At 63.2% G+C, this 115343-nt stretch carries 109 protein-coding genes, 3 tRNA genes and 1 pseudogene (2 of these 113 running past the window's edge); 65 read left to right on the top strand and 48 right to left on the bottom strand.

Annotated features, from left to right (window positions below; translation table 11 throughout):
- The 7 genes from RM190_RS16225 to RM190_RS16195 all read left to right on the top strand — a co-directional run.
- Positions 1-410, top strand: the end of a protein-coding gene (locus RM190_RS16225; protein WP_311760505.1) for a hypothetical protein. It extends 484 nt beyond the left edge of the window; only the last 410 of its 894 coding nucleotides appear in the window; the start codon falls outside the window, past its left edge; it ends in the stop codon at positions 408-410.
- 203 nt (positions 411-613) lie between these two features.
- On the top strand, positions 614-2191 hold the full coding sequence (locus RM190_RS16220) for a glucan biosynthesis protein (protein ID WP_311760504.1): 1578 nt from the start codon (positions 614-616) through the stop codon (positions 2189-2191).
- Positions 2192-2195: 4 nt separating this feature from the next.
- Entirely contained in the window at positions 2196-4367 is a 2172-nt protein-coding gene (mdoH, locus tag RM190_RS16215; RefSeq protein ID WP_311760503.1) for a glucans biosynthesis glucosyltransferase MdoH, read from the top strand.
- Positions 4364-5494: an OpgC domain-containing protein gene (locus tag RM190_RS16210; RefSeq protein WP_311760502.1), complete on the top strand. Its 1131-nt coding sequence runs from the start codon at positions 4364-4366 to the stop codon at positions 5492-5494. The genes mdoH and RM190_RS16210 overlap by 4 nt, the downstream gene beginning before the upstream one ends.
- A gap of 76 nt (positions 5495-5570) precedes the next feature.
- The gene (locus tag RM190_RS16205; protein WP_390908535.1) at positions 5571-7241 is read left to right on the top strand and encodes a formate--tetrahydrofolate ligase; all 1671 of its coding nucleotides are present in this window, start codon (positions 5571-5573) and stop codon (positions 7239-7241) included.
- Between the two features lie 3 nt (positions 7242-7244).
- Positions 7245-7850: a nicotinate-nucleotide adenylyltransferase gene (locus tag RM190_RS16200; RefSeq protein ID WP_311760500.1), complete on the top strand. Its 606-nt coding sequence runs from the start codon at positions 7245-7247 to the stop codon at positions 7848-7850.
- Positions 7847-9316, top strand: a complete 1470-nt coding sequence (locus RM190_RS16195) for a D-alanyl-D-alanine carboxypeptidase/D-alanyl-D-alanine-endopeptidase (RefSeq protein WP_311760499.1) — start codon at positions 7847-7849, stop codon at positions 9314-9316. Before RM190_RS16200 ends, RM190_RS16195 begins: the two co-directional genes overlap by 4 nt.
- A gap of 3 nt (positions 9317-9319) precedes the next feature.
- Here RM190_RS16195 and RM190_RS16190 read toward each other — a convergent pair whose 3' ends face one another.
- A complete protein-coding gene (locus tag RM190_RS16190) occupies positions 9320-9742 on the bottom strand; it encodes a tellurite resistance TerB family protein (RefSeq protein ID WP_311760498.1) in 423 nt (140 codons plus the stop codon).
- Positions 9743-9828: 86 nt separating this feature from the next.
- On the opposite strand from RM190_RS16190, the gene RM190_RS16185 reads away from it, so the two are divergent.
- Complete coding sequence (locus RM190_RS16185) at positions 9829-11418, top strand: lysine--tRNA ligase (RefSeq protein WP_311760497.1); 1590 nt, start codon at positions 9829-9831, stop codon at positions 11416-11418.
- Positions 11419-11555: 137 nt separating this feature from the next.
- The gene (locus RM190_RS16180; RefSeq protein WP_311760496.1) at positions 11556-13850 is read left to right on the top strand and encodes a glycosyl hydrolase family 28-related protein; all 2295 of its coding nucleotides are present in this window, start codon (positions 11556-11558) and stop codon (positions 13848-13850) included.
- A 36-nt stretch (positions 13851-13886) separates the two neighbouring features.
- Here RM190_RS16180 and RM190_RS16175 read toward each other — a convergent pair whose 3' ends face one another.
- Positions 13887-14375, bottom strand: a complete 489-nt coding sequence (locus RM190_RS16175) for a HugZ family pyridoxamine 5'-phosphate oxidase (protein WP_311760495.1) — start codon at positions 14373-14375, stop codon at positions 13887-13889.
- A gap of 243 nt (positions 14376-14618) precedes the next feature.
- On the opposite strand from RM190_RS16175, the gene acs reads away from it, so the two are divergent.
- The 3 genes from acs to RM190_RS16160 all read left to right on the top strand — a co-directional run bounded on the left by acs (position 14619) and on the right by RM190_RS16160 (position 19063).
- Positions 14619-16574, top strand: a complete 1956-nt coding sequence (acs, locus tag RM190_RS16170; RefSeq protein WP_311760494.1) for an acetate--CoA ligase — start codon at positions 14619-14621, stop codon at positions 16572-16574.
- Between the two features lie 271 nt (positions 16575-16845).
- Entirely contained in the window at positions 16846-18636 is a 1791-nt protein-coding gene (locus tag RM190_RS16165; RefSeq protein ID WP_311760493.1) for an MFS transporter, read from the top strand.
- Positions 18637-18694: 58 nt separating this feature from the next.
- Positions 18695-19063, top strand: coding sequence for a response regulator transcription factor (locus tag RM190_RS16160; RefSeq protein ID WP_311760521.1), 369 nt, complete (start codon positions 18695-18697; stop codon positions 19061-19063).
- Between the two features lie 64 nt (positions 19064-19127).
- Here the strand turns inward: RM190_RS16160 and RM190_RS16155 are convergent, their stop codons facing one another.
- From RM190_RS16155 to RM190_RS16135, 5 genes and pseudogenes are all read right to left on the bottom strand, one after another.
- A complete protein-coding gene (locus RM190_RS16155; RefSeq protein WP_311760492.1) occupies positions 19128-20141 on the bottom strand; it encodes an oligopeptide/dipeptide ABC transporter ATP-binding protein in 1014 nt (337 codons plus the stop codon).
- A 145-nt stretch (positions 20142-20286) separates the two neighbouring features.
- Positions 20287-21249, bottom strand: a pseudogene (locus RM190_RS16150) (oligopeptide/dipeptide ABC transporter ATP-binding protein); the annotation flags it as partial.
- Between the two features lies 1 nt (position 21250).
- Complete coding sequence (locus tag RM190_RS16145) at positions 21251-22174, bottom strand: ABC transporter permease subunit (RefSeq protein WP_311760490.1); 924 nt, start codon at positions 22172-22174, stop codon at positions 21251-21253.
- Positions 22175-22177: 3 nt separating this feature from the next.
- The gene (oppB, locus tag RM190_RS16140) at positions 22178-23095 is read right to left on the bottom strand and encodes an oligopeptide ABC transporter permease OppB (RefSeq protein WP_311760489.1); all 918 of its coding nucleotides are present in this window, start codon (positions 23093-23095) and stop codon (positions 22178-22180) included.
- Positions 23096-23170: 75 nt separating this feature from the next.
- Positions 23171-24775, bottom strand: a complete 1605-nt coding sequence (locus tag RM190_RS16135; protein ID WP_311760488.1) for a peptide ABC transporter substrate-binding protein — start codon at positions 24773-24775, stop codon at positions 23171-23173.
- 134 nt (positions 24776-24909) lie between these two features.
- On the opposite strand from RM190_RS16135, the gene cobU reads away from it, so the two are divergent.
- The 5 genes from cobU to RM190_RS16110 all read left to right on the top strand — a co-directional run bounded on the left by cobU (position 24910) and on the right by RM190_RS16110 (position 29772).
- Complete coding sequence (gene cobU, locus RM190_RS16130; RefSeq protein ID WP_311760487.1) at positions 24910-25443, top strand: bifunctional adenosylcobinamide kinase/adenosylcobinamide-phosphate guanylyltransferase; 534 nt, start codon at positions 24910-24912, stop codon at positions 25441-25443.
- The gene (gene cobT / locus RM190_RS16125; protein WP_311760486.1) at positions 25440-26396 is read left to right on the top strand and encodes a nicotinate-nucleotide--dimethylbenzimidazole phosphoribosyltransferase; all 957 of its coding nucleotides are present in this window, start codon (positions 25440-25442) and stop codon (positions 26394-26396) included. Before cobU ends, cobT begins: the two co-directional genes overlap by 4 nt.
- Positions 26389-27159, top strand: coding sequence for an adenosylcobinamide-GDP ribazoletransferase (cobS, locus tag RM190_RS16120; RefSeq protein WP_311760485.1), 771 nt, complete (start codon positions 26389-26391; stop codon positions 27157-27159). The genes cobT and cobS overlap by 8 nt, the downstream gene beginning before the upstream one ends.
- 118 nt (positions 27160-27277) lie before the next feature.
- Positions 27278-27907, top strand: coding sequence for a TRAP transporter small permease subunit (locus RM190_RS16115; RefSeq protein ID WP_311760484.1), 630 nt, complete (start codon positions 27278-27280; stop codon positions 27905-27907).
- Entirely contained in the window at positions 27904-29772 is a 1869-nt protein-coding gene (locus tag RM190_RS16110) for a TRAP transporter large permease (protein WP_311760483.1), read from the top strand. Before RM190_RS16115 ends, RM190_RS16110 begins: the two co-directional genes overlap by 4 nt.
- A 96-nt stretch (positions 29773-29868) precedes the next feature.
- Here RM190_RS16110 and RM190_RS16105 read toward each other — a convergent pair whose 3' ends face one another.
- Positions 29869-30993, bottom strand: a complete 1125-nt coding sequence (locus RM190_RS16105) for a TRAP transporter substrate-binding protein (protein WP_311760482.1) — start codon at positions 30991-30993, stop codon at positions 29869-29871.
- Positions 30994-31233: 240 nt separating this feature from the next.
- On the opposite strand from RM190_RS16105, the gene nrdR reads away from it, so the two are divergent.
- Positions 31234-31698 carry a transcriptional regulator NrdR gene (nrdR, locus tag RM190_RS16100; protein WP_311760481.1) on the top strand — a complete coding sequence of 155 codons (465 nt, stop codon included), beginning with the start codon at positions 31234-31236 and terminating at the stop codon, positions 31696-31698.
- A 14-nt stretch (positions 31699-31712) separates the two neighbouring features.
- A complete protein-coding gene (ribD, locus tag RM190_RS16095) occupies positions 31713-32690 on the top strand; it encodes a bifunctional diaminohydroxyphosphoribosylaminopyrimidine deaminase/5-amino-6-(5-phosphoribosylamino)uracil reductase RibD (RefSeq protein ID WP_311760520.1) in 978 nt (325 codons plus the stop codon).
- On the opposite strand, the gene RM190_RS16090 is transcribed toward ribD, so the two are convergent.
- From RM190_RS16090 to RM190_RS16080, 3 genes are all read right to left on the bottom strand, one after another.
- Positions 32687-34681, bottom strand: a complete 1995-nt coding sequence (locus tag RM190_RS16090; protein ID WP_311760480.1) for a capsular polysaccharide biosynthesis protein — start codon at positions 34679-34681, stop codon at positions 32687-32689. The genes ribD and RM190_RS16090 overlap by 4 nt on opposite strands.
- Positions 34682-34685: 4 nt before the next feature.
- Positions 34686-35753: a polysaccharide biosynthesis/export family protein gene (locus tag RM190_RS16085; protein ID WP_311760479.1), complete on the bottom strand. Its 1068-nt coding sequence runs from the start codon at positions 35751-35753 to the stop codon at positions 34686-34688.
- 209 nt (positions 35754-35962) lie between these two features.
- Positions 35963-37222: a capsule biosynthesis protein gene (locus RM190_RS16080; protein WP_311760519.1), complete on the bottom strand. Its 1260-nt coding sequence runs from the start codon at positions 37220-37222 to the stop codon at positions 35963-35965.
- A 304-nt stretch (positions 37223-37526) separates the two neighbouring features.
- Here RM190_RS16080 and RM190_RS16075 point away from each other — a divergent pair, with 304 nt between their 5' ends.
- From RM190_RS16075 to RM190_RS16040, 8 genes are all read left to right on the top strand, one after another.
- Positions 37527-38120, top strand: coding sequence for a riboflavin synthase (locus tag RM190_RS16075; RefSeq protein WP_311760518.1), 594 nt, complete (start codon positions 37527-37529; stop codon positions 38118-38120).
- On the top strand, positions 38120-38686 hold the full coding sequence (locus RM190_RS16070; RefSeq protein ID WP_311760478.1) for a hypothetical protein: 567 nt from the start codon (positions 38120-38122) through the stop codon (positions 38684-38686). The genes RM190_RS16075 and RM190_RS16070 overlap by 1 nt, the downstream gene beginning before the upstream one ends.
- A complete protein-coding gene (ribB, locus tag RM190_RS16065; RefSeq protein ID WP_311760477.1) occupies positions 38676-39794 on the top strand; it encodes a 3,4-dihydroxy-2-butanone-4-phosphate synthase in 1119 nt (372 codons plus the stop codon). Before RM190_RS16070 ends, ribB begins: the two co-directional genes overlap by 11 nt.
- Before the next feature lie 3 nt (positions 39795-39797).
- Positions 39798-40355: a 6,7-dimethyl-8-ribityllumazine synthase gene (locus RM190_RS16060; protein ID WP_311760476.1), complete on the top strand. Its 558-nt coding sequence runs from the start codon at positions 39798-39800 to the stop codon at positions 40353-40355.
- On the top strand, positions 40352-40852 hold the full coding sequence (gene nusB, locus RM190_RS16055) for a transcription antitermination factor NusB (protein WP_311760475.1): 501 nt from the start codon (positions 40352-40354) through the stop codon (positions 40850-40852). The genes RM190_RS16060 and nusB overlap by 4 nt, the downstream gene beginning before the upstream one ends.
- 110 nt (positions 40853-40962) lie before the next feature.
- Positions 40963-41157, top strand: a complete 195-nt coding sequence (locus RM190_RS16050; RefSeq protein WP_311760474.1) for a hypothetical protein — start codon at positions 40963-40965, stop codon at positions 41155-41157.
- Positions 41158-41400: 243 nt separating this feature from the next.
- Positions 41401-42321: a DUF481 domain-containing protein gene (locus tag RM190_RS16045; RefSeq protein WP_311760473.1), complete on the top strand. Its 921-nt coding sequence runs from the start codon at positions 41401-41403 to the stop codon at positions 42319-42321.
- Between the two features lie 348 nt (positions 42322-42669).
- Positions 42670-43149, top strand: coding sequence for an MmcB family DNA repair protein (locus RM190_RS16040; protein WP_311760472.1), 480 nt, complete (start codon positions 42670-42672; stop codon positions 43147-43149).
- Here the strand turns inward: RM190_RS16040 and RM190_RS16035 are convergent.
- Positions 43130-43360: a DUF6324 family protein gene (locus RM190_RS16035; RefSeq protein WP_311760471.1), complete on the bottom strand. Its 231-nt coding sequence runs from the start codon at positions 43358-43360 to the stop codon at positions 43130-43132. The genes RM190_RS16040 and RM190_RS16035 overlap by 20 nt on opposite strands.
- Positions 43361-43473: 113 nt before the next feature.
- On the opposite strand from RM190_RS16035, the gene RM190_RS16030 reads away from it, so the two are divergent.
- Positions 43474-43550, top strand: a tRNA-His gene (locus RM190_RS16030).
- Positions 43551-43735: 185 nt separating this feature from the next.
- Here the strand turns inward: RM190_RS16030 and RM190_RS16025 are convergent.
- From RM190_RS16025 to RM190_RS15985, 9 genes are all read right to left on the bottom strand, one after another.
- Positions 43736-44533 (bottom strand): glycosyltransferase, encoded by a 798-nt coding sequence (locus tag RM190_RS16025; protein WP_311760470.1) that lies wholly within the window; start codon positions 44531-44533, stop codon positions 43736-43738.
- Positions 44534-44750: 217 nt separating this feature from the next.
- Positions 44751-45527 (bottom strand): hypothetical protein, encoded by a 777-nt coding sequence (locus RM190_RS16020; RefSeq protein WP_311760469.1) that lies wholly within the window; start codon positions 45525-45527, stop codon positions 44751-44753.
- Positions 45528-45591: 64 nt separating this feature from the next.
- The gene (locus RM190_RS16015) at positions 45592-46146 is read right to left on the bottom strand and encodes a tyrosine-protein phosphatase (RefSeq protein WP_311760468.1); all 555 of its coding nucleotides are present in this window, start codon (positions 46144-46146) and stop codon (positions 45592-45594) included.
- A 105-nt stretch (positions 46147-46251) separates the two neighbouring features.
- The gene (locus RM190_RS16010; RefSeq protein ID WP_311760467.1) at positions 46252-47094 is read right to left on the bottom strand and encodes a phosphatase PAP2 family protein; all 843 of its coding nucleotides are present in this window, start codon (positions 47092-47094) and stop codon (positions 46252-46254) included.
- Positions 47087-48583 (bottom strand): ArnT family glycosyltransferase, encoded by a 1497-nt coding sequence (locus RM190_RS16005; protein WP_311760466.1) that lies wholly within the window; start codon positions 48581-48583, stop codon positions 47087-47089. The genes RM190_RS16010 and RM190_RS16005 overlap by 8 nt, the downstream gene beginning before the upstream one ends.
- 41 nt (positions 48584-48624) lie before the next feature.
- The gene (locus tag RM190_RS16000) at positions 48625-49455 is read right to left on the bottom strand and encodes a glycosyltransferase family 2 protein (RefSeq protein WP_311760465.1); all 831 of its coding nucleotides are present in this window, start codon (positions 49453-49455) and stop codon (positions 48625-48627) included.
- On the bottom strand, positions 49446-51041 hold the full coding sequence (locus RM190_RS15995; protein ID WP_311760464.1) for an ArnT family glycosyltransferase: 1596 nt from the start codon (positions 51039-51041) through the stop codon (positions 49446-49448). The genes RM190_RS16000 and RM190_RS15995 overlap by 10 nt, the downstream gene beginning before the upstream one ends.
- Complete coding sequence (locus tag RM190_RS15990) at positions 51038-51313, bottom strand: lipid-A-disaccharide synthase N-terminal domain-containing protein (RefSeq protein ID WP_311760463.1); 276 nt, start codon at positions 51311-51313, stop codon at positions 51038-51040. The genes RM190_RS15995 and RM190_RS15990 overlap by 4 nt, the downstream gene beginning before the upstream one ends.
- 145 nt (positions 51314-51458) lie before the next feature.
- Complete coding sequence (locus RM190_RS15985; protein WP_311760462.1) at positions 51459-52658, bottom strand: NnrS family protein; 1200 nt, start codon at positions 52656-52658, stop codon at positions 51459-51461.
- 283 nt (positions 52659-52941) lie between these two features.
- On the opposite strand from RM190_RS15985, the gene RM190_RS15980 reads away from it, so the two are divergent.
- Positions 52942-53367 carry a DUF883 family protein gene (locus tag RM190_RS15980; protein ID WP_311760461.1) on the top strand — a complete coding sequence of 142 codons (426 nt, stop codon included), beginning with the start codon at positions 52942-52944 and terminating at the stop codon, positions 53365-53367.
- Positions 53368-53373: 6 nt separating this feature from the next.
- Positions 53374-54024 carry a phage holin family protein gene (locus RM190_RS15975; RefSeq protein WP_311760460.1) on the top strand — a complete coding sequence of 217 codons (651 nt, stop codon included), beginning with the start codon at positions 53374-53376 and terminating at the stop codon, positions 54022-54024.
- 86 nt (positions 54025-54110) lie between these two features.
- On the opposite strand, the gene grxD is transcribed toward RM190_RS15975, so the two are convergent.
- The 4 genes from grxD to RM190_RS15955 form a co-directional block, all read right to left on the bottom strand.
- Positions 54111-54473 (bottom strand): Grx4 family monothiol glutaredoxin, encoded by a 363-nt coding sequence (grxD, locus tag RM190_RS15970; RefSeq protein WP_311760459.1) that lies wholly within the window; start codon positions 54471-54473, stop codon positions 54111-54113.
- Between the two features lie 59 nt (positions 54474-54532).
- On the bottom strand, positions 54533-54775 hold the full coding sequence (locus RM190_RS15965) for a BolA/IbaG family iron-sulfur metabolism protein (RefSeq protein WP_311760458.1): 243 nt from the start codon (positions 54773-54775) through the stop codon (positions 54533-54535).
- 89 nt (positions 54776-54864) lie between these two features.
- Positions 54865-55986 (bottom strand): glycosyltransferase, encoded by a 1122-nt coding sequence (locus tag RM190_RS15960; RefSeq protein ID WP_311760457.1) that lies wholly within the window; start codon positions 55984-55986, stop codon positions 54865-54867.
- A gap of 132 nt (positions 55987-56118) precedes the next feature.
- A complete protein-coding gene (locus tag RM190_RS15955) occupies positions 56119-56430 on the bottom strand; it encodes a DUF1127 domain-containing protein (RefSeq protein ID WP_311760456.1) in 312 nt (103 codons plus the stop codon).
- A gap of 391 nt (positions 56431-56821) precedes the next feature.
- On the opposite strand from RM190_RS15955, the gene RM190_RS15950 reads away from it, so the two are divergent.
- From RM190_RS15950 to RM190_RS15930, 5 genes are all read left to right on the top strand, one after another.
- Positions 56822-57373, top strand: a complete 552-nt coding sequence (locus tag RM190_RS15950) for a thioredoxin family protein (RefSeq protein ID WP_311760455.1) — start codon at positions 56822-56824, stop codon at positions 57371-57373.
- Entirely contained in the window at positions 57373-58056 is a 684-nt protein-coding gene (gph, locus tag RM190_RS15945) for a phosphoglycolate phosphatase (RefSeq protein WP_311760454.1), read from the top strand. Before RM190_RS15950 ends, gph begins: the two co-directional genes overlap by 1 nt.
- A gap of 89 nt (positions 58057-58145) precedes the next feature.
- Complete coding sequence (locus RM190_RS15940) at positions 58146-58574, top strand: TIGR01244 family sulfur transferase (protein WP_311760453.1); 429 nt, start codon at positions 58146-58148, stop codon at positions 58572-58574.
- A gap of 83 nt (positions 58575-58657) precedes the next feature.
- Positions 58658-60478: a translational GTPase TypA gene (gene typA / locus RM190_RS15935; RefSeq protein WP_311760452.1), complete on the top strand. Its 1821-nt coding sequence runs from the start codon at positions 58658-58660 to the stop codon at positions 60476-60478.
- A 123-nt stretch (positions 60479-60601) separates the two neighbouring features.
- A complete protein-coding gene (locus RM190_RS15930; RefSeq protein ID WP_311760451.1) occupies positions 60602-61225 on the top strand; it encodes a TetR/AcrR family transcriptional regulator in 624 nt (207 codons plus the stop codon).
- A gap of 15 nt (positions 61226-61240) precedes the next feature.
- Here RM190_RS15930 and RM190_RS15925 read toward each other — a convergent pair whose 3' ends face one another.
- From RM190_RS15925 to RM190_RS15895, 7 genes are all read right to left on the bottom strand, one after another.
- A complete protein-coding gene (locus RM190_RS15925; RefSeq protein ID WP_311760450.1) occupies positions 61241-61564 on the bottom strand; it encodes a 2Fe-2S iron-sulfur cluster-binding protein in 324 nt (107 codons plus the stop codon).
- A gap of 66 nt (positions 61565-61630) precedes the next feature.
- A complete protein-coding gene (locus tag RM190_RS15920) occupies positions 61631-62524 on the bottom strand; it encodes a DMT family transporter (RefSeq protein ID WP_311760449.1) in 894 nt (297 codons plus the stop codon).
- 70 nt (positions 62525-62594) lie between these two features.
- Positions 62595-63803, bottom strand: coding sequence for a beta-ketoacyl-[acyl-carrier-protein] synthase family protein (locus tag RM190_RS15915; RefSeq protein ID WP_311760517.1), 1209 nt, complete (start codon positions 63801-63803; stop codon positions 62595-62597).
- Between the two features lie 137 nt (positions 63804-63940).
- Entirely contained in the window at positions 63941-64201 is a 261-nt protein-coding gene (locus RM190_RS15910; protein WP_311760448.1) for an acyl carrier protein, read from the bottom strand.
- Between the two features lie 12 nt (positions 64202-64213).
- Positions 64214-65344, bottom strand: a complete 1131-nt coding sequence (lpxD, locus tag RM190_RS15905; RefSeq protein WP_311760447.1) for a UDP-3-O-(3-hydroxymyristoyl)glucosamine N-acyltransferase — start codon at positions 65342-65344, stop codon at positions 64214-64216.
- A gap of 26 nt (positions 65345-65370) precedes the next feature.
- A complete protein-coding gene (locus RM190_RS15900) occupies positions 65371-66534 on the bottom strand; it encodes a L,D-transpeptidase family protein (RefSeq protein WP_311760446.1) in 1164 nt (387 codons plus the stop codon).
- 33 nt (positions 66535-66567) lie between these two features.
- A complete protein-coding gene (locus tag RM190_RS15895; RefSeq protein WP_311760445.1) occupies positions 66568-66966 on the bottom strand; it encodes a hypothetical protein in 399 nt (132 codons plus the stop codon).
- Positions 66967-67335: 369 nt separating this feature from the next.
- Between RM190_RS15895 and RM190_RS15890 the strand changes: the two genes are divergently transcribed.
- Positions 67336-67896, top strand: a complete 561-nt coding sequence (locus tag RM190_RS15890; protein WP_311760444.1) for a YcbK family protein — start codon at positions 67336-67338, stop codon at positions 67894-67896.
- 78 nt (positions 67897-67974) lie between these two features.
- Here the strand turns inward: RM190_RS15890 and RM190_RS15885 are convergent, their stop codons facing one another.
- Together RM190_RS15885 and RM190_RS15880 are read right to left on the bottom strand one after the other, a co-directional pair.
- A complete protein-coding gene (locus tag RM190_RS15885) occupies positions 67975-68727 on the bottom strand; it encodes an SseB family protein (protein ID WP_311760443.1) in 753 nt (250 codons plus the stop codon).
- On the bottom strand, positions 68687-69316 hold the full coding sequence (locus RM190_RS15880) for a uracil-DNA glycosylase family protein (RefSeq protein WP_311760442.1): 630 nt from the start codon (positions 69314-69316) through the stop codon (positions 68687-68689). The genes RM190_RS15885 and RM190_RS15880 overlap by 41 nt, the downstream gene beginning before the upstream one ends.
- 208 nt (positions 69317-69524) lie before the next feature.
- On the opposite strand from RM190_RS15880, the gene RM190_RS15875 reads away from it, so the two are divergent.
- From RM190_RS15875 to kdsA, 3 genes are read left to right on the top strand one after another with little or no spacing between them, the layout of a single operon-like run.
- The gene (locus RM190_RS15875) at positions 69525-70178 is read left to right on the top strand and encodes an ABC transporter ATP-binding protein (RefSeq protein WP_311760441.1); all 654 of its coding nucleotides are present in this window, start codon (positions 69525-69527) and stop codon (positions 70176-70178) included.
- Positions 70162-71895, top strand: coding sequence for a capsule biosynthesis protein (locus RM190_RS15870; RefSeq protein ID WP_311760440.1), 1734 nt, complete (start codon positions 70162-70164; stop codon positions 71893-71895). Before RM190_RS15875 ends, RM190_RS15870 begins: the two co-directional genes overlap by 17 nt.
- Positions 71892-72725 (top strand): 3-deoxy-8-phosphooctulonate synthase, encoded by an 834-nt coding sequence (gene kdsA / locus RM190_RS15865; protein ID WP_311760439.1) that lies wholly within the window; start codon positions 71892-71894, stop codon positions 72723-72725. Before RM190_RS15870 ends, kdsA begins: the two co-directional genes overlap by 4 nt.
- A 4-nt stretch (positions 72726-72729) precedes the next feature.
- Here the strand turns inward: kdsA and RM190_RS15860 are convergent, their stop codons facing one another.
- On the bottom strand, positions 72730-73965 hold the full coding sequence (locus RM190_RS15860) for a BaiN/RdsA family NAD(P)/FAD-dependent oxidoreductase (protein ID WP_311760438.1): 1236 nt from the start codon (positions 73963-73965) through the stop codon (positions 72730-72732).
- A gap of 98 nt (positions 73966-74063) precedes the next feature.
- On the opposite strand from RM190_RS15860, the gene RM190_RS15855 reads away from it, so the two are divergent.
- The 3 genes from RM190_RS15855 (at position 74064) to RM190_RS15845 (ending at position 76481) form a co-directional block, all read left to right on the top strand.
- Positions 74064-74138, top strand: a tRNA-Gln gene (locus RM190_RS15855).
- 308 nt (positions 74139-74446) lie between these two features.
- Positions 74447-75379: a transferrin-binding protein-like solute binding protein gene (locus tag RM190_RS15850; RefSeq protein WP_311760437.1), complete on the top strand. Its 933-nt coding sequence runs from the start codon at positions 74447-74449 to the stop codon at positions 75377-75379.
- Between the two features lie 34 nt (positions 75380-75413).
- Entirely contained in the window at positions 75414-76481 is a 1068-nt protein-coding gene (locus RM190_RS15845; RefSeq protein WP_311760436.1) for a lipocalin, read from the top strand.
- A gap of 79 nt (positions 76482-76560) precedes the next feature.
- Here RM190_RS15845 and RM190_RS15840 read toward each other — a convergent pair whose 3' ends face one another.
- From RM190_RS15840 to RM190_RS15815, 6 genes are all read right to left on the bottom strand, one after another.
- On the bottom strand, positions 76561-76932 hold the full coding sequence (locus tag RM190_RS15840) for a YgiW/YdeI family stress tolerance OB fold protein (protein ID WP_311760435.1): 372 nt from the start codon (positions 76930-76932) through the stop codon (positions 76561-76563).
- Positions 76933-77070: 138 nt separating this feature from the next.
- Positions 77071-77277: a hypothetical protein gene (locus tag RM190_RS15835; protein ID WP_311760434.1), complete on the bottom strand. Its 207-nt coding sequence runs from the start codon at positions 77275-77277 to the stop codon at positions 77071-77073.
- Between the two features lie 234 nt (positions 77278-77511).
- Positions 77512-77587: transfer RNA gene (locus RM190_RS15830), tRNA-Ile, on the bottom strand.
- 66 nt (positions 77588-77653) lie between these two features.
- The gene (locus RM190_RS15825) at positions 77654-78631 is read right to left on the bottom strand and encodes a GGDEF domain-containing protein (RefSeq protein ID WP_311760433.1); all 978 of its coding nucleotides are present in this window, start codon (positions 78629-78631) and stop codon (positions 77654-77656) included.
- Positions 78628-79194 (bottom strand): heme NO-binding domain-containing protein, encoded by a 567-nt coding sequence (locus tag RM190_RS15820; RefSeq protein WP_311760432.1) that lies wholly within the window; start codon positions 79192-79194, stop codon positions 78628-78630. The genes RM190_RS15825 and RM190_RS15820 overlap by 4 nt, the downstream gene beginning before the upstream one ends.
- Positions 79195-79197: 3 nt before the next feature.
- Entirely contained in the window at positions 79198-81441 is a 2244-nt protein-coding gene (locus RM190_RS15815) for a ComEC/Rec2 family competence protein (RefSeq protein ID WP_311760431.1), read from the bottom strand.
- Between the two features lie 67 nt (positions 81442-81508).
- On the opposite strand from RM190_RS15815, the gene gltX reads away from it, so the two are divergent.
- The 3 genes from gltX to RM190_RS15800 all read left to right on the top strand — a co-directional run bounded on the left by gltX (position 81509) and on the right by RM190_RS15800 (position 85028).
- Positions 81509-82915: a glutamate--tRNA ligase gene (gene gltX, locus RM190_RS15810; RefSeq protein ID WP_311760430.1), complete on the top strand. Its 1407-nt coding sequence runs from the start codon at positions 81509-81511 to the stop codon at positions 82913-82915.
- 53 nt (positions 82916-82968) lie between these two features.
- Entirely contained in the window at positions 82969-84261 is a 1293-nt protein-coding gene (gene gltA / locus RM190_RS15805; RefSeq protein ID WP_311760429.1) for a citrate synthase, read from the top strand.
- 113 nt (positions 84262-84374) lie between these two features.
- Positions 84375-85028, top strand: coding sequence for an SDR family NAD(P)-dependent oxidoreductase (locus tag RM190_RS15800; protein WP_311760428.1), 654 nt, complete (start codon positions 84375-84377; stop codon positions 85026-85028).
- On the opposite strand, the gene RM190_RS15795 is transcribed toward RM190_RS15800, so the two are convergent.
- Positions 85025-86458 (bottom strand): cobyric acid synthase, encoded by a 1434-nt coding sequence (locus tag RM190_RS15795; RefSeq protein WP_311760427.1) that lies wholly within the window; start codon positions 86456-86458, stop codon positions 85025-85027. The two genes, RM190_RS15800 and RM190_RS15795, sit on opposite strands and share 4 nt — an antisense overlap.
- Positions 86459-86527: 69 nt before the next feature.
- On the opposite strand from RM190_RS15795, the gene secG reads away from it, so the two are divergent.
- The 11 genes from secG to RM190_RS15740 all read left to right on the top strand — a co-directional run bounded on the left by secG (position 86528) and on the right by RM190_RS15740 (position 97196).
- The gene (gene secG, locus RM190_RS15790) at positions 86528-87064 is read left to right on the top strand and encodes a preprotein translocase subunit SecG (protein WP_311760426.1); all 537 of its coding nucleotides are present in this window, start codon (positions 86528-86530) and stop codon (positions 87062-87064) included.
- Between the two features lie 145 nt (positions 87065-87209).
- Positions 87210-88853 carry a CTP synthase gene (locus RM190_RS15785; protein WP_311760425.1) on the top strand — a complete coding sequence of 548 codons (1644 nt, stop codon included), beginning with the start codon at positions 87210-87212 and terminating at the stop codon, positions 88851-88853.
- 33 nt (positions 88854-88886) lie between these two features.
- The gene (locus RM190_RS15780; RefSeq protein WP_311760424.1) at positions 88887-89351 is read left to right on the top strand and encodes a hypothetical protein; all 465 of its coding nucleotides are present in this window, start codon (positions 88887-88889) and stop codon (positions 89349-89351) included.
- Positions 89352-89426: 75 nt separating this feature from the next.
- Complete coding sequence (gene ppk2 / locus RM190_RS15775) at positions 89427-90335, top strand: polyphosphate kinase 2 (protein WP_311760423.1); 909 nt, start codon at positions 89427-89429, stop codon at positions 90333-90335.
- Between the two features lie 72 nt (positions 90336-90407).
- Positions 90408-90869, top strand: a complete 462-nt coding sequence (locus RM190_RS15770) for a tellurite resistance TerB family protein (protein WP_311760422.1) — start codon at positions 90408-90410, stop codon at positions 90867-90869.
- Positions 90870-90976: 107 nt separating this feature from the next.
- Positions 90977-91765: an ABC transporter ATP-binding protein gene (locus RM190_RS15765; protein ID WP_311760421.1), complete on the top strand. Its 789-nt coding sequence runs from the start codon at positions 90977-90979 to the stop codon at positions 91763-91765.
- A gap of 24 nt (positions 91766-91789) precedes the next feature.
- Positions 91790-92518 (top strand): transporter substrate-binding domain-containing protein, encoded by a 729-nt coding sequence (locus RM190_RS15760; RefSeq protein WP_311760420.1) that lies wholly within the window; start codon positions 91790-91792, stop codon positions 92516-92518.
- A gap of 67 nt (positions 92519-92585) precedes the next feature.
- Positions 92586-93464 carry an ABC transporter permease gene (locus tag RM190_RS15755; protein ID WP_311760419.1) on the top strand — a complete coding sequence of 293 codons (879 nt, stop codon included), beginning with the start codon at positions 92586-92588 and terminating at the stop codon, positions 93462-93464.
- Positions 93461-94288, top strand: a complete 828-nt coding sequence (locus RM190_RS15750) for an ABC transporter permease (RefSeq protein ID WP_311760418.1) — start codon at positions 93461-93463, stop codon at positions 94286-94288. Before RM190_RS15755 ends, RM190_RS15750 begins: the two co-directional genes overlap by 4 nt.
- Before the next feature lie 3 nt (positions 94289-94291).
- Complete coding sequence (locus RM190_RS15745) at positions 94292-95623, top strand: glutamine synthetase family protein (protein WP_311760417.1); 1332 nt, start codon at positions 94292-94294, stop codon at positions 95621-95623.
- A 370-nt stretch (positions 95624-95993) separates the two neighbouring features.
- A complete protein-coding gene (locus tag RM190_RS15740; protein ID WP_311760416.1) occupies positions 95994-97196 on the top strand; it encodes an MFS transporter in 1203 nt (400 codons plus the stop codon).
- A 50-nt stretch (positions 97197-97246) separates the two neighbouring features.
- On the opposite strand, the gene RM190_RS15735 is transcribed toward RM190_RS15740, so the two are convergent.
- Positions 97247-98359 carry a zinc-binding dehydrogenase gene (locus RM190_RS15735; RefSeq protein ID WP_311760415.1) on the bottom strand — a complete coding sequence of 371 codons (1113 nt, stop codon included), beginning with the start codon at positions 98357-98359 and terminating at the stop codon, positions 97247-97249.
- A gap of 503 nt (positions 98360-98862) precedes the next feature.
- Here RM190_RS15735 and RM190_RS15730 point away from each other — a divergent pair.
- The 3 genes from RM190_RS15730 (at position 98863) to RM190_RS15720 (ending at position 101052) form a co-directional block, all read left to right on the top strand.
- Positions 98863-99129 (top strand): glycine zipper 2TM domain-containing protein, encoded by a 267-nt coding sequence (locus tag RM190_RS15730; protein WP_311760414.1) that lies wholly within the window; start codon positions 98863-98865, stop codon positions 99127-99129.
- Positions 99130-99539: 410 nt separating this feature from the next.
- Entirely contained in the window at positions 99540-100175 is a 636-nt protein-coding gene (locus RM190_RS15725) for a hypothetical protein (protein ID WP_311760413.1), read from the top strand.
- A gap of 10 nt (positions 100176-100185) precedes the next feature.
- Positions 100186-101052 carry a helix-turn-helix domain-containing protein gene (locus RM190_RS15720; protein WP_311760412.1) on the top strand — a complete coding sequence of 289 codons (867 nt, stop codon included), beginning with the start codon at positions 100186-100188 and terminating at the stop codon, positions 101050-101052.
- Between the two features lie 18 nt (positions 101053-101070).
- Here RM190_RS15720 and RM190_RS15715 read toward each other — a convergent pair whose 3' ends face one another.
- On the bottom strand, positions 101071-101979 hold the full coding sequence (locus tag RM190_RS15715) for a helix-turn-helix domain-containing protein (protein ID WP_311760411.1): 909 nt from the start codon (positions 101977-101979) through the stop codon (positions 101071-101073).
- Positions 101980-102259: 280 nt separating this feature from the next.
- Here RM190_RS15715 and RM190_RS15710 point away from each other — a divergent pair, with 280 nt between their 5' ends.
- The 6 genes from RM190_RS15710 (at position 102260) to RM190_RS15685 (ending at position 108647) form a co-directional block, all read left to right on the top strand.
- Positions 102260-103096, top strand: a complete 837-nt coding sequence (locus RM190_RS15710; protein WP_311760410.1) for an alpha/beta fold hydrolase — start codon at positions 102260-102262, stop codon at positions 103094-103096.
- Positions 103097-103235: 139 nt separating this feature from the next.
- Positions 103236-103916, top strand: coding sequence for a hydrolase (locus tag RM190_RS15705; protein ID WP_311760409.1), 681 nt, complete (start codon positions 103236-103238; stop codon positions 103914-103916).
- Between the two features lie 51 nt (positions 103917-103967).
- A complete protein-coding gene (locus RM190_RS15700) occupies positions 103968-104204 on the top strand; it encodes a XapX domain-containing protein (RefSeq protein WP_311760408.1) in 237 nt (78 codons plus the stop codon).
- Positions 104204-106069 (top strand): amidohydrolase, encoded by a 1866-nt coding sequence (locus tag RM190_RS15695; RefSeq protein ID WP_311760407.1) that lies wholly within the window; start codon positions 104204-104206, stop codon positions 106067-106069. Before RM190_RS15700 ends, RM190_RS15695 begins: the two co-directional genes overlap by 1 nt.
- A 58-nt stretch (positions 106070-106127) precedes the next feature.
- Complete coding sequence (locus RM190_RS15690; protein WP_311760406.1) at positions 106128-107714, top strand: MFS transporter; 1587 nt, start codon at positions 106128-106130, stop codon at positions 107712-107714.
- Between the two features lie 3 nt (positions 107715-107717).
- Positions 107718-108647: a pirin family protein gene (locus RM190_RS15685; protein WP_311760405.1), complete on the top strand. Its 930-nt coding sequence runs from the start codon at positions 107718-107720 to the stop codon at positions 108645-108647.
- A gap of 196 nt (positions 108648-108843) precedes the next feature.
- Here RM190_RS15685 and RM190_RS15680 read toward each other — a convergent pair whose 3' ends face one another.
- The 4 genes from RM190_RS15680 to RM190_RS15665 form a co-directional block, all read right to left on the bottom strand.
- The gene (locus RM190_RS15680) at positions 108844-110172 is read right to left on the bottom strand and encodes an HlyD family type I secretion periplasmic adaptor subunit (protein WP_311760404.1); all 1329 of its coding nucleotides are present in this window, start codon (positions 110170-110172) and stop codon (positions 108844-108846) included.
- Positions 110169-112160 carry a type I secretion system permease/ATPase gene (locus RM190_RS15675; protein ID WP_311760403.1) on the bottom strand — a complete coding sequence of 664 codons (1992 nt, stop codon included), beginning with the start codon at positions 112158-112160 and terminating at the stop codon, positions 110169-110171. The genes RM190_RS15680 and RM190_RS15675 overlap by 4 nt, the downstream gene beginning before the upstream one ends.
- Complete coding sequence (locus tag RM190_RS15670) at positions 112157-114112, bottom strand: hypothetical protein (protein ID WP_311760402.1); 1956 nt, start codon at positions 114110-114112, stop codon at positions 112157-112159. Before RM190_RS15670 ends, RM190_RS15675 begins: the two co-directional genes overlap by 4 nt.
- 111 nt (positions 114113-114223) lie before the next feature.
- Positions 114224-115343 carry the 3' portion of a hypothetical protein gene (locus RM190_RS15665; RefSeq protein ID WP_311760401.1) on the bottom strand. It continues 1049 nt past the right edge of the window, so only the last 1120 of its 2169 coding nucleotides appear in the window; its start codon lies off the right edge, out of view; its stop codon occupies positions 114224-114226.

Genomic DNA, 115343 nt, shown 5'->3' with positions numbered 1-115343 from the left:
ACGACGAAGGTCACGGGCCGGGCATGGGTCCGGACGGTGATCGCCATCACCGCCGTCATGACGGCGACCGCGACGGTCGGGGCCGCGACGACGATCGTGGTCACTGGCGCCGCGACGGTGGCCGCGACCACGGCGACCATGACCGCGGCGACCGGGACCACAAGGGCCCGCGCCATGAAGGCCGCATGGGCCCCGGTGACGGCCCGGACGGCGTGAACCCGCCGGCAGGCGGCGATCCGCTGACCCCGGATGCCATCCGCTCCACCCTGACCGAGGCGGGCTACACCGAACTGGGCCAGATTCTCCAGCAGGGGCGGGTCACGGTGGCCCAGGCCACGAACCCCGAAGGCGAGCCGGTGCTGGTCGAAATCGCGCCGAATGGCCGCGTCGTTCGAGAGTTGAATCGCTAAGCGATACCAAAGACGGTCGAAACTTGTCGGCTGGAATGGGCGCGGTGAATTGCCGCGCCTTTTCTATTTGGAAAAATTCGATCAAGATTTGGCAAGGGCTCGCCACAGGTCTCGAAAAGGCTTGCCTGATTGTTGTCACAATGCCAAATCCGCACCGAATTTCCGGACCCTGAGGGGGATGGACCTAAAGTTGGGACAAGTGAATGTATCGTCGTGAGTTCGTCATCTCTGCCGGAGCCGCCATGACGGCCGCCTCGGCGCTCGGCTCGGGCCTTGGCGCGGCCTTCGCACAAGAGGCTCCGGCGACTCCCGCAGCGCCCGAGGCGCCGGTCCCCGAAAAGCCCAAGCCCTTTGGCTTCGAAGATGTGGCGGCCATGGCGCGCGATCTTGCGGCCAATCCCTATGCCTATCGCGATGCGGACCTGGTGGGCAGCTTCGGTAACCTGACCTATGACCAGTATCGTGGCATCCGTTTCCGTCGCGATCGGGACCCCTGGCTGGGCAGCCGCGATTTTGCGCTGGACCTTCTGCCGCCCGGCGCGATCTTCCACGAGCCGGTCGATATCAGCCTGGTGGACGAGGAAGGGATCGTCATCCCGGTCAAGTTCGATCCCCATATGTTCGAATTCGATCAGACGCTTTTTCCCGACGGCGTCGACTACGAAACCATCGGAAACATGGGGTTTTCCGGTTTCCGCCTGCGCGCGCCCCTGAACCGCCCCGACGTGATGGACGAATTCGCGGTATTCCAGGGTGCAAGCTATTTCCGTGCCGTGGCGCGCGGGACGCTTTACGGCATTTCGGCCCGCGGGCTGGCGATCGGCACCGGCACCGCCGAGGGAGAGGAGTTTCCCCTGTTCCGCGGTTTCTGGATCCACAAGCCGAGCGGTCAGGAACGCTCGGTCCTGATCCACGCGCTGCTGGACAGCCGTTCGGTCGCGGGTGCCTATGAATTCCGCGTCACGCCGGGCGCCGAGACGGTCTTTGATACCCGCGTCGCGTTGTTCCCGCGGCAGGACATGACCAATGCCGGCATCGCGCCCCTGACCTCGATGTATTGGTTCGGTCCGACGGATCGCACGCGCGTCGACGACTATCGGCCGGCGGTCCATGACAGCGACGGGCTGCAAATGCTGACGGGGGGCGAGCAGCGCCTGTGGCGGGTTCTGTCGGGGCACAATACGCTGCAGGTCTCGGCCTTCGTGGACCAGGACCCGCTGGGCTTTGGTCTGGCCCAGCGGGCGCGCAACTTCGACGCCTATCAGGATGCCGAGGCGCGTTACGAAAAGCGGCCCTCGGCCTGGATCGCGCCGCAGGATGGCTGGGGCAAAGGTACCGTCTCGCTGGTCGAGATCCCGGTGCAGAACGAATTCAACGACAATATCGTCACCTTCTGGCAGCCTGCCGACGCGCTGAAGGCGAATGAGCGTTACGACTTCAACTATATGCTCAGCTTCTCGCCCGAGCCGCCAGACAGCGCCCCGATCGCGCGCGTGCTGGAGACGATGTCGGGGCAATCGGTAAACAACGCGACGGCCCGCACCTATGTCATCGACTTCGACCTGGATTTGTTCGGGGCCGACGATCCGGTTCCGCAGGTCCGCGCTTCAAGCGGCAGCATCGGGCACAGCTACCTGCTGCGCCTGCCCGAGCAGGGACGAATGCGGCTGGCCTTTGAATATATTCCCGACGGAACGAAACCCGCCGACCTTTCGGCGGTTCTGAATGGACCGGACGGCCCGTTAAGCGAAACGTGGATCGCACGCTGGACGCGCGAGTGACATTGTGAACGAGACCGAACCGCTGATGCCGCTGCAATCGCCTGCCGACGGCGGCGTTGACCTGCCCCTGTCCGAAGAGGCGGAGTGGGCGGCGCTTGACCTGGAACTGACGGGCGGCCCCGCGACCCCGCCCGAAGCCCATCTGGAGATGCCAGATCAGGATTTCCGCGGCAGGCCCCCGCACGGTCCCGACAGCGGCTGGCCCAGCCTGCGCACCATGCTTGCGCGACTGGTGGCGTTTGGCGGAGCGGCCGCGATCGCCTGGGCCGGCCTGCGAGAGATGCGCGCCGTCTTCGGCGACAACCCGACCTTTCTGCAGACGGTCCTGCTGATCCTGTTTGGCCTGACCTTCACCTGGGTCGGGTTTTCGTTCGCGTCGATGATCGCGGGCTTCCTCGCGCCGCGCCTGTCGACACCCGAGGGCGAGAACGAGGCGCGACTGGCCGTGGCGATGCCCGTCTATCACGAGGATGCCGCGGCGACCGCGGGTCTGCTCGCAGCGTTGGCGCGCGACTTGTATCGCGTGGGGCTGGGCCACCGGACTGAAATTTTTGTGTTGTCCGACAGCCGCCAACCCAGCGCCGTTTTCGAGGAAATGATTGCAATCAGCAGATTACGAGACATATCTCCGGTTCCGATCTGGTATCGGCGGCGACGCAGCAACAAGGGGCGCAAGGCTGGCAACATCGCCGATTTCGTCACTCGCTGGGGCGGTCGTTATGACCAGATGGTGGTGCTGGACGCCGACAGCGTCGTCGGCGCGACCACGATCAAGGCATTGTCCGCGCGCATGAATGCCGACCCCGCGGTCGGCCTGATCCAGACCATGCCGATGCTGGTCGGAGGCCAGACGATCTTTGCACGCCTGACCCAGTTCGCAGGTCGCATCTATGGCCCCGCCATCGCGCGCGGCGTCGCCGCCTGGTCCGGCAATAACGGCAATTTCTGGGGCCATAACGCGATCATCCGGGTGAAGGCCTTTGCGGAATGCTGCGGGTTGCCGGAACTGCCCGGCAAGCCGCCCTTCGGGGGCACGATTCTCAGCCATGACTTCGTCGAGGCAGCGCTGATGCGCCGCGCGGGCTGGAAGGTGCGGCTGGACCACGACCTGCGCGAAAGCTTCGAGGGCAGCCCGCCCACGCTGCTGGACATGGCCGTTCGGGAACGCCGTTGGGCGCAAGGCAATCTGCAACATTCGCGCCTGATCTTCTCGCGCGGGTTCACCTGGGTCAGCCGCGCGCATTTCGTCATCGGAATCATGGGCTTCCTGATGTCGCCGATCTGGCTGGCGATGCTTCTGGTGGGACTGGCGCTGTCGGCAAATGTGCTGCTGTCGCGCCCGGATTACTTCCCGCAGACCTACCAGCTTTTCCCTGACTGGCCGACCTTCGACCCGGTACGGATGCTGTGGCTGTTCATTGCCGCGATGTGCTTCCTGCTGATTCCGAAGTTCATTGGCATCTTCCGCGCCTGGCTGCGGCCGCTCGCGCGGAATTCGGGGGGCAGCGCAAGGCTGCTGGCCTCGGCCCTGTTCGAGATCACGCTCTCGGCCCTGATCGCGCCGGTTCAGATGCTGATCCAGACTCGCCAGATCATCGACATCCTGCGCGGGCGGGATTCCGGGTGGGAGGCGCAGGTCCGCGCCGGGCAGATGCCCCAATGGTCGGTGGTGCTGCGCCGCCATTCGCTGCACATGACGCTGGGGATCGGCACTTTGATCGTGCTGGCGATCCTTTCCCCTGGCCAGTTGATCTGGTTGTCGCCGATTCTGGCGGGACTGATTCTGTCGCCCATGACCTCGCGCTGGTCCGCCAGCCCGGTCTTTGGCCGCTGGGCGCGCCGCCACGGCCTTCTGGTCACGCCCGAAGAGCGCGATCCGCCAGAGATCCTGACCGCCGCCAACGCCCTGGATTACCGCATCGCCGGCACACTGCCGCGAGACGGCCTGGCCGCCGTAGGCCGCGATCCGGCCATGCAGGCCCGCGTCGCCTCGCTTCTGCGGGCAGGGGCGCCCTCCGGCCCGGCGGCGGGCCGGCTGGACGCCATCTCGGCCGAAGCAAAGCTTGCCCATGCCGGCACCCAGGCCGAGGCCCTGAGTTTCCTGACCGAGGCCGAAAAGCTTGCCATGCTTGAGAACCGGACCCTGGTCGACATCTTCGCGAAGTTGCCGAAATGAAACGGATCGTCACGCTGGATATGCTGCGCGGCTATGCGCTGGTCTGCATCATGCTGGATCACATGCCGCTCAGCATCATGCGAAACCTGACCCTTGCCAATTTCACCGTCTTTGACGCGGCAGAGCTGTTCGTGCTGCTGTCGGGCTTTCTGGTCGGCATGGTCTGGATCAAGGTCGAGGCGCGGCAGGGGCGCCGGGCCGCGCAATGGCGTTTCCTGAAACGTGCCTATGAGGTCTGGCTCGCACTGATCATCGGGGCGGTCCTGCTGGCGCTGCTGTCGCGGCTGTTGTTCGAATTGAAGCTGAACCACACCGCCGTCTGGTTCCAGTATGCCCGATGGATCATCGAGAACCCGGCTGGATACATCGCGACGGTCGCGCTGATGTGGATGCAGCCGAACCTGCTGGACGTGCTGGCGCTTTATGTCCTGCTGATCCTGACGGCCCCCGTCACCGTGCCTTTCCTGCTGCGCATGCCGTTCACCGCGATGGCGGTTTCGGTCGGAATCTGGTGGCTTTCCGGGCCTTTGAACACTTTGATCCCGAACCAGCGAGAACAGCAGGGCCTGCTGTTCAATCCCTTCGGTTGGCAGCTTCTCTTCTTCATCGGGGTCGCGCTTGGCGCGTTCCGCAGCCAGATCATGCCGGTGCTGCGGCAAAGGTCGGGGGTCCTGACGGGGGTTTCCGTCTCGATCCTGCTTTTCGGGTTGGCGATCATCGTTTGCTGGCGGATCGGCGAGCCCGCAAAACCCGCCGCGGACATGCTGAAGCTGGTCTATGGCTCGATCGACAAGTGGTCGCTGGACGGCTTGCGGTTGATCTCGATCCTTGCCGCAAGCTGGCTAGTGACGGTGCCTTTGGCGCCAGCCTTCGAATGGATGGCCAATACCGAGTTGGGACGCGCCCTGTCCGAGATCGGGCGCGGCGGGCTTTGGTCCTTTGTCACCTGCGTTCTTCTGTCGATCTGGGGCGACGCGCTTGACATGACCGTCCCCGAGGGCGGAATGGGCTTCCTGCTGCGGCTGGGCATCGATGCGTGGGTCATTATTGCCCTTTGGGTGTCCTCGGCGCTGTGGTTGAGACGGGACCAATGGATGGGGCGCTTTCGCGCACTCTTGACCCGTTAACGCCAAGCAAGGAAACGTCGACCACGCGCTGCCGTCCGCAAGGCAGCGGCGCGCCAGGTTGACCATGAGGGACAGCATGAAATCGGACATCGAAATCGCCCGCGAAGCCCGCAAGCGCCCGATCGGAGAGATCGCGGCCAAGCTTGGGCTGGGCCCGCATGACTTCCTGCCCTATGGCCATGACAAGGCCAAGATCACGCATGAATTCATCGGAAGGTTGAACGGCCATCGCCATGGCAGGCTTGTCCTTGTCACCGCGATCAACCCGACCCCCGCGGGCGAGGGCAAGACAACAACTACCGTCGGACTTGGCGATGCGCTGAACCGGATCGGACGGCGGGCGACGATCTGCATCCGCGAAGCCAGCCTTGGTCCGAATTTCGGCATGAAAGGCGGTGCCGCAGGGGGCGGCATGGCCCAGATCGTCCCCATGGAAGAAATGAACCTGCATTTCACGGGGGACTTCCATGCCGTCACCAGCGCGCACAACCTGCTCGCCGCATTGATCGACAACCATATCCACTGGGGCAACGCCCTGCGCATCGATCCGCGGCGCGTAACCTGGCGGCGGGTCATCGACATGAACGACCGCGCGCTGCGCCAGACGACTGTCGCGCTTGGCGGCCCGTCGAACGGACATCCGCGCGAAAGCGGCTTTGACATCACCGTGGCGTCCGAGGTGATGGCGATCCTGTGCCTTGCCTCGGACCTGGCGGACCTGCAGGCGCGGTTGGGGCGGATCATCGTTGCCGAGACCTTCGACCGCCAGCCCGTGACCGCGCGCGAATTGCAGGCCGACGGGGCGATGACGGCGTTGTTGCGCGACGCACTGCAACCCAACCTTGTCCAGACCCTTGAGAACAACCCAGCGCTGGTTCACGGCGGGCCATTTGCCAATATCGCGCATGGCTGCAATTCGGTGGTGGCGACGCGCACGGCGCTTGCGACCTCGGATTACGTCGTGACCGAGGCTGGTTTCGGCGCGGATCTGGGGGCGCAGAAGTTTCTGGACATCAAGTGCCGCCTTGCAGGGCTTTCCCCCGCCGCCGTGGTGCTGGTCGCGACTGTCCGCGCGCTGAAGATGAATGGCGGCGTCGCGCGCGCCGATCTGGGGACCGAAAACGTGCCCGCGCTGGAAGCAGGCTGCGCCAACCTGGGCCGCCATATCGAGAACCTGCGCGGCTATGGCCTGCCCGTCGTCGTTGCGATCAACCACTTCACCTCGGACACCGAAACCGAGATCGCGGCCGTCCGTGACTATTGCGCGGGGCATGGGGTGCAGGCGGTCCTGTGTCGCCACTGGGCGGAAGGCGGCAAGGGCGCCGAAGAGCTGGCCCGTGCCGTCGCGCGACTGGCCGAGGGCGACGAGGCGCGCTTCGAGAAGCTTTACCCTGACGAAATGTCGCTGTGGCAGAAGATCGAGACGATCTGCAAGCGCATCTACCGCGCCGATCACGTCGAGGCACCTCCCGCGATCCACGAGAAGCTGGCCGAATGGCAGGCTGCGGGCCATGGCTCTCTGCCGGTCTGCATGGCGAAGACGCAATATTCCTTTTCGGCCGACCCCTCTGCGCTTGGCGCGCCCAGCGGTTTCACCATCCCGCTGCGCGAGGTACGCCTGTCCGCCGGGGCCGGATTCGTCGTCGCGATCTGCGGCGACATCATGACCATGCCCGGCCTTCCGCGTGTTCCTGCGGCCGTGCGGATCGGGCTGGACGAACGCGGCCGGATCGACGGACTGTTCTGAACGGTGCGTGTGGGGCTGCCTTACGCGCGCGCAGGAATGCGGATCGGACTGCTTGGAGGCTCGTTCGACCCCGCGCATGAAGGGCATGTCAACATCACCGAGGAGGCGCTGCGACGGTTTGGTCTGGACCGGGTCTGGTGGCTGGTCAGCCCCGGCAACCCGCTTAAGCCGCACGGTCCTGCGCCGCTGGATCAGCGGATTGCGCGGGCCCGTCAGGTTCTGCGCGATCCCCGTGTCAGCGTCACCGATATCGAGACCCGGCTTGGCACCCGCATGACCGCGGATACGATCGCCGCCTTGCAGGGGCTATATCCCGGGGTGCGGTTCGTCTGGCTGATGGGGGCCGACAATCTGGTCCAATTCGACAAATGGGACCGCTGGACCGAGATCGCGTCTCGCGTGCCGATCGGTATCATCGCACGTCCGGGGTGGCGGATGCCCGCGAGATTTTCCCGCACCGCTCGCATTTTATGGCGAAATCGTGTACCGGAAATGCATGCAGGCGGGTTGGCCGATCGTTCCCCGCCGGCTTGGGCCATGATAAACGTGCCGTTGAACAAGCAGTCCTCGACTGCAATCCGGGCGAATGATGCCGGAGGGAACGGATGAATTTGACAAGAAGGGGCCTGCTGGCCGGTCTGGGGGCCACGGTCGTCGTGTATCCGGTGCTGGCGCGCGCGCAGGCCCAGATCGGGGCGGTTGCACCGGTGGCGACGCTGCCGGAGGTGCTGTTCGATGTCGAGGCCGCGGTGGCCAAGGCGAAGCTGGGCGGAGAGGTTTCCTTCGCGGTGATGGATGCCGCAACGGGGGCTGTCCTGGCTGAGCGCCATGCCGATGCGATGATGGCCCCGGCCAGCACGCTGAAGGTGGTGACAAGTCTTTACGCGTTGCAAAAGCTGGGGCCGGACCATCGCTTCGTCACCCGAGTTTTGCGCAGCGGCGACGACCTGATCCTTGCCGGGGGCGCGGATCCGCTGCTGGATACCGACGGGCTGGCCAGGCTTGCCGCCGATACGGCAAAGGCGTGGCAGGGAACCCCGCCCAAAAGGTTCCTTGTGTGGGGTGGCGCGCTGCCGCGCCGCGACCGCATCGCCGAAGAGCAGGACGATTACCTGCCCTATAATCCGGCAATTTCCGGAATGATCCTGAACTTCAACCGGGTCCATCTGGGCTGGAAAGCCGGGCAGTTCATGCTGGAGGCCCGGGGCGGCAGCCAGTCGCCGCGGTCCTATACCGTCGCCGTCGGGGCTGCGGACCGCGCCTCGCCGCTGTTCACATATGATGGCAGCGGCAAGAAGGAAAGCTGGACCATGGCGCGCAGCGCGATGGGGAAATCCGGCGCGCGCTGGTTGCCCGTCCGCCGCCCTGAACTTTATGCAGGTGACGTGTTCCAGACGCTTTGCCGCGCCAAGGGGTTGGTTCTGCCAACACCTGAGGTGCAGGAGGCCGCACCGAACGGGACCGAGGTCGCGACGCTGTCCAGCGCCCCGTTGTCCCAGATCATTCGCGGGATGTTGAAATATTCGACCAACCTGACCGCCGAGGCGATCGGGCTTTCGGCCAGCGGGGCGGCCAGCCCGCAGGCTTCGGCACAGCAGATGCAGGATTGGCTGCGCACCATTCTGCCCGAGGATCATTTCGAATTCCACGACCACTCGGGACTGTCCGCCCAGAACCGGCTGACCGCCGTCTCGCTGACGCGACTTCTGGTGAAGGAGGGTGACCGGGACGGCCTGCGGGACCTGTTGAAGCACATCCCCCTGCGCGACGAGAAGGGGCAGGCAAAGGACAGCGACATCACCGTCCTTGCCAAGACCGGGACGCTGAACTTCGTGTCGAACCTGTCGGGTTATGCCAAGGCCGCGGATGGGCGCGAGATCGCCTTCACCATCCTGACCGGCGATGAACCACGCCGGGCCGCAAACGAGGGGCGCGAACTGCCCGAAGGCGTCAGAAGCTGGACGCGCCGATCCAAGATCATGCAGCAGGCGATGATCGAGGGCTGGCTTGACGGCGGACCCGCGCAGATCGCAGGTCCGGCTGTCGCGGCAGGTCAGGCCAGCGTCGTTCGCTGAGCCTTACAGGATGCGGTGGCGCGCCCGCGTCGCGAATTCGATGGCCACCGAGTGCAGGCGGTCAATGTCAAGCTGGTCGCGAATCTCGGCCAGCATCTCGGCCTCGACCTCGCCCAGCCGGCCATCGGATGCGGCGACGTCGCAGGCGAGAAGATAGGCGGTCTCGTACATCCTTTCGGGAAGCGAGTCGCGGACCAGCCCGAACAGCGCATCCAGCCCGTCCTCTTCCTCGAACAGAGAGATGACGGTCTGCGAGATCGCCCGGATGCGGTCGATGTCGTAATTCGCGAAGACCGGCGTGTGGTTCACCGCGCGCTCGATCGCCACCAGCTCCGCCGTGCGGAGGTTCTGGTCCGACGCCGAGACCCCGACCATGACCGCCACCAGCGCGTCACAGGGCGAGAAAGAGGGCAGGTTGTCGACCATGGCAAAACTCCGTTGCGTTTCGGGGGTAATTATTGACCATTTGGTATGGTTTCAATACGGGGAAGGTTCAGCAATGGAGACCCGAAATGACCGTTCTGCGTGACGCCGCGATGAAATCCAAGGCCTGGCCCTTTGAGGAGGCCCGCCGTGTGTTGAAGCGTTACGAGAAAAAGGACCCCGAAAAGGGCTATGTCCTGTTTGAAACGGGCTATGGTCCCTCGGGTCTGCCGCATATCGGTACCTTCGGCGAAGTTGCGCGCACGACGATGATCCGTCGCGCCTTCCAGATGATCTCGGACATCCCCACGCGGCTGTTCTGCTTCTCGGACGACATGGACGGGATGCGCAAGGTTCCGGAAAACGTGCCCCAGCAAGAGATGCTGCACGAACACCTGCAGGAACCGCTGACCTCGGTGCCCGATCCGTTCGGCGAATATGACAGCTTTGGTGGCCACAACAACGCGATGCTGCGCCGCTTCCTGGATACGTTCGGCTTTGAATACGAATTCATCAGCGCGACCGAGTTCTACAAGTCCGGCCAGTTTGACGCCACGCTTCTGCTGGCGGCCGAACGCTACGACGCCATCATGGAAGTCATGCTGGCCAGCCTGCGCGAAGAACGCCAGCAGACCTATTCCTGTTTCCTGCCGATCAGCCCCAAGACCGGCAAGGTGCTTTACGTTCCGATCAAGCATGTCGACGCGAAAAACGGCACCATCACCTTTGACGAGGACGGGCAGGAACTGACGCTGCCGGTGACCGGCGGTCAGGTAAAGCTGCAGTGGAAGCCCGACTTCGGTGCCCGCTGGGCCGCGCTGGACGTCGATTTCGAGATGTATGGCAAGGATCATTCGACGAATACGCCGATCTATGACGGCATTTGCGAAATCCTTGGCGGTCGCAAACCCGAGCATTTCACCTATGAGCTGTTCCTGGATCAGCATGGGCAGAAGATCTCGAAATCCAAGGGCAATGGCCTGTCGATCGACGAGTGGCTGACCTATGCAGCGACCGAGAGCCTGTCCTATTTCATGTATCAGAAGCCGAAGACCGCCAAGCGGATGCATTTCGACGTGATCCCCAAAGCCGTCGACGAATATCATCAGCAACTGCGCGCCTATCCCGACCAGACGCCCGAACAGCAATTGGCGAACCCGGTCTGGCACATCCATGGCGGAGAGGTTCCGGCCTCGGACATGGTCGTGCCGTTCCAGATGCTGCTGAACCTTGCCTCGGTCGCGGGGGCCAAGGACAAGACGGGGCTCTGGGGCTTTATCCGCCGCTACGCGCCCGAGGCGAGTCCGGAGACGAACCCGGCCATGGATGCCGCAGCCGAATTCGCTGTGCGCTACTTCAACGATTTCGTCGCGCCGACCCGGACTTTCCGCGCCCCGACCGAGATCGAGCGCCGCGCGATGGAGGATCTGGCGGGCCGCCTGGCCGCGTGGGATCAGCCAGCCGATGCCGAGGCGCTGCAGACGATGGTCTTTGCCATCGGTCGCGAGCATGGTTTCGAGCCGATGAAGGACTGGTTCCAAGCGCTTTACCAGGTTCTGCTTGGTGCCGATCAGGGGCCGCGCTTCGGTGGCTTCATCGCGCTTTACGGCGTCGGGGAAACCCGCGAGCTGATCGAACGGGCGCTTGCAGGCGAACTGGTTGCCGAACCGGCAAACTAAGGCCCTGATCCCACTCCTGTTGCGCGCGGCCCCGTTGCCGCGCGCGCATGGTTAAAGCTTCGTTAACAAGAGATTGCCAGTTTCTGACCCGAACGCGCGGCCCCGGCCTCGCTTGATTGGGAAAGGGAGATACTGGCATGACGATCGCCATTGTTGGCAGCAAAACGCTGATGCCGCGCGAATTCCGGCTGGGCTTGCAATTCTGGTCACGCACCGATGGCAGCGCGGGATCGCCGACCTGGGCAGCCCAACCAAATGCCTCGGTCGTGCCCGCCGACGAGGATTTCGGGAGTTGCCTCGAAATCCTGAAGACGGAAAACGTGACGTCGCTGCGACATATGCGGCAGACGCCGATCAACCCCGGCATCTATCTGCGTGTTTCCACCCGCATGAAGGTGATCGCCGGGAACATCCCCCAGGTGCGCATCGCGGGGTTTGCTGCTGCCTCGGGCGGGGCGAACCTTGCCAATGTCGTGCAGGTCGGCCCAACCTTTACCGTCGCCAATTACGGCGAAGTTGTCGAGGTTTCAGCCATCGTCGGCAGTGGCAGCAGGCCGGGCGTCGACATGGCCTGGGGCCGGAACGCCGCTTTCGGCTATTTCGGTCTGGACCTTCTGGGCGACAACAACGGCGCCATCCGCATCGAGAACATGGTGATCGAGGACGTGACAGCGGCTTTCGTGCCCGGGATGCTCGACTGGGTCGATGTCCGGGACTTCGGCGCGGTCGGGAATGGTGTGGTCGACGACCGTGCGGCCTTTGTCGCGGCAAACCAGGCGGCAGGATCAGGCCAGATTCTGGTGCCCGAGGGGAGTTACTACATCGGCTCAGACCTGAACCTGAGCGCTCCGGTCCGGTTCGTCGGCACGCTGAAGATGCCCCGGGCAGCCAAGTTGGTGCTGACAGGCCGCTACGACTATCCGACCTATGCTGCGGCCTTCGGGGACGAGACCGAAGGGATGCGTCGGGCGTTGCAGGCATTGTTCGGCTTTACCGATCACGGCTCGCTGGACCTGTGCGGGCGGACGGTCCATCTGACGCAGCCGATCAAGACCTCGGAATTCGCGCCGGGGTTGAGCAGCTTTGCCAACCGCAGGGTCATCACCAACGGCCAGATCTCGATCGTGCCGGGAACCGCTTGGAATACCGGCTCTGTCGCGGCCAAGGCGACATATAATCCGGCAAATCCGCTGGTTATGACTGCTGTCTCGAACGTGTCGGGCATCGAGATCGGTTCGCGCGTGATCGGGAACGGTGTCGGACGCGAGGTCTATGTCCGCGCGCGCAACCTCGCCGCGAGCACCCTGACGCTGTCCCAGCCGCTTTATGGCGGGGCGGGCACGCGCAGCTATACTTTCGAGCGCTACCGCTATGCCTTCGACTTTTCCGAAATGGAACAACTGAGCCGGTTGAATTTTGACGATGTGGAGTTCCTTCTGGACGGAAATGCCAGCGGCGTCATACTGGCGCAGAACGGATCGATGAATTGCTTCCGCGATTGCTATTTCACCCGTCCAAAGGACCGCGGCATCACCTCGATCGGGACGGCGTGCCAGGGGATGCTGGTCGATCGCTGCGAGTTCCTGTCGAACGAAATGGGCGAGCTGGCGCAGAACCGCACCACGATCGCGCTGAACGTCAACAACAATGATACCAAGGTCCGCCACAGCCGCTTCATCCGCTTTGGTCACTTCATGGTGGCCAGCGGCGGTGGACACATGATCGAAGGAAACCACTGGTTTCAGGGTGACGCCGCACAGAATGGCGTCCGCTTTGGCGGGCTGATCCTGACGCAGCCCAATGTGCAGGCGACCATCACTGGAAACTACATCGACAACTGCTCGATCGAGTGGACGAACGAACATGACGCGCGCCCGAATTTCGAGGGCAACGAGTATTCCTTTGGGGGCCTGACGGTCACCGGGAACACCTTTCTTGCATCGGATACCGGCCTGGGATTCAACTGGCTGGTGGTGAAGCCCTATGGCACCGGCCATTTCATCCATGGTCTTGCGGTTCTGGGAAACGTATTCAAATCATTGAACAACAAGATAAACCGCATCGACAAGGTCGATACGACCTTTGCCAACCTGGACTATACCCGGATGCGTAACATCCAGTTCCAAGGGAATATGTTCAACGGCGTGCTGACCTATGTCGCGAACCCCGTGGATGTCAGCTTTACCCAAAGCTCGGCGGCGTCGCGCTGGTTGGTGCCGGTGGACGTGGCTTTGCCTTTCAACGGCTGGGCCAAGCGGGTCGAGTCGCTGGTGGCAACGGGGCCGATCACGACGGCTTCGAACGGGCGGGTCATGGAGATGCCCTGGTTCCAGCTTGCCCAAGGCAGCAGCAAGAAGCAGATCGGCATCAACTGGAGCGCGGCCACCAAGGGATCCGTGGCACTGCGCGTCAGGATGGACAGCCCCGAATAGGCTGAGATGGCACAAATCTCAACGCTCCCGGTGGCCTTAGGCCACCGGGGGTTTCACCATGTCCGCCGGCTGGATGTGGAAGGCGCGGCCAAAGCCGCCGTTCAGCAAGGCCGACACCGGGACCAACCGCCAGAAGCGGAAATCAGGCAGGTCGATATAGACCGTGGCCTTGGGATCGCGGGCTAGCCAGCGGTCGCGGCGCTGTGGATCAGGGGGCGCCAGTTCGGCTTTGGCGAGGATCGACAAGCGCGCATGGGTCATGGCGTCGCCCTTGGCCGCGGCGTCGTCCGTGACCAGCAATCCGACGCGCGGATCGGCGGCCAGCGCTCGGCTGTGCGCGGCAAGTCCCGACAGCAGCGCCAGCGGCGTGCCGTCCGCATCCGCTTGCACCGCGATGCGGGTGACAAGGGGAATGCCGCTTTCCGGATCCAGCGTTCCAAGGGCGGCATGCCGCATCTGCGCGATCAGCCGCCGGGCCAGTTCGCGCGCCTGATCGTCGGTCGGGCGGATCGGGTTGGTTTCCATGACGAGAGTTTCAGCATTGTGTTTAAGCCGATGCAAGGCCATTGCTCGCTTTGTCAAAGTTTTACTATTTCACCGACCACGCAGTGAATTAATTTACAAAATTGTCGTTATGAAAAAAAGGTTTACGGACATGTCAGGTTGGTATTAACGTATCGCACAACCGGAGCCTTGCCAGGAAACGGTCGTGCCAGGGGGAGTGGTGCGCCTGCGAGGCCTTCGACGAGCGAGTAGAGGAGGCCCGCCATGTCCATTGAGAATACTGCCAAACACCCGATCCCCGCCGGCTTCGAGGATGCGCTGGTGAACGCCGCGGATTACGAACGCCTTTATGACGAATCCATCTCTGACAGCGAAGGATTCTGGGCGCGCGAGGGCAAGAGGCTGGACTGGATCCATCCTTACAGCATCGTCAAGAATACCGATTTCACGATGGGCCAGGTCTCGATCAAGTGGTTCGAGGACGGCATCCTGAACGTCGCGGTCAACTGCATCGACCGCCACCTGCCGACGCGCGCGAACCAGACCGCGATCATTTTCGAACCCGACGATCCGACGGCACCGACCCGCCACATCACCTATGCCGAGTTGTCGGACCGGGTGAACCGTTTCGCCAACGTGCTGCTGAGCCAGGGCGTCATGCGCGGCGACCGGGTCGTCATCTACATGCCCATGATCCCCGAGGCGGCCTATGCGATGCTGGCCTGCGCGCGGATCGGGGCAGTGCATTCCGTTGTCTTCGCAGGATTTTCTCCGGACGCTCTGGCCAACCGCATCAATGACAGCGGGGCAAAGCTTGTCATCACCGCTGATACCGCGCCACGGGGCGGCCGGCGCACGGCGCTGAAGTCCAACACCGACGCTGCGCTTCTGCATTGCTCGGATCGGGTGCGCTGCCTGGTCGTCAAGCATACCGGGGACCAGACGACATGGATCGAGGGGCGCGATGTCGACGTCCTGAAGCTGATGTCCGAAGTCAGCCCTGAATGCCCGCCGCGGCCGATGAACGCCGAGGATCCGCTGTTCATCCTTTATACCTCGGGTTCGACCGGCAAGCCCAAGGGCGTCGTTCATACCTCGGGCGGGTATCTTGCTTATGCGGCGATGACGTTCAAATACGTCTTCGACTATCGCGACGGCGACGTCTTCTGGTGCACCGCGGATGTGGGCTGGGTCACCGGCCACAGCTATATCCTGTATGGACCGCTGGCCAATGGCGCAACCACCGTGATGTTTGAGGGTGTGCCGACATGGCCCGACGCCAGCCGCTTCTGGCAGGTCTGCGAAAAGCACAAGGTCACGCAGTTCTATACCGCCCCCACCGCCATCCGCGCGCTGATGGGACAGGGACCGGAATGGGTCGACAAGCATGACCTGACCAGCCTGCGCATTCTGGGCACCGTGGGTGAGCCCATCAACCCCGAGGCCTGGGTCTGGTACGACAAGCATGTCGGCAAGGGGCGCTGCCCGATCGTCGATACCTGGTGGCAGACGGAAACCGGCGGTCACATGATCACCTCGCTGCCCGGCGCGATCGAGGCGAAACCAGGCTCGGCGACCTTGCCCTTTTTCGGGGTCAAGCCCGAGGTGCTGGATGCCCAGACCGGCGAGGTGCTGAAGGGCAATCCGGCCGAGGGAGTGCTTTGCATCGCCGACAGCTGGCCCGGCCAGATGCGCACCGTCTGGGGCGACCACGAGCGTTTCATGGAGACCTATTTCCAGCAATATCCGGGCTATTACTTCACCGGCGACGGCTGCCGCCGGGACGAGGACGGATATTACTGGATCACCGGTCGGGTCGATGACGTGATCAACGTCTCGGGCCATCGGATGGGCACGGCCGAGGTGGAAAGCGCCCTTGTCGCCCATGAAAAGGTCGCCGAGGCCGCAGTGGTCGGATATCCGCATCACCTGAAGGGGCAGGGCATCTATGCCTATGTCACCCTGATGAACGGGGTCGATCCCAGCGACGAGCTGAAGCGCGAGCTGGAAACCTGGGTCCGCACCGAAATCGGGCCGATCGCGAAGCCCGACCTGATCCAGTGGGCGCCCGGCCTGCCCAAGACGCGCTCGGGCAAGATCATGCGCCGCATTCTGCGCAAGATCGCGGAAAACGATTATGGCGCGCTTGGCGACATTTCGACCCTGTCCGAACCGGCAGTGGTCGACGATCTGATCGAGAACCGGATGAACCGGCCGTAATGAACGTGGCACCGGGCCCCATGGCCCGGTGCATCCGCCGGCAGAAAGCCGGCTGACGCAGGCCTGATCGCGCTGCGTCCCATGCAGAAGGCCGTGCCCGAAGGGGGAGGTTTTCGGACACGGGAACTGAAGAACCGCAGGAAGTGCGGACTACCAGCATCGAGGAGGGCAGGACCCCTCATCAGCCCTGCGGCCATGCCGCGGCAGGGGACGGTCCCGTTCAATCCGACAACAGCCGGTCAGAGGAGACTGGCAACAGGGAGGAGCCTATATGGCATATAATCAGACGGATGTGGCGAGCACCCGCTCGCGCCCCATGACCGCCGAGGAGAAGAAGGTCATTCTTGCCTCCTCGGCGGGGACCATCTTCGAGTGGTATGACTTCTATCTTTATGGCTCGCTCGCCGCGATCATCGGGGCGCAGTATTTCACCTCGTTCCCCGAAGCCACGCGCAACGTCTTTGCTCTGCTGGCCTTCGCGGCTGGATTCATCGTCCGGCCCTTCGGCGCGTTGGTCTTTGGCGCAATGGGCGACCTGATCGGACGGAAATACACCTTCCTTGCCACCATCCTGATCATGGGTCTTTCGACATTCCTGGTCGGCCTGCTGCCGGGCTATAGCAGCTGGGGCGTTGCCGCGCCGGTCATCCTGATCATCCTGCGCATGGCGCAGGGCCTGGCGCTTGGCGGCGAATATGGCGGTGCCGCGGTCTATGTGGCCGAACACGCGCCCCAGGGGCAGCGCGGCTACTTCACCGCGTTCATCCAGACCACGGCGACGCTGGGCCTGCTGCTGTCGCTGATCGTGATCCTGATCGTGCAAAGCTATATCAACGGCAACTGGGATCCGACGCCGGTTCTGGATGCGACCGGCCAGGCTGTGCTGAACGCGGACGGCACGCCCAAGATGATCAAGGCCTTTGACCTGTGGGGCTGGCGGATCCCATTCCTGGGTTCGATCTTCCTGCTGGGGATCTCGCTGTATATCCGCCTGCAGATGAACGAAAGCCCGGCTTTCAAGAAGATGAAGGAAGAAGGCGCGCAGTCGAAAGCCCCGCTGAAAGAGGCCTTCGGTACCTGGAAGAACGGCAAGATCGCCCTGATCGCCCTGCTGGGCCTGACGGCGGGCCAGGCAGTCGTCTGGTATTCCGGCCAGTTCTATGCCCTGTTCTTCATCCAGAACGTGGTCAAGGTCGACAGCTTCTCGTCCAACGTCTTCGTGGCGTGGTCGCTGATCCTGGGCACCGGCGGCTTCCTGTTCTTCGGCGCGCTGTCGGACAAGATCGGGCGCAAGCCGATCATCCTTGGGGGCTGCCTTCTGGCCGCGATCACGTATTTCCCGGTCTTCCACATCCTGACCAAGACCGCGAACCCGGCTCTGGCGGCCGCGCAGATGACGCCGGTCACCGTCTCGACCGACCTGGACACCTGCTCGTTCCAGTTCAACCCGACCGGGACGGCCAAGTTCACCTCGTCCTGCGACATCGCCAAGGCGCTGCTTGCGAAATCTTCGGTGAACTATGAAACCGTAAGTGCAGCCACCACGGGTGGCGTGGCCGAGGTCAAGATCGGCGATACCGTGATCCCGTCCTATGACGCGGCAACGCTGACCGGCGCCGACCTGGCCGCAGCCAAATCCGGCTTCGAAAAGGCGGTGAACGCCGCGCTGAGCGGCGCCGGCTATCCGCTGACCGCCGAGGCGAACACCACCGTCGCCAAGGCCAACCACTTCTTCGACATCTTCACCATCCAGAAACTCTCGGTGGTGCTGATCCTGACTTATCTGATCGTCCTGGTGACGATGGTCTATGGCCCGATCGCGGCCATGCTGGTCGAACTGTTCCCGACCCGTATCCGCTATTCCGGCCTGTCGCTGCCCTATCACATCGGCAACGGCTGGTTCGGTGGCCTGCTTCCTGCGACCGCCTTTGCGATCTCGGCGCAGTCGGGGAACATCTATGCAGGCCTGTGGTATGCGATCATCGTTGCGGCCTGCACGGTGGTGATCGGGGCGATCTTCGTTCCGAACGGCACCCACAAGAAAGACATCTTCAAGGACTGACGACCGCCTTGCCGGGCCTGCGACAGCGGGCCCGGACCTTTTCCAACCGGGCCTGATGATGGCAAACATCCTGATCGTCGAGGACGAGGACAATATCGCCCTCGCACTGGAATTCCTTCTGGCCCGCGCGGGCCACCGCCACCAGCGCCTGGCCAGCGGCGCCGAGGCGCTCAGCGTGATCCGTGGCAACCGCCCCGATCTCGTGCTGCTGGACGTGATGCTGCCCGATGTTTCGGGTTATGAGATCATCGAGGCGATGCGTGCCGATCCTGGCCTGCGCGACATCCGCGTGCTGCTGATGACGGCCCGCGGCTCGGTTGTCGAGCGCAGGCGGGGGATGGAATTGGGGGCTGACGGCTTCATCGCCAAGCCGTTCGAGCTGGCCGAGTTGCGTGATGAAATGGCCCGCCTTCTGGGCGCGGCCTGAACAAGAAACTGACAGGGATGGAAAGCGGGGACCCGGCCTGTGCGCCGGGTCCTTCATTTTTGCATCAGACGATTTGCACCAGTTCCTCGGGTCGAAATGCGCCCGGAAAGTGGCAGGCCGTCAGATGCGCCGCGCCTTGCAGCACGGGGCGTTCGGCCGCGCAAAGGGGCTGGGCGCGGGGGCAACGCGTTCGGAACACACAGCCCGAGGGCGGGTTCATGGGCGAAGGCAGCTCACCCTTCAGCGGGATCATCCGCTTTTGCCGCTCCAACTGCGGATCGGGTATGGGAACGGCGGAAAGCAGCGCCTGCGTATAGGGGTGCTGCGGCGATCCATACAGCACCTCGGCATCGGCCAGTTCCATGACCCGGCCCAGATACATCACCAGCACCCGGTCCGAGATATGCTTCACCACCGACAGGTCATGCGCGATGAAGATCAGGGCAAGGCCCAGATCGCGCTGAAGCTCGGCCAGCAGGTTGATGACCTGCGCCTGGATCGAGACGTCCAGCGCCGAAACTGGCTCGTCACAGATTACCAGCCGGGGCTGGACGATCAACGCACGTGCGATACCGATCCGCTGGCACTGACCGCCCGAAAATTCGTGCGGATAGCGGTTGATCTGGTTCGGCAACAGGCCGACGCGGTCCATCATGTCCTTGACGCGACGCTTGACCTCGTCCCGGCCCAGACCCTTGTGATGCGTGGTCAAAGGCTCGGCAATGATCTGGCCCACGGTCATGCGCGGGTTCAGGCTGGCCAGCGGGTCTTGAAAGACCATCTGGATCTCGCTGCGGTATTTCAGCATCTTGCGGGGCGAAAGTCCGATCAGGTTGGTGCCATCCTGCCAGATGGCACGGCCCGTCGACGGGACTAGCCCGATCAGGGCTCGGGCCAGAGTGGACTTGCCCGAGCCGGATTCGCCGACGATGCCCAGTGTCTCGCCCGGCATCAGGTCGAAATCGACCCCGCCCACCGCCTGCAGCAATCGAGGTGGCGTCCATGGCAGATCACCCGATCCGGGAAGTTCGAATGTGACACGCAGGTCGCGCGCCGAGATCAGGGGTCTAGCGGTCATCTGCAGGCTCCTGCGGGTTTCCGGCGGCGCCGGTGCCCAGGATGGCACCCTGCGGCACCCAGTCACGGGGATCGGACAACGTCTCTTCGGCCAGGTCGGCGGCGGCGGGTTCTGGCAAATCCGCCTGCGGTGCATGCCCGCCGCGCACGGTCGCAAGTGTCGCGTGGCAGGCGCGTTCCCGGTCCGCTGCGAAGCCGATCAACGGAGGCATCTGAACGCGACATTCGTCCATGACATAGGCGCAGCGCGGGGCAAAGGGACAGCCCGCGGGCGGATGGGTCATGTTGGGCGGGCTGCCCGGAATCGCGGAAAGCTGATCGCCTTTCTGATCCACGCGCGGGATCGCGGCAAGCAGGCCCTGCGTATAGGGATGGGCAGGATCGGCAAAGAGCGGATCGACCGGCGCGCGCTCCATCACCCGGCCGCCATACATGACCATCACCCGTTCGCAGGACCCCGCGACGACACCCAGGTCATGCGTGATCAGGATCATTGCCATGCCGAATTCGCGCTGCAGGTCGGCCAGCAGTTCCATGATCTGGGCCTGCACGGTGACGTCCAGCGCAGTCGTCGGCTCGTCCGCGATCAGCAGGTCGGGGCGGCAAAGCAGGGCCATCGCGATCATTACTCGCTGGCGCATACCTCCCGAGAATTCATGCGGGTAAAGCCCGATCCGGCCTCGCGCATCGGGGATCTTGACCGCCTCCAGCATCCGGGCGGATTCCGCCACGGCCTCGCGCTTGGTCATGCCCTTGTGCAGGACCAGCACCTCGGCCATCTGGTCCGATACGCGCATATAGGGGTTCAGGCTGGTCATCGGATCCTGAAAGACCATGGCGATGCGTTCCGCGCGGATGCGGTTCAGGATCGTCGGAGGCGCGTTCAGGATCTGGGTGCCGTCGAAGCTGACCGAGCCGGTGGCGCGGCCGTTCCGGGCCAGCAGCCCCATGATCGAAAAGGCGAGTTGCGACTTGCCCGAACCGGATTCGCCGACAATTCCCAGCGTCTCGCCCCGCGCCAGGTCGAGGTCGATGCCATTGACCGCCGAGACCTCGCCATCAGTAGTGGTAAAACGGACGTTCAGGTCGCGGATCTGCAAAAGGCTCATCTCAGCGATCCTTCGGGTCCAGCGCATCGCGCAGCCCGTCTCCAACGAAGAAGAAGGCAAACAGCGTGATGCAGAAGAAGAACAGCGGAAAGGCCAGTTGCCACAGCGTGCCATAGTTCATGGTGCCCGCACCTTCCGAGATTAGCGCCCCCCATGAGGTCAGGGGTTCCTGCACGCCAAGGCCAAGGAAGCTGATGAAGCTTTCGGAGAGGATCATCAGCGGCACCAATAGCGTCGCATAGACCGCGACCACGCCCAGAAGGTTCGGGACGATATGCCGGATGATGATCTTCCACCCCGGAACGCCGGTCGCCCGCGCGGCCTCGATAAATTCTCGGTTCTTCAAGCTAAGAGTCTGACCACGAACGATTCTAGACATTTCGAGCCAAGAGATTAGGCCGATTCCCAAAAACAGCATCGACATTGAGCGGCCAAAGACGACCAGCAGCAGGATCAGCACGAACATATAGGGGATAGCCAGCAGGATATCGACGATCCGCATCATCACAGCGTCCGTCCGGCCCCCGACATAACCCGCCGTCGCGCCGTAAAGTGTACCGACGACCACGGCAATGCCCGCGCCGATCAGCCCGACCATCAGCGAGACCTGCGTGCCCTGTATCGTGCGCGAGAACAGGTCGCGGCCCAGGTCGTCGGTGCCGAAGTAATGGCCGCTCGCCCAGGACGGCGCACCAAGCTGCGCGGCCTGACCCATGACCGAGAAATCCATCTCCTCGTTCGACCAGGCGGCAAGATGGCTGCCGAAGATGGCGAACAGGATGACCACGACCAGCACGACCAGGCTGACCATGGCGGCCTTGTTGCGGCGGAACCGGCGGCGGGCATCGGCCCAGGGGCTGCGGCCCTTGACCTCGGCCTCGGCCATGCGGGCCGCCAGAGAGTTCATCTGTTGGGTGTCGATCATGGCCTAGTACCTGATCTTCGGGTCGATCCACGCGTAAAGCACGTCAACCACAAGGCTGAAAAGGATGGTCAGCGCGCCGACCAGGATGGTGATCCCCATCATCACCGCATAGTCGCGGTTCAGCGCGGAATCGACGAAGCTGCGCCCGATGCCTCCGGTCGAGAAATACATGTCGACGACCACCGACCCGGTGATCATCGACACGAAGGCTGGACCCAGATACGAGATCACCGGCAGCAGCGCGGGCTTCAGCGCGTGGCGCAGGATCACCTTGCGCTCCGGCAGTCCCTTGGCCCGCGCGGTGCGGATGTGGTTCGAGCCAAGCACCTCCAGCATCGAGGAACGCGTGATCCGCGCGATCGAGGCCATGAAGCTTGTCGACATGGCGATGACGGGCATGATCCAGAAGATCGGCCCGCCCCATCCTCCGCCCGGCAGCCAGCCCAGCCACAGCGTGAAGACAAGGACCAGGATCGGTGCCATCACGAAGTTGGGCAGGACCTGCGCCCCGATCGAGGTTCCGACGGCAAGATAGTCGATCCACGAATTTTGCCGGATCGCCGCCGTCACCCCCAGCGAGACACCGACCAGCACGGCCGCCGCAAAAGACAGCGCGCCATATGTCAACGTGACCGGAAAGCCCGCGGCGATGATCTGGTTCACCGAGCGGTCGGGATAGACGAAACTGGGGCCGAAATCGAAATGCGCCACGATGCCCCAGACATAGTTGACGATCTGGCGCCATAGCGGATCGTCCAGCCCGTATTTTGCATTCAGATTGGCAAGCACCTGCGGGGGCAGGGCGCGTTCCTGCGTGAAGGGACCGCCGGGTGCGGCATGCATCAGCAGAAAGGAAACGACGATCAGCAGAAGCAGCGTCGGGATGGCGACGGCGATGCGCCGGAGAATGTAACCGAACACGTACAGGTTCCTGAAACGAGGTGCCGGACGACAACCGCGGGGCGGTCCCGAAACGGGGACCGCCACCGGGCTGGATCATTTCTGGATGCGGTAGATGTCCTTCGCATACCAGTCGTTCATGACGTTCTCGGTCGGAAGACCCTTGATGTCGTCACGGATCATGTCGACCTTGGCGTATTGATAGATCGGGATCAGGGGCATGTCCTCGGCCAGGATCTGCTCGGCAGCGGTGTATTGTGCGTTCGGATCCTCCGACGTCTTGGATTCGTCCATCAGCTTGTCGAAGGCCGGGTTCGAATATTTGCCGTAGTTCATCCCCGTGGTTCGGAAATAATCAAGGAAGGTCGAGGCCTCGTTGTAATCCGCACACCAGGCATAGCGGCCCATCTGGAAATCACCCGATTGCAGGCGGTCGGTATGGACCTTCCATTCGACGTTGTTCAGCTCGATCTGGACGCCCAGCTGCTTGTAGAACTGCTGCGCCGCGACCGCGATCTTCTTGTGGTTCTCATCGGTATTGTATTGCAGCGTCAGCTTCAGCGGCTTGTCGGGACCATAGCCTGCCTCGGCCAGAAGCGCCTTGGCCTTTTCCAGCCGCTCGGCCTGGGTCCATTTGGCATAGTCGATATCGGGCATCTTGAAGCCTTCGATCGCCCAATGGGTCCAGTTATAGGCCGGCTTCTGGCCGCCCTGCAGGATCTGGTTCACCACGACATCGCGCTGCATCGCATAGGACAGCGCCTTGCGGACGCGGACATCCTTCAGCGCCTCGGGCCCGTTGTCGCGCAGGTTGAAGAGATAGGCATAGGTGCAGGAATAGGGGATCGAGATCGCCTCGTTCGGCGACTCCTTCTCAAGCCGCGGGTACTGCCCGGCTGGGATCTGCACGCGGTCAAGCTCACCGGCCTGGAAGCGGGTCAGGGCGACGTTGTTGTCGTTCACGGTCAAGCCCTTGATATGCTCCATCACGACATTGGCGGCGTCCCAATAGTTGGGGTTCTTGTCCATGCTGATCTGAACGCCAAGATCGTGGCTTTTCAGGACATAGGCGCCGTTGCCGACCAGCTTGCCGGGCTGGGTCCAGTTGTCACCCTCGGCCTCGACGACCTTCGGATTGACCGGGAAGGTCGAGGCATGGGTCACCATCTTGGGGAAATAAGGGGTGGGGGTCGTCAGCTTGACCACCAGCGTGTGATCGTCAACCGCCTTCACGCCCAGCTCTTCGGGCTTCTTCTCGCCCTTGACCACGGCGGTCGCGTTCTCGACGTTCATCAGCTCCATGAACCAGGCATATTCCGACGCGGTCTCGGGATTGGCGAGGCGCTGCCAGCTATAGACGAAATCGCCCGCGATGACGGGATCGCCATTCGACCATTTCGCCTCGGGGCGCAGGTGGAAAGTATAGGTCATCTTGTCGTCCGACAGGTCGAACGATGTCGCGACGCCCGGAATCGGCGCGCCCTTGGCATCTTCGTTGAGCAGACCTTCGAACAGCTGGCGGATGATGTCCGACCCTTCGACATCCGTGTTCTTGTGCGGATCCGAGGTCTTGATCGCGTCGAGCAGCCAGAAGGTATAGGTTTGGTTCTCGGCAAGCTTCTCGCCCGCGGCCGGCTGAACGGCAAAGGCGGGCGCGGTCAGACCGAGGGTCAGGGCCGTGGTCAGGAACAGGCGTTTCATTGAAACCTCTCTGAAGATGTTATTGTCGCCGCGGTCCTCCACCGCGGGCGAAAGTCAACGTTGGCGTGGAACCTGTCAGGCAGCAAGCGCGATTGCGGCTTTCCCGATGCTGCCGCATGTGAAACAACTCGGTCATGACAAGCATCCCACGCATCACGATGGTGACCGGCGGCGCGCGTTCCGGCAAGTCTCAACTCGCGGAATCAATGACATCGCGGGCTCCGGGTCCACGCGTCTATATCGCCACGGCCGAGGCATGGGATGACGAAATGACGCAGCGTATCGAAGCCCATCGCGCAAGGCGGGACGCGGGCTGGACCACGCTGGAAGCGCCGCTTGACCTTGTCGGCGCATTGCAGCGCAGCGACGACGGCCGGACGCCAAGACTGGTGGACTGCCTGACATTGTGGCTGTCGAACGTGATGGCGGCGGGCGATCCCGGCCCTCGCGTCGCGGCCCTTTGCGACGGCTTGCGCCGCCAACAGGGGCCGGTCGTTCTGGTCACGAACGAGCTTGGTTTGGGAATCGTGCCCGATAATAAGCTGGCGCGGCGATTTCGCGACGAACATGGCTGGATGAACCAATCCATAGCCGCTATCGCTGATGAGGTCTGGATGGCTGTCAGCGGCCTTCCCCTGCGCCTGAAACCGGAACGAGGAACGCCTTGAAGCAATTCGACGAATCGGCCGCAGCGGCCGCCCGCGCGCGTCAGGCCGAACTGACCAAACCCCCGGGATCGCTGGGCCGGCTTGAGGAACTGGCGATCTTCATGGCCGGTTGGCAAGGTCGGGAAAGACCTCGGATCGACCGGGCGCAAGCGCTGGTCTTTGCCGGGAACCACGGCGTGACGGCACAGGGGGTCAATCCCTATCCTGTCGAAGTCACCGCCCAGATGGTCCAGAATTTCCGCAAGGGCGGAGCCGCGATCAACCAGCTTTGCCGCGTCGCCGGGGCGGATCTGCAGGTCATCCCGCTGGATCTGGACCGCCCGACCGCGGATTTCACCCAAGGCATGGCGATGGATGTCGCAGACCTTGTCGGCGCAATCCAGACCGGCAAGGACGCCGTCGATCCCGATGCGGACGTGATCCTGCTGGGCGAGATGGGGATCGGGAACTCGACCGTCGCGGCGGCGCTGGCCGCAGCGACCTTCGGGGGAACGGCCACCGATTGGGTCGGTCCCGGCACCGGCGCCGACGGCGACACCTTTCGCCGTAAGATCGAGGCTGTCGATGCCGGGCTGAAACGGCACAAGGGCGCCGCAACCGCGGCCTCGATCCTTGGATCGTTCGGGGGCAGGGAGCAGGCGGCGATCTGCGGCGCAGTCATCCGCGCGCGCGAGCTTGGCATTCCCGTCATTCTTGACGGCTTCATCTGCTCGGCGGCGGCGGGCGTGCTGCTGGTTAACGACCGCGACGCGCTGAACCATTGCCTGATCGGCCATGAAAGCGCCGAGCCGGGCCATCGCCGTCTGGTGGCCGTGATGAAGAAGAAGCCGGTCGTCATGCTGGACATGTGCCTTGGCGAGGGCTCGGGCGCGGCAGTCGCGCTGATGATCCTGCGGGCTGCGCTGGAATGCCATGACGGCATGGCGACCTTTGCAGAAGCCGGCATTGGCTGACCGCCGGTCCGAGGCGCTGACCGCACTGGTCTGGCTGACACGGCTGCCCGTGATGCGGCTGTTGCCCGATCCGCTGCCTTCGCTGTCGGCCTGCGCCTGGGCCTTTCCGCTGGCCGGACTGGCCGTGGCGCTGCCCGCGGCCCTGCTTCTTCATGCCGCGCTGGGGCTGGGCATGTCACCCTTGATCGCTGCGATTCTTGCTGTCGCCCTGCTGATCCGGCTGACCGGCGCGCTGCACGAGGACGGGCTGGCGGACTATGCCGACGGATGCGGAGGCCCGACCAAAGAGCGGCGGCTTGAGATCATGCGTGATTCCCGCATCGGCAGTTATGGCGTCCTGGCGCTGGTGCTGATGTTGGGCCTGCGCGTCGCGGCGCTGGCGCAGCTGGGGCAGGCGGCTCCGCTGCTTGCGGCGGGTGCGCTGGTCGCAGCTGCGGTATTGTCGCGGGCCGGAATGGCGGTGGCGCTGGCCGCAATGGTGCCGGCACGTCCCGACGGCCTTGGCCGCAGCGCAGGCAGAGTGACTGCCCGTGGCGCGACGTGTGCCGTGGCGCTTGCGCTTGCCTTGCTGATCTGCTGCGCGTGGCTCGCAGGAATGACACCGACCGCGATCCTTCTGGCCCCGCTGGTCTGCGCCGCGGCACAGGCCCTGTTGGCGCGCCACGCGCGGCGCCTGCTTGGCGGGCAGACTGGCGATGTTCTGGGCGCAATCCAGCAGATGGGCGAAGGCGCAACGCTTCTCGCGCTGGTTGTGGCTGCCTGACGGCGCGGTTCTTGACCGGCTTTTGCCCTTCATTCAAAACATTCTCACAGGGAAGACCGGCACGACCGGCAAGCCGCTTCTGGAGGGAGGCGGCCCATAATAACGGGGAGGTTTCTGCATGGGTGCCCTTCTGGGCCTTTCGCGCGGCATTGACCGCGTCAACACCATGATCGGCCGGGCGGTGACCTGGTTCATCCTGGTCGCGGTGCTGGTCAGTGCCGGCAACGCCATTATCCGCAAGGTATTCAATACCTCGTCCAACGCCTGGCTTGAGCTGCAATGGTACCTGTATGGCGTCGCCTTTCTGGGGGCAGCCGCCTATACGCTGAAGGAAAACGAACATATCCGCATCGACATCATCTATGGCATGTGGGCGCGGCGCAGGCAGCACTGGATCGACCTGATCGGGCATGTGCTGTTCCTGATGCCCTTCGTCACGCTGATGATCTATTTCCTGTGGCCATGGGTCATGCGCAGCTATCGCAGCGGCGAGGTCTCGACCAATTCGGGCGGGCTGATCCTGTGGCCGGCCAAGGCGTTGCTTCTGGCAGGATTCATCCTGCTGTTCTTTCAGGGCATTTCCGAGATCATCAAGAAGGTCGCGGTGATGCGTGGCGTCATTCCCGACCCGACGCCCTTCGTGTCCCAGCATGCCGCCGCCGCCCTTGAGGGCGAGGCGATGGCGCGAGACATGGAAACGGCGCTGAATGACGACGCGGCCCCCGCGCGCGAGGAGACCCGCAAATGATGGAATTCATCGCGCTGAACATGGCACCGATCATGTTCGCGGCGCTCGTCCTGTTCCTGCTTTTCGGCTATCCGGTCGCCTTCGCGCTGGCAGCGAACGGGCTGTTCTTCTTCGTTATCGGAGTCGAGCTTGCGCCGCTGTCCGGCGGGACCATCAACCTCAGCTGGCCGCTTTTGAACGCGATGCCAGAGCGGTTATGGGGGGTGATGTCGAACGAGACGTTACTTGCCGTGCCCTTCTTCACCTTCATGGGCATCGTGCTTGAAAAATCGGGCATGGCCGAGGATCTGCTGGACACCGTCGGCCAGCTTTTCGGCCCGATCCGTGGCGGGCTTGCCTATGCCGTCATCATCGTCGGTGCGCTTCTGGCGGCGACGACTGGTGTGGTCGCGGCCTCGGTCATCGCGATGGGCCTGATCTCGTTGCCGATCATGCTGCGCTATGGTTACGACCGGCGCGTCGCATCGGGAACCATCGCGGCATCCGGGACATTGGCGCAGATCATCCCGCCCTCGCTGGTGCTGATCGTGCTGGCCGACCAGCTGGGCCGTTCGGTCGGCGACATCTACAAGGGCGCACTTTTCCCCGGCCTGGTGCTGACCGGGCTTTACATGATCTATATCTTCGTGATGTCGATCATCCGCCCGAACAGCGTCCCGGCCCTGCCGAAGGAAGCGCGGACGCTGGGGTCTGGCGTCACGTCGCTGTTCGTCGCGCTGGCCGCGACGGTGGCCCTGGCCTATCTTGCATTTAAGTGGATGCACCCGACCCACGGCAAGGATGCAGATATTCTGGCCCCCGCCTTGGCGATCATCGTGATCTATGTCATCGCGCTGCTCGACAAAGGGCTGAAGATCAACGTCATGTCGCGGCTGGCGCAGCAGGTCATCATCGTGCTGATTCCGCCGCTGGCACTGATCTTCCTGGTGCTGGGGACAATCTTCCTGGGCATCGCTACCCCGACCGAGGGTGGGGCGATGGGTGCCGTGGGCGCGCTTCTGCTGGCGGCCATCAAGGGACGGCTGAACTATGACGTGGTCCGCCAGGCGCTTTTGGCCACCACGCGGCTGTCGGCCTTCGTGATGTTCATCCTGATCGGGGCGCGGGTCTTTTCGCTGACCTTCTACGGGGTGAACGGCCATGTCTGGGTCGAGCACCTGCTGACCTCGCTGCCGGGGGGCGAATACGGCTTCCTGATCGCGGTGTCGCTGCTGGTCTTCGTGCTGGCCTTCTTTCTCGACTTCTTCGAGCTGGCCTTCATCATCGTCCCGCTTCTGGCCCCCGCGGCCGAGGCGATGGGCATCGACCTGATCTGGTTCGGCGTGTTGCTGGGCGTGAACATGCAGACCAGCTTCATGCACCCGCCCTTTGGCTTCTCGCTGTTCTTCCTGCGCTCGGTCGCTCCGAAAGAGGCGTATATCGACAAGGTCACCGGCAAGCGGATGGAGCCGGTGACGACCGCCCAGATCTACTGGGGCGCGGTTCCCTATGTCTTCATCCAGCTTCTGATGGTTGGCATCGTGATGACCTTCCCGGGGTTGGTGATGCACTACAAGGGGCCTCCGATCGACACCAGCAACGTCAAGATCGAGATCCCCAGCGGTGGTGGCCTGGGCGGCCTTGGCGGGCTGGGCGACCCCTTTGCTGCGCCGGGCGCGCCCGCCGGCGGGACTGGCGGCCTTGGCGGGTTGGGCGGCGTGCCGGACTTCGGCGCACCTGCGCCCGCACCGGCCCCTGCGACCCCCGTTACGCCGGATGCAACGGCACCGGCGGCACCACCAGCACCCGCCGCGGGCGGGTTGGACCCGCTGGCCGGACCGCCGCCCGGCCTGACGGCCCCGGCGACGCCGCCGGCTGGAAACTGAACAGGAAAGGCGGCCCAAGGGCCGCCTTTTCTCGCTGGGGAACGCGAAACGCCGCCGGAAGCGATTCCGGCGGCGTCGTGTAATCCTGACGATGGCTTACAGCATCTGGTTGCGCTGCTGGATCATCATGAAGGTGTCATAGGTGTATTCGGCGGTCTGGTTATACAGGTACCAGTTTGCGCGCGATTCCTTGATCGAATCCCAGATCTTCTTGAAGCCCGGATTCGAGGCGTCAAGCTCGGTATAGACCTCGTTCGCGGCCTTGAAGCAGGCGTCCAGGATCTCCTGACTGAAGGGGCGAAGCTGCGCGCCGGAAGCGACCAGTTCCTTCAGTGCGATCGGGTTCAGGTGATCGTATTTCTGCAGCATGTTGGCGTCGGCGGCCTGGCAGGCTGTGTGCAGAAGCGACTTGTAATTGTCGGGCAGCGCTTCGTATTTCGCCTTGTTCATGAAGAAGTGGACGGTCGGACCGCCTTCCCACCAGCCCGGATAATAGTAATAGGGCGCCACCTTGAAGAAGCCCAGTTTCTGGTCGTCATAGGGACCGACCCATTCCGAGGCGTCGATCGTGCCCTTTTCCAGCGCCGGATAGATGTCGCCGCCTGCGATCTGCTGGGGCACCGCGCCAAGCCGTTCAAGCACTTTGCCTGCGAACCCGCCAACCCGGATCTTCAGGCCCTTCAGGTCCTCGACCGTCTTGATCTCGTTGCGGAACCAGCCGCCCATCTGGGCACCGGTATTTCCGCCCGGCAGGCCGAAGATGTTATAGCCAGCCAGGAATTCGTTATACAGGTCGATGCCGCCGCCGTGGTACTGCCAGGCGTTGTGCGCGCGGGCCGACATGGCGAAGGGAACGGCCGAGCCAAGCGCGAAGGTCGGATCCTTGCCCCAGCTGTAATAGCCAACGGTGTGGCAGGCCTCGACCGTGCCATCGGTCACCGCGTCCTGCGCCTGCAGGCCGGGCACGATCTCGCCCGCAGCGAAGACCTGCAACTGGAACTTGCCGCCGGTCGCCTCGGACAAGTACTTCGACAGAACTTCGGCACCGCCGTAGATGGTATCCAGCGATTTCGGAAAGGCGGATGTCAGGCGCCACTTCACCTCGGGCATTTCCTGCGCGATGGCGGGGGCGGCAAGCGCCGCGCCGGCGGCTGCGGTCGCGCCCCCGACGGCAGCGCGAGTCAGAAAGCCGCGCCGGTCAAACGTGCTGTTATTGTTCATAAGTTTCCTCCGCGTTGGTCGGCTCCTCCTGGTTGCCGACGCGGGAATGTTGCACGGGGCGAAGCACCCTGTCGAGATGGCAGGTCGCCTAAAATCATGCGCTTTCGCGTATCGTGCCACCCGGGCCCATCTTGCCGCAAGGATCGGATATGGCTTATCTTGTGGTGCGAACTGCGGGCTACCCAAGACATTTGGGCTTGCCTATACTCGCTGAGGTTCAGGTCACTCGGGGGACAAGGGATGCGCTGTCCGTTCTGCGGAAATGTGGACACCCAGGTAAAGGATTCACGTCCTGCAGAGGACAATGTCGCCATTCGCCGACGCCGGTTCTGCCCGGCCTGCGGCGGGCGGTTCACAACCTATGAGCGTGTGCAGCTGCGCGACCTGGTGGTCGTGAAGTCCAGCGGCCGGCGCGAGGATTTCGATCGCACCAAGCTGGAGCGTTCGATTCGCATCGCCATGCAGAAACGCCCGATCGACCCCGAGCGGATCGACCAGATGATTTCCGGCATCGTCCGGCGGCTGGAAAGCATGGGCGATACCGACGTGCCCTCGAAGGTCATCGGCGAGATCGTGATGGAAACGCTGGCGCGGATCGACACCGTTTCCTATGTCCGTTTCGCCAGCGTCTACAAAAACTTCCAGGCGGCTGACGACTTTGACAAGTTCGTCTCGGAATTGCGGCCGGGCCTCGGGGAAGAGTGAACGACCTTCGGCACATGGATCACGCGCTTGGCCTTGCCCGGCGCGGTCTGGGCAATACCTGGCCCAACCCGGCAGTCGGTTGCGTGATCGTGAAAGACGGTCGCGTGATCGGTCGTGGCTGGACCCAGCCGGGTGGCAGGCCTCATGCCGAGGTTCATGCGCTGATCCAGGCGGGCGCGGCCGCATATGGGGCGACCGCCTATGTCACGCTGGAGCCCTGCGCGCATCACGGCCGCACGCCACCTTGTGCGGCCGCGCTGGTCCGCGCCGGGATAAGCCGCGTCGTGACCGCGATCACCGATCCCGATCCCCGCGTCTCGGGTCGGGGCATAGACTTGCTGCGTGAAGCCGGGATCGAGGTGGTCGAGGGCGTTCGCGCGCATGAGGCGCGCGAGCTGCAGCGCGGCTTCCTGACGCGCATGACCGCCGGGCGCCCGATGCTGACCCTGAAGCTTGCCAGCAGCTTCGACGGCCGGATCGCCACCGCCTCGGGCGACAGCCAATGGATCACGGGCGAGGCCGCGCGCCGCCATGTCCATGCCCTGAGAATGAGCCATGACGCCGTGATGGTGGGCGGCGGCACCGCCCGCGCCGACCGCCCAGCCCTGAACGTTCGGGGCATGGGTTGCCTGCGCCAGCCGGTGCGGATCGTCGTCTCTGCCGGGGAACTGCCCGAGCTGCCACCCGAGGACCCGGATCACGGCCCACTGTGGCAGATCACGGGCGAGCCGGGCGTCATCATGGCGCAGCTTGGTTCTCGCGGGATAACCCGCGTCTTTTGTGAAGGCGGCGGCATTCTTGCCGCCAGTCTTCTGCGCGCCGGCCTGGTCGATCAGCTTGTCGGCTATACGGCGGGCGTCGTTCTGGGCGGTGATGCGCGGCCAGCCTTCGGTTCCTTGGAACTGGCGCGGCTGGCAGATGCCGCGCGGTTTCGCCTTGTCGAGACCCGGCGGATTGGTCCCGACGTCATGCATCGCTGGCTGCGCGACTAACGCCGCCAGATCCACGCCTGACTGGCAAGAAGCCCCTGCGCCTTGGCCACCAACCGCAATCCCGGACCCGCGCCGGACACTTGCGTAGGATCGGCCAGTCGCTGCATCGCGATTTCGGGCGGGCAGGGCAAGTTGCTGACCGGGTCGTGATAGCGGGGATAGGCGATCAGCGCCGCGTGGACCAGCTGTGCAAGATCCGCCCCGGTCCGGCGACGGTCCGGGACCGGACCGAGATCGCGCGTCAGCCCCCAACCCGCATAGAAGGGCGCGCCCAGTGTCGTGACCGGCAGGCCCCGCATCAGCGCCTCGAACCCCAGGGTCGAGGTGATGGTCCAGACTTCGTCCACCACAGCCATCAGATCCGCCGCACTGCTGTCGCGCGCCACGACATCGGCCAGCCGCGCAAGATCATCCTCGGCGATCAGGCCGGGACGCAGGCCTGCCTCGACATCGGGATGGGGTTTGTAGATCACAACCGCATCCGGGTTCTCGGCCCGGACACGAGCAAGCAGATCAAGGTTGCGCCGCTCGCTCCCCGCTCCAAGCCGGATCGAGGCGTCATCCTCGACCTGGCCCGGCACAAGGATGCGGTGCCCCTGGGGCAAGGGCGGAAGCTGCCCGGACAGGTTGTATTTCGTCACCCCCGCCGCGACCAGACTGCGCGCCAGATCCATCGCCCGATCCTCACCCCCGGGTGGCAAGGGTCGGGCCATGATCCGCTCGAACCGGCTTTCACGCGTCGGGTCGTAATAGATGCCAAGATCGTCGGCGACCAAGGATAGCGGCGGCACCAGCGCCGCGCCCAGCCCGCGCGACCGGATGAAGCCATCCTCGACCCGGATGGCCTGCGGGACAGCATCGGCCCGCCCGGCCCAGGCAAGCGTGACGTCGGACTTGGGCTGCGAGGTATATCGGACGCCCTTGCCGCTGCCGAAGAAGCGGCTGATGAAGGGACGCTTCCACAGCCTCATGCCATAGGCCAGGTGACCCGCGTGATCCTGACGCCAGGCGCGGGCCTCGGCCTCGATCTGGCGCAGGGCACCTTCGAAATCGGTCAGCCGGTCGGTGCACGGGTCATACCAGAGAGGGGCAACCAGGTGGCTGGCGGCAAACAGCCGCTCTCGCGACGCGGGGCCGCGGCGTGGAAAGCCGTGCTCATCCGCGGTCAGCCCCCATCCGGCATAGAAGGGTTGGCCGAAAATCCGGGGACGATGCCCGGCCAGCAGCGCCTCATATCCCAGTTGCGACGACATGGCATAGACCGCCGTTGCCCCGTCCAGCAATGTCCAGGGAGAGATCGGCGTGTCGCAGATCTCGTCCCCCGGCCTCAGGTCGGCGGCGTCGAAATGACCAGGTCTAAGCCCCGATGCGGTTTCCGGATGGCTGCGGATCACCACGCGCTGGCCCGGATGTTCGTCACGGGCCGCGGTCAGCATCTGCAGGAACTCTGCCCGCCCAACCCCCAGCAACGAGGCATCGCCGCGCGTCTGGTCGATCACCAGCACATAGCCGGGACCGGGCAGCGCGACGTCGCGCAGATGCGCGTTGTACTTCGAGATGTCGGCTGCAATCAGCCGTGAAATCACCTGCGCGGCCTTTTCGTCATGTTGCGAGGTCGCAGGGTCAAGGATCAGGCTTTCGATCAGCGAGGGTTGGTCCGGGCGGAAATGCAGGCCAAGCGGATCAAGGATCAATCCGATCGGGCCACGCCGCGCGACGGCGCCATTTGCGCGTCCGGGCAGGACCGATCGCAGGAACGCGTCTTCGACCCGCAGAAGGGGGGCGCCGCGGCGTCGTGCCATCGCCTCACCCCGCCAGGCGGTGGGGCTGGCGCCCCATACCCCCACGGTGTCCCCTGCGCCGGGCAGGCCCAGCGTCGGCGTCCATCCGGCCAGCGTCAGGATCCGGCGGATACGAGGGTGGGTGAAGAACCCGCCGCTGTAAACGAAAAGCCGCCGGAATTCTCCGGCGGCCTTGTTCGTTTCGGGCATGAACTCAGAACCCTTGTTCGGTCGTGCGGATCTGGTTGACCGGGGCAAGGATGACGTTGAGCGTTTTGGTCCACTGAACCATCGGCGCTTCGGTCACATAGACCGTATCGCTGTCGCGGATGACGAAGTCGCGGGCAAGGAACATGCCGTCGGGCTTGGTCAGGTCCAGGACATAGGCCATGCGCTGGGTGCCGTAGATGTCGTTGCGGCCCAGAACGGCGCGCGCCACCGATTGCGGCTCTTCACGCATGACGAAGACGCCCTTGGGATCGGCAAGCGAGGTCTGAAGGCCGCCGACCATGGCCACGGCTTCGATCGCGTTGACCTGCTCGTTGCCCAGCGGAACCTTGGTCTGGCCGCCAAGCGCACCCAATGCGGTGAAGCTGCGCTGATCCTCTTCGACAAGGATGATGTCGCCGGGGCGCAGGGCAATGTCATTGCGCGAGTTGGAATACAGGTCGCGCAGCCAGACCTTGCCGCTGTTTCCGCCCCGCTTCACGGTGATCACCGCGATCTCGGGCTCGATCGACACCCCGCCCGCGCGGGACAGCATCGAGGACAGTTTGCGGGTCGGACGCTCGATCGGGTAGACACCCTGCGCGTGGACCTTGCCCAGGACCGAAACGGTCGCGCCATCGCCCGCGACCCGCGTCACCATGACCTGCGGGTCGGGTGTCTGGGTCGACAGCTTCTCGGTGATGAGGCGGCGCAGCTCGTCCGGGCTGTTGCCCGCGGCCATGATCTTGCCCGCATAGGGCACGAAGATATAGCCTTGGCTGTCCACCTGAAGCTGCTGCAACTGGGTCGAGCTGGCGCCCATCGAGGTCAGCAGACCGTCATCGACGTTTTCCCAGATCGACAGACCCAGAACGTCGCCGGGACGAACCTCATCGGCACCGACCTGACCCGCCGACTGGAAATCCGATCCGAAACCATAGGCGGGCGAATAGTTCGCAGCGCGGTTCACGCGGTCATCGACATTGACCACATGGGTGCTGCCGCCCTTTTCAACCGAGCCGCTATAGATCTGACCACGCGTCGGACCCGAGCGCGGAAGGCCGCATGCGGTCACCAGGATAACGGCACCCAGAATGGCAAATTGACCCAGACGGCTGGTCCACCGCCGGCGTGCCGGCTGCGCCTTTTCAGCGCGCAAGCACGAAGAACTCAATGCGGTCAAACTGTTACTCCTGTCTCTCTCGTCCGATCACGGGCTTCGCCCTGTTGATTTTGCTGTAAACTAGAACACTGTTATGAACATTTCCACAATTTCGCGGCAGTTCATTCCGGATTATGTTCCATCTGTTGCCGATACTTGCCGCGCCCGGCAATCAGGGCCTCATAGGGGTCTTCGAAGGCCAGCATCATGTCGACCACGATGCGCAGGGCATGGGCACGTGAACGCTCGGCGTAATAGCCCCCGGGAACCTGGCTGCTTTCCAGCAGGAAGTCGCGATAGCGGCGATAGGCCATTGCATTCGGCGGCGCGGGATCGTGCAGGAATTCGGACAGGCTCTGGTCGGAAACGATGCCGGGCTTGTCATAAACGGCGCGTCCCATCGCCTTGACCGGAAGCCCGCGCCACAACGCCTGTTGCGCCGAGGTCGAATTCACCGTCACCACCGCCCGCGCCTGGTTCAACAGTTGGGCCAGCTTGCCGCCACGGACGTAATGCACGCGGGTGGCGATCTTCAGTTCCTGCGCCTTGTCGAGGATCGCGCGCCGGATGCCGCCGCGCCCATCCTCAAGCGGATGGGCCTTGAACACGACATGATGGTGGCGCGGGGCCGAACGCGAGAATTCCTCAAGCACTTCATTGGTGAATTCCGCCATGGTGGCGTAATGGGAATGCGCCACGAAGTTTGAATCGTGCTCAAGCTGCATCGGCACAAGGACATAGGGAAAGCCACCCTGCCGGATCGCCGCGGCCTCGCGCCATTGCGCGAACATGTCGACCGGCGTCAGCAGCAGACGGCGCAGGTTCAGGCGGAATTCCTTGAACACACCGATCTGGCGATGCGTCCGGTATCCCTTGTACCTGGCATTCGCGATCAGGACGAAGAAGTGATAGAGCGCGCCATAGAACTTGTGCTGGCGCATATCGCCCCAGCGCGCGGGCGGACGGCTGAGTTCACCGACTCGGCCGCGCAGCGCATTGCGCATCTCGCGCACCGGAATGCTCATCAGTGGCGAGTGGCCATTCGATCCGCCGCGTTCATAGGTGATCCAGAAGGGGCGAAGATAGCCTTCCTCGAACACATGCAGGACCAGGCCGAAGCGCTGGCTTGCTTCGCGCGCGGCGGCGTGGATCGGGCGCACATCGCCATAAAGGACGATATCCGTCACCCGCTTTTCGTGGATGATACGCTCCAGATGTGCAGGCCACTGCTCTGGCGTGCCGGTGTGACGGATGAAATGTTCGCCGTCGGTCCAGAAGAACTCGTCCCCTGCATTGAAGCCCGCGCGCCAAACGGTGGCTCCGGCCTGACGCAACTGGCGCGCAAGCCGATCGAAGAACGGGCCATGTGGCCCCTGCAGCATCAGGAAGACGCGATGTCCCGGCGGCCGGACGGCAAGTGCGGCCGGCAGCGCGGGTTCAGGGGCTCGGGTCAACAAGGTCACATCATCTTCCCGGCTCGGGGCAAATGAGTCGCAGTATAAATCATTCGGCGTCGCAGTTGGTGAACTGGGCCCGTAGAATACCGGCCTTTTCGAAGTGAATGCACGAATATTGCAGGGCTGTCACTGTCTTTCAGGCACTTGCCGGACACATGAGCATAGCTTCGCTTGAAGATTGCGCGGCAAGGCTCTAGGTCTCGGCGGAGTACCGCGAATGGGGGCAGATATGTTCACCGGGATCATTACCGACATCGGAACCGTCAGCAATGTCGAGATGCGCGGGGACATGCGCGCGCGGATTGCCTGCAGCTATGACATGGCCGGCGTGGACCTGGGCGCCTCGATCGCCTGCGACGGGGTCTGCCTGACGGTCGTGGACAAGGGTGCAGACTGGTTCGACGTCGACATTTCCGCGGAGACCATCTCGAAGACCAATATCGGCGCGAATGGCTGGGCCAGCGGCAAGCGACTGAACCTCGAACGCGCACTGCGCGTGGGTGACGAACTGGGCGGTCACATCGTTTCGGGGCATGTCGACGGAGTGGCCCTGATCGAAGGGATGCATGACGAAGGCGACAGCACCCGCATCACCTTTCGCGCGCCCGACGCGCTGGCGCGCTTCATTGCGCCCAAGGGCTCGGTCGCGCTGAACGGCACCTCGCTGACCGTGAACGAGGTCGAGGGCAATACCTTCGGGATCAATGTCATTCCCCATACCCAGGCCGTCACCACATGGGGCACGGTCAGGACGGGCGACGCGGTCAACCTGGAAATCGACACGCTGGCCCGCTACGTCGCACGTCTGGCCGAGGCGGGCTGATGGCGGGGATCGGGCATAACGGCGGACCGGGCGCGGGCAGCAGCTATCGCGCCCATTGTTGGAACGTCGCGCGGCGTGACCTTCTAGGCGCGCGCCTGCCGGTCGAGATCGTCCGCCTGCAGGTTCGCCGCGCAAAGGAACTTGGTCTTGACTACAAGACCTATGCCGGGGTCCGCGCGACCACGGGCCGCGATCTTGTCGCCTTCCTTTATTCGTCAAACGCGCTTGGCGTCTTTCGCCGCGGGCAGCCGATCCCGTCGACTGAGGCCACGCGCATTGCGCGCATCGCCGCGTCACCACACCTGGGATGCGCGCCAGGCCTTGCGCCCGACGTGCTGGCGCGCCAGATCGGGGCGGTGTCGGGTCGCCCGCTTGCCCCCTTTGGCAGTAGTTGGTCAGAGATGCGGGACGAAATGAAAGCCTGGCTCAGGTCGCAGGGCCTGCCGGGCGATGCTGTGCTGATGATCGGTGAAACCGCGCATGAGCGAGAGATGATGACGGCGGGCGGGCTTGCGGGATTCGTAACCGGCCAGGCCTTCTTTGCAGGAGTTGCGGATGCAGTATGAGAAACCCGGACCCGTTGAGCGCGACTGGTCCGATGCAATCTCCCGGACCGAGGAGATCATCAACGAGGCCCGCAACGGCCGCATGTTCATTCTGGTCGACCACGAAGACCGCGAGAATGAAGGCGATCTGGTCATTCCCGCCCAGATGGCGACGCCCGAGGCGATCAACTTCATGGCGACGCATGGCCGCGGGCTGATCTGCCTGTCGATGCCCGGCGCGCGGATCGACGCCCTGGGCCTGCCGCTGATGAGCCCCAAGAACTCCAGCCGGCACGAGACCGCCTTCACCATGTCGATCGAGGCGCGCGAAGGTGTGACCACCGGCATCTCGGCCCATGACCGGGCGCATACGATCGCCGTGGCCATCGATCCGACCAAGGGCGCGCCCGACATCGCGACCCCTGGCCACATTTTCCCGCTGCGCGCACGCGACGGAGGCGTTCTGGTCCGCGCCGGCCATACCGAGGCTGCGGTCGACGTGGCCCGCCTGGCCGGGCTGAATCCTGCGGGCGTGATCTGCGAAATCATGAACGAAGACGGCACCATGGCCCGCCTGCCGGACCTGGTGGCCTTTGCCCAACATCACGGGCTGAAGATTGGCACCATCAGCGACCTGATCGCCTATCGCCGTCGCCACGACAACCTGATCGCCGAACGGGCACAGCGCCCGGTGCACTCGATCCACGGCGGCGACTGGATGATGCGCATCTTTGCCGACGAGACCTCGGGAGCCGAACATGTCGTGCTGACCAAGGGCGACCTGACCACTTCGGAACCCGTGCTGGTGCGAATGCACGCGCTGGACGCGCTGCACGACGTGCTGGGGGTCGGGCGCGAGGATGCGGGCGAGCTTTCCAGCGCAATGCGCCTGATCGGGCAAGAGGGCAGGGGCGTGGTCGTCCTGTTCCGCGATCTTGAACGCAAGTTGCCTGTACAGGGCGAGGTTTCGCCCCATGTGCTGAGGCAATACGGGCTTGGCGCGCAGATCCTGTCCTCGCTGGGCCTGTCCGAACTGGTTCTTTTGACCAATTCGGCCCCGGTCAAGGTTGTCGGGCTTGACGCCTACGGTCTTTCGATCCATTCCACGCGTCCGATTCCAAAAGAGTAAGCCATGGCCGCCAGCATCGAACACTACCAGCTGCCGCTGCCCAGGATCGAGGGCAGCGTCCGGCTGCTGATCGTGGTCGCGCCCTATTACCGTCAGATCGCTGACGGTCTGATCGCAGGAGCAAAGGCCATCGCGGCCGAGGCCGGCGCCACCGTCGACCTGGTCGAGGTGCCCGGCGCGCTGGAAGTTCCGACTGCTATCGGCCTGGCCGCCTCGCGTGGGCTTTACGACGGTTATGTCGCCTTGGGTTGCGTCATCCGGGGCGAGACCACGCATTACGACACCGTCTGCAATGACAGCTCGCGCGGCATCACGCTGCTTGGGCTTGACGGTCATTGCATCGGCAACGGCATCCTGACTGTCGAGAATTACGACCAAGCCGCCGTCCGCGCAGATCCCGAAGGGCAGAACAAGGGTGGTGGCGCTGCCGCCGCCGCGCTGCACCTGATCGCGCTGAAGCGCAATTGGGAAGCGCGCAGCCCCGCCGGCACGGCTGCGGCGGACAAGCAGCGTGACATCATCCGCCTTGCGGGCGAACTGGAAGGACCTCGGGGCGCATGAGCGGACAAGGTGGAAACCGGCGCAGCCCGGAAGAGCGCGCCGCGCGTCAGGCTAAGACCTCGGCCGCGCGTGTCTATGCGGTTCAGGCGCTGTTCCAGATGGAGGCCTCGGGCCAATCCGTCGACCGCGTGATCGCGGAATTCGGCCAGTGGCGCATCGGCCGGATGGACGAAGATGACGATGTCGTCTCGGCCGAAGCGGATGAGAACCTGTTCCGCCGCATCCTGGACGACGCCGTCAATTGGCAGTCGCGGATCGACCAGATGACCGATCGTGCATTGGTCGCGAAATGGCCCATCGATCGCATCGATCCGGTCCTGCGCGCATTGTTCCGCGCCTCGGGCGCCGAACTGGTGCAGTCGGGCACCCCGCCTAAAGTGGTCATCACCGAATATGTCCGCATCGCGCAAGCCTTCTTCCCCGACGGGCGCGAGGCGAAATTCGTGAATGCGGTTCTGGACCACATGGCGCGCGAGGCCCGCCCCGAAGCCTTCTGAGACTGGATCAGGCGCCGGGGACGGCGCCGATCCCAGCGGCTCAGCCATAGCGGAGAATCTGACACACCTCTGTGGCGCGTGGGCATCAATGCCACGTCCCACACGGCCAGATGGCAGTCTGCGTCATCACGACAGGTACTTTCCTGACGGTTTTTCCGGCCAAACCTGTGGATATCTTGCAACAACGCCCGCTATGTGATTGGGCGTTTTTGTTTGCCTTGATTTTAGGCAATCAAAAAATCGCGCGCAGGTTGCCGAAGGCGGATCACGTTCTTCCGCGAGGCCATATTCCTTTTGAGAACTGAAATAGAACGAAAAACGAACCTGCATTTCCCAATGCCGATTTGGTTTCATCACGAATTTGAATGGTCCATTTCCCGCCGACGCGAAATTGGCGCAGAGACTTCACGTTTATGCGAGGCGTCGTGAATTTCGGCCATGTCTTTATGGGTTGGAATAGGGCGTCTAATTCTCGTTCAGCAGAGATGCTTGCGATTGCCCTGACCGGCATCGCGGACACGGAAACGGTTCAGAAAAGGACTGAGAACATGAAAGCTCTTGCCTGCCTCGCCGGTGCAACCGCAATGGCCGCCGCACTTGCGTCGCCCGCCCTTGCCCAGCAGGAAATCGCGGCCGGCGCGAATGCGACCGGGATCTCCAACGTCAACGAGCAAATGAAGGATGTCGAAGACGCGGTTCAGGACGATTTCGACCGTTCCTCGGATCCGTCGCGTTTCGGCAATCCTGATCGCGTACAGGGCCTTTTTGGCTCGGTCGCGCTCAGCTATATCGGTCGCACCGGAAATAGTGAGAACCAGGATTTCACCCTATCCGGTCGCCTTTCCTATAACCAGGCGCCTTTCTCGCAATCGATCGGTATTTTGCTGGAATATGGCGAAGATAATAACGGCGATACCGATACCGAAAAGACCTATGTGATTTATGAGGGTCTTTACGATATCAATGATCGTTTCTATGGCTTTGCGCTGGGTCGGCTTTCGACCGACGCGCTGGCCGACGATCCGATCAGCCTTGACGATGGCGATACCTTTGCCGATCTCGATGGCCGGCTGGAACGTGACGCCTATTTCGGTATCGGTCCCGGCTATCGCATCATCATGACTGATACGATGGCATGGCGCGTCCAGGCCGCGGTCGGTATCCGCTATACCAAGACAGTGAACGTGATCGACCCGGTCGCCGAAGTGCTTGAGACGGACTCGGAAACCGGCGTCGGCTACCTGCTGTCCTCTCGCTTCTACTATCGGGTCAACGAGAACTTCTTCCTGACCAACGACACCGACTATCTGACGTCCGACAGCAACGATACCGCGACCAACGAGCTTGGCCTGAACTTCAAGATGACGGACTCGTTCGCGACGCGCATCTCGTACAAGACCGAGTACGTTTCGGACCGGGCGATCCGCACGGACAACACTCTGGGTGTGTCGCTGGTCTACGGCTTCTAGGAAATCCCAACCTCTCTCTCGTCGAAACAGGGGGCGGCCCGCAAGGGCCGTCCCTTTTCCGTTCGGATCGGACGAAAAGGGAAGGGTGGCGGGAACCGCAGCGACCGTGGCAGCACAGGTTTCCCCGAAAGCCTGGATGTCCAGGTGGGAGCCGGGTAACGGGACCAGGGCCCCGCCAGAGCCAGCCCCCTCGGTGAAATTATAGGCCAGTGGAAAAAAAGGCCGCACACGAGAAGAGCAGAAGCCCGCCAGTCACGATAGATAGTCCTGCCCGTGTGCCGCTGCAAGGGCAGGCAGAGATACCGCCGAAGCTTGCCAGATGTTCTCTTTTAGTTCATGGTCACGCGCATGACCGAGATTTCACCTGCAGATGATCCGACGCTGCTGCCAGCCATGCCCGGCCAGCGTCTTGCCCGCGGTGTCACGCGGATGCTGAGCGCGCTTGGCCATGCCGCACTGCCGGAATTCGTGCCAGTGGGGGGCTTGCGCGTCGATGTCATTTCGATCTCGCCCAAGGGTGAAATCTGGGTCGTCGAGTGCAAAAGCTGCCGGGCCGATTTCATCGCCGACCGCAAGTGGCAAGGTTATCTGGAATTCTGCGACCGGTTCTTCTGGGCAATCGACGCGGATTTCCCGCAGGACCTGCTGCCAGAGGGTTGCGGTCTGATCATGGCGGACAGTTGGGGTGCCGAACTGATCCGCATGGGCCCCGAAACCCGGTTGGCGGGCGCTAGGCGCACCCGCCTGCTGCGAGAGATTGCCCGCGTTTCAACCGGACGCCTGATGGCCGTGACCGATCCGATGGGGGTCAGCGGCGCGGTTTCTTAGGGGACTTTCCACCTTTGCCCGAATCCGTCCGCATCTCTCGCGCGGCCTCGGCCGCGGCGAGAAGTTCCTCGGCAATTTCCTCGGCTTCTTCGGGATCGAAGTCCAGGGGCAGGTCGACGCCCTCACCCTCGACATAGATGCGCACCATGCCGCGGTCGGTAGGTCCGATCTGCAGATTCGCCGCAATTTCGCTTTCGCTGTTGATGCTCATGTCCGGCCCTTCCGGTTTGTCATTCCCATTTCGAACATTGATTACATTGGGTGTCGAAATCCGACAAGATAGGGTTGCATCCCCCATGATCTGGCGTTAGATACCGCGCCAGTGCCGCCTTAGCTCAGTTGGTTAGAGCACCAGATTGTGGATCTGGGGGTCTCCCGTTCGAACCGGGAAGGCGGTACCATTAAATCAATGACTTGGATGACCGCGCCTCAACCAGCCCCGTGCTGATTGCTTGGCCGCCGATCCGCAGATGTGATCCGACTTTCTGCCAGATACTGCAAACAAAAGTGCACGGCATCTCTGGACTGAGCGGGCAGGGGCGGTGCCCTGGATGGGTCTGTCCCACTACTGCCTGTCGCTTCCGGTTTACGCGTGGCCAAGCAGCCGCAATCCTTCGCCATCAAGGAAGGGGTAATTCTGGTCCAGATACTCTCGCATCTTTTGGACTGTCATCTTGGACCGCGGCGGCGGTCGCTCCACTGTGCTGTCATTCGTGTCGTGTTTCAGGATCAGCGAGTGGCAGGAAGGGACGCTGACGGCTGGAAAGCGCTTTCGCAGACCGAAATGTCCGAAGGCGAAGATCGTCCGGCGATGGTGCAGCACGGCGGTGCCCGCGCTCATGAAGGGAAGATCCTTGGCGAACCCGGTTCCGTCTGCCGTATTTACAAAAGCAACCCGGTGGAAGCTGGCGGAAAACTGCATTCTTGAACGGGCCAAGGGCGTGCAATAGGTCCGCATCTTTCCGACATAGTTCGCGGATAGAGCATCGTCGTCGTCCAGCCGGAATTGCAAAGTCTGGCGATAGGACAGGCCCAGATCCGACATCACCTGCATCTGCGCGGCCCCGGCGCCGATCACCGGAAAGAACCGCAGTGAGACCTGCGGCACACCGGCGCAAATCCTGCTGAGGCGGTCACGGTAGATTTCCGGCATCAGCTCTGACGCAAGCACCAGGAAATGAAAGTCCTGATCGCTCTGCGCCTTCATTGAAGCAAGGGTGATATGTTCGAATGTCGCCAGCCGCTGCTCGACCCGCGCCGGCGCGAAAAGCGATGCGACCTGCTTTGCGGCAATGGCTTCATGCTGGTCTTTCGAAGCGCCGCGATAGGCCCGCCAATCCCCCGGCCCGACAAGCGAAAATCGACATATTCCTGCGATATGCATAACAACCCACTGACAACGCGTTCCTGTCGCACGATGGCAACCTGAGGTCCGCGGCATCCTGAATTGCGCTCAGCAAAATCACCGGCGCTGCCCATTCCTCGGCTTAAGACGTCGCACGCGGAATCGGGCAGGTCATCTTCCTTTGAAGATCATGGTTAACGGACGAACTGCCACGGCTCAGCGCGATGCGGAACCCATTGGCAAGGCGAGGACGCCGTCAACCCTCCCATGCCGTTCGCAGCCAGTCGATCCGGCCGATGCGGCGATACCATTTATGCCCGCCGCCGGAAAAGACCTCGGACATCTTGGGGTTGCCCGCGAAAAGGACGATCCCGGCATCCTCGGGCAGGGACGGATCCTTGAAAAAGCTGCGGAAGTTGCGCGGCACGCAGTCATTCTTGAAACTGACACACCAGCCCTTGGGCCAGTAGTTCAGGTTTCCGTGCTGCGCCAGTTGGGCCGACTGGAACTGTTGACTGATCTCGTAACGTGATGTCGCGGCGACGGGATCCGACAGGTAGGCATCCAGGATATAGTCGTGCGCGCCGATCTCATATCGAAAGACTGACGAATTGCCGACGCTGTGCAGGAAGCGGTCACGGGCGGGATTGATCTTGCGCAACGGCTTGGGGCGGAAAAGATCATCGTCGCGGATGATGAGGAACCTTCCCGGCTGATCGAAAAACCTTGCAAGATCGCCGACGATCACAAGGTCAAGGTCCAGAAACAGCGCCGTGCCCCGCAGGCCAAACAGATCCTTGCGAAACAGCGCCAGCTTCTGCCAGCGGCTGTCCTTGTGTCCCTTGGCCAAACCAAGCGGGGGCAGCGGAAAAGCCTCGACCCCTGGAGCAAGGCCCTTGGCATCATCGGTGAAGCAGATGAAGCGATAGGGCCTGTTCAGGTGGTTGCTGACGCCCGCCGCCAGCCGATTGACATCATCGGCGCTGTAAAGCGTGCCCCATTTCATGCAGAGGACAAGCAGGGTTTCCGACATGACGTTACCTCGATTGCTTAAGGGTGATTTCACGGGTCTCTGCGCATCGGCGCGGGGCAGGGGGTCAGGATTCATATCCGAACCTGCCTTCCATCGCTTCCCAGCTTTCGTTCATGGGCCAGGCGTTGGTGTGGGGGATCGAGATATGACCATAGCGGATGGAAATCTGCGCCTCTGCCAGCCCCTCTCCCTTGCCGAGCTGGGCCAGATACAGTGCCGCCGCAAGGCCTGTCCGATCGGCGCCCGATTTGCAGTGGATCAGCACCGGCTTTGGCGCGTCTCGCAAAAGTGCGATCAGAGTTTCGGCATCCTCATCAGACAGCCGGCGGCCAGCGGACATGCCAAAATCGAAATGCGCGATGCCAAGCTTTTGCGAGGCCGCGATCTCGGCGTCATACCAGGGCGTTCCCTGATGTGCGCCGCGCAGGTTGATGACGCTGCGAATACCCGCCTGGCCCGCCCAGCGTTCAAGATTTTGGGCCGAAGGCTGGGCCGAACGATAGGCCTGTCCCGGGAGGATGGCGTGGAAATTGCCATTCACCTGAAGGCTGACGAGATAGCCGAGCGTCAAGATGACGGCCAGCACGGCGATGGAAAGCAGATGGCGAAAACGCAGCATGAGATGGAACCCGTTCTTTTTCGGGTCTGCTGAACTGCGAAACTGAAAGCTGGCTGAACGCAACGGTCCCAAAGCGCCCTTGCGTGCCGGGACCGAGCGTAACGGTCAGTGTTGTTCCACCGTGGCGCTTTCGGACAGGATTTGCGGAGAGCTTTCCTCTGGCAGGATGGGTGTCCGCGAAGGCGCGGGTGCAGCCCGTCCCGTCGCAATGGCAATGAGTGTCCGACAATCGTCGATCAGCGCGCCGGGTGTCAGCCGCATCCGGGCCTGTGCCAGATCGAACACCCGATAGGCCGCCAGCACCACCAGGGCCGAGATCGCCACGGATGACAGTGCGTCCGACATGAAATGCCGACCCAGTCCCACCCGCAGAAGGACGCTGAGGCAGATCAGAAGCACACCCGACACAGCCGCGACAGGCTTGCCCCGCCGTCCCAAATGCGGCCATGCCAGCACCAGCATCGCAAAGACGAATGTCGAAACCATCGCCACCTCGCCCGAGGAAAACGAGCAGTTCAGCGCGCATTGATCGCTGATCTGCAACATCGGCGTGAACAGTTTTTCACCGCCGAATTCCGTGATCTGAACAGGGCGCGCGCGCCCCACCCAGGACTTCAGAAGCCCGTTGACGATCAGGCCCGGCCCCATCAGGAACACGCCCGCCAGAAAGCGCCAGTTGTCTGCCCCGGATCTTGCCGTCAGGCGAAGGCCTCGGCCAATCAAAACGAGCACGCAGATGGCGATGAAGAAAGCGTTCAGCCCGATCCTCAGGACATCGTTCACCGCAATCGCAAGGGAACTTCCCGCCAGCGCGAACCGTCCCTGCCCATTGGTGAACAGGCCAGAGATCGCAAGATCAAGACCGGGAAACGCCGCGAAGATGCAGGCCACGGCCAGGGCAGAGGTCAGTGCGATGACATGCAGTCGGGAAAACAGCGGATCATTCATGCGAGGCATCCATCAGGCAGGCGGCAGACGCCATGGCCAGCGTGAGCTTTCGGCCTTCGGCAAAGCCGGGTCCGGCGGTCCAGCTTTCACTGGTCGTGGCACAGGCGGGTGGCTCTCCTCGCAGCAGAACCGCGACAAGGCCGAGCTCCTTGGGGTTGAAGGGAAAGGCCAGGTCCCAATGGTGACGCGGGCCACCTGTATGGGGTGCAGCCTCGATCCGCAGGCGCGTTCCCCTGGCCTGCCAGCTCAGATCCGCCAGAAGGCCGCGGTCATGCGCCGTAATCACTGCCGTGTCATGCTGATGGGCATAGTCGATCGCACGCGCGCTGATTTCGGCATGGCCCATGTAGCGAGACAGCAGCAGGCTGCCACCGGGACCGCGCCAGCCCGTGCCGAAGATGGCCAGAAGCGGCAGCAGCAGGGCGACCAAAAGGCCGAAACCGATCGAAATGGCCGCAAGCCGGGGGCGGTCCGCCAGCCACACCGCCGCCACGATACTCCCCGCGACGGTAAAGCTGACTGCCCAATTGGCCAGCGCGTGTGAACCCAGCGCCTGAAGCGTCACGATGCCCAGGATCACCACCGCCACCGCCAGCGGTCCGTGCATCGCTTGCGGCGGGTTGCGCAGGGACAGAAGGAGGGCCGCGAAAGCCACCGGACCCATGACCGCAAATTGTTCGGCCCAGAAGCGCAGCGTGCCGGAAATGTGCAGGCCGAACCCCTGCGACGATCCGGACTCAGCCAGATGATGAAAGGTGACAAAGCCGTGGGATGCGATCCACCACAGGTTCGGCGCAACCACGGCCAGTGTCACCGCCGCCGCGAGGATCAGGTCACGCCGGGCGATGCGCCAGTCGGCCGAGATCCAGCCGGCAAGCCCCATGCCCAGAACAGCAAAGGCCATCGCCTGTTTCGCCAGCAGCCCAAGGCCGACCGCAAGGCCAAGCAGGATCGCCCCCGACACGCCGGGCGCACGTGCAAGACGATGCTGCACCAGCAGCGCCAGTGCGAGGGCCAGCATCTGCGGTGTATCGGTCGAAATCAGCATCGAGCCCAGCGTTACCGCCGGCATGGTTGCATAACCCAGCCCCGCCAGTGCCGCCGCTCGTGGACTGGCAACGCGCGCAGTCAGGGCCAGTACAGTGCAGGCCGCCAGACCGTGGATCAGAGGCGCCGCAAGCCGCACTGCAAAGGTGCTGTTCCCGAAGAGCCCGGTCATGGCCCCGATCAGCCAGCCGATCAGCGGAGGCTTGGAATAGGCCCCGAACGAAAAGGATTGCCCCCACAGCCAGTATTGCGCCTCGTCGACCCAAAGCTCGGTCCGGTTGAAATACAGCGCGACGATCCGCCAAAACGTGATCAGTGCGATCCCTGCCAGTGCCATGCCGGTCCGGTCACGATCCGTGGCAAGGAAGCGGCCCAGGCCACGAAGGGTTGGGCGCGATCCCGCGACGGCAACCGACCCGCTTTCGTGATCGAGCCTTCGCATTCAGGCGCACCCCCTTGCGATTGCTCTGGCGGGATGGTGCTTCATGATGCAGCGCGCTCGGTCGCATCGAGAAGGTCAAGGGGCTGGGCCGTGTGCCGCGCCATCATGCTTTCCGGCGCGGATGCAAGCAGCGGCGCCCCATCAAGCCGCTCGGGTGCCGAAGGCACGCCGGTCCGGCGTATCAGCCATGCGGCACCGACAAGGTCCACGATTCCGACCATGCCGCGCCGCCAGTTCGAATATTTCGAGACACCGGCCACACGCGGTCGGTGTGTCACCGGCGCGACCAGCACAAGCCAGCCCTCGCGCTGCATCATCGCCGGGGTGAAGCGGTGGATATGGTCGAAGAACGGCAGCGCCAGCCAGGCATCGCGGCGGAAAAGTTTCAGCCCGCACCCAGAATCCGACACGTTGTCGCCAAGGCACAGATTGCGGATACGGTTCGCGACCTGCGAGGCCAGCTTGCGATTGCCCGCATCCTGCCGGTCGCGGCGCTGGCCCTGGACCAGCCCGACCGCGTCGTCATTGCCCTCGGCCAGCCGACGGATCAACTGAAGGATCTGGTCGGGCGGATTCTGCCCGTCCCCATCCATCGTGGCGATCCAAGTGCCGGTCGCTGCACGCACGCCAGACCTCACCGCAGAGGATTGCCCCCAGCAGCGGCGGTGACGGATCAGGTGAAACCTGGGCTCTGCACCGAACTCGCGCAGCAGGTTTTGCGCGGTGGCGTCGGTCGATCCGTCATCGACCACCAGGACTTCCCCGCAAAGCGGCCCCAGGGTGGCGAAGGTTTCGGCAACCAGCGCGTTGATTGCCCCACCCTCATTGTGGCAGGGGATCACGATCGAGATGCGGTCGATGTTTACCGGCATTTTGCGCCGCCTTTCGAATTGATCTGGTCAGAGGACCGGGGCAGCCATGTGCCCCAGGTCTCGCCCCGGAAATCGACGGTGTCCGAGGGCAGGCCCGGCCCGTTGTCCACCGGGCCGATCAGGATCCTGCCCGGACAGGCTTGCAGCCAGGCCGTACCGTCGGCGGCGGGGTCGAGCAGGGTGAGGGGTTCACGCAGCCGGCCGACAAAACCGAACTGCCCGTGATACCGTCCATCGACCAGGCCGATGCCATCCTGGTCATGCGGAGCGATGCGGCGGGCCATCGGCGTCGCGTCATAGGCTTCGCCCATCCGGCCCAGGAAAAGGCAGGACAGCGACACGACAACCAGCGGGGCGGCGACACAGACGGGAAGCCCGCCGCGCGCCAGCATCAAGGCCACGACAATCATGGTGCCGGTGACCAGCAGCGCCATCGGCAACGGGTCGGCGGCAATGGCCAATGTGTGCGGTCCGACGCCGGCAACCACGGCAAGCAGCAGCACCGCCGCCGCCGCGGGAACCATGGCCGCCAGCGGAGCCCCGCGCCGGGCACTGGCCAAGGCGGGCGCGAAAGCCAGGGCAAAGGCTGGCAAGACCGGCAGCAGGTAATGCGCCTGCTTGCCGCTGATCAGGCTGAAGATGATCAGCGTCGCGCCGATCCAGACGGGCAGGGGTTGGGGAAAGCGTGCCTCGCGCCAGACTGTCGGGGACCAGGCCCAGGGCCACAGAAGCAATGGAAGGGTCGCCAACAGATACCAGACCGGGCGCTGATGGGCGAAGGACTGAACGACACGCCCCGCCGACTGCGTCCAAAGGATCGCCTCGCGGTATTCGCCGCCGCTGCGGGCAAGGGTGGGAACAAGCCACAGGCTGACGATCCCAACCCCGGTCAGCAGGGCAATCGCCACGCCCTTTGTCAGATTGCGCGCAGGTATCCGCTTCCACATCAAGGTCGTCAGCGTGACGGGCATCAGGTGCAAAAGGATGACCGGCCCCTTCGCCAGACCGCCAAAGGCCAGCGCCACGCCAAGAAGCAGCCAAGGCCGCGCCTGATCGCCCCGACCGTCGGGGATAGACGACAGGGCCAGCACGCCAAGAACCGTGGCAAGCGCCAGCATGGAATCGAACATGGTCAGTCCGGCATAAAGGCTGAACCCCAGCGAGCTTGACAGGATCAGCGCGGCGCGGCCGCCCAGTTCAGGTTGGGCCGGGTAAAGCCGCGCGCCCAGCTGCGCCGTGGCCAGAATGGTCAGCAGCCCGAATGCCGGCGCGACCAGCCGCGCCGCGATCTCGGACGGACCGGTGACCAGCCAGACCAGATTGATCAGCCAGAACAGCAGTGGAGGCTTGTCGCTGTAGGCGTGGCCGTTCAGGTGTGGAACCAGCCAGTCATGGCCGGTCCGCATCTCCCACGCGACGGTCAGGTATCGGGTCTCGTCAATGGGAAGCGCCGGACGCAGCAGGATGCCCAGCACCGCCATCGCGGCGAACATCGCAAGTGCCAGCTGAAGCTGTGAGTCGCGGAAAATGTCGCCAAGCGCGGCAAGCCGCGAGGGCTGGGTGGACCGGGTGCCCGTCATGGTCATGCAGGGACGTCCTGACGCGCGCTGCGGATCATCCACAGATTGCGCGCATAGACCACAAGCCCCGCGGCCTGGCCCAGCGTGAAGACAAGATCATGCCGTGCCAGCGCATAGGTGAACAACATGACGCCGCCCGCCAGGCTGAACCACCAGAATGCGATCGGGATCGTGCTGCGCCCATAGCGCTCGCTGACGATCCACTGCACCAGGAATCGTGCGGTGAACATGGCTTGTCCGACAAGCCCGAACACCAGCAGGAACGGCATCGTTTCCATCTGCGCCTCCAACTCCCGACCTTCGGATTCGGCGGGTTTGGATGACTCAGAGCGCCCCGAATCTGAAACGAAGCTGAACGAGAGGATTGCTTTGGCGCGTTTTACGGGGTTGTGCCGTAAAGTGGCGGCTATCCCAACGCGGGCATCAGGTCATCTTTGGCTGGGGACGCCGCATCATAAGCATCGGGCCATATTCCAGGACGAACAGGCCAAAGGCCAATATCCACAGGCCACCTGCGGCCTCCATCAGCCAAAGCCCTCCGGACAGGTCGGCCAGCGGCCGCGCCAGCGCCGCCGCAAAAAGGCAGAGATAGGCGATCAGGGTCAGGGGCGAAGCCGTCAACGTCCGGCCGGTATGTCCGCGCGTCGCCCGCGTCATTACCGCCAGCATCGTCGCCCCGATCACGCCCACCGTCAGCACATGCAGGGCCGAGACAGGCTGTACCAGTCCCGCGCCAGACGCCGCGATGGTCAGGAAGCCCAGCGGCACGAAGGCATAGGATAGGTGCAGGACCAGCAATATCCCCTCGGCCCGCGTGGCAAGGCCACGCCAGCGCGCAAGGCGCGCGACGTTCAGGCCACCCGCCACCAACGCCATCAGGGCTGTCAACAAGGCTTCCGGTGCGATGGTCCAGATGATCAGCGCCAGCGTGGAAAAGCCAATGACGCCGACATCAAAGCGGTTGAAGGGCACTGGCAACGTCTGCGCATTCTGCCGGCTCAGCCAGTTCCGGGTGAAGCTGGGAATGATCCGACCCCCGATGATCATGACCAGCGCGACATAGCCCGCAATCGCCGCGCGCAGCCAGATAGCCGGATCGCCGCCCAGCAGCACCGTTGCATGAAAGCCCAGATTGCCGACCATGATCGCAGCGACACCGATCAGCACCTTCAGGTTGTTCCATTTCCGACCCGCGACAATCTCGCGCGCTGCAGTGGCCAGCAGGACCGGCAGGAACAACGCGTCAATCAAAGCGGCCGGCCAGACGCCGATCCATTCGGCCCCCGTCATGGCGATGCGCCCCAGCACCCAAAGCGAGAACAGCCCGATCAGTGCCCGACCCGACACCGGCAAGGTTCCGGTCCAGTTCGGGATCGCAGTCAGCAGAAAGCCCGCCAGCACGGCGGAAGCAAAACCGAAGACCATTTCATGGGCATGCCAAAGCGCGGCCCCGAAATCACCGCCAAGGGGCAGGCCATGGACCAGCGCCGCGATCCACAGGGCCATGGTCAACACGGCCCAGATCGCTCCACCCAGGAAAAAGGGCCGGAAACCATAGGACCAAAGCGCGGGCCCTTCGGGATTCATGCCTCGGGGAATGCGGGGGCGTTTGGCGTCGGGCATGGGACAGGCTCCTTCCACGGATCACTTTCCCGACCCATAGGCCGGAAATTCGTCCTGTTCCTTGCGCTGGCGCAAATCAGGGCACGAAAATGCAGATGGCCGATCCTCGTCCCACGGAGGTTGACAGGGACAGTTTCAATCTCGGCCTGGAAGTCATTGGTCCCGATGATGTCCTGTGCCCGATGACAGATCAAGCGGTCGTGCGCCGCTGCCATTGTTGGAACGATTGGCCGGTCGCCGCGTTGAGACCCCGACAGCAATTGGACCATGAAAGGACAGTCTCATGACCAATCAGGACTCGACCGGTGACCTGAAGGCCGAAGCGCGTCGTGCCGCGCAAGATGCCGCTCGCGAAGCGCGCCGCGCCGGAGAAGAGGCCGCCGAGGCTTTGGACACCGCCAAGCAGCGCGGCGCCGAACTTTACGAGAATGTGCGCGATAAAGGTGCCGAGTTCGTCGATACCGCCCGCAAGCGTGGTGCCGAATATGTCGACCAGGCCCGCAACCGCGGCCAGGAATATGCCGGGCAGGCCCGTGACGAGGCCCGTCGGCTTTATCGCGAAGGCGAGCGTCGCGCCGGAGAGGTCGCGGGCTATGCCGAGGACTATTATGACGATCTGTCAGGGATGGTCCGGCGGAACCCCGGCCAGGCCCTTGGCATCGCGGCGGGGGTCGGCTTCCTGCTTGGCCTGATCATCGCGCGCCGCTGATCCCGGATGTTCGCCTATACCAGGAATATGCAACTGGCCCTGTCGGACAAGGTTCGTCGGACGGGGCTAGTGGCGGGGGCAGGGGTTCTTCTGATCCTTGGCGGGGGATTCCTGCTTGCCGCCTTGTGGACCTATCTGGCCCACCACCTGGGCTGGGGATCCATGGCCGCATCCATCGCGATCGGCGGCGTCCTGTTCGCGGTGGGTATTCTGGTCCTGCTGATCGCGCGGGTCGAACGCCATCCGGTGCCAACCACCGACGAGTTGAAAAGCGAGGTCGAGCAGCAGCTTAACCTGCTGGCCAATACCGCGCTTGAAAGGGCTTCGACCGCTGCGGATGAAGCGCTGGACCGCGCTTCCGCCAAGGCGACGGCGGTGTTGGATCTTGCCGAACAAAAGGTTCACTCGGTCACTGACGACCTGGGATACCGGGCGAACCGCGCCGCCGATCAGGCCGAAGCAAGGCTTTACGGCGCGGCCCGCCGCGCGGGCGAAACCACGGCCCGCAGGATGGGTTTCGGTGCGATGAACGGGTCGTCGGATCGTCCCGGATCAAGGGCCGGAACCATTGCCCCGCTGTTGGGAGCGCTGGCGGTGGGCGTGACGTTAGCCGGCAGGTTTCAGGATTGGCGACATCGCGACGAGGATCCTGATTAAGCCCATTCCGACCTACCTGCCGATCACCAAGAAAGCAAAAGCCCCGCAAACCGCGGGGCTTTTTTCGATCGCCTGGATGCGAAGGATCAGGCGTTCGCTTCGCGGATCTTGTTGGCGGCATCCTTGTCATAGGAAACGCCCGCCTTGTCGAACAGCTGGTCCAGCTCTCCTGAAAGGGTCATCTCGGTCACGATGTCGCAACCGCCGACGAATTCGCCCTTGACGTAAAGCTGCGGAATGGTCGGCCAGTCGGAAAAGTCCTTGATCCCCTGCCGGATATCCGCGTCCTTCAGCACGTCGACATCGCGATAGTCGACATTCATATAGTTCAGGACGCCTGCAACGCGGCTGGAAAACCCGCATTGCGGCATTTCCTTGGAGCCTTTCATGAACAGCACGACATCCGTGCCATCAATGGTTTCCTGAATTTTCTGACGTGCATCCGTCATCTGGCACTTCCTTCCGTATCATGGGCGCCGGGCCACGCGGCCAAGGGCGCTGACAAACCTTATTCGGGGGCCTTGGTCGTCAGGGCCAGGGCGTGAAGCTCTCCTTGCGGGCCGTCCATCCGGCCCTGAAGCGCGGCGTAGACGGCGCGCTGCTGCTGGACCCGGTTCAGCCCACGGAAGCTTTCGTCGATCACCTCGGCCGAATAATGGTTTCCGTCGCCGGCCAGATCCGTGATCGTGATCCTGGCCTGGGGGAAGGCTGCACGGATCAGCGCTTCGATGTCCTGGGCTTCCATTGCCATAGCAGGTCCTTTCGGTAGTTGATGAAGATGTAGGTGAAGCGTCGGCGCGCCGCAAGATCGGCCAGAGCACGGCAATGCGGATCGTGGGATCAGCGGGCAGGGGGCCGGGCAAGCACTTGCAGCAGCCTGCTCCAGCCATCGACCATGGTGGAAATATCATAGTCTTGCGCGCGTTCCCCAGAAATGCGGACCAGTTCCTTGCGTCTTTCGGGATCAGCCAGAAGCGCGCCGATCCCGGCCGCCAGTTCCGCTGCGTTCTCGGGTGGCACCAGCATGCCGAAGCGGCCGCCGTCCAGCACTTCGCGCGGACCCGAGGGACAATCGGCCGAGACGACCGGCAGGCCGCAAGCCAGCGCCTCGGCCAGGACAAGGCCAAAGCCTTCGTAGCGCGAGGACAGCGCGAAGACCGTGGCATGGCGCATGTAGCGATAGGGATTGCTTTGGAAGCCCAGGAAATGAACGCTGTCGGCAACGCCAAGCTCGCGCGCCTGATCCTCCAGCGCGCCGCGCAAGGGACCTTCGCCCAGGATCACCAGCCGGTGCCAATGGCCGCCCTCGCGAAGCTGCGCATGGGCCGCGATCAGCAGATCATGGGCCTTGGGGTGATCCAGCCGACCGACGGTGACAACGACCGGATCGGTGAACAGTGCCTGATCTTCGGGTGGCAGGGGTTCTTCGGCCAGCCGCCGAACCTGCGCGACGGGAATGCCATTGGAAATAGTTCGAAGGGGAATTTGGGGAAACATGCCCGCAAAGGAACGCGCCGCCCCATCCGAGCAGGCGACGACGGCACTGGCATGGCGATATAGCCTAAGCGCCAGCCGCTGCCGCCAACTGACACGTTGCGAGAACCGGGCCCAGTCCGTGTGCAGCCACAGCGCCACCGGTTTGCCCAGCAATCGCCCGGCGACCAGCGCCAGCGCCGAAGCACGACCTTCGTTCGCACCGACCACGACGTCCGCATCACGGGCCTGATCAAGGCTGCCAAGGAAATTTCGCGGCAGTTGGTTGCGGCGATAGGGCTTGTCGTTCTGAAATGTCACCTGCATTTCGGGCGAAATCATGCCCAGCAGGGTGCCCTGGCGTTCATGGACATAAAGCCGCGCATCGAAATGCTGCGGGTCCAAGCCGCGCGCCAGTTGCAGGGCAACACGCTCGGCACCTCCGCCATGAAGGTTTGGGACGCAAATGACGACCTTGACCTTGTCCATGACCGATGAAACCTGGCGACTGAAAGGTGACGATACGCGCCGACGCTAATGCCAGTTGGTGAAATGCGAAAGTTCGACTTTCGGGCAGGGGCCGGAATAATTCCGCCCGACCTGCCAGATGCCTGCGGGCGATCAGCCCGCGAGGTATTTTTCTGCCGCTTGACGGCCGGAAACAGTCGCAATCTGCGAAATGTCGAAGCGGCTCAGGCCCATGTCGGCCAATTCGCGGTCGGTCGACATGTTCAGCTGGTCAAACACTTGGCGCTGTTCGCGGCGCGCAACGAAGAACGCCTTGACGCGACGGGTAAGGGAGTGGCCGGATTTCGAAGAAACGTGGTTGCGGCCAAGACCGGAAAGAGCTGCGCTATGCATCGTGTTCATCCTTATGTTTGCGCTACCAACATAGATGCCGCATCGCAGCATGTGGAGGCAGATAAAGGTCATTGCAGCTATGCGCCAGGCTGATGGCTTCGGGAATTCCGCCTTAATTGCAATATATTCCGCGTTGATCCCACAGGATGCGCTTGCAGCGAAAATTTACTTGGCGAGCACGACGGCGCTCATTTTGCGACTTGATAAGGTGTCGAGGTTACTCAGGTGTCGGAAACGGGATGGAAGCAGGATTGATTTTTCCCAATCATCGAGCTGCGCGAGGGGGTAACGTGAATGCTGAATAATTGGTATTATGTTATATTAATAGTGCTGCAACGATCTGAAACCGCGTAAAAATCGCCCTCCGCTTTCATACTTTGGCCGAAAATGTGTATCGAACCTGTCGGCATCGGCGGGTTTTGCGTGTTACGGAAGAATTCGGGAAGCCAACAAAGGTTGTCACATGGCGGTCAGCACACCTGTCTGCGATTTTGGCCTTCGGGCGCCGGACTTCGCTTTGTCGGACCCGGATGGAAAGGTATTCAGCCTGCAGGATGTCGCTGGACCGCGCGGGACGCTCGTGATGTTCATCTGCAACCACTGTCCCTATGTGCAAGCAATCATCGACCGCATCCAGCGCGACGCAGCCGGCTTGCGGGAACTGGGCATCGGGGTCGTCGCGATTTCCGCCAATGACGTCGAGACTTATCCACAGGACGGTCCCGAGCAGATGAAAGAACTGGCGCGAAAGCACGGCTTCACCTTTCCCTATCTCTACGACGAAAGCCAACAGGTTGCCCGCGCCTATGACGCGCAATGCACGCCGGACTTCTTTGGCTACAACGCCGCGCTGGAACTGCAGTATCGCGGGCGGCTGGACAGTTCGGGCCGGAATGCTGGTGATCCGCTGGCCCGGCGCGAGCTTTACGAGGCGATGGCCCAGATCGCTGAAACCGGGCACGGCCCGCAAGAGCAGATCGCCTCGATGGGCTGCTCGATCAAATGGAGAAGCTGATGAATACCTGCCTTGCGCCCTGTCCGGTCGTCTTCGATCTTGACGGCACCCTGATCGACAGCGCCCCCGATATCCACGCCGCCGTGAACGCCGTGTTGCGTGCCCAGCACACGGCGCCGTTGACCTTGGATCAGGTGCGCAGCTTCATCGGCGGCGGCGTCGACCTGCTGTGGCGACGCGTTATCGCCGCTACGGATCTGCCGGTCGAGGCCCATCGCGATCTGGTCGCGTCGTTCATGGTCCGCTATCACGAGGCGACGGCGCTGACCCGGCTTTATCCGAATGTCGCGGAAAGCCTGGGGGTTTTGGCCGATCGGGGTTACCCGCTGGGTCTTTGCACGAACAAGCCGACCGGTCCTACCATGGCAATTCTGGACCATTTCGGACTGACGCGACTATTCGGCGCGATCGTCTGCGGCGATTCCCTGCCTCAGAAGAAGCCCGATCCCGCACCGCTTTGGGCAGCCTTCCGCGGCCTTGGGGCCAGTCCCGACCGCCCCCGCGGCGTCTATGTCGGGGATAGCGAGTTCGACGCCGAATGCGCTGCGAATGCAGGGGTGCCGTTCCTTCTGTTTACGCTGGGATATCGCAAGTCCGGGATCGAGGACATGCAGCACACTGGTCGTTTCGACGATTTCGCGCAACTGCCGTTGCTGGTCGAGGAGAACGTCCCGGTTACCTGATCCCGGATGTGGGAGGCGCTTGACAGACGGGCCAAAGGTGGCGATCCGTCTTCCATCCGATTGCCAAGGCCGAACCTAAGGAGCCCATCATGGACCTGCGCCAACTTACCCCCGAACTTTCGGTCTCGCCTCAGATCCGCCCCGAGGAACTTGCAGCACTGGCGGCCGAGGGTTTTCGCGTCCTGATCAACAACCGGCCCGATGCCGAGGTCGGTCCCGACGAAGACAGCCTGGCGATGAAGGCCGCGGCCGAGGCTGCCGGGATGGAATATCGCGAGATCCCCTTTGTTCCCGGCCAGGTGACCCCCGACATGGTCGATGCCCAGGCCGAGGCACTGGCCCTGCCCGGCCGCAAGATCGCCTATTGCCGCTCGGGCAACCGCTCGACCGTACTTTGGGCACTGACCCGCGCCGGGCATCAACCCACGGCAGAGCTGCTCGAAACTGCGGCACAGGCGGGCTATGACCTGTCGGGCGTGCGCCCCCTGATCGACTCGATCGCCGCGTCGGGGCGCTGATACGCCCCCGGATCCAGATTGAGACTGGTGTTTCGGCCCCCCTTGCGCTAGGGGGGCCGCAACTCATTCAAAGGCCAGCACTCATGGACATCCGCAATATTGCGATCATCGCCCACGTTGACCACGGCAAGACAACCCTTGTCGACCAGCTGCTGAAGCAGTCTGGGTCGTTCCGCGAGAATCAGGCCGTCGCCGAACGCGCGATGGACAGCAACGATATCGAACGCGAGCGCGGCATCACGATCCTTGCCAAGGCGACCTCGGTCGAATGGAAAGGCACCCGCATCAACATCGTCGACACCCCCGGCCACGCCGATTTCGGTGGCGAGGTCGAGCGGATCCTGTCCATGGTCGATGGCGTCTGCCTGCTGGTCGATGCGGCCGAAGGCCCGATGCCCCAGACCAAGTTCGTGACATCGAAGGCGCTGGCCCTGGGTCTGAAGCCGATCGTAGTGCTGAACAAGGTCGACAAGCCCGCCGCCGAGCCTGACCAGGCTCTTGACCAGGTTTTCGATCTGTTCGCGAACCTTGGCGCGACTGACGAACAGCTTGATTTCCCGCATCTTTACGCCTCGGGAATTGGCGGCTGGGCCGATGAGACGCTGGAGGGCGACCGCAAGGACATGTCGGCGCTGTTCGATCTGGTCCTGCGCCATGTCGAGGCGCCGAAACAGGTTGCCCGTCAGGACGAACCCTTCCAGATGCTGGCCACCACGCTGGGTTCGGACCCGTTCATCGGCCGCATCCTGACCGGCCGTGTCGAGGCTGGCCGCGCCAAGGCCGGCGACACCATCAAGGCGCTGTCGCGCGACGGCGAGCGGATCGAACAGTTCCGCATCAGCAAGGTGCTGGCTTTCCGCGGCCTGACGCAGACGCCGATCGACGAGGCCGTCGCGGGTGACATCGTCAGCATCGCCGGCATGTCGAAAGCCACCGTGGCCGACACGCTGGCTGCGCTTGAAGTCGAGGCCGCCCTGCCCGCGCAGCCGATCGACCCGCCGACCATCAGCGTCACCTTCGGCATCAACGACAGCCCTCTGGCTGGCCGTGATGGCAACAAGGTTCAGTCGCGCGTCATCCGCGAGCGCCTGATGAAAGAAGCCGAAACCAATGTCGCGATCAAGGTCGAGGACACTCCCGGCGGCGACGCATTCATCGTTTCGGGCCGCGGCGAACTGCAGATGGGCGTGCTGATCGAAAACATGCGCCGCGAAGGGTTCGAACTGTCGATCTCGCGCCCGCGCGTGATCTATCAGGACATCGATGGCGTTCGCCACGAGCCGATCGAAGAAGCCATCATCGACGTGGATGACGAATATACCGGCGCGGTCATCGACAAGCTGACCGGCACCCGCAAGGGCGACTTGGTCGAGATGAAGCCCGCCGGCCACGGCAAAACCCGGATCGTCGCTCACGTCCCCTCGCGCGGGCTGATCGGCTATCAGGGCGAGTTCATGACCGACACCCGCGGTAACGGCGTTCTGAACCGCATCTTCCATTCCTGGGCCCCCTACAAGGGCCCGATCCAGGGTCGGCGCCAGGGTGTGCTGATCTCGATGGAGGACGGCGTTTCGGTGGCCTATGCGCTGTGGAACCTGGAAGAACGCGGCAAGATGTTCATCGGCGCGCAGGAGCAGCTGTATCAGGGCATGGTCATCGGCGAGCATTCGCGGGACAATGACCTTGAGGTGAACCCGCTCAAGGGCAAGAAGCTGACCAACGTCCGCGCCTCGGGTACGGACGAGGCGGTTCGCCTGACCCCGCCGGTCCGGATGTCGCTGGAAGAGGCCATCGCCTATATCGACGATGACGAGCTGGTCGAAGTGACGCCCAAGAACATCCGCCTGCGCAAGCGCTACCTTGATCCGCACGAACGCAAGCGCCAGTCGCGCGCCGAAGCCTGACGACCAAACGTCCTAGGCATCAGAAAAACACAGTTCCGTCAGAACGGAACTGTGTTAGCATTAATGTTGCGTTTTCAGGGGTATCCGATGCCATCCCGGGGCAACATTTACCAAAAGTTGATATTGGCAGCACAGCACAAACTGGGCGTGCAGGGCACCCTGCCCGACTCGCTTGCAGAACTGGCCGAGATGGCGGAGATCGACGAAGCCGAGGTTCTTAACATCTTCAACTCGATCGACGATCTGCGCGAAGGGCTGATCTATCAAGGTGTGGTGCTGCTGAATGACGAGTTGCGGCACGGTGTCCTTGATTCCGGGATCGAGAAACCGGATGCGCAGCTTCGCTCGCTTGGGCACAGCTATACGGAATGGGCCATCGGAAACCCGGCGCTTTTCGGGCTGATCGTCGAAGGTCTGAACCGCCCGATGGCGCCCGACAGCACACTGCATCGTTATACGACATCTATGCGGGATCTTTTCCACCGCAAGCTTGTCGAAATGCGCGATTTGGGACTTTTGCGCCCGGACAGCGACATCGACGCAATCCTGATTCTGCTGCACTGCCTGATCAAAGGTGCGAACACCGTCTTCGTATCGCGTGCCTCGGACCCCTGGATCAAGGACGATCCCCGGCCGACGCAGCGGATCGCAACGGACATGTTTAACCACTTCCTTGACATGGTCATGGCGGCAAACGCGCCCCCTGCAAACAAGGTCAGAAGTCCTGCTGACCTTGTCCGCAGCTAAGCTATTTTACGCGGATCAGATCTGCCGTTCGGGCAGGTTGACGACCAGGCCGTCCAATTCCTCGGTCACCTTGATCTGGCAGGTCAGGCGCGAGCGGACGGGATCCGGTTCAAAGGCGAAATCCAGCATATCCTCTTCCATCGGGTCCTTGGCCGGAAGGCGGTCGACCCATTCCTGAGCGACATAGACGTGGCAGGTCGAACAGGCACATGCGCCGCCGCAATCCGCATCAATGCCGGGAACGCCATTGTCGCGCGCACCCTCCATCACCGTCATGCCGGGTTTCACGTCGATCTCGTGGGGGGTGCCGTTATGCTCGATATAGGTAATCTTGGCCATGGGTGCCTTCCTTCGCTTGCCCCCTGCAGATAGGCGATTGTGGTCAGGGAGAAAAGCCCTGCCGCCCTAGGCGGGCGCGCGCCTGCGCTCGGCCCGGACGGCATGAAGGTTCGAAAGCAGGATGATGGCCGCACCCATGAAAACCCAAAGATCGATCATCTCTGCATAGAGCAGGTAGCCCACGATCGCCGCCAGAGGTACGCGGAGGAAGTCAACGGGCATGACGATCGAGGCATCCAGTCGCCTCAGCGCCTGCGCCATGCAGAAATGCGCGCTGAGGGCCCCTGCCCCGGCGACCACCATCCAGGGCAGGTCCGTCCAGGCCACCGGCCGCCAGTCTGTCAGCGCCGCGGCCAATCCCAGCGGTAATTGGATCAGGATCATCCAGGCGACGATGACTCCGGGCGAATTCGTTCGCGTCAGTCGTTTGACCAGAACGAGAGACAGTCCGTAGCCCATCGCCGCCAGCAGGACCAAACCCGCGGCAGGATCGACAATGCCGAACCCCGGCCGGACGATCACCAGGACACCGATGAAGCCGCCAATGTTCGCGAGCAGCCTCGCCCGTGTCAGCTTCTCACCCAGCAAAGCCCAGGCGAAGAAGGCGACCCAGATCGGCATGGTGAATTCCAGCGCGAAGACCGAGGCCAAGGGCAGCAGGACGACACCGATCGTCCAGAAATACTGCGCCGTGAAATGGACCACATTGCGCGTCAGATGCAGACGCATCTGGCGCATCTGGCTGAGTTCGGGCCAAAGCCGCGGCAGGAACAGCGCAATGACGAAAAGTCCGACCAGAGCGCGGAAGAACAGGACCTGCCGGATCGACAACGTCGCCGCCAGCTCTCGCGAGCCGACGGACATGCCGATGAACGAACTCATGCTGAGACCCATCCAGCCCAGTCCCAGCCAGAATTCCCGCCGCAGCGCCGAGTCCCGCAGGACGGATTGGTCAGACATCACGCACCCTTGCCCAAAATCGGGCAGATCCTAGACGAAGCGGTCCGGGGTGCAACCCATCAGGAGGGCTTCACGCCTTGCGCAGCGCGATCACCGCATTCAGGCCACCAAAGGCGAAGGCGTTCGACAGGACCGCGCCGACCTTCGCCTCACGCGCTTCGTTCGGCACCACGTCCAGCGCGCATTCCGGGTCCGGCTCTTCATAGCCGATCGTGGGTGCGATGATACCGTCCCGCAGCGCCATGATGCAGGCCAGAAGCTCGACCGCGCCGGTGCCCCCGATCAGATGCCCGTGCATGGATTTGGTCGACGAGATCATCAGCCTGTCGGCATGGTGCCCGAAAGCATGGGCGACGGCGGCGCATTCGGTCTTGTCATTCGCGGCCGTGCCGGTGCCGTGGGCGTTGATATAGCCGAATTCCTCGGGTCGCATATGCGCGTCAAGCATCGCGCCGGTTATGGTACGCTCTGCCCCGATGGCCGAGGGCATGACGATGTCTTGCGCATCCGCCGACATCGAGAAGCCAACGACCTCGGCAAGGATATCGGCACCGCGGGCCACCGCATGTTCCCAATCCTCAAAGACAAAGACACCCGCGCCCTCGCCCTGCACCATCCCGTTGCGGGTCGCCGAGAACGGGCGGCAGGCGTCCTTGGACATGACGCGCAGCCCTTCCCAGGCCTTGACGCCGCCAAAGCACAGCATTGCCTCGGAGCCACCGGTCAGCATGACGGTGGCCGCACCCGAGCGCACCATGTTGAAAGCCATGCCCATAGCGTGGTTCGAACTGGCGCAAGCCGTGGCGACCGTGAAGCTGGGCCCCATCAGCCCGTACTCCATACTGAGATGCGAGGCCGCGGCATTGTTCATCAGCTTCGGAACGACAAAGGGATGAACGCGGTTCTTCCCTTCCTCATAAACCGTGCGGTAATTCTCGTCCCAAGTGTTCATGCCACCCGCGGCAGTGCCAAGCACGACGCCGGCGCGCAGCCCAAGCTCTCCGTCGAAAACCAGGCCGGACTGGCCCACGGCCTCGCGCGCGGCAAGCAGGGTGAATTGCGTGAACTTGTCGTAAAGGACGATCTGCTGCCGGTTGAAGTAAGTCTCCGGCTCCCAGTCGCGGACCTGCCCGCCGATCCTGACGGCAAGGCGATCGACGTCACGGAAATCAAGCGGCCCGATGCCGCAGCGCCCCTCGCGCATCGCCTCGAAGGTCGAGGGTACGTCCCGCCCCAGCGCGTTAACCGTGCCCATGCCGGTGATCGCGACGCGGCGCAACCCGTTGGCGTGGCGCCCCATGATGACGCGACCCAGCATGGCGCGGGCGCGGGTGGTGGCGGACTTCACCTTTCCCTTGACCTTCACCGTCTTGCCATCTGATTTCGCGGGCTTTTCGCCCTTGCTTTTCTTGGCGTTCATGCCTTTTCAGCGATCAGCTTTTCCACCGCCGCGATGATCGAGCCAAGGGTGGAGATGTCGAAGTCGGATTTCTCGGGCTCGTTGGCGTTGAACGGAACCGAGATGTCGAATTCTTCTTCAAGCGCGAAAATCGACTCTACCAGTCCCATGCTGTCGATCCCGATATCCTGCGGCGACATCTCGGGCTTCAGTTCGGCAGGGTCCAGCATGGCCTGATCGGCGATGATCTGGATGATACGGTCACGGACTTCAGTCATCTCGGCCTCCATTCAGCCCTTGTCTTCTGTGCGACTTTCCTGCGCGGTGCCGTCGTCAGATCGCTTTTCCATCAGTTTCTTAACAGTTTCGCGAAGCTCTGCCACCTGCGCGTAAAGCCGCGGCAGCCGACGGATGTTCTTTTGCGCCTCGACCTGGGTTTCCATCTTCACGGCCGGGCTGCCCAGCAGCACGCGTCCCGCCGGGGCATTGGTGAAGATCTTGGTCGAGCCGCCTGCAATGACGTCATCGCCGACGAAGATGTTGTCGGACACGCCGACCTGTCCACCCAGAACGACGCGGTTCCCGATCCGGGCCGAGCCTGCGACCCCGACTTGGCCGCACAGCATGCAATCCTCGCCCACGATGCAGTTGTGGCCCACCTGCACGAGGTTGTCGATCTTGGTGCCGCGTCCGATACGCGTGGCGCGAATCGTGCCGCGGTCGATGGTGGCATTCGCCCCAAGCTCGACATCGTCGCCCAGTTCGACCCAGCCCAAAGAATGGATGCGCGTCCAGTGCTGTTCGCGGATTTCGTGCCGTTCGCCCAGCGTGTGGCGGATCTCTTCGACCCCGGATTTCTCGGGGGTGACGAACGAAAAGCCGTCAGCGCCGACCGAAGAACCGGGGTGCAGGATCACGCGGTCGCCGATGATGACCTCATGCGCGACCCGCGCGCCCGGGTGCAGCGTCGCGTCCCGCCCGATGACCGTGTCCCGGCCGATGCTGACATGGGACGAGATGCGTGCATTGGGCCCGATGCTGACACGGGCGCCGATCACAACATAGGGACCGATCGCCGCGCCCTCGCCGATTTCGGCGCTGGGATCAATGATGGCGCTGGGGTGGATCCCCGGCGCCAGTTCCGGCCCGCGGTCGAAGGTCCGGGTCAAGCCGGCCATGGCAAGGCGCGGACGCCCGACGAGGATCGCGGCCTTCAGCCCAAGCGCCTCGGGATCCATGTCCTCTGCCAGCATGGCCATGCCACCGGGTTTGAGCCGTTCGGCGAATTTCGGGTTGGTCGCCAGCGAGATCTGGCCCTCCTCGGCCTCTCCCGCCTCGGCTGCCCCCCGCACGACAAGGGTGCCGTCTCCCCAAAGCCGGGCGTCCAGCGCCCGGGCCAGTTCGGCGATGGTCAAAGTCATAGCGCTCCCCTTTTCCTGGGGATGATCTAGTTGGAGCGCGCTCCAGAATCCAGACTGCTGTCGAGTCCCACCTTCGCAAGCGCCGCCTGAACCTCGGCATCGCGGCCATAGATGTCGGGATAACGGCGGATATCGCCGTTCTCATCCGGGAACGCGGTGAAATAGACCAGATGAACCGGCAGGTGCCCGTTCAGCGTCAAATAGGATTCGCGGCCCGAGTTCAGCGCCTTCGAGAAGGTCGCCTCGGGGTTCGAGAATTCGCCCTTCAGCAACTCATGCGCCAGTTCGACCGGTCGGGCGACACGAATGCAGCCATGCGAATAGGCGCGGCTCGACTGGTTGAACAGGTGCTTGGTCGGGGTGTCGTGCAGATAGATGTTCCAGGGATTGGGGAACATGAACTTCACGATACCCAAGGCATTGTCATCGCTGGGCTTCTGACGCATCCGATAGGGAAAGTTGGCGGCCGTATAGCGGCTGAAATCGATGCGGTCGCGCGGGATCACGTTCCCTGCACGGTCAACCACGTCCAGATGGCTGACCGCATTCCTGTTCGCCTTGAGCCGCGGCAGGTACTCCTTGATCGTGATCGAACGCGGCACGTTCCAGCGCGGGTTCACCACGACATACTTCATGTCCTCTGTGAATTCCGGGGTCTCCAGCGTATCATCCGCTTTACCGATCACGACCCGCGTCGAAAAGACTGGCTCGCCATTTTCGACGATCGCCGCGTTGAATGTGGGCAGGTTCACCCAGACATGGCGGATGGACAAATCCTGATCCTGCATCCAGCGCATCCGTTCCAGCGCGACCAGAATGGCCGTCGCCTCGGGACCGACGCCGCGGTTGAGGCGGGCAATCGTGCGCGGCCCGGCAATGCCGTCCGCGGGCAGCCCCGCCTCGGTCTGGAAGGCTGCAACGGCGCTGGCCAAGGGCGCATCGAACTGCTCCTGTGCCCCTTCGGGCGCCGCGGCGAACCCGATCGCGGCCAGCCGGTTGCGCAGCAAGGGCACCGTGGGGTCGACCTCGCCCGGACGCAGCATCGCTTCGGGGACGCGGGGCGTGCCGGGTGGAGCCGCAAGCTTTGACATGCGCGCCAGCGCGGCCTGAAGCGCAAGATAGGGGCGGTTCTGGGGCGCGAGGCTCGCCAGATAGGCGGCAGGATCGGCGCTGGCCGTGAACTGCCGCATCAACTCACCGGTCGGGGGCCGCTTGACGCTGCGCTAGATCGCCGGGTCGACTTTGGTCGGCTCCAGCAACCCGCCGGTCATGTCATGCGTCCAGCGGGCAAAGGCGCGGGCAAAGGCAAGTTCCCCCTCAAGTCCCTGACCGCCCTTCGCGTCGATCTCGGCCAGCGCGGCGGGGTTGTACCGTTGCGCGGGCAGACCATGCGCGCCCGCCTGTCCCACCGCGGCGATCAGGGCGTGGCGGCGAATGGCTCCAGCCTCTCCCTGGAAGATCGGCTTCAGGCTGTTCGAGCCATAGAAATCGGCCAGTCCCGGATTCCCCGAGACCGCATCCGCAAGCGCCATTTCATCGTCCGAAAAGACCAGCCGGGGTGCAGGCAGCGCGGCAATCGCAGCCGCTTCAAGCCCTTGCGCCAGAACCGGCGCTGTCTGCATCGCCCCGGCGAACGCCAGAAGGACGATTGCAACCTTAGAACGAATCAACCGCGAGGCCATGGCCTTGAACTTATCCCCAGTTTCCTTCCTGTTCTCCTGCCACCGGCCGAGGATGGGGTCCAGCGCCTGTGGCCGATTTGTCTCGGGCTGATGCGGCGGGAACACGCCTGTCAGATAAGTTACGGAACGGGTTCCGATTTAACTTTGACGTAGGCGGAATCTTGCCGAAAATGGCGGATGTCCGCTGGCTGCGGAATCAAATGCTTCCCTCGGCTCGCGGGCTGGTGACATATTGTTAATCAGTTCCGACTAGATCGGGATAGCCGGGAAAGCCCGGTAAAACAAACGAAGCAGGACAGGCGATCTGACATGACGTTTGAAACTATCTCGCGTCGCGGCATCCTTGGTGTGTTCGCGACGACGACGGTGGCAGCAGCGCCGGTTATGGCCAATGCCTTCGGTCTCATGAGGGGCGCCGGCGATGTTCGTCGCGTCCGCATGTATTCGGGACGCACCGGGGAAAGCATCGACACGGTCTACTGGGTCGATGGAAAGTACATCCGCGACGCCTTGAATGAAATCAACGTGTTCATGCGCGATTGGCGCACGGGCCAGGTGATCGGGATCGACCCGCGCACCGTCGATATTGCCGCAGCCTCGCACCGGCTGCTGCAGACCAACGAACCCTACATGATGCTGTCGGGCTATCGCTCGCCCCAGACCAATGCGATGCTCCGTTCGCGGTCGTCGGGGGTGGCGCGCAACTCGCTGCACATGGTGGGCAAGGCTGCTGACCTGCGCCTGAAATCGCGTTCGGTCTCGCAGATGTACAAGGCTGCTTCTGCCTGCCAGGCAGGTGGCGTCGGCAAATACTCGCGCTCTAATTTCGTGCACATGGACTGTGGTCCGCTGCGGCACTGGGGCGCCTGATCACAAACGGACACGTTTGTGCGATCACGCTAAGACCCGCCCTTTGGGGCGGGTTTTTGCGTTTCAGGATGGCCCGACTCAGCGAAGCCTGGGCGGGGCGTTCGGATCGCGCTTGGGCGCGGGCTGCGGTTCCTCGGGAGCCGGGGGAACCAGAATCAATGCGTCCCGCGAATGCTCGACATCCGAAAATGCCAGATCAATCCCACCGTCGACCTCGGGTAGAAAGGCGAACAACTCGGCAAAGGCCTTGGCAACGGCGGGACGGCGCGAATCATCAACACCCTTCAGAATCAGGGTGTGATTGCCGCGGCCATCCGCCCACTCCGCTTGAACAAGCGCCGCGGACTCAACCAGCCCGACCATATCCCCCAGCCGAAGCGAGATCGGCTCGGCCAGCGCCTGGACGACGGCAGTGCGCGGCGGCTGGATGCGACGCGGCGCCTCGTCCGGGGCCAGGCTTGGTTCAGCCAGCAATGCCCGACCCAGCCAGGCCAGTGCATCCGCATCCAGCAGCATTTGCGACGGCTGTCCGGGATTGACCAGAAGACCGCGATTTTCCGTCACCAGCGCTGCCGCGAGGACGCGCCCCGGCAATGCAACATAGGCGACGGGTCCGCCGATGAAATCCGCCAGACGGTCTTCTGCATCGCAGGCCAGCGCCGCGGGACCATCCTCAAGCGGAAATATCCGAAGCTCGGCGCGGTCATCCGCGGGCTCCTCGATCAAGGCCGCGAAAAGCTCGGTATCGGCCAGCCGCGACAGGATGCGCGCGCGCCGGGCCGGATCGGCCTCATGGAAGGGGATCGGGCAAAGCAGGTCCAGAGGTGTCATCGGTCTCTCTCAGGATTTGGTCCACGGCGTGGCGCAGCTCTGGCAGCAGCTCGGCCTCGAACCAGGGATTGCGTTTCAGCCAGCCGGTATTTCGCCACGACGGATGAGGCAAGGGAAAGATCACCGGAGCATGGTCCCGCCAACGCCGCACCGTTTCGGTCACCCCGCCCTTTGCGGCGGAGCCAAGGTGCCAGCGCTGCGCATGGCCCCCGACCAGAATCAGAAGCCCTGGGGAAAGCTGTTCCATGACCCGTTCGTGCCATGTGGCCGAACAAATCGGCGGTGGCGGCAGATCCGCGCCCCTGGCGTCATATCCGGGAAAGCAAAACGCCATCGGGACGACCGCCACCCGCGAACGGTCATAGAAGATGTCTTCATCGATACCGGTCCAGTCCCGCAGCCGATCCCCGGAACGGTCGGCGAACGGCCTGCCCGCAAGATGAACCCGCATCCCCGGCGCCTGCCCCGCAATCAGGATCGGGGCACCCGGCCGGAACCACACCACCGGGCGGGGCGCGTGCCGCGTCGCGGTCGCAGCAAAGCGGGGCGCGCAAAGCCGACAATTCCGGATCTGGTTAATCAGTGTCATGCCCCGGAAAATATGCCGTGAAAGTGATGTTGGAAGGGCCTTGGCGATCACGAAGGGGCCAGCGACTTGCCCCAGACTGTGGACAGCCGCATCACGCGCGCCTATTGTCCCGCTTGTTGCTGCGGCCGCACGGTCGCCGGCACGATCAATGATGCAAACGCCCTACCCTGCGGCCCGCAACGTCGCAGACTGGCATTCTGGACACCAGATGATCGAATTCGACAATGTCTCCAAATCGTTCTGGACCGGCAAGCAGCGCAAGGTGATCCTCGATCAGGCGTCTTTCCGGGTCGAGCTTGGCAGGTCCGTGGGCATCCTTGCCCCGAACGGAACGGGCAAGACCACCCTGATCAACATGATGTGCGGGCTGGAAAAGCCCGATGAGGGCACGATCCGCACGACCTGCCGTGTCTCGTTCCCGCTGGGTTTCATGGGTGGCGTCACCAGTTCGCTCAGCGCGAATGAAAATGCCCGCTACATCGCCCGCATCTATGGGCTGGATCCCGACTATGTCGAGGCGTTCTGCCGCTGGCTGACAGATATCAAGGAATATTTCGACATGCCGGTCGGGACCTACAGTTCGGGCATGAAGTCGCGCTTCACCTTTTCGCTGATGCTGGCATTGGAGTTTGACATTTACCTGATCGACGAAGGGATGCCCGCCACGACGGATGTGGAATTCAACCGCAAGGCGGGCTCGGTCCTATTTGACCGGCTGAAGTCGTCGACCGTCGTTGTCGTGTCGCACCAGGCCCGGACCATCGAGAAATTCTGCAGCTCAGCCGCGGTTCTGCGCGACGGGAAGCTTTATCAGTTTGAAACCCTCGAAGAGGCAAAGCAATATTATGACTACACCGCCTAAGGCGCGCGTTTATCGCGTCAGCCGCGAGGAATCCATTCTGGCGGTCACCCGTGGTTCCGGATCGGTCGAGACCGCCCGCAAGGTGCAGGTCGAGGTCCGGAGTCGCGAGGACGCAAAGCAGCAGGTTGCCGCTGATCCCTCGCGTCTTTTTGCACCGGATGAGGAAGACGACGGCTTTGGCGACATGCGTTTCCCCGGCGCGAGTCCCCGGGCCGAGGCAGCCCCTGCTTCGGGGATCGAGGATCGCATCGCCGCCGTCCAGGCCGAGAATTTGACCGCGCGGCAATTGCGCATGGCGCGCCGCATCGCTGCCATGCATGAAATCGACGTGGCGTCCGATCAGGAAGCCGTGGTGGTCCTGCGCGAACGGGGCATCGACCCATTCCACCGCGCGGCCGTGGGACAGATCCTGTCCGGCCAGCCGCAGGCGCAACCGCAGGGAAAGGCGGGCATGCCGGTTCCCGCGCAGAAACCCGGCGCGCTGAAACGCCGCGGGACCGAGATCGTACCCCTTCCCCCCGGCGGCGGCGGTCCCAAACTGCCCTCGCGTGAAGCGCTGACCGAAGACAAGCGCGCCGCCGAGATCATGCGCATCCAGAAGGACATCGCCCGTCGCAGGCGGCGCAAGCTGACCATGCTGGCGGCCCGGCTTTTCGCCTTCGTGCTGATCCCGACGATTTGCGCGGGTATCTATTACTTCAACTTCGCCACGCCGCTTTACGCCACCAATTCGCAATTTCAGATTCAGCAAGCCGACCAAAGCAATGCGGGCAGCCTTGGCAGCCTGTTCAGCGGAACGCAGCTTGCGACCAACACGGATTCTGTTTCGGTGCAAAGCTATCTGACATCGCGCGACGCAATGATGCGTCTCGATAGGGAGCAGGGCTTCCGCCAGGCGTTCCAGAGCACGTCGATCGATCCGTTGCTGCGGCTTGCGCAGGATGCCAGCTATGAACAGACCTACAAGCTGTACAAGAACTCGGTGAAAATCGGCTACGACCCGACCGAAGGCGTCATCAACATGGAGGTGGTCGCGCCCGATCCGAAACTCAGCCAGGACTTCTCGGTCGCACTCATCAAATACGCCGAAGGCCAGGTCGACCAGATGACCGCCCGCCTGCGGGAAGACCAGATGAAGGGAGCGATAGAAAGCTATGCCACCGCGGAAGCCAAGGTAAAGGAAGCGCAGACCCAGGTGCAGCAACTGCAAGAGCGTCTTGGCGTCCTTGACCCCGTGGCCGAAGGCAGCGTCATCATGGGTCACGTCACCGAGCTTGAGCGTCAGCTTGCCCAGAAGAAACTGGAACTGGGGCAGCTTCAGGCCAACGCACGTCCCAATCGCAGCCGCGTCAACGGTGTGCAGGGCGATATCGAGCGGCTTGAACAGATGCTGACCGAAACCCGCAGCCAGCTGACCGAGGGCAACAACACCCGCGGCTCTCTGGCGACGATCTCGGGGCAGATCCGGATCGCGGAATCCGATCTCGTGACGCGCCAGCAGCTTCTGGCCGCGGCCGCCGCGCAGATGGAAACCGCACGGATCGAGGCGAACAAGCAGGTCCGTTATCTTTCGCTGTCCGTGGCCCCCGTCGCCCCGGATGAGGCGACCTATCCCAAGGCCTTCCAGAACACGATCGTGGCCTTTCTGATTTTCTCCGGCATCTACCTGATGCTGTCCCTCACTGCATCGATCCTGCGTGAACAGGTGTCCACATGAACCATGTCAAAATCCGCAATGTCACTTTCGGGAACGATCTGCCCCTTGGGCTGATCGCCGGTCCCTGCCAGCTTGAAACGCTGGACCACGCGCTGATGATCGCGGAGACGATCGCAAAGGCAGCTGCCAAGGCCGGTGCCGGCTTTGTCTTCAAGGCCAGCTACGACAAGGCAAACCGTACCTCGCTGTCCGGCAGGCGCGGTGTCGGGATGGAGGAAGGACTGCGGATGCTGGAAGAGGTCCGCAATCGCATCGGTTGCCCGGTGCTGACCGACATCCACGACATCCCTCAGGCCCGTGCGGCCGGGGCGGTCGTGGATGTGGTCCAGATCCCGGCCTTCCTGTGCCGCCAGACCGACCTTCTGCTGGCCGCGGGCGAAAGCGGGGCGGCTGTGAACATCAAGAAGGGGCAGTTCCTAGCCCCCTGGGACATGCCGAACGTCGCGGACAAGGTTGCCTCGACCGGCAATGACCGGATCATGCTGACCGAGCGCGGCGCAAGCTTTGGCTACAACACCCTTGTGGCCGACATGCGCAGCCTTCCGATCATGGCGCGGACGGGCTGGCCGGTCATCATGGACGCCACCCATTCCGTCCAGCAGCCGGGCGGACAGGGCGGATCATCCGGCGGACAGCGCGAATTCGCACCCGTGATGGCACGTGCCGCAGTCTCGCTGGGGGTCGCGGGCGTCTTTATCGAGACGCACCAGGACCCCGACCACGCGCCCTCGGACGGTCCGAACATGATCCATCTGGACCGGATGCCCGCGCTGATCGAATCCCTGATGCGGTTCGATGCGCTGGCCAAATCCGATCCGGTGATGGGCTGAGGCGTCAGTCCGCAGCAGCACTCGATACCGCGGCCGAGACGATCCCCTTGGCCGCGGCATGGGCCGATGCCCAGGCCCATTGGAAATTGTATCCGCCAAGCCAGCCGGTAACGTCCACGACCTCACCGATGAAATACAGCCCCGGCTGGCTGCGGGCCTGCATGTCCCGCGCGTCCAGATCGCGGCAATCGACCCCGCCCAATGTGACTTCTGCCGTGCGCCACCCCTCGGAGCCGACCGGCCGCAGGCGCCAGCGGTGAACACGCTGGGACAGGCTTTCGATCCTCGGATTGGGCTGGTCTGCCAATCTCGCACCATCAAGACGCAATTCTGTCGTGATCGCATCGGCCAGCCTTGCGGGCAGGATCCGGGCCAATGCGGTCCCAACCGCAATACGCCCGCCCTGACCGCGCTGTGTCTTCAGCTCTTCGGCCGTGTTTCGCCCTGGGGCAAGATCAACCAGTATGTCGTCGCCCGGCTTCCAGAAGCTTGAGATCTGCAGGATAGCCGGCCCGGAAAGGCCCCGATGCGTGAAAAGCAGCCCGTCACGGAACCGGGTCGCCGAGCGTCCCTCGCCATGGCTGACCTCGGCTTCAACCGAGACGCCCGCCAAGGGACGGCACAGGTCGAGGTCCTGCTCGGCAAAGGTCAGCGGGACCAGCGCCGCGCGCGGTTCGATCAGGCGCAAACCGAACTGGCGCGCCAGGTCATAGCCGAATCCGGTCGCGCCCATCTTTGGAATGGACTTCCCCCCCGTTGCCACGACGACGTTGCGGGCCTGGACGGGACCGCGACTGGTCGCGACCAGATAGCCACCTTCGCGCGGCTCGACAGCGTTGATCGCAGTCTCCAGCCACAATTGGGCGCCCCGCATCCGGTTCAGCAGCATGTCGATGATCTGGCGCGCAGAATCGTCACAGAAAAGCTGACCCAGAGTCTTCTCGTGCCACGCGATTCCGTGCCGATCGACCATCGCGACGAATTCCGACGCCGGATATCCGGCAAGTGCCGAGGCGCAGAACCGCGGATTTTGGGAAAGGAACCGGTCCCGCCCGGTCGCAAGGTTGGTAAAATTGCACCGCCCACCGCCCGAGATCCTGATCTTCTCGCCCGGCGCGCGCGCGTGATCGATGACCAGCACACGCGGCTTTTCGGGGCTCTTCGCCAGTTCCAGAATCGATCCGGCACAGAAAAGTCCGGCTGCGCCAGCGCCAAGGATAAGGGTGTCGACATGTTCCATGATGGGGCGATTAAACGTCCTCAAACTTGCCCACAAGAAATTTCGAAAAAGGCTCTTGCACCCCCCCGCCGCCTTGGATAGATACCCCTCCACAGAGTTGGGGCGTGGCCAAGTGGTAAGGCAACGGTTTTTGGTACCGTGTACCGTAGGTTCGAATCCTACCGCCCCAGCCAACTTTCCTAAGATGATGATCTGACAGGATTAACCGGCGCGAGATCGCTGGACGGATGCCGGTATTGCGGCCCCTCCGAGCATGTTTCCGCATTTTTTCCGCACTTGCCGCGTTACTGTAGGAATGCCTCGAAACACATTGGATTCGCTTTGCTATTCCAGGCGTTCATCGCACTGCCGAGCGAACGCACAGGAAGCGCAAAAAATCCCCCAAGCATACTGTCACATCCGCGCGTGCTTGAAGGCTCGGATACCCAAGTCTCGCCCCGGAAGGGTCCGCAAGTCGGCCATAGCCGTGCAGGAAAATGCGTTGGAGCATTCTCTGCGGTGCGAATTTTTTCAGCAGATTTCACGCTTCGCCGGGCTGTTATCCGTTGTGCATGCCGGGATTCTTTTGCAGCTCTCGCATCGCTATTTTTCAGGGACGAAACTTGCGATCGACAGGCGCTGCGCCGTTCTATTTTCCTGCTTTACCTTGGCCGCTTGCGGCGGCGGTGGCGGCGGTTCGTCGTCTGGCGCGGGCACATCCGCTGGGTTCGAAGGAACGAAACCCGCAAACCTGACATTTGCGGCGGTTGCCGCCACGTCGCTCGGGTCGGTTTCAACCTCGTCCAACCCCGCCAGCTATGATCCGAAATCCGGCAATATCTCCACTGGATCCCAGGGCTTTTCGGGGACTGTGGCAGAAGGCCAGTGGCGGACAGATGGGAAGGGCAACCGCCTGCGCATGACCAGTCCGGCAGGCACAAAGTTCGTGCGCCAAGTTGACATGGTCGAAGCGCGTGGCAACCAGAACTGGCACCGGGGCGTCATCGGATTTGAAACCCAGAGCATGCCCAAATCCGGCAAGATGACCTACGCTGGCACCACAAGCGGCCAGGCAATGAAGTTCGGTGTGGATGAAGGCCCCACCCTTACCGATTTCGATGGCAAGGTTCGGGTCCAGGCGGATATTGCAAGCGGCAAGGGGAACTACCGCATCAGCGACGTTCGGGCGACCGATGGGACCAGCCCGGCCCCGTTTCGCAGCCTGAGCAGCGATTTCTCGATCAGCGGCAACCGAATTTCGTCGGACCAGTCTAGCACAAGGATGGATTCCGGACCAGGCCAGCCAATGGGTCGGCCTTGGCACAGCGTCACGAATGGCGCCTTCTATGGCCCCAATGCGGCGGAAGTCGGGGCGGGCTACCAGGTCATGTCCACCGAAAGCCGCATCAACGGCGCATTTGTGGCGAAGCGCTGAGCGCATATTCCGGACCAGCCTACGAATTCCTTGAATGACCAGTATTTTCCGGCTGCTCGGTGGGCTTGCCACCCGGGCCGTAACCGCCGGCCTGATTCTTGCCTTTTCGGTGGGGGTCGGGCTTGCAGCATCCGACGAAGCGCTGCTTTCCGGTTCGGAACGTTTGCTGTTTGCAACTCTTGGACGCGATCGGCCAGACGGGGGCGCAGACCTTTACCGACAGATTGGCTTTGGCTTTGGGCTTGGCTATCAGGATCACGCAGAGCCGCTGATGACGGCACTGTGGCTTAGCCCCGTTCTGTACTGGGATCCGAACGTCAATAACGGCCTGTCGCGAGACAGACTGGTAATCTCGGAGATGGAATTCCTTCTGCCCTCCGAAATGGTCGCCCGTGACGGCATCGTCTATGGGTTCGAAGCGGGGGCCACCCAACGGTGGGCCGTCGCGCCAGGCCTGACGCTGCAGCCTGAAATCGGCTTGTCGCTCACCAATGCGGACGCGTGGGACGAACCTGCGAAGGCCGCGCGCGCTTCGCTTTGCGCTGTTCGGACCATCGAAGCAGGACGGTGGACGACGCTTTGCCTTCAACAATCGCATTATAGTGGCGGCGCAAGCCAGACGATCAACCAAACCGACCTGCTCATCGGGCAGGACGTTTTCCTTGGGGGGACCGCGGGTGGGACCGCACATTTGCTGGGCGTAACTGCCTGGCGCAGCTTTCTGCCCGAAGGGCACCGCGACTCGGTCGGCCTGCACCTTGTTTCGGCTTGGCCCGGTTTTGGCAGTACAGATCTGAATGTCGAGGTGGGAAGCCGTCTTCCGGAGGTAGAGAGCCGGACAAGATATGTCGGTGCATCCGTCACGAAAATACTTTTCGGCCGACCGACCGAGTTCACGGCCTACGCCGACAAGCGCGAAGGCGGCCACTTTCTGGGGGAAATCGTGGTTGAACACGGTGTCGGCATAGGGTTCGCTCGCCCCGTCAACGACCGGCTCAAGATCGAGGTCATGGCCGAAAAGTCGAGGTCGAATGCAGATGCTTACAACAGTTCCGGCATCTCGGTCCGTTTCATGATGCCGTCCCTGAGCTTCTATCGCTAGCGGTGATCCGGGGCGTTCCAACCGCCTCCGGGATCGATCATGAACCGCTAGTGAAAGGGGTTCGCCTCTTGCTGCCTGATCATTTCATAATGGTGACGTGATCGACATCGATGTCAGCTTCCTTCCGAAGATGGGTATCGACCTCACCCTGGATGCGGAGAACGGTATTCTCGTCGATGTCACCTATCGGAAAATCGTCCTGGTCAATTTCCACCCGGATCTCTCCGGTGCCGTCACTGAAGGTATAGGCTTCCTTCTCGATCTGGCGGATCAGCTTCCCTTCAAGTTGTACGCCCACGTCGTCCTTGGGATCTGCAAGGATCTCCTTCACCGTGGTCGCGGCATATGTTCCGTCCTGGCCCTGCTTCAGGTCCGAGGGACCGCTGTACTGGGCAAACGCCGCCGCACCGGAAGCAAAAATGATGGCGGTTGCCAACAAGATGTTCTTCATCGCATTTCTCCTTGTCCGTCAGCCGAACGAACTCGCATCGCGAAAGGTTCGCGGCGCAATCGCACCCCGTCTACAGAAGCTGCTACGCCCCTCCGTGCGCCTGCAGATGGCAGACGCAATCGTCGCTGCCGGACTGCTTCAGCGTCCGAGCAGGATCACGGACATGTGGATGTCGATTTCGTCAGGAGACAGGTCTTTCGCCATCGGATGGATTCCTGCAAGCGCAGATCGCACGGAATGCGCCGTGCGTCCCATACCTTGCTCGTCAATGTCCCTGATGGTGTCCGTGGTGATGACGGCACCATCCACTTTTCGTCTGGCCGTGTAGCGGTAGCATCGTGCCATGTCGCGACTCCTCTCCGGCTGAACTTGAGAGAAACTATCGGTCGTTTTGGGCAGGTCCGTCCAACCTTTTTTGAGAGCGTTAAGGACGAGCGCAATGAAACTCGTGCCCCGACTGCCTTGTGGCTGCCAAGATCACGGGCCGGAAATCACCATTTCAGAAGCGCGAATTGTCCCTTACGCGCGGCGAGAACAACCGGTGTAAGACGATTTAGCCAGTAAAAAAGATGGATGGGGTGGTAGGCGCGGAGGGATTTGAACCCCCAACCAAGGCGTTATGAGCGCCCTGCTCTAACCGTTGAGCTACACGCCCGAACCGAGATGTGACCTAGGACGCCAGGGCGGCCGTCGTCAAGGCACAAGCATGTCCGCCCCGCAACTAATCCGTTTGCCTTCGCCGCTGCGGTCGTTGGCCACGGCGGCGGGCCTTGTCCTGATAAAGGGCCGAATCCGCTTCGGCCATCATTGCGGCCAGATCCCAGCGATCATGATCCTGCGAGCGGCTGAACCCGATGCTGGCCGAAACTTCAAGCGCAAGCCCCTTGAACGCGACGGGTTCACGGATGCGCGCGATGATCCTGCGACCGATCGCGCCAAGCTCGGCGGCAGATGCGGGTCCGGCCAGGATCATCATGAACTCATCGCCGCCCATGCGGCCAAGGCGGTCGGTCGCCCGCGTTTCGGATTCCAGGGCGCGCGCCACGCTTTGCAGCACCACGTCGCCCGCCGCATGGCCAAAGCGGTCGTTGACCTGCTTGAAGTCGTCAAGGTCCAACTGGGCCAGCACAAAGGGCTGGACACGCAGGCTGCGCATCGCCTGTTCCAGCTCGGTCTGAAAGCCGCGCCGATTGAGAAGCCCGGTCAGCGCATCGGTGACGGCAAGCTTGGCTTCGGCTGCGCGAGCCTCCTCCAGCCGACGGTTGGTGCGTGCCAGTTCGGCCATCACGGCACGGTTTGCCTCGTGCAGGAACAGCAATTCAAGCGCCAGATCCGAGGGGGTGAAGTCCGCCCCGTTCAGGTCAAAGGCACGAACCGCCTGGACCAGGGACATACCGAGTCCCAGGTCCAGCAGATAGCCGCCGGCCAGTCGTCCGCCTCGGCCCCGCAGGGTGATGCCTGCATGATGACGCAGGCGCATCTGGACAGGCTCACCCGATGCGATGGCCGAACACAGGCCAGCGGGATCGGCAATTGCGGCGGGTGGACGCTCGACCTCCAAGCAGTCCTGCAGGCGGGTGGTGCTGCCTATAAGCTTGCGTAGCGTCGGACCGGCGCGCCCGATCCTATCCCCGTCCAGCAGAAGCAGGTGCATGGGCAACAGCGCATCCAGATCCAGCACTCCAGCCGGGACGCTCACTGGGCTTCTCCGAAGGACAGCGCAAAGGGCCGGCTGGCGGCATGCCCCTCAAGAGCGATGCTGAGCAGGATGGCCTCGCCATTGACCGAGATCAGCGCAAGCGTGCCATAATCATCGGCCATTCCCCGCAGCGCACCCGCCAGCACGTTCAGCCAGCCCGGCGGCAGGCGACGCGACAGGATGGCGAAGCCGCCCTGTCCCTTCTGGACCACGGCAAGTCCGAATTCCGGCATGTCGGCCAGGATCATGCCCGCCCGCGCGGGAAGCTCGCCCAGGGACAGCACAAAATCGCCATAGCTCGTGCCGCTGAAGCGTAGAAGGCGACGGATCGGTTCGATCTGCACCAGCCAGGCGCCAAGATCCTCGAGAATATCCTCGGGCGCCTTGCCGAGCTTGCGGGCGGCGATCAGCACGATGCGGCGGATGCGGGACCGGCCAGTGAATGCCGAGGACAGGAACTCTTCGGGGCGGATATTCGCGGCGGCAAGGATGTCGCGCCAGGCCTCGTCACCGTGGCAGTCACGCAGAAACGCCTCCAGCGAGCGATCGAGCATCCCAAGCATGGCCTAGCGCCTCGTACCCGGACGCGTCCAGACGCGGTCGCCCAGGGTATCGCGGACCGAGACAAGATGCGGCCTTCCCCCGCGTTCGATCATGGCTATCGCACCGGACCGCCGCAGCGAGTCCGGATCAAGCACGAGGCAATCCCGCCGCGGCTTGCGCGGCAGATCCAGCCGGACATTCGACACGATCATCGCGCCGTCATGGCAAAGGCCGGCTGCAAGCGCCGCCGACCGCTTGCCGGTCAGGTGAACCAACTCGACCACGCCGCCTGACAGGGAAAGTTGCGCGTGGCGCGCCCCTTTCTCGCCCTGCCAGGGGCCGGTCGCTGCGGCGGCGGCCTGGTCACGATCGTCGCCATCTGCCTCAAGCCATCCCGACACCGCGAAGGTGCCTCCCTTGGGCTTCGACGTCGCGCGGCCCGATGGCGTCATGATGCCGACAGCATCGCCTTCGGCCGAGATCAGGACCAGCGGGCGCTGGGCGGTCAGCCATATCCCGAATGCCGCAACCAGCATCATCCCACCCAACAATCTGCGCGGCAGACTGTTTCCAAGCAAACCATGACGGGCGCCAACAGGGGCCAGCAGCGCAAGACTGGCACCAATGGCGATCAGGGGCAGAACAACGCGCGGCGGCGCCGGGACAAGCATTGTCGTTCCGTCGAGATCCGCAATCCAGCGCGCCACCAGCAACATCCATTTCGTACCGATCCCCATGACCCAAAGCGGGATGTCCTGTAGCCCCAGCGGGGCGACCAGAGCGGCGATGACACCTGCAGGCATCACCAATACCCCCGCGACAGGCACGACCAGCAGGTTCGCAAGGGTGCCATACTGGGACAGACGCCCGAAATGCGCGGCCGCAATCGGCGCCGTCGCCATTCCCGCGACCAGCGAAGAAATCAGCAGGGCAAGGACCGGTCGCAACCACCACGGCAAAAGCGGCGCAACGCGCAACCAGGGTTCGTGGGCAAGGATCAGCGCCACGGTAGCGACGAAGCTCATCTGGAATCCGGGTGCCAACAGCGCGTCCGGGGTCGTCAGCAGGATGGCGATGGCCGCGACCGAGACCGTCCGCAGTGAGATTGCGCGCCGATCCGCGACAATTGCCAGCAGCATGACCGCGACCATGACGAAGGATCGCTCGGTCGCGACGTCGCCCCCCGACAGCCAAAGATAGGCCGCGGCGGCCCCCAACGCTCCTACCGCCGCCCATTTATGGACATGTGCGCCCGAACGGCTGCGGGCGCGCTGCAAGATTGCCCCGATGATGCGCAGCGAAGCATAGACGAAACCGGCCAGCATGCTCATGTGCAGGCCCGAGATCGAGACGATGTGGTAAAGATTGGCGGCCCGCATGATCTCGTTCGTCTCTTCCGCGATGCCCGAACGGTCTCCCGTCATGAGCGCCGATGAGACTGCCCCGGCCTGCCCGCCGATGCTGGTCTGAATCGCCGCCGACAGGCGCATCCGCAGTCGATGCAGGGCCAGCGCGCCGCCCGGCTGCGGCGGTTCCACCGTCAGGACCGGGCTGCGCGAATATCCGATGGCGCCAAGCCCGTCGAACCATGCCATGCGGCGGAAATCGAAGCCTCCCGGTTCGGACGGGCTGCCGGGCGGACCAAGATTTGCGGTCAGCATTACCCTTTGTCCCGGTACCGGAATCGCCTGCCCGGTCCCGATCAACGAGATGCGGACACGCCTCGGCACCCGATCGGGCGCGATGTCGTCCATTGCCAGCTGATCCAGCGTCAGCCGCAACCTGTCGCGAGAGGAGCGGTCGATCCCGACGACCCGCCCCTCGACCCCGCCATAATAGCGAAACTCCAACACCGGGGCAGCGACAAGTTCCGTGCGCAAGCCGCTGAGCAAAGCGCCAAGCGCGATGAAGAAAAGCGCAAGCCCGGCAAAGCGTAGCTGGTCAAACCAGCTGACGGTGCCCGTGGCATTCAGCGGCCAACGCCAGATCGCCAGCCCCCCAAGTCCCAAAGCCCCGCAGCCAAGATAGAAGCCCAGACCGGGTTCGTGCCTCAGGCTGAACCATCCGCCGATGCCAAGGGAAAGCCAGAACGGCACCCATGAGATCAGTCCCGCGCGCTCGGCCACCGAGGCCCTGGATTTCTGCTGCCCAAGGGACTTCAGGAAGCCGGCTCGGGCCGTCGTGCCCCCTTGGTCGATCACGCCCACCGCCACGAAAACTTGTCCTTGTCCGATGCCTTGCGTATTGCTGTCGCCAAGCTTTGGCATGCGCGCCCTTACAAAAGGATTAACGACGCAGGCCTGATCATCGGTTTCTTGAACGATTGGCAGCACAATGACTGATTCCCGCCCCGTGGTGACGCGCTTCGCTCCGTCGCCGACCGGCTATCTGCATATCGGGGGCGCACGGACGGCGCTTTTCAACTGGCTTTATGCCCGCGGGCGTGGCGGCAAGTTCCTGCTGCGGATCGAGGATACGGACCGCGCCCGCTCGACCCCCGAAGCAACCGAGGCGATCCTGAAGGGCCTGACCTGGCTGGGACTTGATTGGGATGGCGAGCCGGTCAGCCAGTTCGAGGGTCGCGAGCGCCATGCCGAGGTCGCGCGCGAGATGCTGGCGAATGGCAGCGCCTATAAATGCTTCTCGACCCCCGAGGAAATCGAGGCCTTCCGCGAAGCTGCCCGGGCCGAGGGGCGTTCGACCCTGTTCCTGTCGCCCTGGCGCGATGCCGATCCCGCGACCCATCCCGATGCGCCCTATGTCATCCGCCTGCGCGCGCCGCGCGAAGGCCAGACGGTGGTGCGCGACGCGGTGCAGGGCGACGTGACCTTCGGTAACGACCAGCTTGACGACATGATCCTGCTGCGCTCGGACGGGACGCCGACCTATATGCACGCGGTGGTCGTCGACGATCACGACATGGGCGTCACGCATATCATCCGCGGCGACGATCACCTGACCAATGCCGCGCGTCAGCAGCAGGTCTACCAGGGCATGGGCTGGGACATCCCCGTCTTTGCCCATATCCCGCTGATCCACGGCCAGGACGGCAAGAAACTGTCCAAGCGCCACGGGGCGGTGGGGCTGCACGAATTCGCGGCCATGGGCTATCCCGCCGCGGCGATGCGCAACTATCTTGCGCGGCTGGGCTGGAGCCACGGGGACGACGAGCTGTTCGACGACGCGCAGGCCAAGGAATGGTTCGATCTGCCCGGCATCGGCAAGGCCCCTGCCCGGCTGGACGACAAGAAGCTTGAACATGTCAGCGGCTATCACATCTCGCGCATGGCCGATGATGAGTTGATGAGCGAACTTGCCGCCTATCTGGCGGAAACCGGTGCCACGGCGCTGACCGAGTTGCAGAAATCGCGCCTGCTTCCGATTCTGCCCGTTCTGAAGGCAAAGGCTAAGACTTTGCCTGCTTTGCTGGACCAGGCGCGCTTTGCCATGATCCAGCGTCCCGTCGAAATCGACGAAAAGGCCGGGGCTGCGCTCGATTCGGTATCCCGTGGTATACTAGCCGAATTGACGACCGCATTGCGGGGTGTTAGCTGGGACCGCGACGACCTCGAGGCGGCCACCAAACAGATTGGCGAGTCGCGTGGGCTCGGTCTTGGCAAGATTGCGGCGCCGCTGCGCGCCGTCCTGGCAGGCCGCAGTTCGACCCCGAGCGTATTCGATATGATGTTAGCCCTCGGCCAGGACGAAACCCTGGCCAGGATGCAGGATCACGCGGGCTGATTGCCCGTGCCCATTATCCGGCATGCGCCGGAGACAGGTGAAAGGAGATAAGAATGGCAGAAAGCAAATCTGCGAAGCTGCTGGTCGAAGGGAAAGAGATCGAACTTCCGATCCTCAGCCCCACCGCTGGACCGGATGTCCTGGACATCCGAAAGCTCTATGGTCAGGCGGATGTCTTCACCTATGACCCCGGCTTCACCTCGACCGCGTCCTGCGATTCGACGATCACCTTTATCGATGGCGACAAGGGTGAGCTGTGGTATCGCGGCTACCCGATCGAGCAGCTTGCCGACAAATCGAACTATCTCGAAGTCTGCTACCTTCTGCTTTACGGGGAACTGCCCAGTGCCGAGCAGATGAAGGACTTCGAACTCCGCGTCACGCGCCACACGATGGTGCATGAGCAGATGCACAACTTCTTCCGCGGCTTCCGCCGGGACGCGCATCCGATGGCGACCCTGGTTGGCGTGGTCGGGGCAATGTCGGCCTTCTATCACGACTCGACCGACGTCGCCGACCCCGAGCAGCGCGAGATCGCCTCGATCCGCCTGATCGCGAAACTGCCGACGATCGCGGCCATGGCCTACAAGTATTCGATCGGCCAGCCCTTCGTCTATCCGCGCAACGACCTGGATTACGCGGCGAACTTCCTGCACATGTGCTTTGCTGTCCCCGCCGAGCCCTACAAGGTCGACCCCGCGCTGGCCCGTGCGATGGACCGCATCTTCACGCTGCATGCGGATCACGAACAGAACGCCTCGACCTCGACCGTGCGTCTGGCCGGTTCCTCGGGCGCCAACCCGTTCGCCTGCATCGCCGCCGGCATCGCCTGCCTCTGGGGTCCGGCCCATGGCGGCGCGAACCAGGCCTGCCTGGAAATGCTGCGCGAGATCGGCACCGTGGATCGCATCCCGGAATATATCGCCAAGGCCAAGGACAAGGACGATCCGTTCCGCCTGATGGGCTTCGGCCACCGCGTCTACAAGAACTTCGACCCGCGGGCGAAGGTCATGAAGGAATCGGCGGACGAGGTTCTGGAACTTCTGGGCATCCACAACAACCCGACCCTTCAGGTTGCCAAGGAACTCGAAAAGATCGCGCTTGAGGACGAGTACTTCGTTTCGAAGAAGCTTTACCCGAACGTCGACTTCTATTCGGGCATCATTCTTGAGGCGATGGGCTTCCCGACCTCGATGTTCACCCCGATCTTCGCGCTGTCGCGGACCGTGGGCTGGATTTCGCAGTGGAAAGAGATGATCGCCGATCCGCAAAACAAGATCGGCCGTCCGCGCCAGCTTTATGTCGGCTCGGAACGCCGCGACTATCAGGACATCGCCAAGCGCTAATCGCTAAGCTTGCGGTCCCGAAACTGGAACGGCCCCGGATGCGTCCGGGGCCGTTTCGCGTTCGGACGATTGGGGGACTTGATCGGCGGCACGGGCAATGCCACACCGCTGGCATGAGTGATGCATCCAAGATCGCGCTGGTCACCGGCGCCTCCCGTGGCCTGGGCGCCGCCCTTGCAGAATTGCTTGCCGCGGACGGCTGGCACATCCTTGCCGTCGCCCGCACGACCGGGGCGCTGGAAGAGCTGGACGACCGCATCCGCAAGGCGGGTGGAACGGCGACGCTGGCCCCGATGGACATCAACCAGCCCGAACCGATGGTGAAGATGGCCGAGGCGATTGCAAGCCGCTGGGGCGGGCTGGATCTTTGGGCGCATACCGCCATCCATGCCGCGCCGCTGTCTCCGGCAGGACATGTCGATGCCAAGGATTTCCAGAAGTCGGTCGACCTGAACGTCGTGGCGACCCGTGGCCTGATCACCCTGTTCGAGCCGCTTTTGCGCGCGCGCAAGGGCACGGCCCTGTTCTTCGAGGATGAACGCGCCGGGCAGAAGTTCTTTGGCAGCTATGGCGCGACCAAGGCCGCACAGATCGCGCTTGCCCGCAGCTGGCAGGCGGAAAACCAGGCGATCGGTCCCCGTGTCGTGGTGGCCCGGCCCGGCCCCATGCCGACCGCGACCCGCGCGCGCTTCTTTCCCGGAGAGGATCGGGCGCCCCTGTCGCCCTGCCGGACCGAGGCGCAGCGCATCCTGGCCGAACTGGTCTAGCCTGCCAGCGCGAAAAGCCGATCCAGGTCCAGATGCGTCTCAAGATGCTGGGCCAGCCGATCCAGCACGCCTTCGACCCCTGCCCCATAGCGCAGGGTCGAGGCCGCGCCGAACCGTGACAGCCACGCGGTGCGGAACGCGTCGCCGGCAAACAGCCCGTGCAGATATGTCCCCGTGACCCGTCCGTCTGGGCTGGCCGCCCCATCGGGCGCTGGCAGATGGGCAAAGGGACGCACGCAGTCCGGACCGGTGGTCCGGCCCATATGGATCTCATACCCATCGACCGGCTGCCCCAAAGCATTGCCGTGGACCGCGACGACGCGTTTGTCGGGAGACATGCGGGTTTCAACGTCAAGGAAGCCCAGCCCCGAATCCGTGCCGGGCGCGCCATCATGGCCATCAGGATCGTGAATGATGCGCCCCAACATCTGGAAGCCGCCACAGATGCCCAGAACGTGACCCCCGCGGCGCAGATGCGCGGAGAGGTCTATATCCCAGCCCTGCGCGCGCAGAAACGCCAGATCGCCCCGCGTCGACTTGGTGCCGGGCAGGATCACCACATCCGCATCCCCCGGCAGGGCCTGACCCGGCGGAACCATGCTGACCCGCACGCCCGGCTCGGCCGCCAGCGGGTCGAGATCGTCGAAATTCGCGATCCGCGACAGCATCGGGCAGGCGATGTGCAGCGCGCCGCCTGCCGAGGCCCGGCGCAGGTCGACCGCGTCTTCGGCCGGAAGCAGCGCCGCCTCGGGGAACCAGGGCACCATCCCCAGGTCCGGCCAGCCGGTGCGGCAGGAGATGAAGTCGCGACCCGCATCGAAAAGCGAGGGGTCGCCGCGGAAACGATTGACCACAAAACCGCGGATCATCGCCGAATCTTCGGGGTCAAGCACAGCCTGCGTGCCGACGATCTGTGCGATAACTCCACCCCGGTCGATATCGCCCACGAGCACGACCGGAACATTCGCTGCGCGCGCGAATCCCATGTTGGCGATGTCGCGGGCACGCAGGTTCACCTCGGCCGGGCTGCCCGCCCCCTCGACCAGGACCAGATGGTGACGCGCGGAAATTTCGCGGAAACTCTCCAGGACCGCGCCCATCAGGTGCTGCTTCAACGCGACGTAATCGGCGGCCTCGGCGCGGGCCATGGCGCGGCCCTGCACCACCACCTGCGCCGCGCGATCGGTTTCCGGTTTCAGCAGGACGGGGTTCATGTGAACCGCAGGAGGCAGCCCCGCAGCCAGCGCCTGCAGGGCCTGGGCGCGCCCGATCTCGCCCCCGTCAGGCGTAACGGCGGCGTTGTTCGACATGTTCTGCGGCTTGAAGGGGGCGACATCCATGCCCCGGGCCCGTGCCGCCCGGCAAAGCCCCGCGACCAGAAGCGATTTTCCCACATTCGAACCAGTTCCCTGGATCATCAACGCCGGCATCAAAGCCCCCGCTTGCCAATCTTTCCCTTGGTGACTAGATAGGCCCGTCGCTGAAAGAAAGGCCCCGTGGTGGAAAACGTCGTCCTTACCGTGCATCTGATCCTTGCCGTCTTATTGATCGGGGTCGTGCTGTTGCAACGGTCCGAAGGGGGCGGCCTTGGCATGGGCAGCGGTGGTGGCGGCGGCGTCATGACCGGCCGTCAGGCTGCGAACGCACTTTCGCGTGCGACCTGGATCCTGGCCGGGGCTTTCCTCGTCACCTCGCTGACGCTGACCGTGGTCGCTGCGCGCAACGCATCGAGCGGTTCGATCGTCGACCAGCTTGATCTGGGCGGCAATGACACCAGCAACAACGCGCCCGCAACCAACCTGCCGGGCATCGGCGACTATACCCCGCCCCCGCCGGCCGCGGGTCAGCCCGTGCTGCCGCCGGTTCCGGGTGGCGCAACCACGACCGCGCCTGCCGAAACCGGCACGGCCGCGCCCGCAACCGCGCCGGCCACGACGACCGAGCCGGTGACGCCGCCTGCGGCTCCTGCCCCGGCACCGACCACTGCGCCCGCCACCGAGGCACCTGCGCAAAGCGCTCCGGCGCAAACGAACTGATACCATAAATTGGGGTGCCTCGCGCACCCCGCTACGACAGCTTGCGGTCCGTTGCGGCGTCGGGACTTTTCGATTATATATTGAGTCCCGTGATGCCGGCCAGATTCGGGCCGCTTTTTCTATTTTCGAACTCACGGGGGCCTCGATGGCGCGTTACATCTTCATCACCGGTGGTGTGGTTTCTTCGCTTGGCAAAGGGCTGGCATCGGCGGCGTTGGGCGCGCTTCTTCAGGCGCGGGGCTTCACGGTCCGCCTGCGCAAACTGGACCCCTATCTGAACGTCGATCCGGGCACGATGTCGCCGTTTGAACATGGCGAGGTGTTTGTGACCGATGACGGGGCCGAAACCGACCTCGACCTGGGCCATTACGAACGCTTCACGGGGGTGTCTGCACGCAAGACCGACTCGGTCAGTTCGGGGCGCATCTATTCCAACGTGCTGGAGAAAGAGCGTCGGGGCGCCTATCTGGGCAAGACCATCCAGGTCATTCCCCACGTCACCAACGAGATCAAGGACTTCCTGTCGGTCGGCGAGGATGAGGTCGACTTCATGCTGTGCGAGATCGGCGGCACGGTCGGCGATATCGAGGGCCTGCCCTTTTTCGAGGCGATCCGCCAGTTCGCCCAGGAACGCCCGCGCGGCCAATGCGTCTTCATGCACCTGACCCTGCTGCCCTATCTGGCGGCCTCGGGCGAGCTGAAGACCAAGCCGACCCAGCACTCGGTCAAGGAACTCCGCTCGATCGGGCTTCAGCCGGACGTGCTGGTCTGCCGCAGCGAACAGCCGATTCCGGAAAAGGAACGCGCCAAGATCGCGCTGTTCTGTAACGTCCGCCCCGACGCCGTCATTCCCGCCTATGACCTGAAGTCGATCTATGAGGCGCCGCTGGCCTATCACCGCGCGGGTCTTGACCAGGCCGTTCTGGACGCGTTCCAGATCAGCCCGGCGCCGCGCCCCGACCTGACCCGCTGGGAAGATGTGATGGACCGCCTGACCAATGCCGAAGGCGTGGTCAAGGTCGCCATCGTCGGCAAGTATGTCCAGCTTGAGGACGCCTATAAGTCGATCTCCGAGGCACTGACGCATGGCGGCATGGCCAATCGCGTCCGGGTCAAGACCGACTGGGTCGACAGCGAGAAGCTGGAGGGCGAAGGCGCACATCTGCTGGACGGCTATAACGGCATCATCGTGCCCGGTGGCTTTGGCGAGCGCGGGACCGAGGGTATGGTCGCCGCCGCGAAATACGCCCGCGAGAAAAAGGTGCCCTATCTGGGGATCTGCCTTGGGATGCAGATGGCCGTGATCGAGGCCGCCCGCAACCTCGCCGACATGCCCGATGCCGGGTCCGAGGAATTCGACCACGAGGCGGGCGAAACCCGCTTTACCCCGGTCGTCTATCACCTCAAGGAATGGGTGCAGGGCAACTACACCGTCCAGCGCAAGCTGAGCGACGACAAGGGCGGCACCATGCGCCTTGGCGCCTATACCGCCGTGCTGGAGCCGGGCTCCAAGATCTCGGAGGCCTATGACGGCGCGCTGGAGATCGAGGATCGCCACCGCCACCGCTATGAGGTCGATGCCAAGTACCGCAAGCAGCTTGAGGAAGCCGGTCTCAGCTTCTCGGGGATGTCGCCCGACGGCCGCCTGCCCGAAGCCGTGGAATACGGGGATCACCCATGGTTCATCGGCGTCCAGTCGCATCCCGAACTGAAGTCGAAGCCCTTCGAACCCGCGCCGCTGTTCGCCGGTTTCGTCCGCGCCGCGATGGAGAACGAACGGCTGGTGTGACACGGCGTTCTGCGCCATCATCTCGGGCCATACATGAATGGTCCCGAGATGCGTCTTGCCCTGATCCTTGCGATTGTCGCCGCGCCGGCTTTTGCCGATGCGCCGCTATTCTTCATAGAACAGTCGTCCCTGCCCTTTGACCTTGGGCCGGGCGCGCCGCGCAATGCACCCTCGTTGCAGTCGAATTCGCCCCATGCCGCCGGAAACACCGCGGCAAGCGCGGCCAATTCCTCGACGAGCTATGGGAACTCTCCCGACAACCCCGCCAACGAGAAACGGGTGATCTTCACCTCGGACGGGTCCGTTGTCGGGTATTATGCGCCGAACGGCAGCGGGACACTGAACCTGTTCGATCTTGGCGGAAAGCGCGTCGCCTATCGCCCCAGGGGCAGCAAGAGCCTGTTCTCCAGCGACGGGCGCTGGTGCGGAACTGTGGCCGATGCACAGGGCGGAGACTTCGCCTTCGGCATCATCCGCAGTTGCGGGGGACTGTTCTGAACACCTCTGACCGGATTGATACGAAACCGTCATATCCGGACGCTAGACCCCGCGAGATGAATTCAGGAGAAGACCATGCAGGACCACGTCCAAAAGGAATGGCTGGACGCCGAACTTCAGGACACGCTTGATGAAGATATCGAAATCGAGCTGGAGGACGCCGTCCTGTCCCGTGAAATCTCGCGCATCTATCGCGAGACGCATCCCGACCAGATCGATCGCACGGTCTATTTCCACGAGCTTCTGCGCATGCAGGCCGAGCTGATCAAGCTTCAGGACTGGGTCACCTATCACAAGGAAAAGGTCGTCGTCATTTTCGAGGGCCGCGACAGCGCCGGCAAGGGAGGCGCCATCAAGCGCATCACCCAGCGCCTGAACCCGCGCGTCTGCCGCGTCGTGGCATTGCCCGCGCCTTCGGATCGCGAGAAGACGCAGTGGTATTTCCAGCGCTACGTGCCGCACCTGCCCGCGGGGGGCGAGATCGTGCTGTTCGATCGCAGCTGGTACAACCGCGCCGGTGTCGAGCGCGTCATGGGCTTTGCCACCGAAAGCCAGGTCGAGGAGTTCTTCAACGATGTCCCGGAATTCGAACGGATGCTGGTCCGCTCGGGCATTCGGGTCATCAAGTACTGGTTCTCGATCACGGACGAGGAACAGCAGATGCGCTTCCTGATGCGCATCCACGACCCGCTGAAGCAGTGGAAACTGTCGCCCATGGACTTGCAGTCCCGCGTCCGCTGGGAAGACTACACCAAGGCGAAAGAGGACATGCTTGAGCGCACCAACATCCCCGAGGCGCCCTGGTATATCGTCCCCGGAAACGACAAGAAGCGCGCCCGGCTGAATTGCATCAACCACCTGTTGAGCAAGATCCCCTATGACGACGTCCCGCACGAGGAGGTCAGTTTGCCGGACCGGGTCTTCAACCCCGATTACGAACGCGACGTGCTGCCGCCGGATCTTTACGTCCCCCAGCGTTACTGATCCGAACGGGGCCGGAAAAGGCGCGTGTTTTATGGTCTTTAGGTCTTTCCGATCCTGCCTTACACTCGCCTCATGTTTCGCAATCTGCTCAGCCGCCTTTTCTCGGACACGCCCGATCCCGGCGCCCTGTCATCACAGGATGCCGAGGTCGCGGTAGCGGCCCTTCTGGTCCGCATCGCACGGGCCGATGACCGCTATACGGACGCGGAACGTGTCCGAATCGAGAATGTACTCGCGCGGCGACGCGGACTTGGCCACAACGAGGCGGCCGAGGGGCGCGCCGCCGCCGAGATGATCGAGGCCGAGGCCCCCGACACCGTTCGCTTTACCCGTATCATCAAGGATCGCGTGGACATCGCGGACCGCCAGAACGTCATCGCCGCGCTTTGGGAAATCGCCTATGCCGACGGCACCCGCGGCGCGGAGGAAGAAAGCATGATTCGGCTGGTTGCGGGTCTGCTGGGCGTCAATGACCGCGACTCGGCGCTGGTGCGTCGGCGCGTCATCGAAGGGCTGGGAATCTCGGGCGACTAGCACGCTACGCTGCGTCACGAACGGCGCTTCAGGATTTCGTTGCAATCTGGAAACAAATGAAGCCTGATTGCCTGATGAAGACTGTTGAGCCTGCCGTGCCGTTATCCATGTCACCTTCATCCGAAGCGGATGTTCCGGTCATTCAGATCCGGAACCTACACAAATCCTATGGCCAGCTTGAGGTGCTTCGCGGGGTCGACCTGACCGCCAGCCGGGGCCATGTCGTCAGCCTGATCGGATCGTCCGGCTCGGGCAAATCGACCCTGCTGCGCTGCTGCAACATGCTTGAGGAGAGCCAGGCCGGCGACATCCTGTTCGAGGGAGAGCATGTCCGCTGGCGTGGCGAAGGCCCCTCGCGCGTTCCGGCCGACCGCGCCCAAGTGACGCGGCTTCGTACCAACCTGTCGATGGTGTTCCAGCAGTTCAACCTGTGGTCACACATGACCGTCCTGCAAAATGTCATGGAGGCCCCGGTCCACGTCCTGAAGCGTGATCCCGCCCAGGTCGAGGCGCGCGCCCGCGAACTTCTGGACAAGGTCGGCATCGGCGACAAGGCCGAAGCGTGGCCCTCGCAGCTTTCGGGTGGCCAGCAGCAGCGCGCCGCGATTGCCCGCGCGCTTTGCATGGAGCCTAAGGCGCTGCTTCTGGACGAACCGACCAGCGCGCTTGACCCCGAGCTTCAGCAAGAGGTCGTCCGCGTCATCAAGGATCTGGCCGCCGAACATCGCACCATGTTGCTTGTCACCCATGACATGCGGCTGGCGGCCGATGTCGGCGACCACGTCATCTTCCTTCATCAAGGCAAGATCGAGGAAGAGGGAACGCCCGCCGAAATCTTCGGCGCCCCGCGTTCCGAGCGTCTGCGCCGTTTTCTCAGCGCGACGCGCCACAGCTGAAAGACCAACAGGAGAGTTAAAATAATGAAAAAACTGATGTTTGCCACCGCCCTTCTGGCTCTGACCGCTGGAATGGGCATGGCGCAGACCGTCCGCATGGCGACCGAGGGGGCCTATCCTCCCTACAACTTCGTCAACGACCAGGGGAAGCTGGACGGGTTCGAGATCGAACTGGGCAACGAGTTGTGCAAGCGCGCACAACTGGACTGCACCTGGGTTAAGAACGACTGGGATTCCATCATCCCGAACCTCGTCAGCTCGAACTATGACGCGATCATGGCGGGCATGAACATCAACGAAGAGCGCAAGAAGGCGATCGACTTCACCGATCCCTATACGCCCGCAATGCCTTCGGCCTATGCCGCCCAATCGGCCGACGCCGATATCGAGGGCGGCATCGTCGCGGCGCAGACGAACACCATCCAGGCCAGCCACGTTGCCGAAACCGGGGCCACGCTGCTGGAATTCGCCACGCCCGAGGAAACCATCGCCGCCGTCCGCAATGGCGAGGCCGATGCGGTCTTTGCCGACAAGGACTATCTCAGCCCCGCGGTCGAGCAATCGAATGGCGAGCTGGTCTGGGTGGAAGGCCATGATACGGTGAAACTGGGCGAAGGCATCGGCATGGGCGTCCGCAAGTCGGATACCGAGCTGAAGGCCAAGTTCAACGCCGCGATCCAGTCGATGAAAAGTGACGGTACGCTGAACCCGCTGCTGAAGAAATGGTTCGGTGAAAAGGCATTGCAGTTCTAAGCTGATATGACTGCGGACCGGCCTGCGCGACATTCGCCGCGCAGGTCAGGTCAAGCTGGAGTGCCAAATGTTCGCCACCTGCGCCGATCCCAAGACGCTCGAAGGGCTGGCATGGCTGATGTGCTACCTGACCTCGGGCAAGCACATGCTTTTCTACCTGTCCTTCGGCACGGTCATCCTGCTGCTGGCCGTCACCGCACCGATCGCGCTGCTGTTCGGTTTCGGCGGCGCGCTGGCGTCGCGTTCGGGCATCGCGCCGCTGCGCTGGTTTGGCCGCATCTATACCTCGATGGTGCGGGGCGTGCCGGACATCATCTTTTTCCTGTTCGTGCCCATCGCGCTGGACCAGGCCTTCGAATACCTGCGGGCCAAGCTTTATTGCGACCCCGGCGTGCCGATCCGCCAAGGCAACGACTTCGTCGTTTGCCCCGCAGCCAAACTGCCGCTGTCCACTGCCGATCAATGGGTGCATCAGGCATATGGCATCGTGCTGGCAGTCATTGCCTTTTCCATCGTCTTCGGCGCCTTCGCCGCGAACGTCCTTTACGGGGCGATGAACGCCGTGCCGAAGGCTCAGCTTGAAACCGCCGAGGCCTATGGGATGAGCCCGCGTCAGGTCAGCCGCCGCATCCTGATCCCGCAGATGTGGACCTATGCCCTGCCCGGCCTTGCAAACCTGTGGATGATCCTGATCAAGGCGACACCGCTTCTGTTCGTCCTGGGGGTCGAGGACATCGTTTACTGGGCGCGTGAACTGGGCGGAGCCAAGACCGCCGCCTATGCCTTTCCTCATCCCGACTGGCGGATCTATTACTTCCTTGGCATCCTGGTCTTCTATCTGCTGATGACCTGGGGGTCCGAACGGGTTTTCGACCGCATCAGGGCCAGGCTGTCTGCAGGGCAGTCCACGGTCGCGGGCGATGCCATGCGAAAGGCCGCCACATGAGCCAATGCCTGCAGACCCTGTCCGACTATGGACTGCGCGCAATCGGAATCGGTGAACGGCTGTTGCCGCGATCCGACTTTACCCTGTGCGAGCAATTCGTTCTGATCGGTTCGGGGTTGATCTGGAACATCTATTTCGGCGTGCTGGCGCTGTTCATCGGCTTTTTCATCGCGAATGCGGTGGCACTGGCCAAGGGCAGCCCAAACCCGTTGCTTCGCAAACCGGCAGAGTGGTTCATCTTCCTGTTCCGGGGCAGCCCGCTGTTCATCCAGTTCTTTGTCGCATACGAGGCGCTGGTGCAGCTGCCGCGCGCCGGGATCGACCTGTTCGGACTGACCATCCACACAAGCTGGATGACGCGCGCTTGGGCCGGGGCACTGCTGGTCCTGGTCCTGAACACCGCCGCCTATTCCGCCGAAATATTTCACGGCGCGCTGCGCAACCTGCCAAGGGGAGAGCTTGAAGCCGCCGACGCCTATGGCATGGCAGGCTGGACACGGTATCGCCGGGTGGCCTGGCCCACGGCGATGCGTCTGGCCTGGCCCGCCTACACGAATGAGGCGATCTTCCTGTTCCATGCAACGACACTGGTATTCTTCTCCAGCTTTCCGGCCTTTCAGCAGCAGGGCGACAGCCTGTATTATGCCAGCTATTTCGCCGACAAGACCTTCAACCCCTTCGTCGCCTATCCGATCGTCGCGGGTTACTTCATCCTTCTGACCCTGTGCCTGATTACGGGTTTCGGGGTCATCAACCGGCGGCTGAACCGCCATTTGCCGGGCAAGGCGCGCAAGCTTCGCTATCGGCCCAATCTGATCAGGTGACACATGGACTGGCTGCGCGAGCATCCCGAAGTCAAAACCATCCGCGTGGCCGCGGCCGACCTTAACGGCATGGCCCGAGGCAAGCGCATTCCCGCAAGATTCGCGGACAAGCTTTTGACCGAAGGCACTAAATTCCCCTACTCCGTTCTGAACATGGACATCTGGGGCGAAGATATCGAAGACAGCCCTTTGGTCTTCAAGGCGGGCGATCCGGATGGGCTGCTGCTGCCGACCGAGCGCGGCTTCATGCCGATGCCCTGGCTTGAAGCGCCGACCGGATTGCTGCCTTTGTGGATGTTCCATCCCGACGGGCGGCCCTATGACGGCGATCCCCGGCAGGCGCTGGCCCGCGTCGTCGAACGCTACGCGGCAGCCGGCCTGACCCCGGTCGTCGCGACCGAGCTTGAATTCTTCCTGATCGACGACTCTGGCGGACAGCTGCGCGTCCCGCCTAGCCCGCGATCGGGCAAGCGCCGCACCGGGGCCGAAACGCTCAGTTTGCGGGCGCTTGACGCCTTCGACCGCTTCTTTACCGCGCTTTACGACGCCTGCGAGGCGATGGACATTCCCGCCGACACCGCGATTTCCGAGGCCGCGCCGGGGCAGTTCGAAATCAACCTGATGCACCAGGCCGATCCGCTGAAGGCTGCGGACGATGCCTGGCTGTTCAAGCAGTTGGTCAAGGGCCTGGCCCGCCGCTATGGTTTTGCGGGATCCTTCATGGCCAAGCCCTATGATGAATGGAACGGTTCGGGGATGCATATGCATTTCTCGGTCCTGGACCAGAACGGCGACAACATCTTTGACAATGGCAGCGAGGAAGGCTCGGACCGGTTGCGCCACGCCGTCGCCGGCTGCCTTGCGGCGATGCCCGGATCGACGCTGCTTTTTGCCCCGCACGAGAACAGCTATGATCGGCTGGTGCCGAATGCCCATGCTCCGACCGGGATCGGCTGGGCATACGAGAACCGGACCTCGGCGATCCGCATCCCCTCCTCGGGGCCAAAGGCGCGCCGGATTGAGCATCGTGTCGCCGGCGGTGACGTGAACCCGTATCTGACGGTCGCCGCGATCCTGGGGGCGGCACTGAATGGGCTTGAGGATCGGGCTGAACCCCCGACCGCAATCCGGGGCAATGCTTATGAACAAGGGCTGGATCAGCTTCCCGCAACCTGGGGCGAGGCGATCGACACCTTCGCGGAGTGCCCGCAGATCAAGCGCATCTTCCCAGCCCACCTGATCGAGAACTTCGTTATGACGAAACGCCAGGAACTCCGCTATATGGCCGAGCTTTCCGATGACGAGACGGTCGAGCTGTATCTTGACACAGTGTGAGTGTTCCGACCGCTACATTCGGCCGGTTTGCGTCCTTTTTGGCAATCATAGATCTGCCATTGGAAAGCTGAATTTCGGTTTAAATTAATAAAATCAATATCATGTTGAAATCGACTAGAGTGCGGGCGGTGCGGGCGGCGTGGCGGCGCCGCTCGTTTCCATTGGCGCAGGCCCATTGACCTCTGCATCCTCCTGCTCCATCCCCCAGGCTAAATGGGGATGCCATGCCATGTTCGTGCGCCTTGGCGGTTATTTGACATTCATTTCACTTGGTCGAGACAGCCAGACAAGCGCAATGTAAAACCGCCTTTGCCCCCCGCGCAGCTTGATGCCGCGCGGTCATCGAAACATCCACGACTGCTGAACCAACATGTCCGACATTGCCGACAATGAATCTTTGGCTGCCGCAGCCCCCGCGCACTATGACTTTGCCCGCAGCAATATCGCCAGACTGACCATCGCGCAGGCACTTGCCGGGGCCAATTCGGTAGTGATCTTTGCGACGGGGGCGGTCACCGGCGATATGCTGGCCCCCAGTCCGGCGCTGGCAACGCTGCCGATTTCGTTGTTCGTGGTCGGCATGGCAGCCTGCACCCTGCCCGCCGGGGCCATCGCGCAACGCAGCGGACGTCGTGCCGCGTTCATGATCGGCGCGGGCTGCGGTGTGCTGGCGGGGCTGCTGGCGGCAATCGCGGTGGTCATAAGTTCGTTCTGGATGTTCTGCCTGTCCACGTTCTTCGGTGGCGCCTATGCGGCGGTCGTCCTAAGTTTTCGCTTCGCCGCCGCCGATTGCGTCCGTGCCGAGGCGCGACCGCGCGCCCTGTCATTCGTGATGGCGGGCGGTGTCTTTGCGGGCGTACTGGGTCCGCAGATGGTCACGCATACGATGCATTTGTGGCAGCCCTATCTGTTCTCGGCGACCTTCGTCGGGCAAGCTCTGGTCGCGGCGCTATCGGCCCTTGTCCTTGCAGGCGTCCGTCTTCCGCGTCCTGCCGTACAGGCAAGGACAACGGGCCGCCCCCTGCGCCAGATCGTCAGCCAGCGGCAGTTCATCACCGCCGTCATTTGCGGCGTCGTATCCTATCTGCTGATGAATTTTCTGATGACCGCCGCGCCACTTGCGATGAAATTCTGCGGCCTATCGCAAGAATCTGCCAACCTTGGCCTGCAATGGCACGTCATCGCGATGTATGCGCCAAGCTTTTTCACCGGCGCACTGATTTCGCGCTTTGGCGCGGCGCGGGTGGTCATGGCGGGCCTGATCCTGACCGGCGCGTCAGCCATCGTCGGGCTTCTGGGGGTCGATGTCGCGCATTTCTGGCTGACGCTGATCCTGCTGGGGATCGGCTGGAACTTCGGCTTCGTCGGCGCCTCGGCCATGGTGCTGGAATGCCACCGCCCCGAGGAAAAGGCGCGCGTGCAATCCTTCAACGACTTCGTGGTGTTCGGCACGATGGCGGTGGGGTCGTTCCTGTCGGGCGGGCTGCTGAACAGCTTTGGCTGGGACGTCGTGCTGTGGGCGTCATTCGCGCCGCTGGCATTGGCACTCATCGCATTGCGCTGTGATCAGTAAACCAAAGTCAGCGTGCGCTCCGAGCCGAAACAGTTTTCCCTGCACCATCATCACGACCAAGGGGTAACGAGATACTTCTCACCTGTCTTCATGGCCCTGTAGTCGGTGACGGCCTGCTTGGTCAGCATCTCGTCAAGATTGACGCGCTTTTTGTAATGGCTGGCGAAGGTGGTGGTCAGGCTTTCGCGCACGCGCTCCCGCATCCGACTGACGGTTTCCGTTCCGGCCATTTGAAGGAATGGGAACAACAGCCAACCCGCAAGGGTCCAGCCAAAGCCGTAGCTTGGTGTCAAGATCGTCGGGGTCACGTCCAGTCGCCCGTAGATGAACATGCGCTTCGGCTGGGTCGAGCCATAGCGTGAATATTCCGTCATTCTGCTGACCGCGACCTGCTCCATGGCCTTGAAGGCGTTGTCGGCACCTTGGCCGCCGCCGATCGGGTCGAAGCCATAGAATGCACCGGTGTCCTCAATCGCGGCACTCAATTGGCGCATGAAGTCGTCATTCGAAGAATTGACGACATGGGTGGAGCCGAGGCTTTTAAGCAAATCAACCTGGCTGTCCTTTCGGACGATATTGACCAGACCGATGCCATCTTCCTTGCAAATGCGGGTCAGCATCTGGCCCAGGTTGGATGCCCCGACCGTGTGCAGGATCGCGTCTTGCCTGTCCATCTTGGCATTCTCGGCGAACCCCAGAGCGGTCATGGGATTGATGAATGCGCTCGCACCATCCTCGGTCGAATGATCGCCCAACGGTAGGCACATCGCGGCGTCGGCAATGCAATATTCGCTGTAGGCATTGCCCGGGACACAGGAGACACGCTGGCCCAGAAGCGATTTGGCCATGTCACTGTCACCGACTGCGACAACCGTACCGGCACCTTCGTTCCCGGCAGGCAGCTTGAGACCATGGCGCGCTTTCGAGCCCGTGTTAAACGGCTCGGGCACCTTGGCAACGAATTTGCCGGGCGAGTAGCTGGCCGTCTCCAGATCGGCCCCACCAACCAGGATGGCGAGGTCCGACGGGTTGATAGGCGCGGCCTCCATTTTCACGAGAACCTGGTTGCCGGTCGGATCGGGGACGGTCACTTCTTCGACCGCCACGGTGAGCGTCCCATCCGGTTCCAATGTCGTGAACAGTTGCTTGCCCGTGATCGTCATTGCGGAATCTCCACGCCTCGGTTTCGCGATGAATACTACTGTCGGCGCACCAGAAGGGAACGTCCATACGTCTATGATTTACTCATGCGAGATGCACTTCCGGTTGGCAGCACCTCGGCGGTTCTGCGTTCGATGTCTTCCGCTGACCCCGGAACTCTCGAATCCACATGGAAGCCGTGGGCTTCGCCAAGCGCAACGGAAGCGGCCCTGGAGGCGACTTACGGCCCTTGTCCGGGGCCGATGAATGCTTGGCGATCCGTGTCGTTCGCAAGCTCAGTTCGACACCCCCTCGCCACGACGACCCTGACGGGTTGGGCGGTCAGCCTTGTTGCCGGTGGTGGCGAAATGGCTGCGATGAGCAAGGAACTTGTTGACGGGATTGAAAGTTAATAGCGACGTTAGGCTTCACGCCCCAACCCGATGCCCTGCGCGCAGGGCTAGGTGATCGGCTTGCCTGCAATCCAATTCGTTCTTGGCCTTCCCACGTGACAGGAGACGAAATCATGATGAAACTGGTAGGGGCTGCGGCCCTCATGCTCGCAAGCCTTGGCGGCTTGTCCGGTTGTTCGGACAATCAGGGCGTGAATGCGGCATCCGGAGCCCTGGTGGGCGCGGCCGTCGGCAATCAGATCGGTTCGGGCAGTGGCAGAACGGCGGCGACGCTGGCAGGTGCTGCGGTCGGCGCACAGGTCGGAGCCAACCAGCCCACGACCAAGATGTGCACCTATCGCAATACGCAGACCGGGCAGACCTACACAGCGGCCTGCTGAAGCCTCTGCGCAGGCGCGTATCTGCGGCGCGCCTGTGCCGGCCAATTCGAAGCCTGAGCGGTGATCGAATCCAGATCAGTGAGCACGGACAGATTCGAGATGCGCCTCGGCGCACCGGTTCACGAAGCGGCAGTTTAGTTCAACAAAGCACGGCGTCTGCTTTGCGCCCTCATCGTGAATGCGGCTTGCGGATCGCCGAGGATCAGATGCGCGTAAAGCCTAGCGTCGGATCGTAGCTTTCGTCGCTGTCCAAGTTACACCTTCAACAGCAGGAATGAACAAGATTTGCGCCAGACCAGCCACTAGGGTCTGGCTCGTAACGAGGGCACCCGTCCGGTTTCCGACTGTCTTCGTTCCGTCAAAGGCTGAATCGCTGGCCTCACCAAGAACGGATGATTGCCGGAGGAGCCTTGAACATTTCCACAATAGAATCCGGCCGCGTCGGCGCATTCTTCGGTATGCCTCGCGCGCCCTGCATTTCAATCGCTCCAGTTCGATCAGAAACCTTTTCGGCGACCAGGATCAACAGGACGCTGCGCGAGGGCGAGATCGTCAACGTGACACTGCCTGCTGCGGACGCCTATTTCGTGATGGTATACCTTGAAGCGGCCGTGTATGCCGACGTGCAGGAAGATGGCAGGTCCACGATTCCCAAGAGCTATGCCACCGGCTCCGTTTGCCTTGTGGACCTTTGCCAGGGCGTGGCCATCAGCCTTCGCAGTTCGCTCCATTCCCTTGCTTTGGTCATCCCGAAACCCTTGCTGTTGGAGGTGGAGGCGATCCGTACTGCGGAAGGCGGACGCGTTCCCGATCCCCCGCGTCTTGTTTGTCGCCGGGCCGAAGCGGACCCGGTGATCGCAAGCATTGCGGCCGTTCTTCTTCCGTTATTTGAACGCGACGATCCTGCGTCATCGGCGCTGCTCCGTCACCTTGCGACCGCGATCTGCGCGCATCTTCTGCACAATTTCTCTGCAAAGCCAGATCATTGGGAAAAGAACCTCACCTCCCAAGAGAACAAGACGGGTAGGTCGAACGATGATTGCTGAACACGCGAACATGACAGTCCCGGACCCCCTGCATTTGGGCCTGATAACGGCCAACCGCCGTTCCCATGACGAGCGGCCTTCCCCCTATGAGGAAACATGGGGCAATGAGGAGGCTTTCGAAGTTCAAACCCAGTTGCGGGATCTGCACAGTCATAAGCTTTGGCGCGACAGCCGACTTGTCTTCGAGGGGGGACATTCCGCGCGGACGCTGACCATAAACGACCTGAGACCCAACTGGAGGGTGTGCTACCTGTCCGCGTTCGACAGGGTTTCGTTCCATATCCCCTTTCTGTCCGTGCAGGATTTCGCAAGAGAGGCGGGGCGGCCCGAGTTCAATAGCCTGCACTGTTCCGGTGCCACGCAGGACACCATCCTGAACGGTCTCGCGCAGGCGCTTCTGCCGGCTTTGGCGAACCCGCAGCGGGCGTGCCAACTTTTCCTTGAACAGATCGGCCTCGCCATTCTTGTCCACCTGACCCAGACCTATGGCGGCTTGCATTTTCCCGCCGATCAGAAAGGCACGCTCGCTGCATGGCAGGAGGAAAGAGCGACAGAGTTCCTGGCAGCACATGTCGCGGGGGACTTCTCGCTGGATATTCTTGCCGGTACCTGCCAGCTTTCGAGAAGCTATTTCAGCAAGGCATTCAAGCAGAGTTTCGGCAAGACGCCCTATCGCTGGTTGCTGGAATACAGGGTCGGGCGGGCAAAGGAGCTGCTGCGGTCGGACATGCCGATCTCGCAGGTGGCGCTTGAATGCGGGTTTTCCGACCAAAGCCATCTGACCCGGGTCTTCTCGATGATCTTGGGCGAAACGCCCGGCCAATGGCGGCGGGCGCTTCGCAGTCCGATCACATCGATGGCGTGTCCAAACCTTTAGGCAATTTGCAGCACCGGGCTATGCCCGGACCGCTTTGCGCCATTGCCCCGGTGACGCCCCTACGCTGGATGCAAAGACCCGAGTGAAGTGGCTTTGGTCGGAAAAGCCGCAATCGAGGGCGATCTCCCCAAGGGTCAGGGCGGTCGCCCGCAGCAGGTGCTTGGCCTTGTCGATTCTGCGTCTCAGGATCCACTTGTAGGGGGGCATCCCGGTCGAAAGCTTGAAGGCACGCGAAAAATACGATGGCGACAGGCCGCAGGCATGGGCGACATCGGCAACCTGAACATCGCCGTCCAGCTTCGCGTCCATGATCTCGGTCGCGCGCTTCAATTGCCAGGGCGACAAACCGCCAGGATGCGGGGGGCGCGGCTGGCCAGCCTCGCCATAGGTCACGGCCAAATGGGTGCAGAGCGCAAGCCCGACATGATCCATGAACAGGCGACTGGCCTGGTCTGGGCGGGTGAAAGACGGAAGAAGTGCGCCGACTAGTCCGCGCACGGCCTGATCGTCCACATCCCCGCCCGGCCGGATGTTCAGCGTTTCGATGCGCCGGGTGCCCAGATCTTCCTCGAGCGCCGTCAGCGCCGCCCGGGGAATATAGAAGTTCACGCAATCGAAGGCCGACTTCATATTGGCCTGCCACGACCGGTTATAGTCGTAGAACGTGAAGTTTCCCGCATGGAAGGCCGGGGCGCTGACGTTCTTGCCGTCAACCCAGAGATCGCCTTGATAGTCGCTCAACTGGTAAGCCATCATGAATGCGTCTTCCGGCAAATGCTGGTCGACGAATCCGTGGTTCGGGGTGTCCCGCGTAAGCCGCGTGACCGTAATGATGCTCTTGTTCAGGACGGATGCCCTGACCGTCTGCCCGCCCTGGACGCGCAGGTATTCCATCTGCTCGTTGCTGGCACCGGATCGTCTTGCCATTGCCTATCTTCTCTGCCGTGTTCCCCAGCCCTTCCGGACCGGTATCGTTTTGGGATCGTTTTATCCAAAATCAGAGGCTTGGCGACAAGATAAGGCATGAATGCCCCCCTATGGTCCGCCGCGTGTACCGACATCGAAAACCAAGGCACCGCCAATGAATGCTCCAAGCCCAAGCCGCCGAACCGTCCTGCTTTCCGGAGCGGCACTGCTGGCCGCGACGGCACTTCCGCTCCCGGCATTGGCCACGTCCTCATCCACCCCTTTTCAAGGAGAAATGACCATGAATTTCGTCACCTCTTCAGATGGAGTCGACATCTTCTACAAGGATTGGGGCCCACGGGACGCCCAGCCGATCATGTTCCATCACGGCTGGCCCCTGTCCTCGGACGACTGGGACGCACAGATGCTGTTCTTCGTGGCCCAGGGATTTCGCGTGGTCGCCCACGACCGGCGCGGCCACGGGCGTTCGACCCAGGTGTCGGACGGGCATGACATGGACCATTACGCCGCCGATGCCTTTGCGGTCGTCGAGGCGCTGGATCTGAAGAACGTCGTTCATATCGGCCACTCGACCGGCGGCGGCGAGGTGGCCCGCTATGTGGCCAAGCACGGACAGCCCGCGGGCCGCGTCGCCAAGGCGATCCTTGTCGCTGCCGTGCCGCCGTTGATGCTGAAGACCGACGCAAACCCCGAAGGCCTGCCGATGGAGGTCTTCGACGGCTTCCGCAGCGCCCTTGCCGCGAACCGCGCGCAATTCTTCCGCGACGTGCCTGCCGGTCCTTTCTACGGCTTCAACCGCGAAGGCGCGACGGTGCATGAAGGGGTCATCCAGAACTGGTGGCGCCAGGGGATGATGGGCGGCGCGAAGGCGCATTACGACGGCATCAAGGCCTTTTCGGAAACCGACCAGACCGAGGACTTGCGGACGATCACCGTGCCTACGCTGGTCCTGCATGGCGAGGATGATCAGATCGTGCCGATCCATGATGCGGCCCACAAGGCCATCAAGCTGCTGACGAACGGCACGCTGAAGACCTATCCCGCCTTCTCGCACGGGATGCTGACGGTGAACGCCGACACCCTCAACGCCGACATCCTGGCGTTCATCCAGGGCTGATCGCCGACCGCGCATGGCGGAAGGGTCCCGGACTGCCGCAGGGAGAACAGCGATGTTCCGATTGCTGCCATTCTCTTCCGCCATGCTGCACGGCATCGCCAGTTCAAAGCTAACACGACCAACACAAACGGACCGACAGATGAACAGCAAACTGGAACTGCTGACCCCAACGAACAGCCAATTGATCCTGATCGATCACCAGCCGCAGATGGCTTTCGGCGTGCAGTCGATCGACCGCCAGGTCCTGAAGAACAACACGGTTGCACTGGCGAAATCAGCGAAGATCTTCGACATTCCGACCACGATCACCACGGTCGAGACCGAAAGCTTTTCGGGCCATACCTATCCCGAACTGCTGGACGTCTTCCCCGATGCCCCGTTGCTTGAGCGGACCTCGATGAACTCGTGGGACGACAAGAAGGTGCGCGATGCGCTGGCCGCGAACGGGCGCAAGAAGATCGTCGTCTCGGGCCTTTGGACCGAGGTCTGCAACCTGTCCTTCGCACTGTCGGCATTGGCGGATACAGATTACGAAATCTACATGGTTTCCGATGCCTCGGGCGGCACCAGCAAGGAATCGCATGACATGGCGATGATGCGCATGATGCAGGTCGGCGTGATCCCCGTGACCTGGCAGCAGGTGCTGCTGGAATGGCAGCGCGACTGGGCCCGCCGCGATACCTATGACGCGGTCATCGACGTGGTGCGCGAACATTCCGGCGCCTACGGCATGGGCGTCGACTACGCCTATACCATGGTCCACAAGGCCGCCTCGCGCAGCAGCCACACCGGCCAGACGCTCGCCCCGGTCAAGGCCTGAAGGAAACCGCGCCGCGTCTTCGGACGCGGCCGAACCGCCCGGGGGATTCCCATGAAGATCTACCTTGTCTCGCTTGCCTGCGGCCTTCTTGTCGGCGTGATCTACAGCCTTCTGCATGTCCGCTCGCCTGCACCGCCGGTTGTCGCCCTTGTGGGCCTTCTGGGCATCCTCATCGGCGAACAGGCAGTGCCGGTCTGGCGTTGGCTGACTGCTGATCGCCCGGCCGAACACAGTCTAAACCATGTCTTCGGCGAACTGCCGAGTGCCCACCAGCGAAGGAAATCCTGATGCAGCCAGACCTGATCCTGCACAATGCACGCATCACGACGCTGGAGCGTGCCGCTCCGCTGGTGCAGGCCGTGTCGATCACGGATGGCACCTTTGCCGAGGCCGGGCGCGACGGCGATATCCTGCCGCTGGCCGGCCTCGCGACACGGATCATCGATATGCGTGGACGCTTGGTCCTGCCGGGGTTGATCGACAATCACACCCATGTCGTGCGGGGTGGGCTGAACTACAACATGGAACTGCGCTGGGACGGCGTCAGGTCGCTGTCGGACGCGATGTCGATGCTTCGGCGGCAGGTGGAGATCACGCCGCCGCCGCAATGGGTCCGCGTCATCGGTGGCTTTACCGAACATCAGTTCGACGAAAAGCGCCTGCCGACGCTGGACGAGATCAATGCCGTGGCACCTGACACGCCGGTCTTCATCCTGCATCTTTACGACCGGGCCCTGCTGAATGCCGCCGCATTGCGCGCCGTCGGCTATGACCGCGACACCCCGAACCCGCCGGGCGGAGAGATCCAGCGTGACGCGCGCGGCAATCCAACGGGGCTGCTTCTGGCCAAGCCCAATGCGGGCATTCTTTACGCCACGCTGGCGCGGGGACCGAAGCTGCCCTTTGACTACCAGCTGAACTCGACCCGTCACTTCATGCGGGAATTGAACCGTCTTGGCATCACGGGCGTGATCGACGCGGGCGGGGGGATGCAGAACTATCCCGAAGACTATGAGATCATCCAGAAGCTGGCCGATGACGACCAGCTGACCGTGCGCCTTGCCTACAACCTGTTCACCCAAAAGCCCAAGGAGGAGAAGGCGGACTTCCTCAACTGGACGAAGTCGGTGACCTATCGTCAGGGCGACGATTACTTCCGCCACAATGGCGCAGGCGAAATGCTGGTCTTTTCGGCCGCCGACTTCGAGGACTTTCGCGAGCCGCGCCCGGACCTGTCCCCCGGCATGGAGGATGACCTGGAGGATGTCGTCCGCATCCTTGCCGAGAACCGTTGGCCCTGGCGCATGCACGCGACCTATGACGAGACGATCAGCCGCGCGCTGGATGTGTTCGAGAAGGTGAACCGCGACATCCCGCTGACCGGCATCAACTGGTTCTTCGACCATGCCGAGACAATTTCTGATCGGTCGCTGGACCGCGTGGCGGCCTTGGGCGGCGGAGTCGCGGTGCAGCACCGCATGGCATATCAGGGCGAATATTTCGTCGAACGCTACGGCGCGCGCGCGGCCGAGGCGACGCCTCCCGTCGCACGGATGCTGGAAAAGGGCGTGCGGACCTCGGCCGGGACCGATGCGACGCGGGTCGCCTCATATAATCCGTGGGTGGGCCTGTCCTGGCTGATCAGCGGCAGGACGGTGGGCGGGTTGCGGATCACCCCCGAACGTAATCGGCTGGACCGCGACACCGCACTGCGGATGTGGACGGAAAAGGTTGCCTGGTTCTCGAACGACGAAGGCCGCCGGGGTCGCATTGCTCCGGGTTATCTTGCCGATCTGATCGTGCCGGATCGCGATTTCTTCTCATGCCCCGAGGACGACATTCCCGACATTACCAGCGAGCTGACCATGGTTGGCGGCAAGGTGGTTTATGGCAAGGGCGACTTCGCCGATCTTGACCGCACGCAAATCCCGCCGGCAATGCCCGACTGGTCGCCCGTGCGCCGGTTTGGCGGCTACGCGGCCTGGGGCGCCGGCGAGCCTGCGGTTGCAAAAACGGCGGCCGTCCGTTGCGGCTGCGCCTCGGCCTGCGGCGTCCACGGCCACGATCACGCTGGGGCCTGGGGCGCAAGCCTGCCCGTATCGGATCTCAAGGGCTTCTGGGGCGCGCTTGGTTGCGCGTGCTGGGCGGTATGAGGATCGTCTCGAGCCATGCCACGACCATAATCCGGACAAGCCTGTGGAGGGCTGAACCATGACCGATACACCCCAAACCACGCCCGAGACCGGTGGCCCATGGAGCCCCTTCCGACAAAGCGCTTTCACCGTGCTGTGGATTGCCACCGTCGTTTCGAACATCGGGACCTGGATGAATGACGTCGGCGCGGGATGGCTGATGACCAGCCTGGCACCGTCGCCTCAGATCGTTGCGATGGTGCAGGCGGCGACCACGCTGCCGGTATTCCTGTTCGCAATCATCGCCGGAGCGGTGGCCGACATCGTTGATCGTCGCAAGCTGCTGCTGGTCGTGAACATCGCGCTGGCAATCGTGGCCTTAGCGGTGACCGCCGTCGTGCAAGCCGAAGCCATGACGCCGGTCCTTCTGTTGATCTTCACCTTTCTTCTGGGAAGTGGTGCGGCGTTCATCGCACCGGCCTGGCAGGCCATCGTGCCAAAACTGGTCCCGCGGCAGGACCTGACGGCGGCGGTCGCGTTGAACTCGATGGGCATCAATATCAGCCGCGCCATCGGGCCCGCGGTGGCGGGCATGTTGATCGCGGCCTTCGGGCTGGTCTGGCCATTTGCGCTGAACGCTGTCTCGACGCTGGTGGTCATCGCCGCGCTGATCTGGTGGAAACCGCAGGTCGAACCCGCCCGCAAGCTGCCGGCCGAGCATGTCTTTGGTGCAGCGATCGCAGGCCTGCGCTATGCGATCTTTACCCGGCCATTGCGGCTGGTCCTTGTTCGTGCAGCCGGGTTCTTTCTTTTTGCCAGCGCATTCTGGGCGATGCTGCCACTGGTGGCGCGGAACGTCCTGAGTGGCGGCGCAGGGCTTTACGGAGCGCTTCTGGCCTCAGTCGGGATCGGCGCGGTCGGCGGTGCGCTGGTCCTGCCCAAGCTGCGCACACGGCTTGGTCCAGACCGGACGGTGGTCCTTGGTTCGGCGGGCACGGCGATCGTGCTGGTCGTGCTGGCGCTGGTGCCAGGGCAAGCGCCAGCGCTGCTGGCCGGACTGATTGGCGGGGCATCCTGGATCGCGGTCCTCTCCAGCCTGAATGTCGCCGCACAATCGGCCCTGCCTGATTGGGTGCGCGCGCGGGGATTGGCCATCTATCTGACGGTATTTTCGGGCGCAATGTCGCTGGGCAGTCTTGGTTGGGGCACGATCGCGGCCCACACGTCTGTTCCGACGGCGCTGCTGGTTGCCGCGCTGGGGCTTGTCGTCACGGTCCCGGCAACGCTTTGGGCACGGTTGGGCGGACATGCCGAGGATCACAGCCCGGCGCACCACTGGCCCGAGCCGAAGGCTGCCCCCGAGGATCAACCAGCCACCATCTGGATCGCCTATGATGTCCCTGTCGAGCGGCACGCCGCCTTCATTGCCCTGATGCAGGAACAGCGTCGCAGCCGTCGCGCCCATGGTGCACATGGCTGGGTGCTGCGCCAGGACGCCTCCCGTCCGACCAGGCTGATCGAAAGCTGGCACGAGGCATCCTGGTTGGCGCATCTTCGCCACCACGACCGGGTAACCCATGCCGAGAAGGCGCTGCAGGACCGCATTCGTGCCATGCTGAACGACGCTCCCGAGATCCATCACACCACTGCCCCAAGGAACATTTGAGCCATGAGCTGGAACCCCACCCAAAACCCGGAATGTCCCCTGGACTCACTCGACAGCATCGAGACGCTGATCATTCCGCGCGCCCGCGACCTGGGCGGGTTCGAAGTGCGTCGCGCGCTGCCTGCCCCGAAACGTCAGATGGTCGGCCCGTTCATCTTCTTCGACCAGATGGGCCCGGCCGAGTTCCTGACCGGCGGTGGAATCGACGTGCGCCCGCATCCCCATATCGGGCTTGCCACCGTCACCTATCTTTACAAGGGCGAGTTCCATCACCGCGACAGCACCGGGGCCGACCAGATGGTCTATCCGGGCGAGGTGAACTGGATGATCGCGGGTAACGGCGTTACCCATTCCGAGCGCACCTCCGACGAGATGCGCACAAGGCCCGGCTCGCTTTTCGGCATCCAGACATGGGTGGCCCTGCCCGAACATGCCGAAGACAGCGACGCCAGCTTCGAACATCACGGACGCGAGGCGCTGCCCTTTATCGACGAGGGCGGCAAGCAGGTTCGCCTGATCCTTGGCTCGGCCTATGGCGCGACCGCTCCGGTCAAGACCTTCACCGAAACCTTCTATGCCGATGCGGTGCTGGCGGCTGGCGCAAAACTGCCTTTGCCCGACAACCACGAGGATCGCGGCGTCTATGTGTCCGAAGGGTCGGTCACCATTGCGGGCGACACGTTCGAGGCGGGTCGGATGATGGTGTTCCGCCCGGGCGACCGCATCACCCTGACTGCCGGGGAGCGTGGCGCCCGTCTGATGGTTCTGGGCGGCGAGACGCTGAACGGGCCGCGCTATATCTCGTGGAACTTCGTTGCCTCCTCGCAGGAGCGCATCGACGCCGCCAAGGAGGCATGGCGGCAAGGCGACTGGGCGCATGGCCGCTTTCAACTGCCGCCCGGTGACGATGCCGAGTTCATTCCGCTTCCGTGACTTGGAAGGTGCGCGTCCTCGGCCAGCTTGATGGCCAGAGCCGCGCAATGAGGCGACAATGCGGACAGCCGGTCCCTGCGGATGCGGTTGTCTTGCGCTGCGATCCAGCTTTCCGGGCAGGCTTGCATTCCGGCAGATGCGGTGACGCCGAACCGCAGCTTTTCAGGCCCATTTCCTTCGCCGCCCCTGGCTTACCCTAGTTCTCGCGGAAGGCGCGGGACAGGCTGTCTTCGATCGGCTTGACCAGATATTCGAAGAAGGTGCGGGCAGCCGTTTCAATCATGACTTCGGCTGGCATTCCGGGGGTGGGGTGAAAGCCCGGAACCCGCTCAAGTTCGCTGGCCGGCAAGGCGACGCGGGCAAGGTAGATCTCATGCCGCACCCCATCGGTTTCCGTCGCAAGCGCATCGGCCGACACATAGACCAGCGTGCCCTGCAGCACAGGGGTCGTGCGCTGGTTCAGCGCAGTCAGCCGCACTGCCGCATGCTGGCCCACCTCGACATCGTCGATATCGCCGCGCGAAATCTGGGACTCGATCACCAAGGGCGCATCCAGCGGCAGGATTTCCAGGATCGGTTTGCCCGCCTCGATCACGCCGCCGGGGGTGTGGTAATACAACCGGACGATGGTGCCCGAAACCGGGGACAGGATCTCTGATCGCTCAAGGATATCCTGCGCCTTCATCGACTGCTCGCGCACGCTGTCCAGATCGGCCTCGATCGATTGGCTTTCGTCCATCGCGGTCTGCGTGTGCTGGTTGCGGGTCTGAGAGATCTCGCGTTCGGCCTTGCGGATGGTTTCCTCGGTCTCGGCGATCTCGGCGTTCAGGCGACCGATCTGACCTTCGGCATCCGCAATGGCGCGGGCCAGCGTATTCACGTCGCTGCGCCGTACAAGACCGCGCTTGAACAGGTGCTCGCGGGTATCAAGATCCTCGCGCAGCAGGTTGGCCTGAATTTGCACCGCCGCCAGTTCCTTTTGGAAACCTTGGATGCGCGAACGACCGGCGGCGATATTGCTTTCCAGGAGCCCGACTTCCCCGTCCAGCTTGGTGCGCGCGGTTCGAAAGGCACCCATCTGCTCGGTCATGATCGCGGCAAAGCTGGGATCGTCGCCCCGCTGGTTCAGCCAGTCCGAAAACAGGGGCTGGTTGGCATGGTCATACTCGGCGCGCAACCTTGCGCCGATCGCCTCAAGCCGGGCACGGCGCAGGTCCAGTTCACGCTGGTTGGCCTGCGCGGCGGTGCCGTCCAGTCGCAGCAGCGCCTGTCCTTCGGTGACGCTGTCGCCCTCGCCCACAAGGATTTCGTGGATGATGCCGCCCTCAAGGTGCTGGACGATCTTGTTCTTGCCGGTGGCGACGAAGGTGCCGGGCGACATGATCGCCGCCGCAAGGGGCGCGCGCAGCGCCCATGTGCCGAAGCCGCCAAAGGCAAGGGCCAGAAGCACCAGCCCGACGGTCAGATGCCAGCGAACCGAGCGCGGCACCTGCGCATAGATCTGGTTGTCGGTGTGCAGCATCATGGCGTCGTTCCCGCTGGACCGGATGACGGGGACGCCGGTGGCGCCGACGGCGCGGCGTTGGGCAGCACGCTTTCGGACTGCCGCTGGCGGGCCAGTTTTTCAAGCATCTGGTCGCGTGCGCCGAACATCGCGATCTGCCCGTCGGCCAGCAGCATGATATTGTCGACGTCGCGCAGCACCGCCTGTTTCTGGGTAATGACGATCATCGTGATCCGGTCGCGCTTGGCCAGCGCCATCGCCCGCGACAGCGCCCGGTCGCCCGCCGTGTCGAGGTTCGAGTTCGGCTCATCCAGCACCACCAGCCGGGGATTGCCGAAAAACGCACGCGCCAGCCCGATACGCTGCTTTTGCCCGCCCGACAGGGGCGAGCCATCGGCGGCCACCATCGTTTCATAGCCTTCGGGCAGCTTCGCGATCATGTCATGAACATCGGCCAGGACCGCCGCCTGATAGATATCCTCGTCGCTGGCATCAAAGCGCATGCGGGCGATATTCGCCTTGATCGTGCCGGGAAACAGTTGCACGTCCTGTGGCAGATAGCCGATGGACTGACCCAGTTGCCGCTGATCCCAGTTGCGCAGGTCCATCAGGTCCAGCCGCACGCTGCCTGAAGTGGGCAGGATCGAGCCGACGAGCATCTTGCCCAAGGTCGTCTTTCCCGCGCTGGATTTACCGACAATGGCCAGCGAAATCCCGGGATTCAGCGAAAAGGTAACCGAGTTCAGCACCACCCGCTTGGTCCCGACCGGGACGTAGAGCAGGCGCTCGACATCCAGCCGCCCTTCGGGCCGGGGCAGTTGCAGCCTTTGCTGGTTCAGCGGCGAGGATTTCAGCAGGCTCTGGATGCGTCCATAGGCCGAACGCGACAGCGAGACGCTGTTCCAGCCCTCGATCGCGCCTTCGATCGGGGCCAGCGCCCGGCCCGCGATGATCGAGGCGGCGATGACCATGCCGCCGGTGATCTGCCCGTGCAGCGCAAGGTTCGCACCCCAGCCCAGCAACCCCACCTGTGTCAGCAGCCGCACCCCACGCGACAGACCGGCAAAGAAGATGTTGCGGTCCTGCGCCTTGACCTGCGCTGCCATCGAGCCCGCCGCGTCCCGTCCCCAGATTGTCACCGCCTCGGGGATCATGGCCAGCGCATTGATGATCTGCGAATTGCGCGCCATCGATTCCAGATGCAGGTTGGCGCGGCTCAGGTGGCGGTTCGCCTCGGCAAAGGGCTTGGCGGTGAAGTGCTGGTTGATCAGCGCGATCGACAGCAGCAGGATCGCCGTTGCCAGCACGATGAAGCCCAGTTGCGGATGGACCAGAAAGATCGCCAGGATAAAGACCGGGGTGAAGGGCAGGTCCAGCATGGATAGCAGCGTTCCCGAAACCAGGAAGTTGCGCAGCGTCTGCAGGTCGCCCAGGGTCTGGTATTCCTGCCCGTTGCTTTGCAGCGATGCGCGCGCCGCCGCTGACAGGATCGGTGCACCCAGCCGCGCCGAAAGATCCACCGAACTGCGCAGCAGCATCCCCCGCCGGATGCCGTCAAACGTCACCTGCAGTAACACCGCGCCGATGATCAGCACCGTCAGCATGATGAGCGTGTCGATCGAACGGCTGGTCAGCACCCGGTCCGAGATCTGGAACAGATAGATCGGGATCGCCAGCACAAGGATATTGGTGACTCCGCTGAACAGCAGCACCCCAAGGATATTGGCCCAGATCTGGCGCAGGCTGGCCTGCAATGCATGCGAGATGTCGGGCTCGGCCACCCGCTTGTGAAATCCTGCGGACTTCCCGCCTGGACCGGCGGGCAGATCGGGCAATCGCCCGGCCTGCTGATCGATGATCGGACCCTTGCCCAAGGGGGCGGCGCTGCTGGGCGGGCGCGGCGTCTGCTGCTGCCAGCCCTGCCCCATGCCCTGGGCGGTGTCCTGCTGCTGTCCCTGCCCTGTCTGGGCGTTGCGCCCGAAGGGGCCTCGCGTTCTGTCCTGTGTCATGCCAGCACGGTTTCCATGATGTCGGCCGGAACCGCGCCGTCATGATGCAGCGGACCGACTTCGCGGTCGCCATCATTCTGGTCCAGCATGCCATCGGCCAGAAACAGCACCGCCTCGCTGGCCAATGGCGCGGGTCCGGCCCCCATATGCAGGGGCCGTTCGCTGACCAGTTCGGCCTGGTGCAGCAAGGCGTCGGAATAGTAACCTCCGCCGGAATGGATGGTCGCATCGACACCGTATTCGGTGATCTGCGCCACGTTGACCAGCGTGTTCGAGCCGGTGACCACGCGGACATCGCCGCCAAGCTGGGCATCCGACAGATAGGTCTCGATCTGGTCGGCATCGCCCAGCACATTGGTCTGGCGGATCATGTTGACCGAAACCAGATCGCCTTTGATGTGCAGCACGCGCAGCACGTCAAGGCCCGCAAAGGCCGGATCGTTCAGGACCGAGGCCGGCAGGATCACCCGCCCATCAGCCGCCAGCCGCATCATCGTGTCATAGGCATCGTTCGATCCCGCGAAATTCTCGCGGCCGATCTGGTTGATGGTAGCATCGTTGACCAGAAGGTTGTCGCCAGAGCTGATCCTGCCGCCACCCGCGCCCATGTTGATGCTGTCATTGTCCAGCATGACGTTGGTCTGCAGGATCGCGTTCAGGTTCAGGATATACCCGTCGATGATGATCAGGTCGAATTGCGAGCCAAGCTCGGCCAGCGAGACATGGTTCACCGCGCCGTTATCCCCGATCAGCAACAGCGTCTTGTCTCCGTGCAGCGTGAACGAGGTGATGTCGTCGTCGCTGATGAAATTGTACTGGTCGATCCAGTTGACGCTGACCAGACTCCCCTCCAGCGTCGCGGTCAGCCAGAACTGCGGCGCATCGCCGTCGCCGGTCGGATGGGACAGCGGATTGGCCGTCAGGCTGTAGGATGCGAAATTCAGCGCGTTGGTCGGGCTCTGGTCCAAATCCAGCACGCCATTGGGCGACAGGATGCGGTCCAGATCGCTCCAGACATTGACCTGGCTGATGATGGTGTAGCTGTAGACCCCCTGCGCCGCCGCCAGCACCGGGGCGGTGATCCAGGCCGAGACGATATTGGCCTCGTTGACCAGCATGTTGTTGCCAAGCACGATCTCATGCTGGGCGGTATTGTCGCGCCAATCCTCATCCTGCCGTTCCTGCGTATAGGCGGGCAGCAGGGCGTCCAGATCCGGGCGCGCATCGACAGCCACTCCATCCTGATACTTGCCCAGCACGTCTTGTCCCGTCCGGGTCCAGCTTACAGATCCTTCGGGCAGGTTGGCAGGGGCCTCGGCATCGCGAAACAGCTGCGCCATCTCCAGAAACGCGTCATCGCCCGAAGAGGGTTCCACCGGCAGCGACACGCCCAGTTGCCCCGCTTGGTCGTAAAGCATCTGCAAGGGTGCGTTTGCGCCATCCTCGCCAAAGGGAATCTCACCCCGCAGCACCAGATCGCCGTCGTAAAGGACCGATTGCTGAAAGTTGTACAGAGCCACGGAATCAGGGGCCGGCATTGTCCATTCGGGAACGGGATGCTCGGGCGGGGTGTGCGGCTCGGGCGGGGTTCCGGGCGGATGCGAGGTCGCGACAGTCCCGATGACCGGGGGATTGAAGTCGCGGATTTGCTCGGGCGGCAGGGCAAAGGGGATCGGAGCCCGCTCCAGATCCATGGGCTGCCGGCTTAGAACCGGGGTCAGCTCGTAAGGGGACGGGCTGGGGGGAGTATAGGTTAGGCCGGGCAGAAAGTCCGGAACCTCGAAAGGATAGGCTGTCACCAGATCCTTGGGAACGATGTGGCCCGGATCGAATTCGACACGGGCCGGGTCCAGTTCCTCGTAATTGATCCTAAGCCGGATGACTTCGTCGGTAATGTGAAAAATGCCGATGAAATGCCAGATTGCTTCGTCAGCCGCAGATATCAAAAGCATGTCGTGATCCTTCCCAGACGAGTCCCTCGGCGGCCGGTCCGAAGGGGTTCTCGCTACATGCGTCCTGCGCGAATGAGCTTCGCGCAGGATATTTTTTCAGATCTTGGCCGCTCAGGCGTCGTCGCCGACCACGCTGGAGTTCAGATCGCCTCCGACGACGGTCATATCGACCGAGTTGCCAAGGATGTTGGCGCCCATGACGATGCTCTGGTTGAACGCCGTGGTGTCCAGGACGCCATCTGCCGAGGCGGTCGAGGTCCCGGTGACATAGCCGTCGTCACCGTTGTTCGAACCCCACATCCCGGCATTGGCCGAACCGCCTGCACCGGTCGTGATGTCGCTGATGTCGCCGCCATTGCCGCTGCTGGCATTGGCACCGTAACCGCCCATGGACCAGCCGCCGGTGGCTTCGGCATAGCCGCCGTCTCCACCCGTTGCATCGGCCGCGCCACCCATTCCGTCTCCGGCCACTGCGCCGCCGAACCCGGCACCATAGCCACCCGCTTCGCCACCGGCACCGCCGGTCGACGTCGCATTGCCCGTGCCGCTGCCCGAGGCAGCACCCGAGGCCGCGTCGCCGCCGACACTTGCCGCTGCGGCCAGCGCCGCGCCAAGGCCATTGCCATCGCCGCCGTCGCCGCCTCCGCCGCCATTGCCGCTGTCGCCGCTGTCGCCGCCTGCGCCGCCATTGCCGCTGTCACCACCGGCCCCGCCGGTGCCGCTATTGCCGCCATAGCCGCCGTAGCCGCCATAGCCGCCTTCGCCACCAGCGCCGCTGGCACCGCCATAGCCGCTGTCGCCGCTGTCGCCGCCGTCACCCGCGTCGCCGCTGTCACCTGCGTCTCCGCTGGTTCCACCGGTGGCGCCGCCGACGCCAAGGCCAAGCAGCGCGCCAATACCAACGCCGATGCCGCCAAGGGCAGGACCGCCCGCGCCACCGTCGCCGCTGTCACCGCCGTCGCCGGCGCTGCCGGTGCTGCCGCCCGCGCCAGCATCGCCGCTGTCGCCGCCAGAGCCACCTTCGCCGCCTTCGCCGCCGTCTCCACCGTCACCGGTCTCACCGCCGTCGCCGGCACTGCCGCTTTCGCCGCCGTCACCCGCATCGCCGGTCGCACCGCTGCTGCCGCCTGCCGCACCGGCACCGCCAAGGCCTGCGCCCAGGCCCAGTGCGCCTGCGCCCGCCGCGCTGCTGCCGCCGGTCGCGTCGCCGCTTTGGCCCGCGCCAAGACCG

The sequence above is a fragment of the Paracoccus broussonetiae genome (assembly GCF_031854425.1).
GTDB classification, from domain to species: Bacteria; Pseudomonadota; Alphaproteobacteria; order Rhodobacterales; family Rhodobacteraceae; genus Paracoccus; species Paracoccus broussonetiae.
This window is presented reverse-complemented; position numbering and strand designations above follow the sequence as displayed.

Coding starts and splice junctions, on each gene's coding strand:
- RM190_RS16220 (WP_311760504.1), top strand. CDS start 614: ATGTATCGTCGTGAGTTCGTCATCTCTGCCGGAGCCGCCATGACGGCC.
- RM190_RS16210 (WP_311760502.1), top strand. CDS start 4,364: ATGAAACGGATCGTCACGCTGGATATGCTGCGCGGCTATGCGCTGGTC.
- RM190_RS16205 (WP_390908535.1), top strand. CDS start 5,571: ATGAAATCGGACATCGAAATCGCCCGCGAAGCCCGCAAGCGCCCGATC.
- RM190_RS16195 (WP_311760499.1), top strand. CDS start 7,847: ATGAATTTGACAAGAAGGGGCCTGCTGGCCGGTCTGGGGGCCACGGTC.
- RM190_RS16190 (WP_311760498.1), bottom strand. CDS start 9,742: ATGGTCGACAACCTGCCCTCTTTCTCGCCCTGTGACGCGCTGGTGGCG.
- RM190_RS16185 (WP_311760497.1), top strand. CDS start 9,829: ATGACCGTTCTGCGTGACGCCGCGATGAAATCCAAGGCCTGGCCCTTT.
- RM190_RS16180 (WP_311760496.1), top strand. CDS start 11,556: ATGACGATCGCCATTGTTGGCAGCAAAACGCTGATGCCGCGCGAATTC.
- RM190_RS16175 (WP_311760495.1), bottom strand. CDS start 14,375: ATGGAAACCAACCCGATCCGCCCGACCGACGATCAGGCGCGCGAACTG.
- acs (WP_311760494.1), top strand. CDS start 14,619: ATGTCCATTGAGAATACTGCCAAACACCCGATCCCCGCCGGCTTCGAG.
- RM190_RS16165 (WP_311760493.1), top strand. CDS start 16,846: ATGGCATATAATCAGACGGATGTGGCGAGCACCCGCTCGCGCCCCATG.
- RM190_RS16160 (WP_311760521.1), top strand. CDS start 18,695: ATGGCAAACATCCTGATCGTCGAGGACGAGGACAATATCGCCCTCGCA.
- RM190_RS16155 (WP_311760492.1), bottom strand. CDS start 20,141: ATGACCGCTAGACCCCTGATCTCGGCGCGCGACCTGCGTGTCACATTC.
- RM190_RS16145 (WP_311760490.1), bottom strand. CDS start 22,174: ATGATCGACACCCAACAGATGAACTCTCTGGCGGCCCGCATGGCCGAG.
- RM190_RS16135 (WP_311760488.1), bottom strand. CDS start 24,775: ATGAAACGCCTGTTCCTGACCACGGCCCTGACCCTCGGTCTGACCGCG.
- cobU (WP_311760487.1), top strand. CDS start 24,910: ATGACAAGCATCCCACGCATCACGATGGTGACCGGCGGCGCGCGTTCC.
- RM190_RS16115 (WP_311760484.1), top strand. CDS start 27,278: ATGGGTGCCCTTCTGGGCCTTTCGCGCGGCATTGACCGCGTCAACACC.
- RM190_RS16110 (WP_311760483.1), top strand. CDS start 27,904: ATGATGGAATTCATCGCGCTGAACATGGCACCGATCATGTTCGCGGCG.
- RM190_RS16105 (WP_311760482.1), bottom strand. CDS start 30,993: ATGAACAATAACAGCACGTTTGACCGGCGCGGCTTTCTGACTCGCGCT.
- nrdR (WP_311760481.1), top strand. CDS start 31,234: ATGCGCTGTCCGTTCTGCGGAAATGTGGACACCCAGGTAAAGGATTCA.
- ribD (WP_311760520.1), top strand. CDS start 31,713: ATGGATCACGCGCTTGGCCTTGCCCGGCGCGGTCTGGGCAATACCTGG.
- RM190_RS16090 (WP_311760480.1), bottom strand. CDS start 34,681: ATGCCCGAAACGAACAAGGCCGCCGGAGAATTCCGGCGGCTTTTCGTT.
- RM190_RS16080 (WP_311760519.1), bottom strand. CDS start 37,222: ATGCTGCAGGGGCCACATGGCCCGTTCTTCGATCGGCTTGCGCGCCAG.
- RM190_RS16075 (WP_311760518.1), top strand. CDS start 37,527: ATGTTCACCGGGATCATTACCGACATCGGAACCGTCAGCAATGTCGAG.
- RM190_RS16070 (WP_311760478.1), top strand. CDS start 38,120: ATGGCGGGGATCGGGCATAACGGCGGACCGGGCGCGGGCAGCAGCTAT.
- ribB (WP_311760477.1), top strand. CDS start 38,676: ATGCAGTATGAGAAACCCGGACCCGTTGAGCGCGACTGGTCCGATGCA.
- RM190_RS16060 (WP_311760476.1), top strand. CDS start 39,798: ATGGCCGCCAGCATCGAACACTACCAGCTGCCGCTGCCCAGGATCGAG.
- nusB (WP_311760475.1), top strand. CDS start 40,352: ATGAGCGGACAAGGTGGAAACCGGCGCAGCCCGGAAGAGCGCGCCGCG.
- RM190_RS16050 (WP_311760474.1), top strand. CDS start 40,963: ATGGCAGTCTGCGTCATCACGACAGGTACTTTCCTGACGGTTTTTCCG.
- RM190_RS16045 (WP_311760473.1), top strand. CDS start 41,401: ATGAAAGCTCTTGCCTGCCTCGCCGGTGCAACCGCAATGGCCGCCGCA.
- RM190_RS16040 (WP_311760472.1), top strand. CDS start 42,670: ATGACCGAGATTTCACCTGCAGATGATCCGACGCTGCTGCCAGCCATG.
- RM190_RS16035 (WP_311760471.1), bottom strand. CDS start 43,360: ATGAGCATCAACAGCGAAAGCGAAATTGCGGCGAATCTGCAGATCGGA.
- RM190_RS16025 (WP_311760470.1), bottom strand. CDS start 44,533: ATGCATATCGCAGGAATATGTCGATTTTCGCTTGTCGGGCCGGGGGAT.
- RM190_RS16020 (WP_311760469.1), bottom strand. CDS start 45,527: ATGTCGGAAACCCTGCTTGTCCTCTGCATGAAATGGGGCACGCTTTAC.
- RM190_RS16015 (WP_311760468.1), bottom strand. CDS start 46,146: ATGCTGCGTTTTCGCCATCTGCTTTCCATCGCCGTGCTGGCCGTCATC.
- RM190_RS16010 (WP_311760467.1), bottom strand. CDS start 47,094: ATGAATGATCCGCTGTTTTCCCGACTGCATGTCATCGCACTGACCTCT.
- RM190_RS16005 (WP_311760466.1), bottom strand. CDS start 48,583: ATGCGAAGGCTCGATCACGAAAGCGGGTCGGTTGCCGTCGCGGGATCG.
- RM190_RS16000 (WP_311760465.1), bottom strand. CDS start 49,455: ATGCCGGTAAACATCGACCGCATCTCGATCGTGATCCCCTGCCACAAT.
- RM190_RS15995 (WP_311760464.1), bottom strand. CDS start 51,041: ATGACCATGACGGGCACCCGGTCCACCCAGCCCTCGCGGCTTGCCGCG.
- RM190_RS15990 (WP_311760463.1), bottom strand. CDS start 51,313: ATGGAAACGATGCCGTTCCTGCTGGTGTTCGGGCTTGTCGGACAAGCC.
- RM190_RS15985 (WP_311760462.1), bottom strand. CDS start 52,658: ATGCCCGACGCCAAACGCCCCCGCATTCCCCGAGGCATGAATCCCGAA.
- RM190_RS15980 (WP_311760461.1), top strand. CDS start 52,942: ATGACCAATCAGGACTCGACCGGTGACCTGAAGGCCGAAGCGCGTCGT.
- RM190_RS15975 (WP_311760460.1), top strand. CDS start 53,374: ATGTTCGCCTATACCAGGAATATGCAACTGGCCCTGTCGGACAAGGTT.
- grxD (WP_311760459.1), bottom strand. CDS start 54,473: ATGACGGATGCACGTCAGAAAATTCAGGAAACCATTGATGGCACGGAT.
- RM190_RS15965 (WP_311760458.1), bottom strand. CDS start 54,775: ATGGCAATGGAAGCCCAGGACATCGAAGCGCTGATCCGTGCAGCCTTC.
- RM190_RS15960 (WP_311760457.1), bottom strand. CDS start 55,986: ATGGACAAGGTCAAGGTCGTCATTTGCGTCCCAAACCTTCATGGCGGA.
- RM190_RS15955 (WP_311760456.1), bottom strand. CDS start 56,430: ATGACCTTTATCTGCCTCCACATGCTGCGATGCGGCATCTATGTTGGT.
- RM190_RS15950 (WP_311760455.1), top strand. CDS start 56,822: ATGGCGGTCAGCACACCTGTCTGCGATTTTGGCCTTCGGGCGCCGGAC.
- gph (WP_311760454.1), top strand. CDS start 57,373: ATGAATACCTGCCTTGCGCCCTGTCCGGTCGTCTTCGATCTTGACGGC.
- RM190_RS15940 (WP_311760453.1), top strand. CDS start 58,146: ATGGACCTGCGCCAACTTACCCCCGAACTTTCGGTCTCGCCTCAGATC.
- typA (WP_311760452.1), top strand. CDS start 58,658: ATGGACATCCGCAATATTGCGATCATCGCCCACGTTGACCACGGCAAG.
- RM190_RS15925 (WP_311760450.1), bottom strand. CDS start 61,564: ATGGCCAAGATTACCTATATCGAGCATAACGGCACCCCCCACGAGATC.
- RM190_RS15920 (WP_311760449.1), bottom strand. CDS start 62,524: ATGTCTGACCAATCCGTCCTGCGGGACTCGGCGCTGCGGCGGGAATTC.
- RM190_RS15910 (WP_311760448.1), bottom strand. CDS start 64,201: ATGACTGAAGTCCGTGACCGTATCATCCAGATCATCGCCGATCAGGCC.
- lpxD (WP_311760447.1), bottom strand. CDS start 65,344: ATGACTTTGACCATCGCCGAACTGGCCCGGGCGCTGGACGCCCGGCTT.
- RM190_RS15900 (WP_311760446.1), bottom strand. CDS start 66,534: ATGCGGCAGTTCACGGCCAGCGCCGATCCTGCCGCCTATCTGGCGAGC.
- RM190_RS15895 (WP_311760445.1), bottom strand. CDS start 66,966: ATGCAGACAGCGCCGGTTCTGGCGCAAGGGCTTGAAGCGGCTGCGATT.
- RM190_RS15890 (WP_311760444.1), top strand. CDS start 67,336: ATGACGTTTGAAACTATCTCGCGTCGCGGCATCCTTGGTGTGTTCGCG.
- RM190_RS15885 (WP_311760443.1), bottom strand. CDS start 68,727: ATGACACCTCTGGACCTGCTTTGCCCGATCCCCTTCCATGAGGCCGAT.
- RM190_RS15880 (WP_311760442.1), bottom strand. CDS start 69,316: ATGACACTGATTAACCAGATCCGGAATTGTCGGCTTTGCGCGCCCCGC.
- RM190_RS15875 (WP_311760441.1), top strand. CDS start 69,525: ATGATCGAATTCGACAATGTCTCCAAATCGTTCTGGACCGGCAAGCAG.
- RM190_RS15870 (WP_311760440.1), top strand. CDS start 70,162: ATGACTACACCGCCTAAGGCGCGCGTTTATCGCGTCAGCCGCGAGGAA.
- kdsA (WP_311760439.1), top strand. CDS start 71,892: ATGAACCATGTCAAAATCCGCAATGTCACTTTCGGGAACGATCTGCCC.
- RM190_RS15860 (WP_311760438.1), bottom strand. CDS start 73,965: ATGGAACATGTCGACACCCTTATCCTTGGCGCTGGCGCAGCCGGACTT.
- RM190_RS15845 (WP_311760436.1), top strand. CDS start 75,414: ATGACCAGTATTTTCCGGCTGCTCGGTGGGCTTGCCACCCGGGCCGTA.
- RM190_RS15840 (WP_311760435.1), bottom strand. CDS start 76,932: ATGAAGAACATCTTGTTGGCAACCGCCATCATTTTTGCTTCCGGTGCG.
- RM190_RS15835 (WP_311760434.1), bottom strand. CDS start 77,277: ATGGCACGATGCTACCGCTACACGGCCAGACGAAAAGTGGATGGTGCC.
- RM190_RS15820 (WP_311760432.1), bottom strand. CDS start 79,194: ATGCTTGGGATGCTCGATCGCTCGCTGGAGGCGTTTCTGCGTGACTGC.
- RM190_RS15815 (WP_311760431.1), bottom strand. CDS start 81,441: ATGCCAAAGCTTGGCGACAGCAATACGCAAGGCATCGGACAAGGACAA.
- gltX (WP_311760430.1), top strand. CDS start 81,509: ATGACTGATTCCCGCCCCGTGGTGACGCGCTTCGCTCCGTCGCCGACC.
- gltA (WP_311760429.1), top strand. CDS start 82,969: ATGGCAGAAAGCAAATCTGCGAAGCTGCTGGTCGAAGGGAAAGAGATC.
- RM190_RS15800 (WP_311760428.1), top strand. CDS start 84,375: ATGAGTGATGCATCCAAGATCGCGCTGGTCACCGGCGCCTCCCGTGGC.
- RM190_RS15795 (WP_311760427.1), bottom strand. CDS start 86,458: ATGCCGGCGTTGATGATCCAGGGAACTGGTTCGAATGTGGGAAAATCG.
- RM190_RS15785 (WP_311760425.1), top strand. CDS start 87,210: ATGGCGCGTTACATCTTCATCACCGGTGGTGTGGTTTCTTCGCTTGGC.
- RM190_RS15780 (WP_311760424.1), top strand. CDS start 88,887: ATGAATGGTCCCGAGATGCGTCTTGCCCTGATCCTTGCGATTGTCGCC.
- ppk2 (WP_311760423.1), top strand. CDS start 89,427: ATGCAGGACCACGTCCAAAAGGAATGGCTGGACGCCGAACTTCAGGAC.
- RM190_RS15770 (WP_311760422.1), top strand. CDS start 90,408: ATGTTTCGCAATCTGCTCAGCCGCCTTTTCTCGGACACGCCCGATCCC.
- RM190_RS15765 (WP_311760421.1), top strand. CDS start 90,977: ATGTCACCTTCATCCGAAGCGGATGTTCCGGTCATTCAGATCCGGAAC.
- RM190_RS15760 (WP_311760420.1), top strand. CDS start 91,790: ATGAAAAAACTGATGTTTGCCACCGCCCTTCTGGCTCTGACCGCTGGA.
- RM190_RS15755 (WP_311760419.1), top strand. CDS start 92,586: ATGTTCGCCACCTGCGCCGATCCCAAGACGCTCGAAGGGCTGGCATGG.
- RM190_RS15750 (WP_311760418.1), top strand. CDS start 93,461: ATGAGCCAATGCCTGCAGACCCTGTCCGACTATGGACTGCGCGCAATC.
- RM190_RS15745 (WP_311760417.1), top strand. CDS start 94,292: ATGGACTGGCTGCGCGAGCATCCCGAAGTCAAAACCATCCGCGTGGCC.
- RM190_RS15740 (WP_311760416.1), top strand. CDS start 95,994: ATGTCCGACATTGCCGACAATGAATCTTTGGCTGCCGCAGCCCCCGCG.
- RM190_RS15735 (WP_311760415.1), bottom strand. CDS start 98,359: ATGACGATCACGGGCAAGCAACTGTTCACGACATTGGAACCGGATGGG.
- RM190_RS15730 (WP_311760414.1), top strand. CDS start 98,863: ATGATGAAACTGGTAGGGGCTGCGGCCCTCATGCTCGCAAGCCTTGGC.
- RM190_RS15720 (WP_311760412.1), top strand. CDS start 100,186: ATGACAGTCCCGGACCCCCTGCATTTGGGCCTGATAACGGCCAACCGC.
- RM190_RS15715 (WP_311760411.1), bottom strand. CDS start 101,979: ATGGCAAGACGATCCGGTGCCAGCAACGAGCAGATGGAATACCTGCGC.
- RM190_RS15710 (WP_311760410.1), top strand. CDS start 102,260: ATGAATTTCGTCACCTCTTCAGATGGAGTCGACATCTTCTACAAGGAT.
- RM190_RS15705 (WP_311760409.1), top strand. CDS start 103,236: ATGAACAGCAAACTGGAACTGCTGACCCCAACGAACAGCCAATTGATC.
- RM190_RS15700 (WP_311760408.1), top strand. CDS start 103,968: ATGAAGATCTACCTTGTCTCGCTTGCCTGCGGCCTTCTTGTCGGCGTG.
- RM190_RS15695 (WP_311760407.1), top strand. CDS start 104,204: ATGCAGCCAGACCTGATCCTGCACAATGCACGCATCACGACGCTGGAG.
- RM190_RS15690 (WP_311760406.1), top strand. CDS start 106,128: ATGACCGATACACCCCAAACCACGCCCGAGACCGGTGGCCCATGGAGC.
- RM190_RS15685 (WP_311760405.1), top strand. CDS start 107,718: ATGAGCTGGAACCCCACCCAAAACCCGGAATGTCCCCTGGACTCACTC.
- RM190_RS15680 (WP_311760404.1), bottom strand. CDS start 110,172: ATGATGCTGCACACCGACAACCAGATCTATGCGCAGGTGCCGCGCTCG.
- RM190_RS15675 (WP_311760403.1), bottom strand. CDS start 112,160: ATGACACAGGACAGAACGCGAGGCCCCTTCGGGCGCAACGCCCAGACA.
- RM190_RS15670 (WP_311760402.1), bottom strand. CDS start 114,112: ATGCTTTTGATATCTGCGGCTGACGAAGCAATCTGGCATTTCATCGGC.